This window comes from Okeania sp. SIO2C9 (genome assembly GCF_010672455.1).
Taxonomy (GTDB): Bacteria; Cyanobacteriota; Cyanobacteriia; order Cyanobacteriales; family Microcoleaceae; genus Okeania.
Genome location: NZ_JAAHGO010000013.1, coordinates 2940 through 101565 on the forward strand (window position 1 = coordinate 2940; position 98626 = coordinate 101565).

Consider the following 98626-nt stretch of genomic DNA (forward strand, 5'->3'; position numbering starts at 1 on the left):
CTATCGTTAGTGAGGACGTTACCACTACTGAGGAGGCTGTCTTCATCAGTTGTTACTGCATCGTCTACTGCATCGGGTGCGGTATTATCAGTGACTCCATCAATAGTAACATTAACTGTAGCTGTATCTGTACCCCCATTGCCATCATCAATAGTGTAGGTAAAGCTATCAGAGTCTGTCTCTCCATTATTAAGAGACTCAAATTGACCGTTGGGGTCGTAGTCGAAAGTGCCATCAATGTTGAGAGTCAACAATGCGCCAGAAGTTAAGGTAACTTGAGTGCCAACACCAGCAGCATTGCCATTTACTTCTGTAACGGTAAGGGTATCGCTATCGGCATCGCTATCGTTAGTGAGGACGTTACCACTACTGAGGAGGCTGTCTTCATCAGTTGTTACTGCATCGTCTACTGCATCGGGTGCGGTATTATCAGTGACTCCATCAATAGTAACATTAACTGTAGCTGTATCTGTACCCCCATTGCCATCATCAATAGTGTAGGTAAAGCTATCAGAGTCTGTCTCTCCATTATTAAGAGATTCAAACTGACCGTTGGGGTCGTAGTCGAAAGTGCCATCAATGTTGAGAGTCAACAATGCGCCAGAAGTTAAGGTAACTTGAGTGCCAACACCAGCAGCATTACCGTTTACTTCCGTAACAGTAAGGGTATCGCTATCGGCATCGCTATCGTTAGTGAGGACGTTACCACTACTGAGGACGCTGTCTTCATCAGTTGTTACTGCATCGTCTACTGCATCAGGTGCGGTATTATCAGTGACTCCATCAATAGTAACATTAACTGTAGCTGTATCTGTACCCCCATTGCCATCATCAATGGTGTAGGTAAAGCTATCAGAGTCTGTCTCTCCATTATTAAGAGATTCAAACTGACCGTTGGGGTCGTAGTCGAAAGTGCCATCAATGTTGAGAGTCAACAATGCGCCAGAAGTTAAGGTAACTTGAGTGCCAACACCAGCAGCATTACCGTTTACTTCCGTAACAGTAAGGGTATCGCTATCGGCATCGCTATCGTTAGTGAGGACGTTACCACTGAGGAGGCTATCTTCATCAGTAGTGGCACTGTCGTCAACAGCAACAGGGGGATTGTTGGTAGGGGGAGGGGTAGTGTTCTCAAAGTATTTGATGGTGCCGTATCCTTCCCCAATAAAGGCATCCAAATCCCCGTCGCCGTCAATGTCAGCAAAGGTGGGGCTACTATAGTCCCCTACATCCACACCGTCGAAGGGATTCGCTGTGCCAGTTACTTCAGTGAAGTTGCCGGAACCATCATTCTCAAAGTAGTTGATGGTGCCGTATGTTTCCCCAATAAAGGCATCCAAATCCCCGTCGCCGTCAATGTCAGCAAAGGTGGGGGCACTGAAGTTCCCTAAATCCACACCGTCCAAGGGGTTGTCAATGCCAGTTACTTCAGTGAAGTTGCCAGAACCATCATTCTCAAAGTAGTTAATGTTGCCGTCAATTTCCCCAATAAAGGCATCCAAATCCCCGTCGCCGTCAATGTCAGCAAAGGTGGGGCTACTGTAGTCCCCTACATCCACACCGTCCAAGGGGTTGTCAATGCCAGTTACTTCAGTGAAGTTGCCGGAACCATCATTCTCAAAGTATTTGATGATGCCGTCTGCTTGCCCAATGAAGGCATCCAAATCCCCGTCGTCGTCAATGTCAGCAAAGGTGGGGCTGCTTTCGATCCCATTTACACCGTCCAAGGGGTTGTCAATGCCAGTTACTTCAGTGAAGTTGCCAGAACCATCATTCTCAAAGTATTTGATGATGCCGTCAATTTCCCCAATAAAGGCATCCAAATCCCCGTCGCCGTCAATGTCAGCAAAGGTGGGGGCACTGAAGAACCCTACATCCACACCATCGAAGGGATTCGCTGTGCCAGTTTGTTCTACAAAAGTAGCCATAATTAAATCTTTATTTTATTAGTTAACAAAAAGTTTTGGTAGATATTACTACCTAAAACTGTGGTAATTGTCATCTGGTAAGGATTTAAAGTGCTTCTCAAACCTTTTGGTGGTTTACTTACCAGTTCTCGCCATGCCAAGGGATTTTTCCATCGGCTGAACAAGTCGCACAATCAGCTAAATTTTCAATCGCTTCCCAGATTGGCGCGACTCGCTGATGAAAGTGGTGTAAGGTGCCAGACGGCGGCGCAGGAACTTTACCATTTGCTGGTTTTCCATTGCCACCCCCCAGGTACAGTTAGGCACCGGACTGGCAATTTGCTGTTTGAGTGCTTCTGCAATCAGGGCAACTCCCCGTCCTAACTTTTGGAATCGCTGTGCCACAAACATTGTGGAATAGCGAATTGTGTCTGGTGCGACACGATGGGTGACCATCCAACCTACTACTTCGTCTCCATAGCGCAACCCCAAGCTGTTCAAGGGTTCCAACCGGGAATTGTCTTCAAAGGGACTCAGGGAGGTTGGATAGTCTAGTGTCTGTTGAATTTGCTGTTTTTCAGCATCGGTTAATTCACTCCAAGGAAAAATCGTGAAAGAATCGGGCAGTATGTGTTTATACAACCAGGGAGCTTGGGCTATTTTCTCCATTGACATTTTCGCCAGCCAGAAAGTCTCTTTGGGGGGCTGCCAATTCCTTTTTCTTAGCAAGGGTTCGAGGGCAGATGTAGTTAATTCAGTGGCTTGGTATTTGACTATGACTTGGGGGCATTTCTGGGCAGCGAGGGCTGTTTCCAGGTGTTTCACCAAGGTAGTGCCAATTCCCTGATGGCGGTATTCTGGTAAAACAAATAGAGACAGTACCTCTGCTTGGGAAATATTTTCTTGGGTTGGTGTAATTTCGGCGATCGCTAATCCCACCATTTCCCCTGCAACAGAGGCAGAAATTCCCATCAGTATTCCTTTTTGTTGAAAAGTTTGCCAGTGTTTCTTGATGCTAGGAAAAGTTAAAGCATCGTATTGTAAGGTATTAGCTGGATTCAGGTTTCCCACCAATTGGTATTTAACCCTTGGTTGGGCAGTTTCACCTTTTGAATCTTGATTTTTCCCTTCTGTATTCTGCCTCTCATCTCCCATTCCCCCACTCCTTTCGTAAGGGGGAGATTGCCTTGCACCTTCTGACTTTTGACTTTCACTCAACTCCCCTTGGAAACTAGAGAAACCAGGACAAGTAACTAAACGAGCAATTTCATCACTCTTGAAACCCAACGCCATTGGGCGTCGCACTCCAGGCAAAACCTGTACATCATAGAGTTCGGTGACAACCCCTTCTAACTCCAGCCAGTGGGCAATACTCCCAGTAGTCAAATCAATCACCATCAAGCCACAACGGGGGTTAGTATCCTTTGCAGCCAACCTTTCATCGAGGGCCAAACCAGAAAAAGAGCGATCGCGTGGTTTAGATAGCCCCACAACAGCATAGTTACGCCAAAAAGCCAAACCCCGCATATACCCAGGACAAAAAGCAACAGGCTGAAATTTTTCTGTTGGTAAGTCCAGATAACCAAATTCCCCTGTACCAGAATTGAGCAACCACAGCTTTCCTTGGTAAAAGCGAGGAGAGTGAGGCATTGAGAACTCTGAAGCGACAATCTCATTAGCCTCAATATCCATAACCACGCCCCCATCTTGCCGTCTTTCTCGCCAGCCTCCGGTCACATCGGAACGACTCACAGCGGTAACATAACGGGGCTTTCCCTCCACCATGGCCAAACCGTTGAGGTGGCAGCGGTCTTCTGGTGTCAGCTTAGAGATAAAGGGTGGTTGCCAAATTGGTTCAAAACTATACTGGTGACTGAGGGTAGCCAGACAGCTAAATAAAGTATTGACAAAAATGACTTTATCCCCACTCCCTGCTTGCGGGGGGGGGTTAACATTAATAGGATTACTTGTCAAGGTCTGCTGGGGAGATTTTCCCATCACCAGGTCATGAATATCCAAATCTCCAGTAGTGTAGGAAATACGGGGCACATATAGCTGGTCATATCCTTTATATAATTGACCAGGGTTAAGGACATTATCAAACTGCCAGAATTGATACCGGGTACTGAGGTAGAGGTGGTTAGGAGTAGCCCATAATCCCATAGCTCTGTCAAATAGTCGCTCGAAACCGGAAAGTTGTCCATTGGGTTTGAGACCAATTAGGAATAGGCGATTAGTTTGATAGGTGGTGAATGCCAAACTTACTTTCTGCTCTTGTAACCAAGAGAGAAAATGACGAGAGCAAGTAAATTCTAGAGGTTTAGGGGTAGATATTGGAGTTTGACTCACCGTATTGTCCAGTCTTAAATCTTTTCTTCACAATACTGGAAAAATACTGACTTTATATGAAGTTTTGATGAAGATATGAGTAATTTCTATGAAGACTTTGTGAAGCCAAATGTAGGGGCGAATGGCCATTCGCCCCTACTGACTACTTGTTAAACGAAAACTGAGCAAAACTTAACTTATTAATTTTATTCCAATTAAAAACTTGCTCTCGAAATTTTTTCCACTGTTGATAAACTTCCTTAAAACTGCTTCATAAAACCGATATAAAACGTCATAATATGACATTTTACTGTTTACTTCCTGCTTCTACTGAGGCCGTCGGCGGTTACTCATCCACAGGCATTGACGGTCAAGCCAACCGCATTTTAACAGTCTATACTTAATATTTAAGTCTTTGTCAATAGACATAGTTAACATTTGGTTCTCCAACCCTCACTGGGCTTTTCCTAGTAGCGAGTGGGATTTTTGGAGAGGTCTAATAGATAGAGAGCCAGAAATGTTTAAGCAGCGATTAGTGCAGAAGATACAAATTTCACTTTGGGTTATTAAACAAAAACTGAGCAAAACTTAATTCATTAACTTTATTCCAATTAAAAACTTGCTCTCGAAATTTTTTCCACTGTTGATAAACTTCCTTAAAACTGCCATCTTTACTAGCATTTTCCTCATAAATCTCAAAAGCAGTTTTCTGAGCAGCTTCCATAATTTCTGGGGCAAAAGCCCTCAATTGAACACCTTTTTCAATCAATCTTGGCAACGCTTCACCATTCAAAACATCATATTGAGCCAACATATTCAAATTAGTTTCATAAGCAGCAGTCTGAAAAATTTCCTGATATTCCTTTGGTAACTTGTTCCAAGCATCTAAATTAACCAATACATCTAAAGTTGGACCAGGTTCCCACCAGCCAGGATAATAATAGTATTTTGCTGCTTTATATAAACCCAACTTTTCATCATCATCAGGTCCGCTTAATTCAGCCGCATCAATAGCTCCTCTTTCTAAAGCTAAATAAACTTCCCCACCAGGTAACACCTGCACATTTACCCCCAATTTAGTCATCACATCACCTCCCAAACCAGGAATACGCATCTTTAAACCATTGAGGTCAGCCAAACTATTGATCTCCCTCCTAAACCAACCACCCATTTGCGCTCCAGTATTACCAGCAGGAAAGTTGATGATATTAAACTGAGCATAAACATTTTGTATAGCTTCTAGACCCCCACCATGGTATAACCACGCATTCTGTTGTTGGGCAGTAAAACCAAACGGAACAGAAGTAGCAAACACCAGAGCAGGATTTTTGCCTTTGTAGTAATAACTAGGAGTATGACCACACTGTACAGTTCCCTGTTGCACAGCATCCAAAACTTCTAATCCTCCCACTATTTCACCCGCTTGATAAGGAGTAATAGTAAATCTACCATTGGTCAAAGCTGCTACGCGATCGCAAATCCTCTGCGCTCCACCAAACAAAGTATCGAGAGATTTCGGCCAACTGGTTGTCATTTTCCATTTTATCTGTTGTGGTTGAGTTTGACTCAATGCAGGTAAAGCAACTGCACTTGTAGCAGCAACAGTAGCATAACTAATTAGATTTCGACGTTTCATTATTTATTTATGTGTTATTTATTGATAGCAACTACCAAAGGGGTTAATATCAAGCGTGAAAAAAGAATTTTACAAAACTCTATTTATAGGGAACACTTAACTGCGAATAGGCAACAGGTAATAGGCAAAAGAGATTTGTAGCAAACATTTATCAAACTGGTATAAGACATTCTCGCTCCTCGCTCCAAAGCCAGATAAACTTCTCCACCAGGTAACACCTGAACATTTACTGCTTCATAAAACCGACATAAAACGTCACAAGCGCGACATTTTAATGTTTACTTCCTGCTTCCACCGGAACTGTCGGCAGCACTCCGTCCACAGGCATCAACGGTCAAGCCGACCGCATCTCTTAAATTAATACTTGCGTTTAAATCCCGGTCTATAGATATCCCACAATCAGGGCAGTCATAAGTCCGATTATTTAACGGCATATCTTGAACATGACCACAGTAGGAGCAAGTTTGTGAAGATGGAAAAAACCTATCAACTACTACTAATTTAGAACCGTACCATCGTGTTTTATATTCAAGCTGTCTCCGAAACTCATAAAAGCCTTGGTCTGCAATTGACTTTGCTAGCTTGTGGTTCGCTAACATACCGCTAACATTCAAATCTTCTATGGCAACAACGCTGTGGTTTTTAGCTAGATATGTTGTCAATTTATGAAGTGCATCTCTGCGGATGTTAGCTACTCGTCTGTGCTGTCTAGCTAGCTTGATTACAGCTTTGTGCCAATTATTTGAATGTTTGACTTTCCTGCTCAGTTGGCGTTGCAATTTTGCTAGTTTATCTTGAGCTGTACGGTAAGGTTTAATGCTTGGGAAAACTTGACCAGTACTTAGCGTTGCTAGGGTTTTCACACCTAAATCAACACCTACAACATCAATAGTTTTTGGTGTGGGAGTTGCACGCTTATCATAGCTCAAACTTAAGTACCAATCACCCGCTTGTCTACTAATAGTTATTTTTTGAGTAGTTGCTTCAATTGGTTCATAAGTTTTGACCATACCAATAAAAGGTATTTTATGATTCCATCCATTTAATTCTATGGGTTTTCCACAATTATCAATTGTGAATGAATCAGATTTACCTTTCTTCTTAAACCGTGGACGTTTACCCAATCCTTGGAAGAACCTCTTAAATGCTTCACCTAAGCTTATAAAAGCATATTGATAAACTTTAGATGACAAGTTTTTCATCCAGGGGTAGAGGGGTTTGGTGTGATTAGTAAAAACCTCTCTAAGCTTACGGGTGTTTGGTTTATAACCATCTGTGTAAGCTGCATTCCACAAACTTAAACCCCAGTTATAACACCAGCGTGAATAGCCTGCGTGTTGAGCCATCAGAGTTTTCTGTTTATTATTTAGTTTCAGCTTTGTTCTAATGGATTTCATATATAGGTGAGTGCAACCTGTCTAAAAGTATGCTTTTTAATGTATTAAATCGTTATTCTCTGATTAAGTCAATGCTCCTCTCAAATTTAGTCAATGGTGGGAGTTCTAAATTCTAAATTCTAAATTCTGACTTCACTTTAGGGAGTTATTGAACGAAAACTGAGAAAAACTCAACTCATTAACTTTATTCCAATTAAAAACTTGTTCTCGAAATTTTTTCCACTGTTGATAAACTTCTTTAAAACTTCCATCTTTACTAGCATTTTCCTCATAAATTTCAAAAGCAGCTTTCTGAGCAGCTTCCATAATTTCTGGGGTAAAAGCCCTTAATTGGACACCTTTTTTAATCAATCTTGGCAACGCTTCACTATTCAAAACATCATATTGAGCCAACATATTCAAATTAACTTCATAAGCAGCAGCCTGAAAAATTTCCTGATATTCTTTTGGTAACTGATTCCAAGCATCCAAATTAACTAATACATCTAAAGTCACACCAGGTTCCCACCAGCCAGGATAATAATAATATTTTGCAGCCTTATATAAACCCAATTTCTCATCATCATAAGGCCCAGTAAATTCAGCAGCATCAATAGCTCCTCTATCTAAAGCTAAATAAACTTCCCCACCAGGTAACACCTGCACATTTACCCCCAATTTAGTCATCACATCACCTCCCAAACCAGGAATGCGCATTTTTAAACCATTGAGGTCAGCCAAAGTATTAATTTCCTGCCTAAACCAACCACCCATTTGTGCCCCTATGCCACCTGCAGGAAAATTAATAATGTTAAAATCAGCATAAACTTTTTGCATGGCTTCTAGACCCCCACCATGATATAGCCAGGCATTCTGTTGTTGGCCAGTCAAACCAAATGGAACAGTAGTTGCAAATACAAGGGTAGGATTTTTGCCTTTATAGTAAAAGCTACTGGTATGACCACATTGTATAGTGCCTTGTTGTACAGCATCTAAAACTTCCAATCCTCCGACTATTTCACCAGCTTGATAGGGAGTAATAGTAAATCTACCATTAGTCAAAGCTGCTACGCGATCGCAAATCCTCTGCGCTCCACCAAACAAAGTATCGAGAGATTTCGGCCAACTGGTTGTCATTTTCCATTTTATCTGTTGGGGTTCGGTTTGACTCAATGCAGGTAAAGCAACTGCACTTGTAGCAGCAACAGTAGCATAACTAATTATATTTCGACGTTTCATTATTTATTTATTTATGTGTTATTTATTGATAGCAACCACCAAAGCAGTTAATACTAAGCGTGAAAAAAGAATTTTACAAAACTCTAGTGCTGCTGCGCGGAAGTTAAAAGCGAGTGCTAATTGGCGAGGTTTCCTACGGGGCGCCTACTGTGCGGAAATAGTTCCGCACACAGCCCCTTCAGAATGTAAGACGCATATCTGACAGTCAATCATTTTTGATTTGTAATTGTTTTAGGATTTTGTAACTGGTCAGTTATTGGCGCCATCCTGCACTAGTGTATAGGGAAAACTTAATTGGGAATAGGCCACAGGCAACAAGCAACAGAGATTGGTAGCAAACATTGATCAAACTGGTATCAGACATTCTCGCTCCTCTCAAATTTAGTTACAGCAATAATTTAACTTCTAATATCATGTCCGGATAATCAATGATCAAAAAACTTTCTTCCTTCTAGCGTTTTCTTCCCTTCAGGCTTCTGTCTTCCTTCCTCCAAAGTATCACTATTCAACCAGACATGATATAACTTCTGACTTCTGACTTCAGCTTGGGGAGTTATTGAAGGCAAACTGAGCAAAACTTAACTCATTAACTTTATTCCAATTAAAAATCTGCTCTCGAAATTTTTTCCACTGTTGATAAATTTCCTTAAAACTGCCATCTTTACTAGCATTTTCCTCATAAATTTCAAAAGCTGCTTTCTGAGCCGCTGCCATGATTTCTGGACTAAAAGCTCTTAGTTGGATACCTTTTTCAATCAATCTTGCTAAAGCCTCTCTATTCAAAGCATCATATTGAGCCAACATATTCAAATTAGTTTCATAAGCAGCAGTCTGAAAAATTTCCTGATATTCTTTTGGCAACTTGTTCCAAGCATCTAAATTAACCAATAGATCTTCTGTCGTACCGGGTTCCCACCAACCAGGATGATAATAATATTTTGCTGCTTTATATAAACCCAACTTCTCATCATCATAAGGTCCTGACCATTCAGCAGCATCAATAACACCTCTTTCCAAAGCTAAATAAACTTCTCCACCAGGTAACACCTGAACATTGACTCCCAACTTGCTCATCACATCCCCTCCCAAACCAGGAATACGCATCTTTAAACCATTGAGGTCAGCCAAAGTATTAATTTCCTCTCTAAACCAACCACCCATTTGTGTCCCTGTGTTACCTGCAGGGAAGTTAATCACGTTAAAATCAGCATAAACTTTTTGTATAGCTTCTAGACCTCCTCCATGATATAGCCAGGCATTCTGTTGTTGAGGAGTAAAACCAAATGGAACAGAAGTTGCAAATACTAGGGCAGGATTTTTGCCTTTATAGTAATAACTAGAAGTATGACCACATTGTACGGTGCCTTGTTGTACAGCATCTAAAACTTCCAACCCTCCAACTATTTCACCAGCTTGATAAGGAGTAATAGTAAATCTACCATTGGTCAAAGCTGCTACGCGATCGCAAATCCTCTGCGCTCCACCAAACAAAGTATCGAGAGATTTCGGCCAACTGGTTGTCATTTTCCATTTTATTTGTTGGGGTTCGGTTTGACTCAATGCAGGTAAAGCAACTGCACTTGTAGCAGCAACAGTAGCATAACTAATTAGGTTTCGACGTTTCATTATTTATTAGACATCTCCGAAAAAGATATAGACTTTTTGCACATAGTAGGCAATAGGGAACAGGCAATAGGGAACAGGGAACAGGGAACAGATTTTCACCTAAAAGGTACGAAAAATGATTTTGTAAGTGACTTTGACAACTCTAGTTGATCTTAAATAAAGAGCAAGTTTATTTTCGGGAAATATCTACTTATAGCAACTACCAGAGCGGTTAGATATTCTAGCACCGATACTATTTTGCTAACAATTGTTAACAATGCACAGCAAGATTAACTTACTGAGGGGGGATCTCCCAATGTGGTAGAAAATTTCTCTACCACGCTTTTTATCAAGATTCCACGCGGGACCTTTAAGTCGCGATCAAGGCGAAAACCAACCGATACCAGTCACAACTTTTTTGCCACCTAAATTGTTGAGGATTTCACCAGTCCAGCTAACGGTTTTGCGCTTTGTAGGCTTCACTTACATCTACAACGAATTTGTTGTATTCAACAGCTTTATGCTTTAAGAAAAGTTCAAACCTATAGTGTGCCCAGTTCAACATTTGTCTAACTGATTTACTTGTGAGCTTTCTGCTAGTATGAATTGTCATCTGAGAAACTTCATGCATTTGGAAGCAGAATTACGTCAAAGTTTTGAACCAAAAATAAAGCTGCAATGCGTGTGCAACTCATCTATCAGGTTTCTAATTTTTGACCTCTTAAATTTAGTCCGTGCTGCGAATTTTACTTCTAAATTCAGAATTGAGAATTCTGAATTTACTTTAGGGAGTTATTGAAGGCAAACTGAGCAAAACTTAATTCATTAATAGCATTCCATTGATAAATCTGTTCTCGGAACTTTTTCCACTGTTCGTAGACTTCTTTAAAGGTTGCATCCTGATTAGCTTTCTCTTCATAAAACTCAAAAGCTGCTGTTTGTGCTGCTTGTAAAATTTCTTGACTGTAAGGACGTAACTCAGTACCTTTTGCAATTAATTCTGCTAGAGCTGCCCCATTTAAAGCATCATATTTAGCTAACATATCTATATTCGCTTGATATGCAGCCGTCTTCAAAGCTTCTTGATATTCTTTTGGCAATTTATTCCATTCATTCAGATTAACTTGCACCTCAAAAGTCGGACCAGGTTCCCACCAACCAGGATAATAATAGTATTTCGCAGCATTATTTAAACCTAATTTCTGGTCATCATAAGGACCTACCCATTCCGCAGCATCAAGAGCGCCTCGCTCCAAAGCTAGATAAATTTCACCACCAGGCAATACTTGAGCATTTACACCTAATTTTTTCATTACTTCCCCACCAAAACCAGGGATACGCATACTTAAACCATTTAGATCGTTAACTGTGTTAATCTCTCGTTTAAACCATCCTCCCATCTGCGTCCCACTATTACCAGCAGGGAAACTAATAATATTAAAGTCGGAGTAAAGTTTGTGCATTATATCTAACCCTCCACCATGATAGTACCAAGCATTCTGTTGTTGGGCAGTTAAACCAAAGGGGACAGAAGTGCCAAAAGCAAGGGCTGAATTTTTACCAACATAATAATAACTAGCAGTATGGCCACATTGTACGGTACCTTGTTGGACAGCATCCAGAACTTCTAAACCTCCGACTATTTCACCAGCTTGATAAGGAGTAATGGTAAATTTGCCATTGGTCATTGCTGCGACGCGATCGCAGACTGTTTGTGCCCCACCAAAAATTGTATCTAGGGAGCGAGGCCAACTTGTGGTCATTCTCCATTTGATAGAGGGTAAGCTATCATCGGTAGAGGTAGTTTCAGTGGTGGTTTGACTACAAGCTGCCAAAGTTGCGACACTTGTAGCAGTTGCAATGTGGTTGATAAGTTTTCTTCGTTTCATTGTTTTATATTATTGGTGTTTTAAGCTTTTCTACTTAGTATAAGGTTTCAAGGTTTAATATCCTTATCAAAGGTAGTAGAAACAAAAATTGAAATCTTACTCAAGTATATAGTCAAATAGGCAAAAAGCCCCAAAGTATAAAGTATAGGGCTATATTCACTGCTATCTCAAAAATCTTATTTATCAAAATAATTGGGTCGCGCAACCCTCCCTTGATTGGCAAAATGTTTTTGGAGGGTTACTCTAATCCCTGTTACCAAAAAAACTTCTGTACGTCGCCAATCCGACGGCTCCCCTATCTGACTTCTGACTCCTGAGTTCGTTAAATTTCACCAAAGGCGATAAACGTGAAGCCACAATCATCAGGTCTGTCAGGTGATGAAGTCACGGCAACGAAGTGATATGGCATAACTTCAACAATGGCAACTGACATATTAAATGTCTTCCACTCAGGTCCTTGAATGGTACAAACTGGCGCTGGTTCTTTGGTGAAAGGACGCTCGAACTCTATTAAATAGGTTCCTTGCCAAATTCTGCGGGAACGGAACCCTTCACCAAACATAATTTTACCGTCTGGATGAACAGCACCATAGATGTGTTGGATTTCTTTTCCCACTGAATCTTTGATAATTGTCATTATTGACTCCTGCTAGATTTATAGTAACTTAAAAAATAGTTTAGATTAATTTGTTTTGCGATATGATACCAAATCTGGTTACGATAAAGATACTGTCTTAAATTATTTTCTAATCCTTCTGCCTTACTTTATCAGGTAAAGCTTCGATCTAAATTGGATTAACGGTTACAGATGTCCCCCAAGCCTGAAAAGCCCTCAAACTAAAAGTCTGGGGCTAAATTTTAATATTATAGAGCTTTAAATACAACAATTATTCACTGTTATCTTAAAAAGCTCGCCATAATTTTTCAAATTTTTCATTCCCTCATGGTAAAATGTCTGCACCCATTAATGTATCGTCGATCGGGAGGAGGGAATATCAAAGTTTTAGATATTGCCAAAAGCAATAAAGGTGAAACCACAATCTTCAGGTCTGTCAGGTGAAGAAGTAGTGCATACAAAGTGCCATGGAGCAACCTCAACGACAGCGACTGACAGATTAAATGTCTGCCATTCATTTCCATAAATGGTACAAATTGTTGCTGGGACGTCTGCAAAAGACTGGTCAAATTCTATTAGATAGAGTCCGAAGCGAAGTTTGTGGCATTTGAAGCCTTCACCAGAGAGGATCTTACCGTCGGGAGAAATAACACCATAGACGTGTTGGGTTGCTTTTCCCGCTGAATCTTTAAAAATTGCCATTACTGACTCCTGTTAGATTTTACAGTACCGTTTGAAATCAACTGTAGAAAATTCAAACAGCTTATTCCTTGTTGCTGACGATATCAGCAATGGTTAAACGGCTTAATACACTATTGTCGGACTTTTCTAAGATTTGAGTCAACAGTTATCAACCTATAGAATAGAGTAGGTTTAATATGCTGTTAACATTTTTGGCGAGGGTTAAAACTCTTATTTAGCGTCACCAAAAGCAATAAATGTAAAAGCACAATCCATAGGTTGGTGAGGTGATGAAGTAATGCAGATGAAGTATTCTGGAGTAATTTGAACGGTGGCGACTGACATATTAAATGTCATCCACTCATTTCCAGAAATAGTACAAACTGGTGCTGGTAGCTTGGCAAAAGGATTCTCGAATTTTACGATATAGGTTCCTTCCTTAATTTTCTGGCTCTTAAAACCTTCACCGAACCAGCAATCACCGTTTGGTTGGACACCACCGTAGATGTGTTGGTGTTCGTGCTCATGGTCATCTTTAAAGATTGCCATAACTTGCTCCTGTGTCAGTTAATTTACATTCTTAAAATTATCATCAGCAGAGTAAAAACACTTGAGCATTGTGATTAAAGTTTACAATCAGAGAATTATTCCCATTAATGCTATAATCAGACTCTAAATTTAATAATTTGTATTTAAAATTACATCTTTTTATTTTTTTAAGAATTGATTTTATATGACTTACTTACCGAAAAATTGTGGGTATGCGCCTCCCCTTTTACAGCGGTTTTCATTTGGGTAGACCACAGTAGGGACGTTCCATGGAACGTCCCTACAAGGTTTGATGTGTGAAGATGTGGTTCATCAATTTGAAAAGCGCTGTAAGGGGATAATAAGCGGTCGTTTGCGCAGCATGACCTAGGATGGGATGGCGAGGTCTCGGAGCCATATCCAATCGACTCCTGTGAAGAAAAATTTTCATCTCTTTGTCAATCCTCTCCTTGAAAAGAAGAGGTAATTATTCATTATTCATTATTCATTATTAATTGTTGAAAGGAACCTATAAACTCAATTTTTTCCTAAATATCTATCGTTAAAACCACAATTTATCCTAGTAGCAACTGAGTTGATTTGGGTAATCATGTAAAATAAATAGACATCTGGTAAAAATCCAAAATAAAATCAATTATTATCCATAAATTATCAATTAATCCCCTCCTGGGAGGGGTTAGGGGTGGGTTCCCTTTTCCCTGTTAAGAGTTCCCTCTTTTGGAGGAGATGTCTAATTTATTCTATTTAAAGATGTCACAAATAGTTTCCAACTTTAAATGTGAAATAATTTCCTGAAATTACTGTATAGTCAAAGTTTTGTAGCTCTATAAAATCCTACTTTTGACTTTTGAGTTTTGAGTTTTGACTTCCGTGAAACGGTATAGTAATTCACACTAGACTTTTGATTTGGTCAAGACTGTTGTAAAATCATGAGATTAGTCAATTGAATTTTACAAAATCTCATTGATAATGGAACAAAATCATAAATCAACAGTAATCATCACAGGTGCATCGTCAGGGGTGGGTTTACACGCAGCGAAAGCTCTGGCTAAAACAGGTCAATGGTATGTAGTGATGGCTTGTCGAGACCTCTCAAAAGCAGAAAAAGTTGCCCAAGAAGTAGGAATGGCAAAAGATAGCTATACTGTGATGCACTTAGACTTGGCAAGTTTAGATGGTGTAAAACGATTTGTCAATACTTTCAGAGAAAGCGGTAGGTCTCTAGAAGCTTTGGTCTGCAACGCTGCGGTATATCTGCCTCTATTAAAAGAACCGATGCGTAGTCCAGATGGGTATGAATTGAGTGTGGCGACAAATCATCTGGGACATTTTCTCCTATGTAACATTATGTTAGAGGATTTGAAACAGTCTCCTGCTGCGGATAAAAGATTGGTAATTTTGGGGACTGTGACAGCTAATCCAAAAGAGTTGGGAGGAAAGATTCCAATTCCAGCACCTCCAGATTTGGGAAATCTTCAGGGTTTTGAAGCAGGTTTCAAAGCTCCTATTTCTATGATTAATGGTAAAAAGTTTAAGTCTGGTAAGGCTTATAAAGATAGTAAACTCTGTAATGTTTTGACAATGCGGGAGTTACATCGGCGTTATCACGAATCAACAGGGATTGTATTTAGTTCTCTGTATCCTGGATGTGTGGCAGAGACGCCTCTATTCCGAAATCATTATCCTTTATTTCAGAAAATTTTCCCGCTATTCCAGAAAAATATTACTGGGGGATATGTTTCTCAAGATTTGGCAGGAGAAAGGGTTGCTGCTGTAGTGAAAGATCCTGAGTATAAGGAGTCTGGAATGTATTGGAGTTGGGGAAATCGACAGAAGAAAGATCGTCAGTCTTTTGTACAAGAGGTTTCTGATGAAGCGAGTGATGATGATAAAGCAATTAAGCTTTGGGAATTAAGTTCAAAGTTGGTAGGGTTGAGTTAGTTTTTTTATTGAGATAGTGAAAATTCCCGCGCTTTCTTAATAAGGGAGCGTAGGGATTTTTGTTAATTATAAATTAGCTAAATCTATAAGCGACTAAGGTTTTTACGAGTTTCGAGAACAGTCAAGTTGACATATGTCGTATGTTTTGACAAGTAAATTTATCAGTATTTCGCCTACCTTATATTCAGGCCAAAACAGGTATTTCATCAATTTTAACTTATCGTTAAAATTGATGAAATACTATTGATAAATATAGATTACAGAGCAATCAAAAAATCCACTTTGCCTTTGTTTCATTATAGAGAAAGCTCAAATAATTTTTCTCTTTCTCTTGCCAACCATTGACTTTTCTGCTAAATTCAAGATTACTTTATCTAAGTATTCTATAATTTCCATATATAACTTAAAACCCTAACGTTATAGTTATGACTGTCTCATTAGTTAGTACTACACAAGCAGCTTTTCTACTAAATATTTCAACAGGTAGATTGCGGTTTTTGCTGAATAAAGGTCGTGTTATCGGCGCTCGAAAAGTTAAAAGATTTTGGCAAATTCCTCTCAACCATCGCGGAATGCCAGAGATTACACCAGGTCGTCGTGGCCCTGAAGGTAGTTGGAATAAACTTCAACGCAAAGCCAAGACTATTGTTCATGTTCTGCGAAAGACTATTGACTATAACCGAGACAATGGAACTTCTCATCCAGTGGTTGCGGTGAAAGTCGGAGATAAAAAGGCTTATTGCCATGCCTTGAAAATTAACGGACCTTGCCAAATTGTTTATGAACCCCATAACCCGAACAAAAGTCAAGCTGGAGGAGCTCGTCTGTGGATTGAAGTAGAGCCAGAACATATAGTAGAGCGAAAATATTTTGTTAATGGAGATTATGGTCCGCCACCGGAAGTAGTTCAGCAGCGTGCAAAAACTAAGAAATCAAAAAGTAAGAAGAAAAATTCTAAAAAGAAAGGAAAGAATAGAAGCAGTTAACTGGATAGTTAACTTGGAAAAGAGAATTTAATTAGCAGTGCCTGGGTTCTGTTCTATTTTTTGCTGTCTAGAAATCGCTAATTATACAGACTATTAACTCAGAAAATTGAACATCTATTTAGCGATCGCTCTCTAACTCTCTTTACTTCCAGCAAGTATTTGGGGTCATTTTTTGTCTCTAGGCTTGACTTCACAAGGCTTTCAAATTTTCAATCATTTCAGATAAACGAAGAATGACATATAGATTCGGAAATTATATTAGTGTTTAGCAAATATTTTAAAGTCATAAATCAACCTCTTTCCCTGGTGACTTATCCCGTAAGTTATCAAAAGTATGATCGTCAAAAGTAATTCCTTTTTGTTCTATTTTTGCCCGAAATTTTTGATAGGCTGACCAAAAATCATTAACCTCTTTAATTTCTATTAAAATTTCTTGGTTATCCGGCAAATTTACTTCCTCTAATAATTCGATAGTTTTTCCTTTTTTAATTCCTTTTACTAGCATAAAATTAACTCCTGAAATATATGTTAATTTCTCTAATAACTCATTTACCAAGAGGGTATTACCATAGTGTTTCACGGAAGTTAAAAGCGAGTGCGTAATTTTGAGGAAACCTCAGAATGTAAGACGCACTCAAGACAGTCAAAAGTAAGATTTTATAGGCTCAAAACTTTAACTATACAGTAATTACAGGAAATAATTTCACATTTTATAAATATAATAATTAACTTCTTTTATTTTCATAAATTTTCAATCCAACGAACATCCGCTTACCTGACCAAAAACTTTCTCCTTATACTCCTATTTCTTCTTCTTTCTTCTCTCCTGACTTCTGACTCCTGACTCCTGACTCCTCAGTAATTAAGATTAGTATCATACCCTAATTCACCAACGCCAATTATATAAGTAATATCTAAAGCACTCTTAATTAGAGGTTCAGAGGGAAAAACTTTAATATCCACAGACTTTAAAGTATCTAAACTTAATTGAGCTTGAGTAATATTCATTTCTCCACGACGAACCCGCTTCCACAGAATATTACCAATTTCTGGAAAGAAAAAATCAGGCACTAATAGCAAGTTATCTTGATTGTCTAATAATGACAAAGCAACCTCAGTATGAATTTCTGGAATAACCCATTTAATTGCTACATTTGCATCAACAACAAACTTACTCACTTAGGCGATCCTCTCGTAATAATTCAGCACTATTAGTAAAAGTCTGACCTTTATATTGTTGTAATAAACGTTCAAATTTTAATTTTGAATCTAGATAGTTTTGTTTGATAATGGGTTGATACACAACCATAGCTTCAATTTCTTGATTAGTAATTGGTAAACGAAGAGATAATATTCCATCTTCGCCAATATGTGTTTTTATCTTGATACTTTCCATAATTTCTCAATTATCTTTCAAATCTAACTAAATTTCATTTTAAACGAATCAATATTTATGATGGTTCCTTGATTTCTTCTCCCCAAGGTGAAATAATGTATGATTCATATTTGCATTTTTCAATGAATTCATCGATATTTTCCTCTACATATTCCTCTAATCCATCAAAATCTTTCTCTAAGATTGGTACTTTACACTTACTGCTGAAGAATAAGAATCGTATTTCAGAACTTTCTTCTAATTCCTTAAATTTTTCTTTTATATAGCGTTTTAACATTTTTTTAGTAGTACTAGGTGTTAATAATTTGAAGCTTATAAAATCTTCTCCGCTTGAGATAATATCAATCCAATTCTCCCAACCTTCCCAATTACCATTTTTGGGTGTTGCCATTAAACGGATACCCCTATTAATTAAGATTCTAGTCAGGTAAATTGGTTCTCGCTTGTTAGTGTCTTTAGCTTTGTCAATTTTTCTGTAGCTTTCTCTTATGTAGTTTAATGTCTCAATTAAAGTATCAGATGTAATTCTGTTTAAAATATGAAATGTTCCATTATTGAAGTAATAATTAGGAAATATTCTACCATCTGAAAACACTGCCGATAGAGAATTGTATGTAGATTTAGCACTTTCTAAGAAATTTTCTCTATCTTTGTCAAGGTTTTGTGGTGAATAGTTCAAAGATAACTGATAGATACACAAATATCCTAAAATTATTGTAATGGGTATAAATATTTTAATATCAATAAAAGATTTTATTAAGTTCCTTTCTTCTGTATTTGTAATATTTTTAAAGTTTATTTTTCCTTGATATTCATCGTATATTTCCGTATCTCCACCCATAGTACAACAGAAAATATTTACATAAAGTAGAGATTCTTTTAGTTGTTTATGATATCTAAAAACTAAATCAATGTCATTCTCATTGAAAATACCTATTTTGTTAAAAGCAACATCATAGCTTTTCTCCTCAATTAAATTTGATTTATAAATTTCAATATATTCTCTACCCTCTGTTACTATGCTATCTTCTGTTCTTAACTTGGGCAAATCAATCTGATAAAAAATTCGTTCTAACACATTTATCTGAAACTTTATCGCATTAATAAATAATATGGCAAATTCCCTTTTTTCTTTTCTATCAGTAACAGATCTAATCAAAGTGTTACCTATAAATATACTTGCTGTCGTTACTAAAACAGTTACTAATGGAAAATCAAATATATTCTTAGTTTTTTCAAAAAAGCTATTTATATCATTAAAATTAAAATTAAAATTTACTGATATGATTTCAAAAATAAACATTAACAATATACAAGAGATACTGGCAATTCTTATACCTAACGAATTTTTCTTAAACACAAAATACACTAAAACTATTAATCCCAAAAAAAAGCCAGTCAGTGCAGGGAAAATATCTTGCAGTTGATCGATCATAATCTTATCTATAATTAAAAATTTTAGTTTCTCTAGAAATCAGACCGTATTACGTTAAACCAAATTCCATCATATAAAATCATTATCAAAAATTCCCATAAAAAAAAGGTGGGGAAAAACCACCCTAAAATTAACAACAATTATAGCAGTTGCTATTATTACTAGAATATTTTCAAACTTAGTCATCATCAAAATTTAACTTCTGACTTTTGACTTCTAAATTATGACTTCAACTAAGCACCAACAGATTCTTTTGCCGCATACATAACTTCCAAAGAAATCTGCTCAAAACCACGTTCTCTGGCAAACTTTTCTGTATTTCGCTTCACCTTACCCCGAACAAAACCAGGCACCTTATTCAATTCTGCCTTTGCTTCTTTCGTCCAATTCAAATCAGAATCAGCAGAAATACTCTTAGTAATAACCTCCTTAGTATCATGCCCACCAAATATTTCTAATAGGTGGTCTTCCATTCCCAAAGTAAAGGAGTTGTAAACCAAATCGGCAATTTGATTAGTTCCCTCATAACCCATAAACGGTTTATAACCAATCGGAAAATTCTGAATATGAATCGGTGCCGCAATTACACCACAAGGAATATTCAACCTTTTACCAACATGACGCTCCATTTGTGTACCAAAAATCGCCGCAGGTTCTACACGAGCGATCGCATCCCCAATCTCTCCATTATCCTCAGTAATTAAAACTTCATCGCAATATTCGCTCACCTGTTCCCGGAACCAGTCAGCATCATATTTACAATAAGTACCTGCCCAAACTACATGAATACCCATTTCCCGCGCCAAAATTTTTGTCAGAGCAGCAGCATGAGTATTATCCCCAAATACCACTACTTTTTTACCAGTTAAATTTTGACAGTCAATAGAACGAGAAAACCAAGCTGCTTGAGAAACGTGTAAAGTTTGATTATCAATAAATTCCTCATAGTCAACATTGGCACCTTGAGCATTAACTACCTGCTGAATTTTCCGAATACAACGAGCAGTTTCCACTACACCCATAGGAGTAATGTCAATATAAGGAGTTCCAAACTCAGACTCTAAATATTTGGCTGCCATTATCCCCAGTTCGCGATAGGGTGTGAGGTTAAACCAAGCGCGAGGTAGATTTTTTAAATTGTGAACCGAAGCACTTTCGGGAATTACTTCATTAACTTCGATACCTAAATCTGCCATTAAGCGTTTTAACTCGGTGCAGTCATGTTGGTTGTGGAAACCCAGGGTAGAAACGCCAATAATATTAACAGAAGGTTTTTCAGTTTTTCCTTCTGGAAGTTCCCCTTTCTTTTTCGCCTTCTCAATATAATATTTAACGATTTGCTGCAAAGTGCTGTCCGCTGCTTGGAGTTCGTTAACGCGGTAATGGTTAACATCTGCCAGCATTACATCACCTTTGGCATCTATTTGAGCGCGTTCGACAAAATTTTCTAGGTCTTCTTGCAAAATGCTGGAAGTACAGGTAGGAGTAAGAACAATTAAATCAGGAGCTTCTTCATTGTCTTTACGGATGATATTATCTACCACTTTTTCTTGAGAACCCCGCGCCAATACATTACGGTCAACTACACTGGTGGTGACTGGTGTATAATTACGTTCTCTTTCTAACATAGAGCGCATAACATTGAAATAGTCGTCACCGAGGGGAGCGTGCATAATAGCATGAACGTTTTTGAAAGAGCTGGCAACGCGCAATGTGCCAATGTGAGCAGGACCTGCATACATCCAGTAGGCTAATTTCATCTAATTTTCTCCGTTTTATTGTTAACTGTTATAGACTTGTTAGTTTGATTGTCTCAGATTTTGATGTCTTTATTCATTGAATGAGAATTTTTGAACAATATTTGCTCTAGTTAATCCCATGCACTAGAAACTTAGTTTGTCAGTAAAGTAATAAAATTTTGTTTTATTTAAGTATTCTTAATTTTTCGGTTAATTTCTGTTAATTAGGGAAAGAAAAGATTGACAATTGCTTGATATGGGTATATGGAAAAGAGCGATCGCTTATTTATAGTCTGCGATCGCTCTCTACAAAAATATCAATATTTTTCGGTAAATTTTTTATGAATCAGGACTTACGCAAGGACACTATATGTGGCGGATAGCAAATTGGGCGATCGTATAAAATTAACTAGCGCTCGCCTCACTATACTGGCTACACAACTTATCCATAAAAACAGTTATTTTCTGATAAATTACTCACTAAAAACTCATTGATAATGATTAAATTTGTACTATAATTTATCAAATATAATTGTTATTTCTCCCAGGGAGTGTTGATGAATTTTAATTATCGAGACTACTGTCAATATTTACCGAAAAATTGTGGGTATGCGCCTCCCCTTTTAAGGGGATAATAAGCGGTCGATCTTCAAAGCGAACCGTAGGGTGGGATGGCGATCTTCGGAGCGGGTCTGCAAGAACGGGTCTCCTCGCCATATCCAATCGACTCCTGTGAAGAAAAATTTTCATGAATTTGTCAATCCTCTTCAATTCATAGAGAGGTAATTATTCATTATTCATTATTCATTATTCATTGTTGAACGAATCATTAAGGTTTAAAGCCTCTTGTTGGCTGCACCGCGAGCTGTCGCTCTACAAGGAGAAACAGAGGTCGATCTTCAAAGCGAACCGTAGGGTGGGATGGCTCCGAAACCTGCGCCATATCCAATTGACCAACAGAAGAAAATTTTTTCATGATTAGTCAATCCTCTCCTTGAAAAGAAGAGGTAATTAGGGTTTGCTGAAAAAGTCTTATGGGTTAGGGTAGGAGACAGGAGACAGGAGACAGGAGAAAAGAGAATGAGCGAGGAGGTAGGAGTAACAATTGTAAGAATGATTTTTCTGCCCAACTATGCGCCTAAAATACTAACTTTTTGAGGGTGAAGAGCTGAAACAGGCGTACTTTTTTCGACTCCAAAAAGGCTAAAACCTTTATCTGTAAATACCTTTAGATTTAATCAGCAAACCCTAATTATTAATTATTAATTATTAATTGTTGAATCAGTACTCATACAAATTACACAATAACTAATAAGTGCCCATCACTTATTTGGCATTATCTCAAGAAGTTGGCAAATACTTCTCTTGAAAACTATTTATCAACTTAAACATCAATTGTTGTCTAAAAAATTAATATCCTAACTCAAATATCCTTCAATTAAAATGACAGTTATGCTAAATTTTTAGTGAGTAAAAATTATGAAAATAACTGTTTTTAGGGATAGGGACATAGCGAATATAGTGAAGCGATCGCCTCCATATTTACTAGGGATAGCCCAATTTGCTATGCACTACATATAGTGTCCTTGGAACAGTCCTATAAATGTAACTATTTCAAGAATATCTCCTCATAATCCACTTTTTGGAGTAAATGACTTACGAAAGTACGGTTATGTAAGGTTCAAGCGATCGAATTGTCCAGGGATCGAAGACTCCTATTAGTAGTAAACTCCAAATAGTCGTAAAAAGGCCATGAGTTTCTCTATAATCAAGAATCTGATTGGCTCGCCAAGCCTCAATTAAAGGAAGTTTCAGAAGTTCATCGAATGTAGCCAGATTGATGTTTAATCGACCACGATCGTCATAGTGAGAAATACTGGGATTTGGTGGTGTTGGAGGTTGAATTCCAAAATCATCTTGCAACTTTTCTAATGCAGCACGAGCATTAATGCGACCTGCACCCAACATTCCCACATACAAAGGATTGACCCTATCAACAGAATCAGCAGTCTCTTTAATAATAGCGATCGCCTGTTGAGGAGTGAGTTCGGGTTTCAAAGAAAATAGCAATGCAATTAAACCCGCTACATGAGGAGCTGCAAAGGAGGTGCCCCAAGTGTATGTATAACTATTGGAGGTTGAGGTTGTATAAATTGCTGTACCTGCTCTCCCTTGTTCACCCCCAGGAGCAGAGAGTGTCACAGTTTGTTCTCCATAATAAGAATAGTTGGCTTTGCGATCTCCTGCTCCAACAGCAGCAACGGAACATAATGCAGTTAACTGGGGATGAAGATAGGAATAGGCAGAAGGATAGTGAATCTCATCAGGTTTTTGAGGCATTCCCAGAGTATAATTTCCTGCCGAGCAGACAATTGCTACCCCCTGATTTTGAGCAGCAATTAAAGCTTGGCGAATACCAATATGCTCGCCATCAATACGCCAACTGAGATTAAGAACCCCCCGTTCATTAGGTTGGAGATAGGTTAAACTCTCTAAAATTGCTTCTGCTCTCAAACCATACCCTTGGCTCCCTGAAATCTTAATCGGCAAAATTGAACAGTTCGGTGCAACTCCTCTGACTTGAGAGATAGCAGCATTGCCTCTTCCCCCTACAAGACCAGAAACTTTTGTTCCGTGAGCAATATAGGAGGTGTGGGGAGATAAGACAGCCGCAGGTATACCCCGTTCAAAGTTGAGATCGAGGCTTTGCCAGTCTGGTCGCAAAGCAGGTACTAAGTCAGGATGATTAGTATCAATTCCACTATCAACCACGAGGAGAGTAACTAGAGGAGAACCAGTTGTAATAGCGTGAGCAGCTTCAAGTTCAATCAGTTCATAATTCCAGAAGCGATCGACTGCTTCAAAATCTCCCTCTGCTTCTGTGATAGGAAAAGAAGGATCAAATTTAAAATCGTCAAAACCTACTCGATCTGGTTCAGCAAAAGCCACTTCCTGAAATTGGTTCGCCTTAGAAATTACCCGAAGCACTTCCCGAGTGACATCTAAATCTTCGGGTCGGTGAGTGAGTTGAGCGCGGTAGTAGCCCATTCGAGGGCGAGGATCGACAATTTCTAGTCCCAACTCCTGAATAATCTCCTCACGTCGAGGGGATGGGGTATCCAAATGAAACCATAAATCTATAGAACCAGGGACTAGATAAAGTTCAGACCCTTGAACATCTCGCAAGACAGGGTGAACATTTCCTGCAAAGGCAGCTTTTAATAAATGAGCAGTTTCTGAACCACTCTCAAAATTACTATTTTCTACAATCCGAAATTCTAGAGTCTCTGGTATCGGTAGACTCTCAACATACCCTAACTGAGCAGCCGGATCTAATTTTTCAAAATCTGCTTGACGGGGAATGAGGTAGCATCCAGTTAAAGGTTCTAAAATAACTTCTTTGTTGGCAGGTTTGTCAGGAAAAGACAGAGGCGGAATGACAAAAAAATAATCTAATACTGTAAGTGGTAAAGCTGTTGCGCTCGCCAATTCTGTCATGGAGTAATAGGGTTTTCCCTGTAACACTATGTCAATTCGCTCTGGTTTTAATTGAGGAATTTGTTCCAATTGATTGCGATTAACTCGGTTAGGATTTAATCGCATCTTTTCTACATTGGTTGAATTTACGAGTAATTGCTCTACAGTTTCTCGATCGAGTTGAGCGCGGAGGCTAATGTCTTCAAGATTGATTACTTTTGAGAGCATTTGACGCCACTGCACTATCGCTTCCATCTCTCTAACACTCAAGTCTAGAATAAAGCGTAATTTTTGTTGAGGCGACAAGCTGAATGTTTTTGTTCCGGTCATCTTATTTTCTCGACTTCAATTGTTATAGCGCTACTTGAATAGGGAATAGGGAATAGGGAACAGGAAACAGTAGACTATCAAAGGGTTTCAATATTTAGAAATGTCCTAACCTTTACTTCAACTGCTATATCAAGATAGGTTCACTCAAACTCATGCACAATTCTAAAACCTACATTCCGCACTTCAAAATGTAATATCAAGTGCAAGTAGTCAATAGTCGTAGGGGCGAATGGCCATTCGCCCGTACAATAGTCAGTAGGGAATGATTCTAGTGCCGCTACGCGGAAGTCAGAAGTCAGAAGTCAGAAGTCAGAAGTATTGATTGGTAAGGCTTTTAGGATTTTGTAACTGGTCAGTTATTTCCGCCATTCTGCACTAGCTAATTATCTGGCTCCAGTCAGTATTTATGCTTAATATTTGACTGAGAATTTGACTTATAGCGCTGTGCGCAGCTCCGGAAGGCAACAGCGGTGCGACCCCGCGACGACGCCAGCTCGCTTGCGGAATGCGCACTCCTGTGAGGCAACAGGCAACAGGCAACCCACCCCTCGCCCCTCCCCCTCCCAGGAGGGGAATAAAAAAACGATAATATAAGACTTTTAGCTATTTTGCCCCTCCTGCAATTTGTAAATATACCAGCGCTCATTGCTATAACAGAAAGGTCATTGACATCCTCCCGACGTTGACCTGCACCTGCAGCGCGGGATTCCCATCCATCAAAACAACCGAAGTTGAATTGGCTCAGGGCGGGTAGACGACTCATCGCCATCAACTACCTTTTTACGGGTAGAATTACGTCGGCTCCTCGTCTTGTTTAACGTCTCGGACTGCCCGCCCGCGACGACAGCCTCCTGCGGAGGAGCTACGNATATCATGTCCGGCAGCATCGGTCTTGTATAGCAAAGGTAAGGAAGAAGGAAGAGGGAAGAAGGAAGAGGGAAGAGAGAAGAGGAAGAAAGGCTACCCTCGCAAGAAAAAAACCATTATTTCCTGCAGATATTCACCCTTGGGTTTACACAAACGATATAAACGGACATGATATGACCATATCCGATCTGTATATCCTTTACTTGTATGAAGACACTCGCCACTAGCAACATTCCAGATTTTCACAGTTTGGTCGGGACTAGCACTAAATACTTTTTGACCATCCAGACTGAAAGAAACTGAGATCACCCTAGCAGGATGTTTCTCTAAAGTGTTGAGGCATTTACCAGTAGCAACATCCCATACCTTTACCGTTTGGTCTTCACTACCACTAGCTAAGATTTGACCATCAGGACTGAAAGCTACTGACCAAATCACACCAGTATGTCCTGTTAAAGTTTTGAGACATTGACCGTTATCAACATCCCATATTTTTAAAGTGGTATCTTCACTACCAGTAGCTAGTTTTTGACCATTGTGATTGAAGGTTACTGATAGAAACCAATGAGGTTTATCCTGAAGAACTTGAAGGCATTTACCAGAATCAAGATTCCATATTCTCATTGTTTGATTTTCGCTAGCACTGGCTAATATTTGACCATTCGGGCTAAAAGTAACTGAACGAATTCTCGCAGTATGACCCCTTGCCGACATCAAAGTTGGGGAGTCGTTTGGAAGGCGATCGCTTGCCAACTTTAGGAAATGTTTTTTTCCATTCAAAACTTTGTACTGTCCAGTTAACCAGAATAATTTAGGAAAAGTCAAGGAATCATTCGCAATGCTTTAGCCAAAGCATCGTTATTTTCTCTGAGACCTTCATAGAAAAATAACACTTCTCCATTAATCCCTACAGAACGATTATAGGCGATCGCCTCCAACAAATAATCTACACTAATTCGATAAGAGCCAACTTTTATTAAAATTCCTGGAAACACCTGGCTTAAATGACTACAAATAAATTGCTGTTTCACTAACTGTTGCACAAGAGATTTGTAACTAGCAAAGTCACGACGGTAAAGTTGAGGGTGAATAATATCGACAATTCCTTGATTTATCCAAGTGGGGTAGTCTTGTAAATATTCATTCAAACTCCACTTGTAAAAACTGGGAGCCATTGAAACCAAAAGTTCAGGCTTAATTGCTTTCACTTCCCGATGTAAACGAGTTAAAAAATTTGTCAAAATATCTGCACGCCATTGCAACCATTTGTGATGTTTATGATTTTTGGGTGGATGACAAGAAAATTGCTGACGATAACGTTCCACTGTTTTAGCATCGTAGCCACCTTCAGAAGGAAATGCTGGCATTCGGTCGTCTCCCTGGATGCCATCAATGTCATAGTTTCTCACAACTTCCAAGACTAGATCGATCAGAAAATTTTGCACTTGCTCATCCAAAGCATTCATCCACTCAAAACCATTTTTTACCAATAAATTACCCCTACAGTCACGAGCTGCCCATTCTGGTTTTTTTGCTAGAAGTAACCCTCCATTTTGTTTGTAAGAACTGACAAACCCGTATTCAAACCAAGGAATAATTTTAATACCGACTCGCCGTGCTTCTATAATTACTTCTGCTAAGGGATCGCGACCTTTGTATTGGGGGTCTATTTCTCTACCAAAAGTTGTCTGCATCAGTTGACTGGGGTAGAGGGTAAATGCTTTATTCCAGACCACAGGAAATACAACATTAAATCCTGTTTCAGCAAGAAAGTCCATTGCCTCAGCGATACTATCTCTAGAATGGAGGACTTTACTATCAACATTTGTGAGCCAGATACCGCGTAATATCATGTCCAGTAGTTGAGTGTGGGGAGTAGGGGAGTGGGGGAGTGGGGGAGCTTACAAGGGTAAGTTTTTAAGATTTGACACGAGGACGCGGAGATTGGATAATTGAGTAATTAATTCAATCTACTCGCTCTATTCATTAAAGAAAACTCCCGCGTCCGGATAAGAGCGTGGTAAAAAAACTTTATCCTTTTCCTCCTCTTTTTTTCTTGCTTCTTCCTTCTTTCTTCCCTCCTGACTCCTGACTCCTGACTCCTCCGTTATTTATTTATAACTATTCAACCGGACATGATATTACTTCTTAATCATTCTTAATGTAAATTCTTATCCATTCATTTTAATCTATAGAAATAGGCAATAAATTTCTAAATTTCTGTAGGAATTGATACGCCAAATTGTATAATTTAGTATTGGTAAGGAAATTTTAACATGAGTGTAAACCTAGCAACTCAATTGCGTGAAGGAACCAAAAAAGCTCATACAAATGCAGAAAACGTAGGTTTTGTCAAGTGTTTTTTAAAGGGTGTTGTAGAAAAGAACTCCTACCGGAATTTAGTTAAGAATCTTTACTTTGTTTATTCTGCAATGGAAGAAGAGATGCAACGCCACCAGGAACATCCAATCCTTTCCAAGGTTTATTTTGCCCAACTAAACCGTAAACAGAGTCTAGAGAAAGACCTACAGTTTTATTATGGTGCTGGTTGGCGCGATCAGGTTGCTCCTTCTGCTGCGGGTGAAGCTTATGTACAGAGAATTAGAGAAATTTCAGAAAAAGAACCAGAATTGTTAGTAGCTCACTCTTATACTCGCTACTTGGGAGATTTGTCTGGTGGTCAAATTCTCAAGAAAATTGCTCAGAGAGGTATGAATTTAGTTGATGGGGAAGGTACTGCTTTCTATGAGTTCCCAGAAATTTCTGATGAGAAAGCATTCAAGAATATGTATCGTCAGAGGATGAATGATTTACCTATCGATCAGGCAACAGCAGATAGAATGGTTGATGAGGCGAATGCAGCTTTTGAAATGAACATGAAAATGTTCAATGAACTAGAAGGTAATTTAATTAAGGCGATCGGTATCTTGTTGTTCAATACTTTAACTAGAAGACGTAGTTCAGGCAGTACAGAGTTAGCTACTGCTGCTGAATAATAACGGTTGATTGGTTAATATTTCTATCTTAAGTAGAAAGAATACTTTTAAGTTATCTTTATAAATCCTGGGGGTTTGATGGCTGTCAAGCAGTCACCAAGTATCCAGGATTTTGCTTTTGAAGAGGAGCATGGAAAGGAATCTCATATAGAATCCGGTTATATAGTATATGTTGATAATTCTATAATTACTTCAATATTTAATCGGACCCACTCCCCTACTCCCAACTATACAATAACTATTCAACCGGATTCTATATCAGACTAAATCCGTTGGCTTCGGAGTAATATAATTCTGTTGATCGTCATACAATGTGTAAGGGCGAATGGCCATTCGCCCCTACAGTTATTTCAATACTGAATAACACCGATGCTACCGGATTTGATATCAGACTAAATCTGGTTTAGTTAGTATCTGGAGTTTAGACTAAATTTTGGAATCTTCAAATAATCTACCCAGAAGCAATGAAGACTTGGAACTCACTACCCTTGGGTAATATCAGGGACGCAAATGTGCGATTCGTTTAACCTAAAATAGGCTGAAAAGTCTATGGGACGGTTAGTGTGGCTCCTAAAGCTACAACAACTGATTATATATGAGGTGCAACTCCTCCCTCCAAGTGCAGGAGTGAAAGCATGACCCCTGTCAGTTAGACCAGTAGCCTAAATGATCAAGCGGGGACAAAAGGCAGACTACTGATAGTCGAATTTGGTAACTGTCGAGGAAGAGTCCATGTGTAGCGAAAGCAAAGATATGTTTGAACCACGGCTTTGTTGCATGAAAGTTGTAATTGCAACACTTCCCGCTAGAGGCATGAACTTAAAATTCCACTTTGTAACTTTCAGGCTTGCAATTTTGTATCATGGCATTGAGCATAGCACACTGTATGAATAACTCTACTGCTTGATTGTCTAATTTTCGTCTTAGCAACTTGCCACCAAATATCAGTTTCAATCTAAACATAGTAGTTTTCCCACGGAATGCTTCGCCAACAAGGAAATTGGAAATTTTTGCCTAGAAGAAGCTTATCTCATTCTATTTTATACCTATATCTACAATTTTTTCCCTTTTTTTCTTTTTCCCTCTTCCTTACCTTTACTATTCTGGCATTACTTGATCAAATTGGTAGTTAAGATGACAGACAAGGACAAAAATCAAGGAAAGAAGAGTTTTTAGCTGATATGATGTCCGGCAAATTAATGAGAAGAAAAGCTTTCTTCTTGATTTTTTCTTTCCTGGCAATACCCTTTTTCCTGTCTTTATATTAGGTCTTTCAACTAACATAATATAAATGATGTGCCATATTATAAATCTGAAAAATTACATTTTTTAGACTTATGAAGTTAGTTTGCGATAATGGTTGTAGGAGTTAAACTAGTAATGTAAGGGAAAAATTAGGAGGGTTGTTAATATGGCATCTCATAAAATTCTTGTAGTTGATGATGACCAGGCAATCAGAATTTTAGTTCATCGTTTTTTAACGAAGCAAGAATATCAAGTAGAGTCCGCAGAAGATGGTAAAACAGCTTTAATTTTATTTAAAGAATTTCAACCAGACTTAGTTGTTTTAGATATAAATCTACCAGATACTAATGGTTTTCAGCTTTGTCAGGAAATGCAGAGTTATAATGATGTATTGGTACTGATGTTGAGCAGTCTATGTGATGAAGCAGCTAAAGTCCTAGCTTTTCAGTTAGGTGCTGATGATTATCTCACAAAACCATTTAGTTTAGTAGAACTGAATGCTCGTATTAGAGCAATATTGAAACGTCAAAGGTTACTTTCTCCGAGAAAATCAGAACGGCTTGTATTTGGGGATTTAGTAATAAATAGTCTTGAAAAAGAAGTAAAATTTCAGCATAAAATTGTTTCTCTAACTAACCTACAATTTAATTTATTATTTTGTATGGCTAATCAACCAGGATATGTTTGGACTCGCTCTGAATTGTGCGATAAAGTATTTAAGGGTGAAGATGGTGATTGGTTTGGCAGCGTAAAAGTTTGTGATGTGCATATTAGTCAGATTCGCAAAAAAATCAAAAATTGTGGTTGTGATTTTGAGTATATAAAAACTATTATTAAAGTTGGCTATAAGTTTGAAGCGCCAGTATAAAGATGATTTTATACAGGAGTAACTAAATTCTTTCTATTCTGCTCTCTTGCTAATATTCCATATCATAATTCTTAATGATTTTCATTAAACAGGACTTTAATTATAATTAAGTTGTTTTGCATTTAAACCATATATCCAAATTTTTGTCAAACGAAATAGGGAACAGCGGTACGACCCCGCGGGGTGCGATAGACCCAAGCAGTTGGAACCCCGCGAGGTCTCCTCGTAATGGGAATGCGGACTCCTGTGAGGGAATATAAAATCTATAATGATTCTTAGCTTACCTAGCTTACAACCTACCGCCCTCCAAAATTCCCAATAACTGTGCTTCACTCAACTGGTCGATCCCCAACTTTTCGGCCTTCTGTAACTTAGAACCTGGATCTTTTCCTACCACAACAAAATCAGTCTTAGAACTCACCGTACTTGTCACCTTACCACCAGCAGTTTCAATCAAACTCTTCGCCTCATCCCGCTTCAAGGTTGGTAAAGTTCCCGTTAACACAAAAGTTTTACCTGCTAAAAATGCACTTTGCTCTTTTGCCACATTGTCTGTATCTGTTCTTACCTCCATCGTCACTCCAGCATTATTCAGACGTTTCACCAATTCTTGATTAGCTGATACCTGAAACCACTGTTCAACTGATTGAGAAATTTCTGGACCAATTCCATAGACTGCTTCAATATCTGTCGCCTTTGCCTGTGCCAACTGTCCTACACTAGAAAACTTCTGAGTTAATAACTCTGCATTTACGCTACCCACATGACGAATACCCAAACCATAAAGCACCCGTGCCCAAGATTTGCTTTTAGAAGTAGCGATCGCATCCACCAATTTACTTGCCGACTTTTGTCCCATGCGTTCGAGGGAAGTCAAACTTTCGACAGTTAAATCATATAGATCGGCCACCGACTCAACTAAACCACTATTGACCATCTGCTGTACCAATTTTTCTCCCAAACCATTAATATCTAGAGCACCTCTAGAGGCCCAATGTAACAAGGAACCCCGAAGAATAGCGGGACATGAAGAGTTGATACACCTCGTTACTGCCTCATCGTTAGGTTTGACAACAGGTTGACCGCATTCTGGACAGTGGCTAGGCATTTGAAATAGTTGGGCATTTGTGGGACGTAGTTCTGGCAATACTCGTACCACTTCTGGAATAATTTCTCCTGCTTTGCGGACTATTGCAGTATCTCCAATATGTAAATTTAGTTCCGCGAGGCGATCGCTATTATGTAGAGACGCTCTTTGTACTGTTGTACCTGCTAACTGGACAGGTTTTAATTCTGCCACGGGGGTAAGTGCCCCAGTGCGGCCCACTTGAATTGTGACTGCTTCAACAATAGTCGGGACTTCTTCGGCAGGATATTTGAGAGCGATCGCCCACCGAGGAAATTTTTGAGTAAATCCTAATTTTTTTTGTAGTGGCAAAGAATTAAGTTTAACTACAACTCCATCGGTTAAATAGGGTAAATTTTTCCGTTCAGTATCCCAATATTGATAGTATTTTTGAACTTCATTTAAAGATGAGCAAATTTGGCGATGAGGATTAACTTTAAAACCTAGTTTTTGTAGTAATTCTAAATATTGCCATTGAGTAGAAAGTTGAGATAATTCTGAGTTAATTTCAGATTTTATATAAAGTGTATAAGCGAAGAAATCTAGTCGGCGTTGAGCAACTATTTTTGAATCTAATTGTCGCAAAGTACCTGCTGCTGAATTACGGGGATTAGCAAATGGTGGTTCTCCTATTTTTTCTCTTTCTATGTTGATACTTTCAAATACATTAATTGATAAAAAAGCTTCACCTCGAACTTCTATTATTGAGGGTGGATTATCTATTTTTAGTTTTAAGGGAATACTTTTAATTGTTTTGACATTTTGAGTAATATCTTCTCCTGTAATTCCATCTCCACGAGTAGCACCTCTGACTAACAAACCATTTTCATAAGTTAGAGCTAAAGCAGAACCATCAATTTTGAGTTCACAAACATAATCTACCGTTGTAGGAGTATCTTTATCAGAATGGGGATCGATTGTTATTTGACGTTGCCAACGTTCTTGCCAATTTTTTAATTCCTCAATATTAAAAGCATTTTCCAGACTATAAAGAGGAATATTATGCTCAATTGATATAAATTTAGTTGCTGGTTTTTCTCCTACTCTTTGGGTAGGACTATCTGGAACAACTAATTGAGGATACTGAGTTTCCAATTCTTGTAATTCTCGAATTAGGCGATCATAAACAGTATCTTCCATAATAGGGTTATCAAGCACATAGTAAGCATAGCCAGCTTCTTGAAGTTTCTGCCTCAATTGTTGAGCATGCTGCTCTAATTCTGGTGTTAACTTTGCCATGTTTTTTTCTCCTTAGACCCAATATTTTGATCGTATTCTCAATACCAATATTTATTTGATTTTTTTTTGTTATAGCAGAAGGAAAAAGGAAAAATCTTACGTTGTCTGAGTTTTAAGCTTTTGATATGTCCGCGCCCTTTCCTTTGACTGCTATATACCAAGAGGAATAAACGAGTGCGTAGAAGTGTTGCGGAAGTTCTCCCCCTACAATTAGTTCAAAAATTGATGTATAGTATTAATCCACAAGAAATGGTTTTACTCCTGAAAATCAAATAAGTAGAAGAACTTATATTGAGTTAAAAATTTATTAGATAGGCCACAGTTGGCAAAGTATTATCCTACTACCTGCTCCCTACTTCCTAAACCAAAATAATTTTGTAGTCTACTTAAATAGAAAAGCGCTGTAATTGCAGTCTTGAGATGATTAACTCTGCTAAAAATTAGTGATTTTCATTTATCTGACTTTTTAAATGTTGGTCTACAAAAAAAATTACTTTTTTTGTTATACAATTTATGCATTAAATTGTACTTTAAAAAATATAATAAAGTCAGTTTAATAAAGTATCAGCAACAATTATTAAGTGCATTATTACAAATAAATAGTATTATAAATAAACTAACATCGCCAATATTTATCTAATCTTATGAGATGATTTTATTGTACTTCAAAATAAAGTTATTTGTATTTAGGAAATAGTTTCTTAGTCTGTTTTAATTCTACTGATTGGAAATGAGCGTCTAGTTTACTGTAAATTCAACCTATATATAGGACATTAAATGAATAAGCAAAGGTAAATTTGAGCAAAAAAAAAGGTCTCAACTTTCCCCTTTTAAGCTATCCATTACCGAAAAATTAAGGTATAATATCATGTCCGGATAATTAGTTATAAAAAAACTTTCTCCTTCAACTCCAGTTCTTCTTCTTTCTTCCCTCTTTCCTCCTGAGGACTGACTCGGTCCTCCTGAGGACTCCGTAGTTATTTATTTATCACTGTTCAACCGGACATGATATAAAGCCTCTAAATTCATGGAGAAAAAAGCGGTCGTTAGCGGAGCTTCCCGTAGGGTGGGATGGCGATCTTCGGAGCGGCTCTGATAAGAGCGGGTCTCCTCGCCATATCCAATCGACCAAGAGAAGAAAAAAATTCTTTTTAACCAAATCCTCTCCTTGAAAAGAAGAGGTAATATCATGTCCGTTGGTATCTTTTGTGTAAAAGTTGGCGTGGATATTTGCAGGAAATTTAAGTTTTTTTCTTGCCTGTTGCCTGTTGCCTGTTGCCTGTTGCCTATTTACTATACAAGACCGATGCTACCGGACATGATATAATTCTAAATTGGCGCATTCTAAATTCGCGCATTCTTGAACCACATCTTTCTTAACATAAAACTTGACAAAATAGACAAGTTATATTTAAGTCTTTTAGAGGCTTCTTCCGGAGAAAAGTGTATTGAAAAATACATTTTTTTGAGAACTGTAGACAAGATTTTTACTCCCCACACTCCCCATAAAGTTTTCAGGAGTTCCGTATCAGGGATAGCCTTTTAAGAGGGGATAAAAAAAGAAAATTATGCATCTTCTAGCTTCCCTATTGCAGCAGTTACTGTTAACTGTTAACTGATAACTGAATTGATATCTGGTTCTATTTAACCAATCTAATCATTGACCTAAAGCTTAATTCCAATGTCTTTTCAAAAGTTATAAATAAATTATATATTGTGGTTATTTATTAAATCTTAGATTGGATTCCATACCAGTGACTTATCATCGCGCAAACTAACTCAAATCACATCTGATTTGAATTACATAAATTAATTATATTGATTGATAGTTTTTTTTGTGAAAATCATGACATTTTTTCTAGTCATAAATTCAAGCCTAAAAATTCACTAAATTTCTTTTTATTCACTGGTGTTGTGTTGGGAATATCTCCATTCGTGTAACTTTTATTCTTGGCATCTAGTAATTTTGTACCATTAGTTTTTTCCTTTGGTTCATGTTCTACCTGAAACACATTTGCATAGAGATTAGCAATAATTTGTTTGCCACTTTGAGTCAATTCTAAATAATTAATAGCTGCCGGAATATAAGGATAAACCCCATCCCAATAAAATTTGGCATAGCTACGTCTTAGATCCCCTGGAGATTTATAACCCAAAACTTTATTAGTGCCAACCTCTTCAAATTCATAGAATAAAGCACTAATTTTCAGCAAATAATTAGGGTCACTTAATTGACCAATTAAATCTGCTGCTCTCGATAATCCAGAAAAATTATTTCTATCTTGATGAGTTTCTGCTTTAGGAACAGGAAAACGGGTTAGTTCAATATTACGTTTAATTTGATCGGCGTCAATTAGTCGATGACCACCAAAGCGTTCATCTATTACTAATTTACCTCGATCCACATGATAAGGAGTAAGACTAGCTGAAGTAGCACCGTCTCCCAAAGAAACCATTCCATCATTGATTCCTGTAGCATATAAACTTAATAATTCTTGGTCCTCTCGGCAAACTCCCTTAACATAACCAATATCGTGGCACAATAATGAAATAATATAGTGTAACCAATCTTCGGGAGATACCCCACCTTCACGAATGTGCTTACCCCGCAAAATTTCTTGCCCGACAAGAGTAACTAACATTGTATGTTCAACGTTGTGATATAAAGCATCACAGTTAGCAATATTTTCCAGAGCCATATTTCCTGCCCAGGCAATAATTTCTGGATAGTTTGGCTTAAAACCACCATAAGTACGATGGTAGCCTGCTTGTAACTCTTTTACGAAAGCATTTATTAATATTTCCGTTGCATTTAACATTATATTTATTTGCACTCCAGTATTAAGTATTATTCTAATAGCTCGCTCTATGTCATTAGCTATTAATTTGTCAATTCATAAATTCATGACTCACTAGCTTTTCTCATTACTTGCAAGTCTGAATACCAAAAAATAATTTTTTTAGCTTTGATTGTTATTATCCACTTAGTTTAAAATTAGCAGAAATCTATGGCTTCGCCAAGATAATTTCTCAAATAAGGACATTGAGATTCATCAGAAATAGGAATAGACCTTTAGAAGAGTCCTTTAATCTTATAAGATAGGCAAACTTAATTGATTTAATCAGGGAGTAACTATTAACAACGCCTCAGACTTCTATATAATACTAAATCCAGTTTATAGAACCTATTTGAGTTCTATATAATTATGTAGTCAAGTCTTTTCGCGCATCAATTTTGAGGAAAAATCATCTGAAGGAGTGTTGAATTTTTTGTATTATTTCTCCCCACATCTTCACCTCCTGTCTCCTGTCTCCTGTCTCCTGTCTCCTGTCTCCTGTCTCCTGTCTCCTGACTCCTGTCTCCTGACTCCTTGCTAAATTTATGAAGATACGATCGGGGGTTCTATAGAGTATCCTTTTATTTGACATCCTCCCGACGCTGCTCTATGAGACAGCGCGGGATTCCCTGGCATCACTGTTAGGGGCTTTCTGTTTCAATGCACCCGCCTTCCGAGATTTACTCTCAGAAGGTCTTACGGTCGCTCCACAGACTGACACTGCTCCTCCCGCAGCCTTCTTGGTGGGCGTTCCCTCGCGTCTGACGCCGACGCGGGTTCCCATCCGCAAAATATTTATTGAAGCGTTTATGTCCCTGTCATGGTGAGCTGCACACTATGGGCAATCCCACTCTCTAATACTTAAAGATAATTTTTCTACTATATGTCCACAATTAGAGCAACGCTTAGAACTGGGGAAATATCTGTCAATTTTAATTAATTGACTCCCGTACCATTCAGCCTTGTATTCTAATTGTCTGACTAACTCGGACCAATTAGCATCACTACCCACCCCTCTTGCTCCCCTCCCGGGAAGGGATGGGGGTGGGTTATGATTCTTGACCATATTTTTGAGTGCCAAATCCTCCACTACCACAGTTTGATTTTCTCTGATTAGTTGGGTTGTCAGTTTGTGAGTATAGTCAAGTCTTGAATCTTTAATTTTTGCCTGTACCCTAGCTACTTTAAGCCTAGCTTTTTGATAGTTATTTGATCCAAAGGTTTTCCTAGATAGAGACTTTTGGGCTAATCTTAGTTTTTTGTGCAACTTATGCGAATTCTTAGGGTTAGCTACTTTTCCCCCATCATTTGTAGTTATTAGGCTGGTGATTCCTAAGTCAATACCAACTTGTTTTTTTACTGGTGCAAAGCTTAAATCTCTCTTGTCATTAACTCTTAAAGATACAGACCATCTACCAGAGGGTTCAAGCTTCACTGTAATCGTACTTGGTACAAAGTTTTGCGGTAGTTGCCTACTCCATCTGATAGGTAATGCTTCAGCACACTTAGCCAAATATATTTGACCATCTTTCCACTTAAATGCGGACTTTGTAAATTCTGCACTACCACCATTACGCTTTTTTTTAAAGTTTGGGTATTTAGCCCGCCCACTAAAAAAGTTAGTGTTTGCGCAGCATCTCCGTTGGAAAAGCTGTTTGTAGATGTCTCAAGCCTTGCTGTAATGGAACACTGCTAACTTATGTGAGGAAATCTAAATCTTCCTGTTTTTTCCAGTTCGTCAGCATAGCAGAAGTTTGCTTATACCCTACTCGCTCTTTGTTTTCTTGCCAAGCTTGAGTCCTGGCTGCCAAGGCTTTGTTGTAGATTAGTCGTACACATCCCAAAGTCCTCCGCAACAAGTTTTCTTGCTCTGGAGTTGGGTATAACCTAAATTTGTAAGCTTTTTCGACCATCTACTGTTTACTTATTTAAGACTTAAATTTCAGTATATCATGTGTGAAACCACAACATTGATTGGTTTTCCAATCCCTCCGCTCCCCTGCGGGAGAGCGCGGGTCTTCAACCAACCTTGAGATAAACAGGGAGACAGGGTATAGGGAAGATGAGGAGAGGGTTAAATCTGATCATCTTTAATAATCGGATTTGGTATAAACTAGAAGGCATCAGAAGACACAAGACAGGAGTAAGAATAAATTTAGTGGGCAATCAAACTTAAGACCAGCAAATATGATGATTTATTTGCTGAAGGTCTTAGATCCATAGGAATTCAAAATCACGACTCCTGACTAGTAAATCTCGCCAATCTGACAGTACCCCAATAGCCTCTTGAAAAAATAACTTTAATTATGACCAGATTTATTAGGCTCTGACAAAAATAACCAAGCAATTCTTTTAGGGTTGCAGATTATGGAATAATATTGCCAAAAATTAGTTTAAACTTTGACTAAAAAAAACCTAATATTAATTATTTTAGCAATTGATTAATCCAAAATCCAATTCAATCAAAAATCTAAAATCATTCGTCACTGTGCAACGCCATTATTTTGAATAGTGTATTTGTCAAATATTATCCCTATTAACTATTACTGCACAGGCGAATAAAAATATAATTAACAGATTATGTATAGTAAGGAACACTCGCTCTAGAAACAGTAGGAAAAACATTTCCCTGTCTAAAAATCATTATCATATGAAATCCGGTTATACAGTTATCGCACTTTCTACTTCCATTAAATACAGACATAAAATGCCTGAATATCCCAAGATTTTTCCCACTCTCATCCTGACTTTCTCACTCCTTTACTCCTGACTCCTGAGGACTGACTCCTGAATGATACGATAACTAATTATCCGGATACTGTATCACTTGATGTCCTAACCTATCTATACTATTACTATAAATATAAATATAATTCACAAAGAAGTTATTCGGTAAAGTTTTATGGTCACGGCAACAGAAGAAGACCTTTTTAACGGTGTAATCGATCTGTTTAGTTTTTTTAGGCCTTCGATTATTGATGAATCAATGCCAGGAGGGGGTAACGATACCAATGGAGGTAGTAATGGCGATGGGAGTGGTAATGGCACAAACACCAATGGAAGTGGGAGTTCTGGAAATCAATTCAATGAAATTCTCGGCACAGAAGAGGATGAAAGTATCAATGGTACAGCAGGAGCAGACCTCATTATGGGAATCGGAGGTCGAGATTCTATAGAAGGTAGAGGCGGAGGAGATAGAATTTTTGGAGAGGGAGATAATGATACTCTGCTCGGAGGAGAGGGTAATGATTCCCTGCTCGGTGGTCAACAACAGGATTCTATTCTAGGCGGTGATGGTAGCGACACATTGTGGGGTGGTAGGAATAATGACTCTCTATTTGGTGAAGAAAATGAAGATATACTCTATGGTAATAAAGGCAATGACTGTCTTTTTGGTGGTTTAGAAGATGATAGCCTCTTGGGAGGTAAAGAAGATGATTCTCTAGATGGAGGTGAAGGTGATGATACTCTAGTCGGCGATCGCGACTCTGATACTTTAACTGGAGGAACAGGAGAAGATTTATTTGCTATTAGTGAAAACACAGGTGGTATCAGTCCATCAAATGCAGATATTATTACAGACTACAATTCTGAAGAAGACGATCAAATTGGATTAATTAATGGTTTGGAGCGTAGTGACATAGAATTTGAGACAACAGTTGTGGGTGGAGAAAACGGTGTAGCTATTAGGTTGAGGGATGATGAAGAAGATTATCTGGCAATAGTGCTGAATGTCGTAGAAGGCGATCTTAACTTAACTATTATCTAAGAGCAAATTTTAACTGAAGTCTGAATGAAGTATATCATTATTTTTGGGGATTATTATCTAGTGCAGGATGGCGGAAATAACTGATGTTTGCTAAAGGACAAAAATATAGACTATCCTAGACAAATATGTACAAAATGTCTAGATATTAAACCACACGAATTTGCAGAAAGATTAGGAGTTAGCGTCAAAACTTTACAGCGTTGGGATAAGTGTGAAAAGTTAAAAACTAAACGCGTATAGGTTAAATCACCGCTACTATACTATAACAAATATTGTTGACATTCCTAGACAGACCATGCTAACTTTGATAAAAGTAATTCAATGTTAGCAATGGGCAAGTCTCACGGTTCCTTGAGAGGCATAGAAGCAAAAATTGAATATCATCCTGTTTTTGAGGAACTGGGAGCATTATATGAATCCTGGAAACGGTCTGCTGTCAACTGGATGCAAACTGAGAAATTGTCAGATTCTGTTGTAGAAAAGCGACTAATGAAGCAGTTTAACATCCAATGGGCATGGGCTGATTCAATCGCCACTGAAGCACGAACATGCTTAAGCCAATTAAAAACAGCTAAAACTAATAATATTACTAAACTAGAACTACAAATTAAAGCTAAAATAACTGCTGCCCAAAAACTCATCACTAAACTAGAAAAAACATTAAAATTAGCAACAAAAAAAGGTTTTCCGCATCTACAAGCCCGAAATAAATTTTTTCATCAATTGCTAGGTTTAAAGAGTAAAATTCAGAAAATAAAGTGCCTGAAACGAAAATTAAAGCAATTAAAAAACACAGAACGTTTACATATTTGTTTTGGCTCACAGAAATTATTTAAGGCTCAACATAATTTAGCAGAAAACGGATATAAAACCCAAGAAGAATGGAGTGTTGATTGGAGAAAAAAACGCTCAGGTAGGTTTTTCTGTGTAGGAAAATCTCAGCCAGGCGGTGGAACTATGCTCAAAGTTTTCCCTTTACAAGAGTATGGGTTATATCAACTAGAAATTCAATTACCGAGAGCATTAGAGGATAAATATGGTCAGAAAATCAAGTTAGAATTTTCTGTTTCAGATAGGAGTGGTCGATATAGAACAACAGATTTAGACTATGCCCTAAATAGTTTAAAACCAATCACAATTTCTATTTTTCGTCGGGAACACAAACAAGACAATTGGTATATACATCTTTCTACTTATGTACAAGAAATTCCAGTAGTTCATACTAGAAAAAATGGTTGTCTTGGTATTGATTTTAATGCCGACTCAATTTCAGTTACTTATGTTAAATGGGATGGTAATATTGAATATCTAGAAGAGCTACCTTATCAATGGAAAAATCAAACTACAGGGCAACGACAAGCAACTATGAGGAATATTGTCGCTGAGATTGTCGCTCTTAGCAGATTTTTTTGAGTGCGCTATTGCCATTGAATCCTTAGATTTTACCAAGAAAAAATCCATTGCTCGGAGCGAGGAAAGTAAAGTTTATAATGAGATGCTTTCTAACCTAGCTACGGGAATATTTAGAGAAACTTTAGAGTCACGTTGTAGAAGATTTGGAGTTGAATTAATAAAAGTCAACCCTGCTTTTACGCTTGGTGATAGGAATGATTAATTACATGGCTAAATATGGCCTGAATAGTGGCACTGCTGCAGCTTTAGTAATTGGCCGTAGAGCCTTAAAATTATCAGAAAAAATCCCCAAATGTTTGTTGAGACCAGAGGATGTCAACAAACATGATTGGAGTCATTGGAGGCGAGTTGCTAGTTTTATTAAACTACATCGTATTCGGAGGACTCAACTTTTTCAATGGAGGAAAGCCCTTGAGGGTATCCTAACCCATAGTTTGTGGGCGGAACATCAACTTTCTGTGTAAGTACACATTGAAACGGGTGAGCCACGAAATCATTTGCAGTCACCGATGGCAAATGTCTAGCTTTGTCTAGTTTTCAAGAAGGTGACCAGTTATACCAATTTTAAAAAAGAATGTTACAAATAATAAGGGCAATTAAAAGACTTGATAGGAGATGTCTACTGGATTGAAAATATAAATTCCGACCTAATAAATGGTATTAAAGCTATTCCCATACGACTCCTGACTCCTGACTCCTGACTCCTAAGAAATAACCTATTTATTTGTAGCCAATATTTATAAAATTGGTATTACAAAATCCGGCGTTGGTAAAGCGCGGGTATGATATTAATCTTAATTACTTAGGAGTCAACCCACCGGTAGCTCCCAGGAGGGGAAGAACCGAGTCATATCAAATCCTGTTAAACAGTTATAGAATGGTTAAGTCAGGAGGAATCAACCCACCCGCGCGCCCCTCCCTGGAGGGGAAGTCAGTCGGACCGATTCAGGAGAAGAGAGAATTGCAAAGATGAGCGTAGTTATGACGATTGGAGATTTTTTTTATGTCCAATAAAACGGATTTGATATCAAAAGGGAAGAAAGAAGAAGAAATAAGGAATAGAAGGAGAAAGTTTTTTGTTTACTGGCGCACAACGCACGTTAACGGGGAGTACGGAACGGAGTTCTATCTCACTCTTATCCGGACATGATATCATAGCTCTTTTCACTAATGCCCAAAATCCTAAAACAATTACAAATCAAAAATGATTGACTTTTAACTTCTGCGTAGCGGAACTAGTATTATATTATGTTCGGATAATTAGTGATCAAAAAACTTTCTCCTTTTCCTCGTCTTCTTTCTTCCCTCCTGACTCCTGACTCCTGACTCCTCCGTCGTTTGATTTATAAGTATTCAACCAGACATGATATCAGACCAAAGAATAACGAAAAATTATGGGTGGAATAACAATATAATGCAAGGCTTTCTCAATCTCAACAAACCATCTGGCATGACTTCCCATGACTGTGTAGCAAAAGTAAGAAAGTTACTACGTCTCAAGCGTGTTGGCCATGGAGGAACTCTCGATCCTACTGCTACTGGTGTCTTACCTATTGCCGTGGGAAAAGCAACTAGATTATTACAGTTTCTACGCTCAGAAAAAGCTTATTGTGGCACAGTCAAATTTGGTGTAATTACGACCACTGATGATTTAGAGGGAGAAATTGTTAAATCTACACTAGCGCCACAGTTAACATTGTCTAATATAGAAGCGGTGCTGCCAAATTTCTTAGGAAAAATTGAACAAGTTCCTCCTAGTTACAGTGCAATACAGGTGGAAGGAAAGCGACTTTATGATTTAGCTCGTCAGGGAAAAACTGTTGAAATTCCTACTCGGGTTGTAGAAGTTTCTAGTTTAGAAGTTCTGGAATGGCGGAGTGGAGATTTTCCTGAGCTGGATTTAGCGATCGCTTGTGGTACTGGAACTTATATTCGGGCGATCGCTCGCGATCTAGGTGCAGTTTTAAATACTGGGGGAACTTTAGCTACTTTAACTCGAACAGAAAGTAGTGGCTTTTGTTTGAAAGATAGTCTGACTTTTGAGGATATGGAAACTCAACTGCAACAAAAAACTTTTAGTCTCTTATCACCGGAGGTAGCATTGGCACATTTACAAACAATAGTTTTAGTTGTTGAGGATGCCAAAAGATGGTGTCAAGGTCAACGTTTACCTTATCAAAAAAAATGGGAAATAGAAGACGAAAAAACTGAAAATCCTTTACGAGTATATAATATTGAAGGTGTCTTTCTGGGTATTGGGCAGTTAATCAAATCCGAGGAAAATTTATTATTAGCACCTCAAGTTGTTATTTGTGAATAAGAAGGAAGAAGGAGGAAGCAAGAAGGAAGAAGGAAAAATCTAGCTTTGTCTGAGTTTTAAGTTTTTAATATGTCCGCACCCTTTCCTTCGACTGCTATATCAATTTTTGGTGGTGGTGCATAGTAATGGTAAAGGAGTGTGGGGGGATGGGGAGATGGGGAGATGGAGAGTGTGGGAGTGTGGGAGAAATTAAAGAATGTGTATCCTACCATTACCATGCAGGACTATCCAATTTTTTTTAAATTAGACCTCTTGCATAATATCATGTCCGCACTTTATCGTTTGTGTAAAACCAAGGATGAATATCTACAGGAAATTTACCTTGTTTCAAGCTTTTAAGCCTTCCTCCCTCTCTCCTAGATAACTAAAACCTTCCTCTCTCTTCACTTCTTCCTTACCTTCACGCTTACAATACCGATGCTACCGGACATGATATAAATCATTTGATTGGACATAAAAAAAATCTCCAATCGTCATAACTACGCTCATCAAAGTGATTCTCTCAGCAGGGAAGAAGAGGAAGTTTTAAAGTGTAGAAAGTTTTTTTTGTCACACTCTTATCCGGACATTATATTAGAAATATCACGAGTTTACCTAACTTATACAATATTGCTAACTTATCTGAATTAAGAAAATTCCCAATTTCAATTTTTCAGATAAAAAGTCTGAAAATATTACTTTTATTGCCCGTCTTTATGTAGACATTACATTGGCGAATGAAATATCTCCAGACCCACATCAATACCACCTAATTATTCAATAATAATTCAAAGGATTGCCTTAAAGATTTAATATCTCCCACTCTTGCCACTAAAAGGTTTTCCTCCCCAGCATCTTTTAAGCGAGAATTCCAATACTGAATACTATCAGCGTTATTCATCCAAAAATTAATCACTGTTTCGACAACTTTATCTACTCTCCAACCACGATTAGTAGAAACATTTTCTACAGATTTTATAAACACATCTAGAGAACATTCATGGTTTCCGAGATATTCTACAGTTAAGTTTTTTTCTACTTGCAGTTTTTGTTGGTGATTAAAAAAATGTAAGATTGGAGAAATACCTAAAAGTTCAAAAGTATACTGCATTTCTGTGTTTCCTCTCTAATTATTTTTGATATTATAACTATATTTGAGATACATTCAAGTTAGCAGTCTTTCAAGGTGAGTGCTAATTTTTTGACCTCTAATTAATTATTAATCAGATGCAAAACCTTGACTTTATTCTTTAATTTGTCCTCAAAATATAATGGCGTATTTTTAGCACTCATTATCAAAGATTGCTAATAGTTTCTCTAGTTAAATTTTGTGGTTTTATCAACTTCTTATTTAGATAATACTAATTTGTCAAACCAGTTTTTGTCAAATTATTTACATTCAAGACAACATTTTCTTTACATAACTTTACATTATCTGATTTTTACTTTTTTTATATCTATATTAGATTGTGTGGAAAATCTCTGAAAATTAGAGAAAAGAAAACACTGATAATAATGTCAGACTTGATTATCTATAATTAATTTAGATTTTTTTACGAATGTAGTAAGATTTTATGACTGTAACGATCAAACAAATATTCCTAATTTAATTCCCAGTTGCTTTATTCCTCAAAAATATTCTCACAGCTTAATTAAATAGAAATGCTATATTAGTAAATTGTGATTTATAAATATTTAGAGTTTTTATATAGATAGCGACACAATTTTTTTACCACCCTGGGCCTTAGATATAATTTTGATTAAGTCCGGTCATATAATTACAACTAAAGAAGTTAGAAAAAAGAAAGCATCTTTGATAGTTACCTGAACCTCAGTCAACTTCTAATAACTAAATTTGAAGATAGAAGTGCCTCAAAGATGTAAGATCGAGATGAGAAAACCTAATTTTGATCAACTACTGTAGTTAACAAAGAGAGGAATTGCTTTGAGTCAGCATCCCAATGGTATACCAGCACACGGTGGCCATCTGATTAATCGGATTGCCACACCAGCAGAACGACAAGAGTTCATGGAAAAAGCTGAAAGCTTACCACAAGTAAAACTAGATAAACGAGCACTTTCAGACTTAGTGATGATAGCTATAGGAGGTTTTAGTCCTCTAAATGGCTTTATGGAAGCGGCAGACTATGAAACTGTAGTTACTGATATGCGTCTTCAAAATGGGCTACCTTGGAGTATACCAGTCACTCTACCAGTCTCAGAAGAAGTAGCAGATTCAATCAAAGAAGGAAGTTGGGTGCGTCTTGATTCTCCCGATGGAGAATTTGTAGGAGTTTTAGAATTAACTCAAAAGTTTCGCTACAATAAAGCCCATGAAGCAATTAATGTTTATCGCACAGATGAAATCAAACATCCAGGAGTAAAAGTTCTCTATGATGCTGGCCCTATTAACTTAGCAGGTCCAGTGTGGTTATTAGAACGTCATCCTCACCCATTATTTCCCAAATATCAAATCGATCCAGCCGAGTCTAGAAAACTATTTCTAGAAAGAGATTGGAAAACAGTAGTAGGTTTCCAAACTCGTAACCCCATCCACCGTGCCCATGAATATATTCAAAAGTGTGCTTTAGAAGTAGTAGATGGTTTATTTCTACATCCTTTAGTAGGTGCGACAAAATCCGATGATATTCCTGCTGATGTCCGGATGCGTTGCTACGAGATTATGTTTGAGAAATACTTTCCTCAAAACCGAGTAATTATGGCCATTAATCCCTCAGCTATGCGTTATGCTGGCCCAAGGGAAGCAATTTTTCATGCTTTAGTGCGGAAAAACTATGGTTGTACCCATTTCATCGTTGGTCGAGATCATGCCGGGGTAGGAGATTATTACGGTACTTATGATGCTCAATATATCTTTGATGAGTTTGAACCCGGAGAGTTAGATATTGTGCCAATGAAGTTTGAACACGCTTTCTACTGTACTCGTACTAAAGGTATGGCCACAAGTAAAACAAGTCCAAGCTTGCCAGAAGAACGAATTCATCTATCAGGAACAAAAGTACGAGAAATGTTACGTCGGGGTGAGTTACCACCACCAGAATTTTCACGACCAGAGGTGGCAAAAGAGTTGGCTAAGGCAATGAAAGCATCTAGCTGATATTAGCAGAAATTTTTCTGGTACACTCCTTAATGATGAGGCATAATTGTACCAGAATTTGGAGGTGGGTTGAAAAAGCTATACAAAAAGTAAGCTTTTCAACCGCCCCTTAGAATTGGGGTAAATACAGAAGGAGAAAATTTATCTAAAGTTAATCAAACTTACTCATAACTATAGCTATCAAACTAAAATGAGTGAGTTTGTTCAGTTGTCTATCCATTGAGTCGTTATCAGCTACAATATAAGATATGAAGCTAGTTGAACGTCATGTTATTACCAAATCGCATTATTTGTGGTTAGAAATTGACCACAAGGCTTTTTTGTCGAAAAATCTGTTCAATTTAGCCAATTACCATTATCGCCAACATTTCTTTTCCTATCAAAAGAAATTAAATTTTAATCAACATCTGTACAAGGTATCTAAAAGCGACGATTATCAAGCTTTACCTACCAAAGTAAGTAAGCAAATAATCAGGAGATTAGATTCAGCTTGGAGTAGTTATTTTTCAGCTTTAAGAGAGTGGAAAAAACAGCCAAATAAATTTTTAGGTAAACCAAAAGTCCCCAAATACAAACATAAGATAAAAGGCCGAAATATTCTGCCCTATATAGATGAATCAATTTATCAAAAAGCCTTAAAAAAAGGGATTTGTCACTGATCGATGAGTGAAATAAAAATCCCCACTTCACAGACAGAAAGAATAGAAGCCAGAATTATCCCCAAAAGTAGCTGTTACATAATAGAAATAGTATATGAAAAAGCGGAGGAAACAACAGAAAATCAACAAATAGCAGGAGTAGATTTAGGGGTAAATAACTTAATAGCTCTAACTACAAATCAAACAGGAATTGCACCTCTATTGATTAAAGGCAGACCATTAAAAGCAATTAATACCTTTTATAATAAACAGCGCTCTTGTTTACAATATCAATTAAATAGCCACAATAAAAGTAGTTCTCATCGGTAAAAAAAATTAACTCACAAACGAAATTGTCGAGGAGGAAACTATCTCCATACAGCAAGTAAAAGAGTAATAGATTGGTGTGTAAACCATGAAATAGGCATCTTAATCATTGGGCAGAATCAAAATTGGAAACAAGAAATAAAGTTAGGGAAAAAGAACAATCAACAATTTGTGAATATCCCTCATTATAAGTTAATAGAGATGTTAACGTATAAAGCCCAACTAAGAGGAATAAAAGTAATAATTACCGAAGAATCCTATACATCTCAATCGAGCTGTTTAGATGGGGATGATTTACCGAAATATGGAGAACAAAAACCGAAATTTAGTGGAAAAAGAGTAACAAGAGGACTGTATAAAACCAGGGAAAATAAATTATTAAATGCAGATGTCAATGGGTCATTGAATATAATTAAAAAAGTAATTCCTGATGTCTTGGACTAAGGAATAAAGGGTTTGCCGTTTAACCCCGTGGTGGTCGAGCCACTTGCGTTCAACTAAGGTTTCAGGCTTTTGATTAAGTTTAAGTAAGTTTAGTTGAGCGGTCAAGTTATCTATATTAAATTTACATTAACTTGATGGCTGGTTAAGAGCTGACCTGAAAGATGTAGTAAACTAAACTCGCAAGTGTTTAAAGTTGGCTACGATCACCCCTATCGGTTAACTGCAGAATGCTTCAATTATGTAAAAAACTAATAATGTTGTTATAAAAAGTCCTGATTGACTCAGTTCAGGTGAGGAGTTTAAGGAAAAAGCATGGGATTAAAGCGGCGTGAATTTCTGCAAAGGGCTAGCTTGGCCCTAGGAGCATTGGGAATAAGTGAAGCATGGTGGTGGCGACTCCAAAGTCGTTATTCAACTGCCTTAGCTCAAACTACTGGACGTAAATTAGCACTTCTCATAGGTATTAACGAATATCCGGATGCAGCTCTATCTGGGTGTGTTACAGATGTGGAGATGCAACAGGAATTGCTAGTTCATAAGTTTGGTTTTTTACCTACTGATATTCTCACTCTCACAAATAAACAAGCAACTAGAGAAAATATAGAAACAGCTTTTATTAGTCATCTAACTAATCAAGCTAAACCCGACGATCTAGTTCTCTTTCACTTTAGTGGTTATGGTAGTCGTGTCAGCAAAATGATAGATGAAAGTGAACAAAATGAGTCCAGTTCCTCAAAATTAACGTTTCAAAACACTCTAGTGCCAATAGATGGTATACCTCCTAACAAAGAAGGTAGAGCAATAAATGACGTACTAGAAGAAACTCTATGGTTATTAGCGCGATCGCTTGATACGACAAAAGTAGTGACGGTACTAGACACTAGCTATGTATATCCTGGTAAAAGTTTGCAAGGTGCTCTAAGAGTTCGTTCTCGACCTAGTTCGACCACGGAACAAATTAATATCAAAGAGAAAGCAATGCAAACACAGCTACGGGATGATCAAAATTTGGCAAAAGGACAGCCAATTAATCAAAACCAACTACCAGCACTGATCCTTAATGCTAGTCGAGATAACCAATTTGCTACCGAAACTGACTGGAATGGTTTTAGCTCGGGTTTATTCACTTATGCTCTTACCCAAAATTTATGGCATACAACCCCTGCAACCAAACTACAAATTAGTTTTGCACAAAGCACTAGCTTCGTCGAACAACTAGCTGGAACTTATCAGCAACCGGAACTCAAAGAAGGAACAAAACAAAGTATAGCTCAATTTACGCCAGAAGCTACTATAACTCCAGCTACGCGTTATCAAAATCTCTTGACCCCCCTATCACCCCCTGCTAGTGGTGTAGTCACTTCAGTAGAAGATAACGGCAAAATAGCAAGCCTTTGGTTAGGAGGATTGCCAATTAATGTTCTTGATGCAATTACATCTAATTCCCTATTTACAACTGTACCTTCTTCAAATTTAAACTCAAACAACTACCAATTTAAATTACAAATTCGCAGTCGGACTGGTTTAAAAGCTAAAGCTTCTATAATTATTGAAACTAATACCTCACAAAAGTTATCAGAGCAGGAAAAACAGCAGTTTGAAAATGGAGAAAATGCAAACAGCAAAACACAAAAATCTTCTCCTAATTCTCAACTTTTGGCTGGAGAAATGGTGCGAGAAAAAATTCGCATTTTGCCAAAATCTAATGAATTGAGTATTGCTCTGGCTCCAGAACTGTCAAGAATTGAGCGGGTAGATGCTACTAGTGGATTCTCCGCAGAATCACAAGTTACAGTAGTAAATAATACCCAAGCAGCAGATTATGTATTTAGTCGAGTACGGGAAACAACTATTGCTCAAAGTCTCTCTGCTCCTCTACCTTCAATGTACCAAGGTCGTTATGCTTTATTTTCTCTAGGTCAGGTGCTTATACCCAATAGTGTAGGAGAAGGAGGAGAAGGAGGAGAAGCAGTAAAAGTAGCAGTACAAAGGTTAAGTTCCCAATTAAAAACTTTACTGGCAGCTAAAATACTACGCTTAACGAGCAATGAAGCTTCGACTCAAATGAAAGTCAGAGCTGATTTCGCTACTATTACTCCAGAAGCAAAGATAGTTATGCGTAGGGAAACTTTAGGGGTAAGTAATGAGGCGAAATTTCAAACAAACATAGAAGGTGTAGGTAGTTTTGGAGTTTCTGATGGATTACTCACATTACCAGTTGGTAGTCGAATTCAATGTCGATTATATAATGACGGCGATCGCCCAGTCTATTTAATGTTGTTCAGTTTAGACAGTAGTGGGCGTATTCTTGTTCTCGATCCCACTGTATCTAATCAACCTCTCAATAATAACGAGTCTTCACAAACCGGGTTAGTTATTTCTCCAGAAGATAGTGTAAATATGCCTCCTGTGGTTAGTAATTCTCCCAAAGATACAGAATCTTTCGGGTGGAAGTTAATCGGTCCTGAAGGATTGGCAGAAAACCTAATTATCTTTAGCCATCAACCATTCAAGGAAACAATAGCAGCTCTTAATGGAGAGGTACGTCAAGCTAGAGACGATGGACTAATTCAAGAAGTATTAAATCCTTTGAATGTAGCACAAGCAGTATTACGAGACTTACAAAGTGCTAGTCAATCAGCTGTTAAATCAAGTGGGTTATCAACTGATGATTATGCTCTAGATATTAATCGTTGGGCAACTCTGAGCTTTTTGTATAGGATCGTTTGAAAAAAATACTTTTGATCGGACAATTTCAGACATAGGGGCTTGAGTAGCCTCTTTTTTTTATCTGTTTTTTCACTCTCGCAGCACACATATAGCAATGAGCGCTGGTATATTTACAAATTGCAGGAGGGGCAAAATAGCTAAAAGTCTTATAGAACCCATTTGAGATCTATATAATTATGGTAGCCAAGTCTTTTCGCCCATCAATGAGTGAGGAAAAATCTGAAAAGGAGTGTTGAATTTTTTGTATTATTTCTCCCCACATCTTCCCTCTTCCCTCTTCCCTCTTCCCTCTTCCCTCTTCCCTCCTGTCTCCTGTCTCCAGTATAGCTGTCTCCTAGCTAGAAAAATTTAATATTTATGAAGATACGCTTAGGGGTTCTATATTATTCCAACGGAGATGCTGCGCAAACAGCAATTTATTTCCCCTGTTGCCTGTTGCCAGATGAGCTGTTGCCTGCGCACAGCGCTATAGTGTGATACCAATTTGATAAGTGTTTGTTGCAAATCCAGTCAGAAAGAAGGAAGACACAAGAAAATTTTTAAGAAGGAAAAGTAGATATTTCTCAAGTTTTTACACCAACAGACATAATATTAATCAGTGATCGCTGATTGTATTCCGGTCTCTCACGGCCAGTTTTACTGGCAATTTTCCAGACTATTTAACATATATTGGCATGAATGTCAAAATAAATTTTGTCGTATTAACACTCTTGATCGACTTCTGTAAAATTAGCTATACTGACAAAGAATAAAATTTTAAGGAAATAATTGAATGGTTGCAACACCCGTCCAAATTAAACACGAAGTTAAAGACCAGTCCCTCGCTCCTCTAGGAAAGCAAAGAATTGAGTGGGCAGGCAGAGAGATGCCTGTTCTACGCCAAATTCAAGAACGCTTCGCCAAAGAAAAGCCATTAAGCGGAATTAAATTAGCAGCTTGCTGTCATGTGACAACCGAAACTGCTCATTTAGCGATCGCTCTGAAAAATGCTGGTGCTGATGCTGTATTAATTGCGAGTAACCCTTTGTCTACTCAAGATGATGTAGCTGCTAGTCTCGTAGTAGATCATGGTATTTCTGTATATGCTATGAAAGGAGAGGATGAAGAAACTTATCTGCGTCACGTTGAAATTGCTTTAGACCATAGACCTAACATTATTATTGATGATGGTAGCGACGTAGTAGCAACCATGGTCAAAAATAGACAAGATCAACTTTCTGACCTCATTGGTACTACAGAAGAAACTACTACAGGTATTGTTCGTCTAAGAGCAATGTTTAATGATGGGGTATTGACTTTCCCTGCTATGAATGTTAACGATGCGGACACTAAACACTTCTTTGATAACCGTTACGGTACAGGTCAATCTACTTTAGATGGTATCATTCGTGCTACTAATATTTTATTAGCTGGTAAAAATACTGTAGTTGTAGGCTATGGTTGGTGCGGTAAAGGTGCAGCTCTCCGTGCTAGAGGTCTAGGTGCAAATGTAATTGTAACTGAAATCGATCCAGTTCGCGCTATTGAAGCAGTAATGGATGGTTTCCGCGTTATGCCAATGGAAGAAGCTGCTCCTCTAGGGGATCTATTCATCACTGTTACTGGTAATAAACACGTTATCCGTGGCGAACATTTCGATGCGATGAAAGATGGAGCGATCGTTTGCAACTCCGGTCACTTTGATATTGAAATTGACCTAGAAACTTTGGGTAAAAATGCTACTGATATCAAGACAGTTAGACCTTTTACTCAACAGTACACACTCAAGAATGGTAAGTCTGTAATTGTATTGGGTGAAGGTCGTTTAATTAACTTAGCTGCTGCTGAAGGTCATCCTAGTGCAGTTATGGATATGAGTTTTGCTAACCAGGCATTAGCTTGTGAATATTTAGTTACAAATAAAGGTAAATTAGAACCAGGTTTACACTCTATTCCTGTAGAAGTTGATCAGGAAATTGCTCGTTTGAAATTACAAGCAATGGGTATTGGTATTGATACTTTGACTCCAGAACAAATTGAGTATATGAATTCCTGGACTGTTGGTACCTAATAGGAAGTAGCACTCAGCTATCAGCTATCAGCTTCTCAAGGTATATAATGGGGGTTTTAATCCCCCAATCAAGCCTCATTAAACTAGCGATAATAAATCAGCTACCTTAGTTATAATTAAAGCTCGTAGTAGGGCTAAAGCCTTATATATCTTAGGGTTGAACCCCCTACTACAAAAAATAACTTTTTTATCACTTATCCTACTTTTATATTATTCAAAATTTATATTCTTTAAGATTAATCCGTGGCTAAATTATCTGTAGAATTACAACAGTATTTTTTTGACGAAAAATGTGCTTCTAAAGTGACTTTAGGAGATATTATTGGTTTAGCAGGAGAGAGAATTTTTGGCTTTTTATTCGTGATTTTGTCTCTGCCTTCTGCTTTGCCTGTACCTGCTCCTGGTTACTCTATTCCATTTGGAATTTTATTACTTTTATTAGCACTTCAATTAATAATTGGTTCAACAACTCCCTGGTTACCTAAAAGTTGGTTAAATCATTCAATTTCTCTGGATAAAGTACAAGGAATTTTGAAAAAAGCTATTCCCTGGTTACAGAAAATTGAGTTGATATCTCGTCCTCGGTTGAGTTATATTTGCACGAGTTTTATAGGTAGAATTATTATTGGTTGCGCGATCGCTCTGATGGCTATTTCGATGATGATTCCAATTCCGGGTACTAATACTTTACCAGCGATCGGGATTTTTGTTACTGGTTTTGGTTTGTTGGATGATGATGGTTTTATTAGTTTGGGTGGGTTGGTTGTTTGTCTAATGGGAGCGACTTTAAGTGGTCTAATTCTGCGTTTTGGTTATGAGGGTGTCAAGGGTGGAATTGAATTGATTAAAAATTCTCTTACTGGAAGTTAGGTTCAACAATTAATAATTAATAATTAATAATTAATAATTATTACCTCTCCTTTCAAGGATAGGCTTTAAACCTTAATTATTCGGTAAAGTCAAAAGTAAAAATTCAAAAGTTAAAAGTAAAAAATTAAAAGTTAAATTTATCTATCTTTCCTAAATTTGGCGTTGCATAAATGCGCTTGGGATTTTAATAGTCTTGTCTTGTTGAATGGGCATCTTGCCCGTTCCTATGTCCGTTCCTATACAAGCCTAATATATTTGTTAATAACCAATATTTCTATTGATAACTGATAACTCAAAAAAGGCGATCGCTCCAATTAATATTTGCCATAAAAAAAATTCAGCAAAGGGTTGATTTAAAATTTATTTGTGGTACTATTTGTATAGTGGAGAAGGTGCGCTCATATATACTCTATGTCCAGTAGCTCAATTATCGCTTCATAACATCCCCTGCTGAAAAAAAAAGACGATATAGATAATTTAGTCATCTTTTAGATGACTTAAGCTATTAGCCAAGGATTGAAATCCTTGGTTTGGTTGATTACTTTTGAGAAAATTTGGGATAATCCCGAAGATGATAATGCTGATAACTGATAACTGATAACTGAAAAGGAGCAATTATGAATTTAGTTTGTGAACTTCCTATGGGAATTTCTGAAAATGAGGCTAAGTTATTCTTAGCAATAAAATTGTATGAAATTAATAAAATTTATTTAGGAAAAGCAGCAAAATTAGCAGGATATTCTAAGTCAGCTTTTATAGAAGTTTTGGGACAATATAAAATCCCTATTTTTAATTATTCTCCTGAAGAATTGCGGGAAGAGATAAGTAAATGACTGATTTAATTATTGCTGATAGTACCTGCTTAATCGGGTTAGAAAGAATTGTTCAAGAATTTAGAATTTAGAATTTAGAATTTAGAATTACCTCTCCTTGAAAAGAAGAGGATTGATTCAAAGGACAATTTTTATTTATTATCCCCTTAAAAGGGGGGGCTTTAAACCACAATTTTTCGGTAAAATAGATTTATTACCACAGATGTTTTCTCAGGTGATAATTCCACCAGAGGTTCAAAAAGAGTTTGGTATTTATTTTTCTTGGTTGATTGTTAAAAGTACCCAAAATATAGGGATGGTTAATTCTTTAAAGTTAGTGGTTGATGATGGAGAAGCAGAGGCTATTACTTTAGCTTATTAGTTAGGTTATCGTTTAATTGTTGATGATAAACAAGCAAGAAATACAGCGAAAAGATTAGGGATTAAAATAATAGAAACAGTAGGAGTTTTAGTGAATGCTAAACAGTTAGGATTACCTTACCATGCTTCTAAAATAGAAGCATTAGAAAGTAATGGTTTTTATTTAAGTCAATCTCTGAAAACAGAAGCATTAATTTTAGTGGACGAAAGTTAATCTGGCAAAACCGATAACTGAAAAAAGGCGATCGCTCCGATGAATATTTGCCAGAAAAAAAATTTCAGCAAAGGGTTGATTTAAAATTTATTTGTGGTACTATTTGTATAGTGGGAAAGGTGCGCTCATATATACTCTATGTCCAGTAGCCCAATTATCGCTCCATAACTTCTCTTGTTGAAAAAAAAAGACGATATAGATAATTTAGTCATCTAAAGTTTGGTTTTTCGTTAAAGTTCATTCTGGTTTTTGTTGATTAATATAATCCCGCAAAACTTGATTGATAATAGTTTTATAGTTCGGACCTTGATGTTTAAACCAGTTGGTAATATCTGGATCTAATTTAATCAAAACTGTTTCTTGAGGTATCGGTTCAACTCTTCTAGCTTTTTGCCAAAATTGTTCATCAAGTTCGGGAATGTCTGAGGTGTCAATCTCAGAGTCATTTATATTTTGCAATTCTTTAAGTCGTTCGGGTGAGATAGTCATTTCAGTTATCAGTTATCAGTTATCAGTGTTTCAAATCTGGAGTTTATTATTTTCGTCCCGTTAAAAGAGTAGGCATAAGACCTGATTTTTTGAATATAATAAATTCTCCGTTGAATATTTGCTATAAAAAATTAATTGCCTCTTGTAATATTACGCTGTTAACAAGAAGAGATATAAATTAATGGTACACACAAATATTTACACTGAGTCGGAAAAAATACTAATTGCCAAAATTCGGAGTTTGCCTCCGGATAAAGTTGCCGAAACAATAGATTTTGTGGATTTTTTATCTCAGCGAGAGCAAGAGCAAAGTTTGGTTTACTCTACTACTAAACTATCTGAAACAGCTTTTGAGAAAATTTGGGATAATCCCCAAGATGATGATCATGACTATTTATAAATAAGGAGAGGTAATTATTAATTATTAATTATTAATTATTAATTGTTGAAAGGGTTTGGTCTATTTTTGCGAGTGGGAATTTCTAGTACATAATCTGCTTGAGTACACAAACTGCGTAACTCCCCGAAGGTATCAGCGAAGGAAGGTTTTTGATGTTGTTTTTGCCATGCTAAAAACTCCTGAAATGTTTGAGCATCGATAATAGCCGCTACAAGTTTTTCTTGTTCATAAATCATTTGTGGTTTTTGGGTTGGTTATTTCAGGCCTGATAAATTTTGTTGTGCTTCGTGTATTTCCCAATTCAATTTTTACCTCCTATATTGTTGATATTTTGATTGATAATTTAATGTTATTTATACAGGACTTACGCAAAGACACTATGTATAGAGTCCAGTAACTATTGTCCAATAGTTACAAGTACTATATATAGCGTATCTGCGTAAGTCCTATTATATTAACATTGAACTCTAGAAATATTTTTATCTGGAAAAATGCCCAAAAAGGTTAGAGAATTAAAACAAATCTTGCAAAAAGCAGGATTTTCACTCTTATCAAGAAAATTTCTCCTAAATTCAGAATTATAAATTATAAATTCTAAATTAATCTCTGGAGATGTCTAATGAAATATAGTATTTTAGTTCAATGGTCTGAACAGGATAAAACCTATATTGCTAGTTTGCCTGAATGGGGAAAGTATGCTCAAACTCATGGTGAATCTTATGAGGAAGCACTGGAAAATGCGAAGGAAGTTTTGGCAGATTTAGTTTACGCTTATGAAGAAATGGGAAAACCTCTACCACAGCTACAGAATTTATAAACAATATAATTTGTATGGAGAGCTATATAGAAGTCAAAAGTCAGAAGTTAGAAGTTAAATTTTTGCTGTGACTAATTTTAATTGTGGGATATTTATATCGAACCCTCAATATATTTGATTCAACAGAAGTTAGGTAAGGAAATATTGGTTGACCTATTTTTGAGGAAGGTTTAAATTTAGCGTACGCCTGCCTTGAAGTCAGAAGTCACAAGTCAAAAGTCAGAAGTTAGAAGTTAAATTTTTGCTGTGACTCATTTTAATTGTGGGATATTTATATCGAACCCTCAATATATTTGATTCAACAGAAGTTAGGTAAGGAAATATTGGTTGACCTATTTTTGAGGAAGGTTTAAATTTAGCGTACGCCTGCCTTGAAGTCAGAAGTCACAAGTCAAAAGTCAGAAGTTAGAAGTTAAATTTTTGCTGTGACTCATTTTAATTGTGGGATATTTATATCGAACGCTCTATATATTTGATTCAACAGAAGTTAGGTCAGGAAATATTGGTTGACCTATTTTTGAGGAAGGTTTAAATTTAGCGTACGCCTGCCTTGAAGTCAGAAGTCAGAAGTTAGAAGTCAAAAGTTAGAAGTTAAATTTTTGCTGTGACCAATCAATTTGAATTGTGGGATATTTATATTGAACGCTCGATATATTTGATTCAACAGAAGTTAGGTCAGGAAATATTGGTTGACCTATTTTTGAGGAAGGTTTAAATTTAGCGTACGCCTGCCTTGAAGTCAGAAGTCAGAAGTTAGAAGTCAAAAGTTAGAAGTTAAATTTTTGCTGTGACCAATCAATTTGAATTGTGGGATATTTATATCGAACGCTCTATATATTTGATTCAACAGAAGTGAGGTAAGGAAATATTGGTTGACCTATTTTTGAGGAAGGTTTAAATTTAGCGTACGCCAGCCTTGAAGTCAAAAGTCACAAGTCAAAAGTCAGAAGTTAGAAGTTAAATTTTTGCTGTGACTAATTTTAATTGTGGGATATTTATATCCAACCCTCGATATATTTGATTCAACAGAGGTGAGGTAAGGAAATATTGGTTGACCTATTTTTGAGGAAGGTTTAAATTTAGCGTACGCCAGCCTTGAAGTCAGAAGTCAAAAGTCAGAAGTCAGAAGTTAGAAGTTAAATTTTTGCTGTGACTAATTTGAATTGTGGGATATTTATATCGAACGCTCGATATATTTGATTCAACTTTGGGAGAAAAACTGATAACTGATAACTGAAATGGCATCCTGCTTTTTTGTCTCTGGGAAAAACTCTTGACGACTGTGCTAAAAACTATAGGGGGTTTTGCAGAAACTACAAACCCCGACCAAAACTGGAAAAGGGCAGTCGGTGGGGTAGTAGATTTTTGCCGAAGGTGGTGAAAAGGAAGGGAAAAATAAAATTTCTCCTGGGCAAATGCGACTTCCCTGGGCAGAGTGGGAAGCTCCCTCAACTGAAGTGGTGGAGGTGGCAAGGCAGTTTGTCTTGGCAAATTGTTATGACCCGGAAGTGGCAATGCAATTTTTTGATGATATGTCTGATATAAATTGATTATCAAAAACTAAAACTACTGTCTGATAAAATTTTCCCGCCACGCGAAGTGTCAGGTATCAAAATCCTCAAACTTAGTAAAATCGTCCAATTTGCTTCCTCAAACTTTTTTCTCTTGACGGCTGAAACCCTTAGATGTTACAGTCCACAAGTCTCTGCGCTAGAGAAGAGAGAGCATCCCCCGGCACACGTCGCAACGGGAGGTACTCCCCCTCGGAGGAGTCTGTATACGACCCCTCCACAACCACATTTACTTCCTCTGCCGAACGAACGTACACCGTATACTTACCCATCTCTAAGGCTATCCTTCCCCCCACTCCGCAGCTTTTTGTACCATCTAAATACTGATAAATTTGCTTCATAATAGAAAAGCCAAACTTACCATTACTATATTTTACCCAAAGTTGGTCTATTTTACGGAGGTCTTCACAAGGAAAATTTTCTATATCTTCAACCCTCAGAAAGTCACCCTCTTCCCTTCCCACAGTTTGTAACATTACTCGCCAGGTTTCTCCATCAGCTTCTTTCCACTGTTGATTTTTTAAATAATCTTCGAGTTGTCTACAGCGCACATCTAGAATATAAGAAATCAAGTCTGAGTCAACTTGCCGAGGATATTCCCTGAAGCAGTTATAAGCAAGATCCCCCGCTTCTTGAGTGTCACCCTCCAATAATTTATAAACAAACTGGCTAAAATGAGCAGGCTTTAATTGTGCTGTATAAAGAATAATAGTTTCCCGCCACCAAGATTTATCCCAGTTTTCCTTCAACAAATATTCCTGCTCTTTTTCCTTAATTTCAACCGCAGCTAAATATCCCTGAAAACTCAAATGAGCAAATTCATAATATCGGTCAACCTTAACCAATAATTCACTCACCTCTTCAATTTTCTGCAAAAAATCTTTCGGAGCGATCGCCTCACCCAAATTACTAATATAAGTATTCAATTGTGGCAGAAGCTCTTTTTTATTAATCTGAGGTTGATTAGATTGAAGCATATACAGAGCTAACTCTTGTAAAATCTTTTGGCCATCCTCACGGTCTAGCAACATATCAATTTTTTTCACCATAGGGCGATCGCCAAGCTGCATCCGGCATATTTCCGCATACAAATCTATTCTACGTTTAGGTAATTTTTCACCAGAATAATAACTGTGTAATTTGACAATAATATTAAGCAATAGAGGATTTTTGGATAGATCGCTCAATTCTGGACTCTCTTGTAACTGAACAACTAAATTACTTGCTTGTCGATCTGCTTCCTGCTTTACTGACGGGTTATTCGGTGCCGCACTCTTATGACGTTCTATACTCAAATACCAACTCCGAATAAATCTTTCTTGTTGCGATTCACTCAGAGGTTTAACAAATAGAGAATTAAGTTTGCTATCTCTTGCATACTTGCGATATCCACTAGGCCGAGAAGTTATAATAAAAAAACATGAGTCATAATCTTTGATAGCTTTTTTTATCCACTCCATCACCTCATCTCGCCACTCCTCCTTCACCTCATCAAGTCCATCCAGCATCACCAGCATTTTACCTGCCTGGAGTTGATTTTTCACCCACTTGGGCGGTAACTTCAGAGTTTTTCGTTTTGGCAAATTAGGGATGTGAAACTTTTCAATTAAAGAAGGTAAATCTATTCGTTGACCATCAGCAGTTGCCATAATTTTGCTTTGGCACTGTCGCAAATAAAGTAAAACAGGAATTAAATCCGGGGCATTCCCAATATTTCTAGTTTTGCTCGTGTAACTATAGGTAATGTGCCGTAGTAGAGTTGTTTTTCCGTAGCCTCCCCATGCTTGAATTACTAAATGACGGTATCCAGGGTTTCTTTTCCCTTTGCTAAGAATATCCCAAATTTTCAAGCCTTCATCTCTTTCAAGCCTTTTAATAATCTCCTAATCCCATTGGAACCCAGGAAGTCCTGGTAAATCTTCACCTTCAGCTCCTCGAATAAAATCACCACTCAAACCTAACGGTACGAAAACATCTTTGAGTAATGGTTTGAAGGTTTTGGCCACACCTTCAGTTGTATAATGGAGACAATCATTTTTCTGATATTGCAAATATTGATTTTTTGTCCCAGCTAGCTGCCAACGCATAGTTTCATCCAGCTTGTTCAGGAATGTCATTAGAGACTTAGCATCATCTTTTCCTCGTTCCTGATAAACCGCTCCCAGTTGTGTGAGAAAACCTTCAGTGTACCTTGCCCAAACAACAGTAGCGATAGTCACAGGGAAAGTAATTAAAGCTTGAAGCCATTCTTGGTTGAGCAAAAAGGAGAATAGTAAACCACCACTTCCCCCCAATGGCACCCACTGGATAAAAGCCTGGGTTGTACCAGATACAAATTTTTGAGCAATTTTGCGTTCTGCTTCTACAGAAGGAGTTTGTGATTGAGAAGGTTCCTGAGTGTCTTTTTGTTTCTCGTCGTCAGACATTCTGATTTTTATTCTTTATATCTACATCTATATATCTGCAACTTCATAATTGATTATGCGTTTTCCTGAACCAGAAAAGTCATTGCCCTAAAAAAAAAGCCACTATTTTCCCATAATACTTATCTACTTTGAAAATAAAACAACTTTTTCTAGTTGTCAAGGAGCGATCGCTCAATTGCTGTATTTTTTGATTATCCGTGTTCTGGAAATTTCCAAATATACTCTTTTTATTCTTGACCCTAGATTCTGATTTTTCCTCACCCTAAAAAAAGAGCCACTATTTTCCCATAATACTTATCTACTTTGAAAATAAAACAACTTTTTCTAGTTGTCAAGGAGTGATCGCTCAATTGCTGTAATTTTTGATTATCCGTGTTCTGGAAATTTCCAAATATACTCTTTTTATTCTTGACCCTAGATTCTAATTTTTCCTCGCCCTAAAAAAAGAGCCACTATTTTCCCATAATACTTATCTACTTTGAAAATAAAATAACTTTTTCTAGTTGTCAAGTAGCGATCACTTTTTCAGTTATCAGTTATCAGTTATCAGTACTAATTTAATGAGACTTGATACGAATCCTAAAATTATAGACAAAATTGAAAAGGTCATTGCTCTAAAAAAAGAGCCACTATTTTCCCATAATACTTATCTACTATGAAAATAAAACAATTTTTTCTAGTTGTCAAGCAGCGATCGCCCCAAATTAGTCTTCAAACAAAATGAAAATTCTTCCTCACTTCTGACTTGTGAGTTCTAACTTCTGACTTCATTTCCTGCCTGTCCCTGCCAAGGATTGAAAATATCAGGAACGGGCAAGATGCCCCCAAACACAAAACTATTAAAATCATTTTGAAAATAAAACAACTTTTTCTGGCTGTTGCTTGCTAACACCAAAAAATATAGACTATCCTAGACAAACACCTACAAAATGTCTAGGATATTACGCAATGGCAAATAGGTAGAAAAATTAGGAACCAGACACGAAACTTAAGTTCATGTCAAAGTTATAGCAAATATTATTTACACAAAAAGGCAAGCTCTGCTAACCTTGAGTAAAGTGATTCAATGTGAGTAATGGCCAAATCTCACGGTTCCTTAATAGGGATAGAAGCCAAAATTGAATATCATCCCGTATTTGAGGAACTCGGAGCATTATATGAATCCTGGAAACGCTCTGCTGTCAACTGGATTCAAACTGAGAAATTGTCAGAATCAGAAGTAGAAAAGCGTCTAATGAAGCGGTTTAACATCCAATGGGCATGGGCTGATTCAATTGCCACTGAAGCCACTCAATGCTTAAGCCAATTAAAAACAGCTAAGAATAACAATATCACTAAATTAGAGTTACAAATTCAAGCTAAAACAACTGCTGCCAAAAAACTTATCACTAAACTAGAAAAAACTTTAAAATTAGCAACAAAAAAAGGTTTTCCCCATCTACAAGCCCGAAATAAATTTTTTCATCAATTGCTAGGCTTAAAGAGTAAAATTCAGAAAATAAAGTGCCTGAAACGAAAATTAAAGAAGTTAAAAAACACAGAACGTTTACATATTTGTTTTGGCTCAAAGAGATTATTTAATGCTCAACATAATTTAGCAGAAAATGGATATAAAACCCAAGAAGAATGGGGTGTAGATTGGATAAAAAAGCGTTCAGGCAGATGTTTATGTGTAGGAAAATCTCAGCCAGGGGGTGGAACTATGCTCAAAGTTTTCCCGTTACAACAAGAGGAAGGCTTGTATCAACTACAAGTTCAACTACCTAGACCATTACAAGACAAATATGGTCAGAAAATACAGTTAGAATTTTCTGTTTCAGATAGGGATGGTAGATATAGAGCAACAGATTTAGATTATGCCATCAATAGTTTAAAACCAATCACAATTCAAATTTTTCGCAGGGAGCATAAACAGGATAATTGGTATGTACATCTTTCAACTTATGTACCAGAAATACCAGTAGTTCATACAAGAAAAAATGGTTGTCTAGGTATTGATTTTAATGCAGAATCAATTTCAGTTGCTTATGTTAAATGGGATGGAAATATTGAATATTTAGAAGAAATCCCGTATAAATGGAAAAATCAAACTACAGGGCAGCGACAAGCATCCATGAGAAATATTGTTTCTCAAATTGTCAAATTAGCAGAATTTTTTGAATGTGCTATTGCCATTGAATCTCTAAACTTTAGTAAGAAAAAGTCCAAGATGAGTGAGGAAAGTAAAGTTTACAATGAAATGCTTTCTAACTTATCTACAGCAATATTTAGAGAAGCTATATTATCACGTTGTAGAAGATTTGGAGTGGAATTAATTAAAGTTAATCCAGCTTTTACCAGTGTGATTGGAATGATTAATTACATGGCTAAATACGGTCTAAATAGTGGCACTGCTGCAGCTTTAGTGATTGGCCGTAGAGCCTTAAAATTATCAGAAAAAATCCCACAGTGTTTGTTGAGACCAGAGGATGTCAACAAACATGATTGGAGTCATTGGAGGCGAGTTGCTAGTTTTATTAAACTACATCGTATCCAGAGGACTCAACTTTTTCAATGGAGGAAAGCCCTTGAGGGAATCCTAACCCATAGTTTGTGGGCGGAACATCAACTTTCACAGCAAGTACACATTGAAACGGGTGAGTAATCAAATCATTTGCACTCACCGATGGCAAATGTCTAGCTTTGTCTAGTTTTCAAGAAGGTGTCAAGGAGCGATCGCTTAAAATTAATCTTCCAGCAAATCAAGAAAATTTCCCCTAAATTCTAAATTCTAAATTCTAAATTCATCAAGCAATACTCCCCCTCTTCCGAGTCTCCTTATAAGAAGTTCCTACATTTCTCAAACCAGCTTTAATCATTTCCTGCTCTAATAAAGCAAAGAAACTCGCTCGATCGCCTCCCCGAACCACTGCCTGATTATGAGCTTCTGCCAATACCACCGGATAACCATAACCTTTTTGCACTTGAGCCAACATCATTCCTAACACTAATTCCAACATTTCTTCATCTTCAGCCACCCATTCCGGCATATCAATTCTCGCAACTTCCGTACCCACATTCACATAACAAAAATAGATAATATTATCTCCATATAAATCCAAAATTCTAGCGGAAGATTGCCATAAAGGACTTCTTTGCCCTGGTTGCAATATCGAACCCCAAAATATCACATCTCGCAAAGGTTCAAATGACTGACAAGGAGCTTTTTCCGTAAAACCAAATCCTCCTAAACCAACATTCGGACAATTACTAACACAATCAGGTTCATCATAAATACAAGCCTTTAAACGTAAAAAAGACAAACTTTCACTACTGCGAGAAGCACTCAAATAACCAATCAAAGGAATACCCGCTAACTTTAATTTATTCCAAGCATCTAAAATCGGATTTAAAATTCTATCCCGTGCTTCAGAAGGCAAAGATTCTAAGAACCAATAAATCAGAGAACCATCAACCATAGCTAATATTGGGGAATCTAAATTATCCGGATTATTTTCCCTCCATTCACAACCCAAATCTGCCAAAACCAAAGCCTCAGAAATAGTCCGTCGATAACCCATCCATTCTTCAGTTTTAATTCCCCATTGTCGAGAAATATAAAGATCATCTGCCTGATAAAAAATCTCTGGAATACTATCTAAAAGTGGATAAATACTTTCACCATAATTCAACATAACTCTTCCAATATTTAGCAAATAACAATAAGCAATTTCATGGTGACTTGGTGCTATTTGAGAACCGTCCGTAGCAAATACCGTATGATTTTTTGGAGGAGGATTAATTTGAGGATAAGTATCTAAAGATTCTATAGGAATAGCCGGATTAAAAAGTATGCGATCGCTCCAACTTTCTTCTAATTCTAATAATTCTTCTTGTTCATTTTTTGCCTCTTCTAGTAATTGTTGAGCTATTTCCAATCTATTTTGTGCTGCCATTGCTTCTGCTGTGAGATGTTGGCTCATCCCTTGCATTTGTTTCGCTAGTTTTGTGAGGTCTAGCATCGTTTTTATTTCCTATTTTTAGAGATTTAAGTAATTAGTAAGGAAGAAGGAAGAGGGAAGAAGGAAAAGAGAAGAAGGAAAGAAGGAAATAATCAATAGTGACATTGAAGAAAAAAAGGTAAGATATAGCAATATAGCTATCTAAAATAATCTGACAAGATATAGCTTTAAGAAGGAAGAAGGAAGAAGGAAGAAGGAAAAGGGAAGAAGGAAGAAAGAAGGAAAGAAGGAAATAATCAATAGTGACATTGAAGAAAAAAAGGTAAAAATAATAGATATAGCAATATAGCTATCTAAAATAATCTGACAAGATATAGCTTTAAGAAGGAAGAAGGAAGAAGGAAGAAGGAAAAGGGAAGAAGGAAGGAAAGAAGGAAAGAAGGAAATAATCAATAGTGACATTGAAGAAAAAAAGGTAAAAATAATAAATATAGCAATATAGCTATCTAAAATAATCTGACAAGATACAGCTTTTTGTAGCATTTTTTTTCCAAGCTGGTATTAAACTTTGAATAATACCATTTCTCAAAAAAAAATCTACATTTTCTTGAGCATGGTAGTAGGGCATAGAAGCAAACATAAGAATAATTAACATTAAATTAGCTTAAATTAGCAAAAAAGTGATTTTACTGGCGCTGATTAGTTAATAATTGAAGTACTGCACAAGTATAGCAATACTTTTGGGAATTGGTATAACTTGGTCATTTCAGTTATCAGTTAGCCTTCTAATGTCGGAACTACGTTAACAGTACATCTGCAATAAGGAGGCTTGAAATCGGGAATATTCTCTTTTTATCCCCTTAAAATTGGAGGCTTTAGACCACAAATTTTCGGTAAAAATATTATAGATATACCTTCTAAAATGAATTGCATAAGCTCTTTTTAAGTATCTCTGATCGAGATGCAGCTTTTTGTAGCATTCTTTTTTCAAGCTGGTATTAAAATTTAAGAATTTGTTCATTTCAGTTAGTCAGTTATCAGTATCTCTCCAGAAGAGAGGGATTAGGGAGCAGGGAGAAAAAATTGATAAATAAGAGTGGGATAATTGATTTGATTTTTTATTATTGGAAATGTCTAATTTAGGATTGTTATACTATTTCTCAAATAGAGAGCATATTCCAAGTATATGAAATACAGAGATTAACAATCAAATTTTTGTAGTGCGGGCATCTTGCCCGCGATTGGTATAACTGACCAAAGTGGAATCTACTGTAAGTTTTTCCTAACCTTCAAGCAGTCTTCCTCTTCCTTCTTTACTCAAACTTTCCTCAAACTTTTCATGTAGAAAATTATGACAAAACTGAGCAGGATAATGCTATTAAAGTTTAAGTTTTTTCCTAACCTTCAAGGGGTCTTCCTCTTCCTTCCTTCTTAACTTCTTAACTTCTTCCCTCTTCCCTCTTCCTTCTTACTTCTTTCCATGGGGTCTTCCTCTTCCTTCCTTCTTAACTTCTTCCTTCTTCCCTCTTCCTTCTTCCTTCTTTCCATGTGTAAAAATCCTGGCAAAACTGAGTAGAAGATAATAAATGAATAGGTGGATATTGAGTTACAGATTCTCGTTCTTTCTGAGTATTGTAACCCCAATCTGCTAAAAATAATTCTACATCTTTTAAGTCTGATTGTTTTTGTACAGATAGTAAAGTTTTCAATCTATCTTCAACAAACCAAATAATCGTTCCTGCTCCTGATGCTGCTAATAACATTCTCAGAGTTTCATACTTAGGACGTTTACATTCTTTGCCAATAATATCCGTTTCCGGTAAATTAACACCTTGTTTTTGCAGGAGCGATCGTACAAACCGCCCCTCTTTAGTTGTCACAATAACTGGTTTAACTTCTGATACTATCAACTGCTTTAACTTTTCCACTACTCCTGGATAAAACTCATGTAAAGACAACCATCCTTCTAAATCTTTTGCTATCCATTCATCTCTAGTATTATCCAGACAACTACCAATTTCCCCTGAATTTTTATTCTCCTCAGTCACAATCTTTGTAGCGATCGCTTGCCATTCCCGTAAAATACTTTCTTCTTCAATACCTAATATTAAAGCCCGAATCAAAACAGGCATTTCCCAGCCAATTTCAATTACCGGACGTAATCGATAAAATTGTTCTGCCAAATCATTATTAGGTATTTGTTCTAATGGTTGCCAAATTTGACAGTAGGTACGCCAGGCTGTTTGAAAATATTCTACTAATCCGTTGCATAAAACACCATCAAAGTCAAGTGCTAGAAGAGTAGGAATTGTTGTTTGCATAATTTAAAAGTTAAAAATAAAAAATCAAAAGTAAGACTGCTCGGTCGCTGTTTCCTACCCTACATAGATTTTATCGTCAACTACTACCGACCTATCACCCTCAGGCTGAATTAAACCTAAAACCTTGGGTGGTGGTGCATAGTAATGGTAAAGGAAGTGTGGGGAGATGGGGACCCACCCGCGAACCCCTCCGGTGGAGGGGAATGTGGGGAGATGGGGAGTGTGGGAAAAATTAAAAAATATATATCCTCACCATTACCATGCAGGACTACCAAACCTTGAATCGACAACCTTCTTCAAGTTCTTGGAGTCTCCGACGGCCACCCTACCTGACTCCTAACTCCTGACTCCTGACTCCTGACTCCTAAGAAATACCCTAGCTATTTGTAGCAAACATTTATCACGCTTGGTATTAGATGTTGCATTTTTTAACAAAACTATGTTTTTGACTTTAAGTATGGTTACAATAACTACAGGTTTATTAAAATTTAAGAATTAAATAAACAAACAAAGACCAATAACAAAAATTGGTGGTTCTAATTATCAAGCGATAAACCAATTTTAATAATGGAGATGTAAAATTATGAGCACTAATGGAACTATGACAGAAACTAATAAAACTACTAACAGTAGTAGTGAATCTAATACTCAAAGTAATCAGCCAACAAAATTGGATCAAGGGTCAGGGCAGCGTACCACTTTACAAGTAGAAACTAAACCAGTACAAGAAAAGCAAGCACAAGAGTCTCAAGTATCTGAAAAATTAGCCTTGCCTGGAAATCGTCCTATTGGTACAACTCATCTTCAGTATACTCAAACAATTTCTAATCGTCCTGTAGTTTCAACAGGTCTTGAAGTTCATCATACAATGTCCGCTTCTGGAATTCGCCCAGTTGTCGTTAGTGGATTAGAATTTAATAGTACTATTACTGCTTCTGGAGTTCGCCCTGTAGGTACTAATCATTTAGAAGTTAGTCAAACTTTGATGAATCGTCCAGTTGCTTCTAATCAGATTGATAATGAAGGTTTGATGGGTTTTTTAGATTAGAATTTAACCATTTTCTTCTAATTTAGAAAGTGTGTCTATAGATTATTAATTACGTTTGTTTGTCAAAATTTATATTATTTTGGCAAACTATAATTATTAAGTTAAATCCAAAGTTAAAAAATGAATAATTAATTATTGATTACTACTTATTCTTAAAGCAGAGAGTATTGAAAAAAAGTATTTTGTTTGTTTATTTATTCAAACTAAGAATATGCTTTAAACCTTAATTATTCGGTAGATATTATTAAAGATATGCTAATTTTTTTTTGCGGTATAACTCTGTCAAATAATTTTTATCAAAAATTTTCTTGATTGGCCTAATTTTGTTTGATACTATAACTTAAATATAATTACTATAAATAGTATTTTTATTTGAAATGTTAAACAAGAGTTGCTTATTTACTAAGAGTAAAAAGTCCAGCAAACCATCTTACCGAATAATTAATAATTAATAATTAATAATTAATAATTAAATAATTATGGTTTAAAGCCTCCCCTTTTAAGGGGAAAAAAGCGGTCGAGAGATGGCGAGGTCTCGGAGCCATATCCAATCGACTCCTGTGAAGAAATAATATCTCCTTATATTCAATTCCGTAACGGTTTTAACCAGAGGTAATTATCAATTATCCATTATCAATTATCAATTAATGAACTGTGGCCTATTGCCTTTCACCTTTTTCCTAAGCAAGGTGTTTGAAGCAGTTCAAATAAAATTACTGCTATATTATATTCATAATTTTTTTGAAGTTAAATTGAGGACTATGAGTAATTATTCTACTAGATTTAATCTATATAACTTGAAAGTTTTATACTTCATAGCAATATTCAGTATGGTTATTGCTATTAGTGGTTGTACTCCATCAGCTCAATCAACTGGTACTCAAGTAAATTCAGAAGAATTAGAACAGCAAGTATTACAGATTATTCGTAATAATCCAGAAGCAATTATCGAATCAGTACAAGCTTACCAAAAACAACAGCAAGAACAACAGCAAGCTAGTAATCAGGAAGTTTTAAAACAGTTTAAAACCAATCCTCAAGCAAAAATTGGTAATTCTCCTACTTTGGGTTCTACCGAACAAAAAATCGTGTTGTTTGAATTTTCAGATTTTCAATGTCCTTTCTGCTCCAGAGTGCAAGGAAATCTTAAGGAATTTATGGATAAACATCAAGATAGAGTAACTTTAGTATTTAAGCATTTACCTCTAGTAAGAATTCATCCTCAAGCAATTCCTGCAGCAAAAGCATCTTGGGCAGCTCAACAACAAGGTAAATTTTGGGAGTATCACGATGCTTTATTTGAACAACAAGACAAATTAGGTGAAGAGTTATATATAGAAATTGCTAATAATTTGAATTTAGATATAGAGCAGTTTAATAGCGATCGAAAGTCTCAGGAAGCAACTGATTCAATTCAACAAGATTTTCAATTAGCTCAAGAAATTGGTGCTTCTGGTACACCTTTCTTTGTGATGAATGGAGAAACTTTTTCTGGTGCAGTAAAAGTATCAGATATGGAGAAACTTTTGGCTAAAGTTAGTCAATAAATTTAACTTTTGAAAAGATTAACATATACCAATTCTCATACTTGTGATGTACACAATTCTGGGTTTGAGGCAAAAGGCAACAGGGAAATACGAAGAAAAAAGATAACTGTACCTCACTCTTCTTGGGAAATGCTATATGGATGGCTTGAAGAAGGAAGAAGGAAGAAGGAAGAAGGAAGAAGGAAGAAGGAAGAAGGAAGAAGGAAGGAGGGAAAGTTGGATAGCCATAGCTAAAAGAATTAAAAATGGATTGTAAAACCCATTTTTAATTTTAATAATTTTTTATTAAACTGTATTTTTTGTTATTAAACAGTAGCTAACTCAGGTTCAGGAACAGAACGCTTACTATTACGAATACCATTAATTGCTTCTGCATAATCATTAGCTTTAAACACGGCAGAACCTGCAACAATAGCATTAGCACCAGCTTCTAACACCTGCCAAGTATTATTGGTCTTAAGACCACCATCTACTTCAATCCAAGGATCGAGTCCTCGTTCATCACACATTTGACGAAGCTTGCGAATCTTAGATACTACTCCAGGAATAAAACTCTGGCCTCCAAAACCAGGGTTAACACTCATAATTAATACCAAGTCACACAAATCTAAAGTATATTCAATTAATTCTAGTGGTGTAGAAGGATTTAGAACTACACCAGCTTGCTTACCCAACTCTTTAATTTGGCCTAGAGTTCGGTGTAAATGGGGTGAAGCATTATGTTCAGCATGAACAGATATAATATCTGCACCTGCCTTAGCAAAATCTTCAACATATTTCTCTGGCTCCACAATCATTAAGTGGACATCAAGAGGTTTTTGAGTGACAGGACGAAGTGCTTGGACAATTAATGGACCGATAGTAATGTTGGGTACAAAACGGCCATCCATAACATCAACGTGAATCCAGTCAGCACCAGCTTGGTCTACAGCTCGTACTTCATCTCCAAGACGGCTAAAATCTGCTGATAGTATAGATGGGGCAATAACAATAGGTTTTTTCTGCATAGTGGTCATAAGAGTGAATGTTCTCCTACTATTCTCTGTTGCGTAAATTTTAACACTAATTTAATAATTTATTGTCAGAATATATATGTAGCATTGAAATTTGAGATATAAATAAAAAATTAAATGTTTGAGGAAACAGGGGAAAGTCAAATATTTGACAGGGTTTTTAGGAGGAGAAAAAATTAATAACTTACAAAATACTTACCAAGAAAGTCAGTAACATGGTGAGTAGAGAAATCTGTTTTAGGAAAATCTAATCAAGATATATCATTCCGGTCAGAATAATCATAAAAATCTCCAAAAAATTTACCAGGATCAGGTAAAAATCCTGGCATTGATACTGAATTTTTTATTAGTTTATTAGAAGAAAAATTAACTTTTGAATAATAAGATATGACTTTTATTTGTGGAATCACAAAAAATCAGTTATTTTACCACCTTTTTGACAAACATAAATTTTTAAATTATTTTGATATATATACGCAGTAAACATCGGTAATTTGCTAGTTACCATGATTGTAAATGTATATTTTTCATCCTCAAGTACATACTCAAAATTTATATCAAACTTCCATATATCGCCTCTAATTTTTTTTTATAATCTAGAATGAATCTCTTAATTTATTCTATAGAAGCATTATTTTTTATATCAAAAATAAACTTGTTTAAGTCAATTATTTCATTGATTAAATGTGGTATATATTTTAGATTCTCAGCTTTAATTAAATGCATCATCACCTCTATATATTTTTTCAGTTGTTAATTTAAGGTAATTAGACGAAGAAACAAAAATGGGATATACTTATTCTAATTCAAATATTCTTATTGTTATTATAGTGACTTTGATTTTCTGTACCCTCAAAAAAAAGAGATTACCAGAATCTGACAGATTTAAGTTATATAAATACCAACAAAAACTGAACTTTTGCTAATAACCAAAATGAAAAATACTCAGCAACTAGAAAACTCTAACATTAACCGCCTACAACTATATTTATTAGTCACTCCAGTATTAGGTTTCTTCATGGCAATGTGGATTCTGTATCGTCAACACCGTAGTCCACAACATAGAGCAGTCAGCAAATTAGTTATTACTTTAACCATGATGTGGATCTTGGGCAATATTTTATTACAACCAGGGACTGAAATTGGGGAATCTGGGACTATCACACTGTTATTAATTAATAGTCTGCTAACTACTAGCTACTTCATAATAAGTTTAGGGCTAATGGTTCGTATTTGGAAAAGACAACCATTATGGCTACCAGGAATTAGCCGGATAGCAGAAAAAGTGGTAGGTAAACATTTATGATAGTCGAAGATTCTATTAAACTATTGAAAATTCTAATTTTCAGTAAAATTTTTCTGACAATAAAACCTTATTTTAATATTTAGTGTGTGAGGAAGCCAGTGCCCGCTAATAAATTTTTACATTCAACCTCTAGAAAACATTCAACAACAGAAAATCTACAGAGACAACCTACCCAATTTAGTCCAGGACATTGGTTTGGTTTAGGTCTAGGTTTAGCCGGAGTGGCAATGATATCTGCAACAGCAGGCGCTCTCTTAGCCGTATCTCTTTCCAGCACTCCACTAATGCAACAAAAGCTCTCTCCAGAAGAAGCAGCAGTATTTTCTCAACAAGACCTGGCCAAAAGTAATATGAGATTGCCAGAGTTAACCCGACCTGTAAATATATTATTATTGGGAATTAAAGTATTAACGTCAGATTTAGAAGAATATCCCCATTATAGTAATGATGTAGGATATCACGCTTTAGTTAATTCTTTTAAAGGATTATCTGATACGATGCTTCTAGTAAGGTTCGACCCGAAAAATCAGAAGTTAACTTTGCTTTCTATTCCTAGAGATACTCGTACCTATGTAGAAGACCGAGGCTTAACCAAGATTAATGCTGCGAACTATTACGGAGGACCTGCTAAAAGTGCCAAAGCTGTGAGTGAACTTCTTGGTGGGGTAGGAATTGACCGTTATATTCGAGTCAATGTACAAGGAGTAGAAAAATTAATAGATGCTCTTGGGGGTGTTACAGTTAATGTGCCCAAAGATATGAAATATCAAGATGATAGTCAACATTTGTATATTAATCTCAAAGCTGGCAACCAACATCTCGATGGCGATCAAGTTTTACAATTTTTGAGATTTCGCTACGATAATTTAGGAGACATTGGGCGAGTGCAACGCCAACAACTTCTGATGCGAGCATTTATGGAACAGTCGGTTAACGTGAAAACTTTATCACGACTACCAAAAATTCTTTCAGTAATTCAGTCTCATATTGATACAAATTTGAGTGTTGAAGAATTAGTAGCTTTGATGAATTTTGCTGCTAAAACTGACCGCTCTAATGTGCAGATGTTGATGGTACCTGGTGAGTTTAGCAACCCTAGACAGTATAATGCTAGTTACTGGTTGCCCGATCTGATAACTCTAGATACGATGATTGCTAAACACTTTGATTTTGGTTATGACCGCGAACAATTAGAAAATTCTGAGTCTTCTTATGTTAGAGTAGCAATTCAAGATAGTACAGATGATTGGGAGTCTGTTGATGAATTAGTAAATTCCCTAAATGATGCTGGTTATTGGAATGTCAAAGTGGCTAAACCTTGGAATTCACCTTTGGAAGTGACTCGAATTATTGCTCAGAAAGGAGATATGCAAGCTGCGCAGGAAGTTCAAAAGTCTCTAGGTTTTGGAGAAGTTTTTGTAGAAAGTACGGGATATTTAAGGTCAGATGTGACTATTCAGTTAGGAAAAGATTGGTTATCAATTCAGGATGAGTCTAAAAATTCACGAGATTGGTAGTACAAAAGTCAAATTTTGCAGTTAGGGCGCTATACTTGCAGAAATTTTCTATTTGATGAGGTACATCTTGGCAGTAGAGAACACAGGAACTAGAAGTAGGGAGTAGCTGTACCTTACCATCTTAAAAAGTGCTGTAATATTATGCCTAAATCTAGAGAGACATTCCCCTGGAATGTTTTTACCCTAAAAAATTTTCTAGGTTTTGTTAATTTTGATGAGAATTTAACTAGCTATCAGCTTTTCCTTACCGAAAAATTGTGGGTATGCGCCTCCCCTTTTAAGGGGATAATAAGCGGTCGAGGGATGGCGAGGTCTCCTCGCCATATCCAATCACTCCTGTGAAGAAAAATTTTCATGAATTTGTCAATCCTCTTCAATTCATGGAGAGGTAATTATTCATTATTCATTATTCATTATTAATTGTTGAAGGAATGCTTCGCAAACAGCATTTAGCTGGAGTGCTAAAAAAAATCAAGGGTTTAAAGCCCCCTCTATATTTGAAAAAGCGCGTGGTGCGACTTTTATGGGGGTTTTAATCTCCCATTATACACCTTGAGAAGCTGATCGCTGATAGCTGAGTGCTGAGTGCTACTTCAAAAAAATATTAATGAAAGTTATAGAACCCCTAAGCGTATCTTTTATTGAAATACAAAGGCTTCAGGAAAGCAGTTTTAAGGAGCCTAACAACTATAAGGGTTCAGGAAACCGAAAAATTATGAAAAATGACTGCCAGAATCATAAAACCCAGATGGGTATTGAACTTGTAACTTCTTAAATAGATACCAAATGGCTTCTATAGAACCCCTAAGCGTATCTTTTGAGGGAAAGGTTATACTAAGTCGCGATCGCCAACTAGCAGAGAAAATGCCGTATTCCAGCAGTTTAACAGACAAAGAATGGGTTCTAATCGAACCACTACTACCTAAGAAGAAGAAGACTTGTCCAACATGCAGGGAGCAACAGAGAAATCTTAGATGGTATCTTGTATCAACTAAAAAATGGTTGTAACTGGTGTGATCTACCCAAAGATTTACCACCCTATTCAACTGTATTTTGGCACTACAAGCAGTGGCGAACATCAGGGGTGACCCTTGAAGATTAGAGATGTATTGCATTCTCAAGTACGCTGCTCAGGTAAAAAAAAAGCCAGATGGACAACTTTAATCATCATTGATTCACAGGCAGTAAAAAATACCTGTAATGCTAGTATCAAGTCCAAGGGATTCTGTTTTTACAAGGCTACCAACGGAATTAAAAGACATCTAGCAGTTGATAGTCTAGGTTTTCCTTTTTTTACTCATTGCAGCAAAGCCAATGTGTCTGACGATCAGGGATTAATAGAAATGTTGTCAGATAACATTGATTACTTGAAGTCCAAACCAGTTAACATTCCTAAAATTACTATCTTACTTGACAATGGATATCATCCAGAAAAAATAACACAGGAGTTAAAGAAAATTTATCCAGCAATTATGACCAAGATTCGGTTTAAACTATCACCAAAACCTTCACAGGTGGAGAAAAAACAGCGAGGAAAAACAGGATTTGTTCCCGTCAAGGCCAGGTGGGTCATCGAAAGAACCAACTCTTGGATGGAAAGGTGTAAAAGCTTGACTAAAAATTTGATGCGAACTCTGGAAAATGCCACAGCCAAGATTAATATGCCGTTTTATTCGACTGATGCTTAAGAGGTTGGCGATCGCGACTTAGTATAATCTTTTTAGGAAAAGATACCATTCAGGGGTTCTATAAACAAGTCTCCGCGATTATAGAAAATGAGATCTATTTTTCGCAGCTTATACTGTGAAAAACTACCCTATAAGTCCTAATACTATACCTTAATTCAGTAAAATTCTATTCTGAAAAGATTGGTAGTTTTTATCAAAAAAAAGTTTTTTAACATAAACAAATATCTAGTTATTGGATTAAAAAATTTTTACGAATAGAAAGTAAAATTAGTATACAAGCAACCTTCAATAACCAAGGAATAACGTTAAAAAACCATATTAATCCAATGAATCCTATACAGGGAGCGAGCAAGCGAGGAATCCCATCCAGAGTTTTGACATCAGAATTGACACTGACAAAAATAGCCAGACAAGAAATACATAAGGGAATTATATAGTTCAGATTCATTGTATTTATGAGTGATTTATAAATTAATGAGCGATCTAGATAAACAGTATAGCTAAAGATCGAATAAGTTCCCATCTTAGATCTGATTTATAAAGTAAATATTAAAAGGATAAATAAGGCTTCATTGACTTTCAATCTGAGGTATAATTTGACCTTGGGATTGCACACAAAACAGAATTAGTGCAAAAATAAAAATATATAATAGTTGCAATTACCATATTTTATTTGCAATTTGCTACTTGAGAATAACAGTGAAATCACTGAAAAATCACTGATAAGTTTTCTGCCCTCAGTGGAAGCACGGAAACCTTCAAACTATCAAAGTTTTTAGGTGAAATTTGAGTTCATCAACTAAAAAAGTAAAAGCAGAAACTTGTTAATTTTATTCATCATTAAACGAATAAATTCCTGAAATAATTCAGGAATATTGGCATTTGCAGAAACTAAAGTAGTTAATTTCAATTATTCAAGGTAAGTTACTAAAAGTTTTTAACCATGTTAGGTAAATTTTTCCACAAACCAGAAGCAGAAAATAGCGATCGCGTTCCTCCCGGTCAATACTTGGCTAAAGGCTTTCCCGTACTGACTTATGGCGAAATTCCTAATATCAGTACAGATACATGGGAATTGAAAGTATGGGGTTTGGCTAAACCATTAACCTTGACTTGGTCAGATTTAATGGCCATGCCACAAAACCACTTCACAGCAGATTTTCATTGTGTGACTCGCTGGTCAAAACTAGATGTTCAGTGGACAGGGGTAAAAGTTACAGATTTGATGGACCATGTAGAAGTCGATCCTAAAGCTGTCCATATTATGGAACATTGTTATGGAGGCTACACTACTAATATTTCTGTGACTGATTTTCTCACAGAAGAAAATTTCTTTGCCCACACTTTATTTGGTGAGCCATTACCAGCAGATCATGGTGGCCCTGTGCGATTAGTAGTTCCTCACCTCTATGCTTGGAAAAGTGCCAAATGGATTAATGGATTAGAATTCCTCAAAGATGAAGAGTTAGGTTTCTGGGAGAAGAATGGTTATCACATAAGAGGTGAACCTTGGGCAGAAGAGCGTTATAGTAGCTCTGGTTTTTAAGTATATTTTTTGGCGAAGAGTTGTCTAGTTTTTAGATAGTAAAGTTAACCTTGGTATTACTAGCTAATAATTATCAAAAATCTCCGATGCGCCTATGTTAATTACTTAATAATTGAAGTTTCACCTAACAAAAACATTCTTTTTTCACCCTTGGTATTATATCATGTCCGCTTAGTAGCACAATCAAAAAAATTTCTCCTGCCCGATTTTTCTTTAGATTCTTTTCCTCCTCTGCTCCCTGTTTACTTATTTATAAGTATTCAACCGGATATGATATTACTATATTGGGAACAAGTTATTTTAGAATTTCAAGGCAGAAGGAAGAAGAAATCAAGAAAGAATAAAAAAACCGAAACAATGATAATAGGTAGCTTCTAGGATTGGAGATATCTCCTTAATCTAAATTTAAAATTTATTTTTTATAATATTCATACATAATAATTGGTATAATATTTTCTTAGATATTTATAAACACTAACTAGATTACATAGACAACGCATTAAAGATGTTTTGGATGTATCCTGAGAAAAAATATAATCAAACTCCATTCACTTATTACGATGGTAGTCAGCCAAGTCATTTTTGTCAAAAAGGTGAAAATTGGGGAGCTTTTACAACACAAGAGTGTGACTTGATTATCTCATTTTCACAAAATTTATTCAAGGATAAAAGTCATAGGTTTGAAGGTCTTCACCAGAACTATCGTCAAGCTAATGCTTGGGAAATATCTCAAACAAAAGAAACAAATTGGCTTTGGCAACGATTAATTAATAATCTTATAACTGCAAATAATCGTTGGTGGAACTATGATATTGTGGGAATTATAGAGCCTTTACAGCTCCTCTGTTATGACAGCACAAATAATTCTAATCAGATTAAAGATAATTGTGATTTACATATAGATAATGAATATCCTTTTTCTTGTAGGAAGATGTCTTTTTCTGTAGAATTATCTGATCCCAAGACTTATGAGGGCGCAAAACTAAATTTGTATCTACAAGAAAATCCCCAAATATTACCTAGAAATAAAGGAACAATGATTATGTTTCCTTCATTTATTTTGCATGAAGTAACGCCTATTTTTGAAGGTAAAAGATGGGAACTTATTGGTTGGATTAGTGGTCCTCAATTCCGATAATTTGCAAAAATAAATAGTTTTCATAAATTAGGATTGAGAAAATATGGTTTGGATTTCTCCTGAACAAAAGTATCGTCAAATTACATATGCTTGCTATGATGCTTCTCAAAAAGAGCATTTCTGTCAACCAGGTGAAAACTGGGGCGCTTTAACAGCAAAAGAGTGTGAGTGGGTTATTTCTTTATCAAAACAAATAAAGCCATCAAACCCTACTGTAGATGGAAAATTGAAACCAGAGTTTCGTCAAGTCAAACTCTGGGGTGTGAATTATTCGGCATCCACGAGATGGCTGTGGGAAAGGTTAACTAATAGTGTTAAATATGCCAATAATAAGTGGTGGAATTATGATATTTACGGTATTATTGATTCCTTACAACTATTATGTTATGAAGCTAGTAATAATCAGGAAAATATTCAGGATCATTACAATAAACATCTAGATAATGGGGATATTTATTATTATCGCAAAATTTCTATCTCGATCCAACTTTCCAATCCTCAAGATTATGAAGGTTCAGAATTGAAGTTGTATACTAACAGAGAACCAGAAAAATTACCAAAAGAAAGAGGAACAATGGTTTTGTTTCCTTCTACGATACTCCATGAAGTAACACCTATTACTCAAGGTAAGAGATGGGCACTTGTTTGTTGGGTAGGCGGTCCTCAGTTTAGATAATTCGGCGTTGGTGAATTATTGTATGATATTAACCTTAATTACTTAGGAGTCAGGAGGACCGAGTCAGGAGTCAGGAGAAAGAAAAGTGCTTTTCGGTCAATTAAGTAAAGACAATATCTAATCAAGGCATTCAAAGAATTACTCTTAATTTAGCTAAATTACTAATTTCATACCTCCAATCACCAACCCTTGTAATGGCAGCTTTGACTTTTTCTTTTGCATAGTGTCTAGAGCCATATATTCGACATGAAAAACAGTGGATAATAGCCAGCAGATCTTCTACTAGCTCCTGTTGTGGTGATAGATTAGACTGATTGGCTACAATGATTTGACAACCGGAACGGTTCACTAATGTTTCAACTCGCATCACTCTTCAAATCTACATAATCTATCTTTGTGGGCAACTACAATACTTTCTGTTTTACCATCTATGGCATCTATAACAATTCTTAAGAATTCTCGGCGCTTAAAATTCATACCCCCGCCTATTTCACAAATCCACTGATCGACACATAAACCTTTAGCTAGACAAAATTTTTCCATAGCCTCTTTTTGGTTCTGTAGTTCCTGATTTTGTTTAGCGGAGGATACAAGGGCAATAAACTACAACTTGACGTTTCCTAGATTGAGGTTTTAACCCTCAAGCTAGCTGCTAAATCCTCTTCAGTGATGAAAGACTAGCTCCCTGATATGTTCTTCGTGAGCATATATACAATATTTTTCCTCGATATTCATCGTGAAACTCAGTCCTTAACTCAACGGTCTCCACAATTTTTAATTTTAATATTTTCCAGAATAGGTAAAGTTTTCCACAGTTAAAATATAGTTTTCCACAGAATTTTCCACAAAGATTAAGGTTAAGTTAAAGTCAAAAATAATTGGTATTTTAAGATTAACTAATATTTTTCTAATAGGAGTATGAGCGACACCTTCTTGAAAACTAGACAAAGCTAGACATTTGCCATCGGTGACTGCAAATGATTTTGTGGCTCACCCGTTTCAATGTGTACTTGCTGTGAAAGTTGATGTTCCGCCCACAAGCTATGGGTTAGGATTCCCTCAAGGGCTTTCCTCCATTGAAAAAGTTGAGTCCTCTGGATACGATGTAGTTTAATAAAACTAGCAACTCGCCTCCAATGACTCCAATCATGTTTGTTGACATCCCCTGGTCTCAACAAACACTGTGGTATTTTTTCTGATAATTTTAATGCTCTACGACCAATTACTAAAGCTGCAGCAGTGCCACTATTGAGGCCATACTTAGGCATATAATTAATCATTCCAATTACACTGGTAAAAGCTGGATTAACTTTAATTAATTCAACTCCAAATCTTCTACAACGTGACAATATAGCTTCCCTAAACATTCCCGTAGACAAATTGGAAAGCATCTCATTATAAACTTTACCTTCCTCGCTCATCTTGGATTTTTTCTTGCTAAAGTCTAGAGACTCAACCGCAATAGCACATTCAAAAAACTCTGCTAATTTGACAATTTGACAAACAATATTTCTCATAGTTGCTTGTCGTTTTCCTGTTGTTTGATTTTTCCATTTATACGGGATTTCTTCTAAATATTCAATGTTACCATCCCACTTCACATAAGTAACTGAAATTGATTCTGCATTAAAATCAATACCAAGGCAACCATTTTTTCTAGTATGAACTACTGGAATTTCTTGTACATAAGTTGAAAGATGTATATACCAATTATCCTGTTTATGTTCTCTACGAAAAATAGAAATTGTAATTGGTTTTAAACTGTTTATGGCATAATCTAAATCTGTTGTTCTATATCGACCATTCCTATCTGAAACAGAAAATTCTAACTGTATTTTTTGACCATATTTGTCCTGTAATGGTCTCGGTAGTTGAATCTCTAATTTATACTTACCATCCTCTTGTAATGGGAAAACTTTCATCATAGTTCCACCGCCTGGCTGAGATTTTCCTACACATAAAAATCTGCCTGACCGTTTTTTTCGCCAATCTAAACTCCATCCCGATCGGGTTTTATATCCATTTTCTGCTAAATTATGTTGAGCGTTAAATAATTTCTGTGAACCAAAACAAATATGTAGACGTTCTGTATTTTTTAACTTCTTTAATTTTTGTTTCAGACTAGCTATTTTCTGAACTTTACTCTTTAAACCTAGTAATTGATGAAAAAATTTGTTTCGAGATTGTGTATGTGGAAAACCTTTTTTTGTTGCTAGTTTTAATGTTTTTTCTAGCTTAGTGATAAGTTTTTTTGTAGCAGTTGTTTTAGCTTGGATTTGTAACTCTAATTTAGTGATATAGTTTTTTTTAGCTGTTTTTAATTGGTTTAAACATGTTCGTGCTTCAGTAGCGATTGAGTCAGCCCATGCCCACTGAATGTTAAACTTTTTCTGGAGACGCTTTTCTACTGAGGATTCTGATAATTTCTCTGTTTGCATCCAGTTAATAGCAGAGCGTTTCCAGGATTCATATAATGCTCCGAGTTCCTCAAATACTGGATGATATTCAATTTTGGCTTCTATCCCTATTAAGGAACCGTGAGATTTGACCATTACTTACATTGAATTACTTTACTCAAGGTTAGCAGAGCTTGTCTCAGGGTGTCAATAATATTTGTGATAGCTTTGACATGAACTCAAGTTTCGTGTCAGGATCTATATTTTTCTGCTAATTCGCGATTGTCTCATATCCTAGACATTTTGTATATGTTTGTTTAGGATAGTCTATATTTTTTGGTGTTAGCAAGCAACAGTCATCGTCTAGACAAATTTACATTACTTATACTTCCAATATATCTCCCCTACTCCCCTACTTCCCTACTCCCCTACTCCTAACTATCGCACAATCGCATATCGACATGATATTACTGGTTGAGTTTGCAGAGATCGCCACGTGATGACAAAAAGCAAACTGGATCGCCACGCGATGACAAACGGAAAATACCACAAACGATGATAGTTTTATGAAGATTCAGTAAAAATTTGGTAGTGATTTAACTGATTTTATGAAGAGTTGATGAAGTAGGCGAAACCCTCTTGACACTAGGGGGGGAGAATTATGCTTGTATGTGAAGAACAAAGATTACAACATCATAGAAACTTCGTTGCTTTTAGCTGGCTTGTGAAGAAGTTGGTTGAATATGAAGATGTGGAAATGTGTAGTTTGTTTGGCGTTGGGGAGTGGTTCTCCCAAAAACATACCATAAAAAATAAAGAGAATACAGCATGAACAGCAGCAGTAATAAGATTAACAAATTGCAAAAGGCTTTAGGCATTTGTGCCAGTAAATGCCTGGCAACTACTTTTGGAATACTCGGCGGTGGATTGGGATTGTGGGGTGTGATGCTGAACCCAGCCACAGTGGAATCAGCGCAGGCGCTCCTAATTAACAGACAGACAACTTTTGAGTTAGAGGAGAGTAATGCGCCTTACTCCTCTTTTCAGTTCGATTGGTCTTATGACTCCACGGCCGGGACTGATGGAATTATCAGCTATGGAGAGTTAGAAAATTGGTCTTTCTCTCTCACCCTTGCCGATGGAACGGATGTGCAGCAGCGGAAAATCGTGGAAGAAGGTATCGTGATCAACACCGATAATTTGTTAGACCCTTCTTTTTTTGAATTTGAATTTGATTTGATTTCGGAAAGTTTTATTGAATACGGTTATGGGTGGGCCGATGTTCTCGCGCCCCCGGAATTTTTAGATTTTCAAGTATATAAAGATATATTTATTCCTTCTGCTAGTCTTCAATCGGGTTACAGCATTAGTGGAACTTTTGGCAGTCAAGTGGTTGTGAGAGAGGAAACGACGCCATTGAGTATGAGCACCCCTGAACCAAGCCTAATGTTAGGTTTTATCACATTAGGAGGTGTAATGCTAGGCAGTAAAAGAAAAACTAAAGGCTAAAAAGTGCGAGAAGAAGGAGTCAGAAGACAGGAGTCAGGAGTCAGAATGAAGAAAGAATTTGCTAAAAAGTGCGAGAAGAAAAAGTGATTGAAACGATGAGCAGAAGGGAATTTTCCCTTCTATTTTTTTTCTTGTGATACCTGGCACTTATTTCAGTTATCAGTTATCAGTTATCAGTAGAAATGTTGCTTGTTAATAAATATATTAAGCTTGTATTGGATCGCCTGGAGGTGGATGTCTATCAACTTCGACATCTGCCGCACGAATGTTAATAATTCGATTTCTGTTAAGATTTAGAGTTATTATTGTAGCGCGACCTATTGCTGTTAAACCAATTATTAAAGTTTTATCTCTAGACCAAATAAAATGTTCTTGCCAGAGATTATTTCGAGGATTAAATAAGGGTACTTCTTTGCCAGATTGTCGATCTGATAGCACTAATTTTATTAGACTTTCTTCTGGAGGAGTGGAGCAAGCTAAGGCTAAATTATCAATTGAGTTGCTGCCTGCTTTATTGACAGGAATTATATGATCTACAGTAAATGTTACATACTGCCATTTTTCTGATGCGTGGCAATATTCGCAAAGATAATTTGCTCTTTGACGTACTTTTTCTATAGTTTTTTCAGTAATATAACGATTAGCAGACACAGCTATAAAATTATAAAATTCTGGGAATTAATTTTCTTTGAGCATGATATTCCTCACAGTCCGATTAATAAAACTGAGGTAATCATCCAATTCTTCATAATCATCTAATTCTTTTTCTTCTGCTAAAGCTAGCTCCGAATCTTGGAGTTTAGCCACGAGATTTTCTATTCGTTCTTGAACAATTTTAGAAGCACGAAATATTGGAACCCCTTCTACTAATTCCATACTTATTCCACCTTCAAGAGGTAAATTTTTTGGTAATTGATTTAGTTTCAATGTTGGATTATCGAGCATGATATTTTTAGCCTTTTCTTAGTTGTAGGTTGGGTTGAGGTACGTTTGCGGAGCATTTCCAACGGAAAAACCCAACATTCTCCAAACAGCTTAGTTTATTTGATCGAGGTAGGTTGAAAGCAAAAGTTAACCCTGGTTGTGTTGGGTTGCGAGATACGCTTAACCCAACCTACAACACACTTCTAATTTTTGACTTTTGACTTTTGAATTTTAACTTGAGATCACTCCCACTCAATAGTACCAGGAGGCTTAGAAGTAATGTCATACACTACTCGGTTAACTCCTTTAACCTCATTGACAATGCGATTAGAAATACTTTCCAACAAATCATAAGGTACACGAGACCAGTCAGCAGTCATCCCATCCTCACTAGAAACAAACCGCAACACAATTGGGTAAGCATAAGTGCGTTGGTCTCCCATCACTCCCACACTACGAATAGGCAATAACACCGCAAACGCTTGCCAAAAATCGTGATACATTCCTTGCTGTTCAATTTCATCCCGCACAACAAAGTCAGCATCCCGCAATATTTTCAACCGTTTGTCTGTAACTTCCCCTAATATCCGAATTGCTAACCCTGGACCGGGAAAAGGATGTCGTCGCACGATTTTTTCTGGTAAACCAATAGAGCGAGCTACTTTTCTGACTTCATCTTTAAATAGCTTGCGCAACGGTTCGACCAACTTAAACCTCAAATCTTTTGGCAGACCTCCAACATTATGATGACTCTTGATTTTAACTGCTACTCGCTCCCCCGTTTTGGGGTCAACGTTGGTGTTAGCAGATTCAATCACGTCTGGATAAAGAGTACCTTGAGCAAGATAATCAAAAGGTCCTAAACGTTTTGACTCCTCTTCAAATACTTGGATAAATTCGTGGCCAATTAATTTGCGTTTTTGTTCTGGGTCTGTGACTCCTTCGAGTTTACCTAAGAAGCGCTCGCGAGCATTCACATATTCAACTGATATATGAAAAGATTCCTGAAATATTTGTACCAAGTTTTCTGGTTCATACTTCCGCATGAAACCTTGGTCAATAAACATACAAGTTAATTTATCCCCGATCGCTCGATGCAGCAAAAATGCTAAAGTTGAAGAGTCAACTCCTCCAGACAATGCTAATAATACTCGTTTGTCCCCTACCTTAGCTCTAATTTCTCGAATCGCTTCTTCTACAAAAGCTTCTGTCGTCCAAGTTGCTTCACACTTACAAATATGGTAGACAAAATTCCGAATCAATGCTTGACCACCAAGGGAGTGAACTACCTCTGGGTGAAACTGTGTCCCGTATAGCTTTTTCTCATGGTGAGCGATCGCTGCACAAGGAGTATTATCTGTATGAGCTAATACTTCAAAACCTGAGGGCATTTTTGTCACAGCATCTCCATGACTCATCCACATAGTTGTACCTTCTTCTACATTAGTCAGTAAATCTGTGGGGTCATCTATAGATAAAGATGCTTTGCCATATTCAGCTAATTGAGCGCGTTTAACTTCACCCCCTAATTGCTGTACCATCAACTGCATTCCGTAGCACACGCCCAAAATTGGTATTCCCAATTGCCAAATTTCGGGGTCGCAATGAGGTGCAGCTTGGTCGTAAACTGAGTTAGGACCTCCAGAAAGAATAATTCCCTTGGGATTGAGGGTTGCCAGTTTTTCAGCAGTTGTCCGATAAGAAATTACTTCTGAGTATACTTGAGTTTCGCGAATCCGGCGGGCAATTAGTTCTGAATATTGAGAACCGAAGTCCAGAATCACGATCATCTGACGATTAAACTGAGTGGAGAAATTAGAAATTTCTTCTGTCTGTCTTGTTAGAGTCACGGTTAATATGCTATAATATAATATTCTAATTGTGAGGTTAATTTTCCTGAATAAAGTTGTTAGCCCGAGCTTAGTAAGATATCAATATATGTTTTTCGGTGAGGAAAATTTTTTTCTCCACACTTTTTGTATCAAACTAAATTTTTCCTACCGCCACAAAAGCTTTTATACTTGAATTGCTAATAAGCTAACAACTTACAGGCTAAGTTGTTTAATGAGCAATAGGGATCGCTTTTCCTACCGAATTATTCATCAAGGCTAGTTCTATTAAAAATGGAGCTTTGATGACTCCTGGTAAAATCTCCGATTTACCGGGATATGAATCGCGACCAAACAAACAATAAGCACTCCATTGAGAATTATGATACAATGGGGACATGATAACATTGAGTTGTTACTGTGGCCGGGCAGATCGTAGACCAAATTGACGCTCGTTGGCGTACTGTCGGGGACTGGCAAGAGTCTAGATAAGTGCCACTCAAGCAGTAAACCTAAATCGTGAGGTTTAGGAATCTCCCGTTATAATCTTTGATTTAACGGAAGAGGATGTCAATAAAAATGTTTTGGTATTGTGACTAGAGTGAGTAACTGGCTTATAAGCCAGTTACTCACTCTAGCTAGTTATAAAATTTACCAATTTATTTTAATTTTCCCCGTGCCTCATCCACTATTGTTTATTTTTCCTAGAATACCCTCAGCTAGAGTTAGGGTATTCTAAATAGAATAACAAATTTCTGCAAAAAGTCGATCAGCTACTTCAGTTTTTAGGAAAATTTGACGATCGCGGTCAAATAACATCGAACCTACTTGGACCTGTTTTTGACTATGATTAAAAATATAAGCTTGACTACGTTCCTCTATACGGTAGGCGATCGCCCCATATACCATATCCACCCAATTCTTTTGATTATCTTTATCTAAACTCCGTAGGATTTTCAAAGCAGCTTCGGCAGTAGTACAAGCAAAAATTTCTTGTAGTACAGAGGTGGGCAAACCTATATTTGCACAGTGAGCTGTTAAAATTTCTAATCGTCCGTCAGCCAGATGATGATGAGTATGAAAAATCCCACCAGCCAACTTAATTAATTTGCCATGATAGCCTAACAATAAAATAGACTCTACTCCAGCAATAGCAGCAGCTACTAACATTGGGCCTAACCAGTTAGCTGTTTTAATGGTCTGTTGTGGTGGTATGCCCATTTTCCTAGCTAGGTCTAAACCATTTTCTCCCACACAAAACACCAAACAACTAAACTGTGCTGCCTTTTTTTGTAACTCCTCCCGATAAGCATCAAGTTGTCCAGGCACACTCAAAGGTTGAGAAACTCCAGTAGTGCCCAACAAAGAAAGTCCTTCAACTATGCCAAAAGCTGAATTAGAAGTCCGAGTTGCCAGTTGACGTCCCTCCGGTAAGATAATAGTCACTTTAATTTGTTCATTAAAATTTAGCAGAGGTTTCAAATTTTCTTGTAGCAGTCGTCGTGCATAACTATAGATAGCTGCTTCCCCATTACTAATATTATGTCCCACTCCAGCGCCACCCAAAATCACAATTTGTTCTGAAGCGTCACTTATAGAAAATTCCCCTAATTCTACCATTGCCCACACAGGAGTATTGCGAGTTAGATCGAGATTATCACCGGGATCGGAGTGAGTAATAGCTAAAGCAGTATTAGTTTTTAGCAAGACCAACTGTTGTATGGGAATATCTACAATTTTTGCTGGTTCAATTAAATCTATTGATACAGTAGACAAAGATGGGACATCTTGATGTAGGCATTGTAGGGCAGCTACTGCACTTGCACAAGCAAAGACGGGAAGAGTATACCCACAGAGAGGTTCAGGAGTTATCATAGTGAACTAAGATAATTTTCTTATTATACTATTACTGGAAAAAATTGTTGCTATTAGGCTTAGATGGGAAAAAAAGACTGGTCACAATATCCTGGTCGTTTAGTCAAAAGTTATGCAGGTTTACCGGGGGTAGGTTTAACAATAAGTGGTTTTTTACTTGGTGCAGCTGCACTTATACCAGGAGTTAATATTGCTGGAAGTATTATTCTCGGAATAGGAGCAGGTATTGGAGGAGCATCTATTCTTGGGGGAGCTATTTCGGCAATTCCTCAAGAGCTTCGTGAAGCAGTAAAGTTAGTAGGAAAATATGAAACTCTAGATAGTCTTGCAGATATCGATCCACCACTTTATAAAATTGGTATTGTTGGAATAAGTAGATCGGGTAAAAGCACTTTAACTAAATCCTTTTGCCGAATACCTGAAGAGAAAAGAGAAGAGGGAAAAACAGAAGGAAAAACGACTGAACTTTATGTGTATATTTATGGACTTTTTTTATCTCCAAAAGAAAGTGTTATAGTCAACAATACAAAATTTTTGGGATTTATTGACGGTGATGGAGCAGCTTATTATCAACAATTAAAAATAGCTCAAGAATCAGATTTTCTTTGTGTTGTTATGGATCATAATTCTATAGGTAAAGAATCTCATAAAAATCGGAATATTGCTCAGATAGATAAAGATAGATTGACAAAGCATGAAGAATTTCTCGATCAGATATATCAACACTTAAAGAATCAAAGAAAAGAAAATCCTCTTTCACGCATTCATTTTCTGCTCAATAAGAAAGATTTTTGGAACAAGAATGGTTCACAAAGTAGTAATGAGCTGGAGAGCTGGTTTGAAACTCATATTAATAAATGGCGCGATACAGCTATATTTACAAAATCAATATCTTTTGATTATCACTCTAATCAAGAAGTAGAATATATGCAAAAATTTGAAAGCGAGATATTAAATGCACTTACTGCAGAAGATGCCTAAAGAAAACCCAATATTTCCCATCGTAATTGAAAATTCTCCGATTGATTTTATTTTAATTGGATTAAAAGAAGATGATTTATGTGTTTTAGTAAAAAATGATAAATTGACTATTGATTTTATTGGTGAATATATAGCTAGATACGAAAATAGAGAAAAGCCGGAACCAAATACCTGGTGGAATTATTTGTTGAAATTATTTCATGTTTTATCTTCTGCAAAAGTTTATTGCATTAAAAGTTATGCTATAGAAAATCTACTGAATAAAAATGATGAAAGAAGTATAAACTATATATTTTGTTGGCGGGGTCGCTGTCGGAAAAAAGATATTTATTCTGTCAAAGAAGTTTTAAATTTGCAGATACAAAGTATACAGTTATCTCTGATAAATAATGATAAAGAAAAGTTGATTTGGCATCTTGCGCCAATAATTTATAAATGCACGCAAATAGAAAATACTAATTTTTTATACAACATTTTCTAAATGATAATTATGGAGTCCTCAGGAGTCAGGAGTCAGGAGTCAGGAGTTATATTAAATCCGGTAGCATTGGTGTAATTAGATGGGGAGATGGGGGACTCACCCCTAACCACTCCCAGGAGGGGAATGTGGGGAGATCGAGAAATATTTGGTAATGGTTGAAGATAGAACATTTTTTTTTATACCGAATTAAACGGATTTGATATCAAGAGGGAATAATATCATGTTCGGTTGAATAGTTATAAATAAAAATGGAGGAGTAATGAGTTATGAGTAATGAGTTATGAGTAATGAGTTATGAGGAGGGAATTTTAAGCTATAAATGAAGAGAAAGTTTTTTGCGAAGCGCTCTGATCCGGACATGATATAACTTGTTTCCATTGGTGGCCTCAAACTAGGGCTGTTCAGTTATAAGCGATCGTCAGAACATAGAGGTAGTTGGCGATCGCCATCTTTTGGGCCATAAAATTTGAAGACTTCTACTGTAATGATTCTGGCTTTATTATAAGTGATCATCCGAACATGATATTATTTTACCTGTTCAAGTAAACTTGATGGTAGCAGTTTTCCTCAAAGTGGAAACCAGTAATTAAACCTATCATTTGCTGTTGTTTCACTTACTCCGAATTGGATACCCAACAATTGAAATGTTGTCAATCGTTGGGATAATGCTGTTTATTTGGCAGGTTATGTGGTAGAATGCACTTTCAAAGTTATTATACAAAAATGTATTGACTATAAAACTTGTCGAAAATTAAGCCACAATTTAATAAAACTTGAAAGTGAAAGTATTGAAATTTTACGGATAACTTATCCCAGTCTTAATTCTAAACTGCCAGTTTCCTGGATAAACGATACAGTTTTAGAAAAAGATCATCCAAGGCGACGTTATTTTAAGTCTGGTTTGTGGAATAAAGAGCGGGCAACAGAGGCAGTTGAACGAGCAAAAAAAATCTATGAAATTATTCTCAATCTAATTTTAGATGGTAAGATATCTAGCGAGGAGCTTTAAATGATTGATATAAATTTCGGTAAAACATTTGACAAAGTACAAGAATGTTTTGAGGAATCTTCCATAAAAGACCAACTAGAATCAATAACTATCATTCGCGATGTTGAGGGAAAAATTCGACTTTTCTTGGAACCGAAAAATAGCAACCCTGAACTAGATAACCTAAAACAATCTCTCAGTCAAAAACTCGGTTCCTACTATGGTGAAGATATTTGGCTACCAAAAGGTGAAAAAGATAGTTATAAAAAATTGATAGATATCATCGAGGAAGAAAGAGTTCTCGCAGAATGGGATGATGGAAGTAAACCTCGTTGGTATGTGTTAGAACGTCATGTTGCTAAACAAGCATGGACAAATCAAAAAAAAGAAGTTGAACCTCTTTGGTCTCAGGAGGAAGTAGATGAAGGTCATAAACCAGCAATAGTTTCATTTTTTTCCTTCAAAGGTGGAGTTGGTCGCACCACAACATTAGTAGCAACTGCTCTGACATTAGCTCGTCATGGTCATCGGGTAGCTATAGTCGATTTGGATTTAGAATCTCCTGGTATATCAACTATTTTTTTCCCAGATACAGAGGATAGTGTTTCTGGTGTGATTGATTATTTGTTGGAAAAAAATATTCAAGGTGACAATTGGAAACTCCGTACTCATTTACAACGAGTTAACGATCCGAAATTGTTGGGAGATCGCGGAGAAAGTTTGAATGTACTACGAGCAGGTAGTGTGGATAATAACTATCTGGAAAAGTTGGCGAGACTTGATTTCCAGAATTTGCTAGATCTAAATAACCAACTGCCAAAAACCTGGCATGATATGTTTAGAGAACTCAATGCAGCAAAAAAGCTAGACTTTATTTTACTGGATACCAGAACAGGGTTTCACGATATTGGTGGGTTGGCGATCGCTGACTTATCCCATGTAGCAGTCATTTTTGGCACTCAATCTCGTCAAAGTTGGGCAGGTTTAACTCATGTTATTCGTCGTCTAGCAAGACCTTTAGCTCCTGAACCGCTGCCAGTTTTGCTTGTCCATGCTCTAGCTCCGGGATTAGGTGTACCAGGAATGGAGCAGGAACTTAGAGATTTTCGAGAGGAAGCTTACATTGTTTTTCAAAAAAATTACTATAGGGAAGAAGATGTTCCTAACTCCAACGATCTAGAAGCTAATTTTTACCCAATAATTATAGATTGGCAAAGTGATTTGCGTAAAGAAATAAGTTTATTTGAGCGAGATTCTACTCCCGATGAGGAGCGTCGTTTGTCAAATATTATTAATGTTTTAACAGGTCAACCTTATCAAGAACTTGCAGAAAGACTTTGCAGTATTTTTCAGCGTAAATTGAAGAAATAAAATCAGGTAGGAAAATGACTAACTTTGATAAAAAAAAGCTATTAGAAATTATGGCTAATGTTGCACCAGGAGAAGGTAGAGCTGAACATGAAAGTAATGATGAAAAGATATTCCTCAAAAATTTTTTACCCTTACCTAACTACCGAATGGCTTTGGAAGTTGACACATTTTTAATATTAGGTGGCAGAGGTGTTGGTAAAACAGAATTTTTTCGTTTACTAGCAAACTCTCCTGGTCGCCAAGCTTTAGTAAAAAACTTAAATATTAGAGGTTTACCCCCTTTAGAAAGAACAATATGGATTGCTGGATATGGTCGTACTAAGACTGGGGAAAAAAAATTTCCTGCACCAGAAATAACAGAAAAATACATGAAAGACAAGGATAGAATTGATTGGCGTATTTTTTGGATAGGATTAATAGTAGGAGTAATATTTCAGCAGGAAAAAGAATTATCAAATCATAGTTGGGGTGAGGAAATACCAGAGGAAATTCGAGATAGTTTAACTAAAAATTTATCATTACTTTCCCGCTGGTTTCCAGATGCTCACCAGAACTTTGAAAGTATCAACTATGCTTTGGATAAATTAGATGAGGAATTGTTGGCAAGTGATCGCTGGTTATTTATCACTTATGATGAACTAGATCGAATTGTTCCTTCTTATATAAAACTGGGCGCTCCTATCGCCGAACTATTAGCGTTTTGGCTAGATAGATGGCGTCGTTGGGAACGAATTAGACCCAAAATATTTCTACGCACAGATTTATTTGGAGAAAATTTTTTAGGATTTCCAGATGCTTCTAAACTCAGTGGACATAAAATTAGTTTAGAGTGGAAAACTTCATGGTTATATCAAGTATTTGTTAAGCGTTTAGCTAACTCTAGAAAAGAAATGAATGATTATTTACAAATAGTTCCTGGTTTAACTTCAAAAAAGGATGAAACACTAGGCATATTGCCAGCATCAGATGAGTCTTGTTTTAAATTATTAATGGAAAAAATTGTCGGAGTATTTATGGGCAATAATTCTAGAAAAGGTTACACTTATAATTGGATTCCTAATCACCTTCAAGATGCCAAACGTAGCATTGCTCCACGCTCTTTTTTAAAGCTATTCTCCTTAGCAGCAAAACGTAGATTAGAAAAATTTGACGAAAAAGATTTAGCAGAAAATCGCTTATTAGAACCTTCTGACTTACAAGGAGCTTTAATGGATACTTCTCAAGATCGAATAGAAGAACTTACAAAGGAAGAATACCCCTGGTTAGATGCTTTAAGAGAAGAACTCAAAGGTTTAACACTTCTAACTGAAGAAGAAAAATTTCTCAAGTTACTAAAAAAGACAGAATGGAATCAAGAACCACCTTCTAGGAAACCCCAAGAAATTTTAAAATACTTAGAACAATTAGGTATTGTGGAAATTCGTCACTCAGATCGGCGAATTAATATGCCCGACATTTATCGATATGGTTTTGAAGTTAAACGCAAAGGTGGAATTAAACGTCCGAAATAAAACAATTATTTTTCTCCTTCTAAATACTGAGTTTTAATTTGAGTTTCACTCATCAATTTTTCCCTTGTTAAATATTGAGTTTCAACTGCTGGAGTTCCACTCATAAATTTATTATCAGATTCAAGTGGCAATAAAATACTTGATGCTTCTTTCACTTCCGAAATTAATGCTTGTCCACTACCATTAAATAAACGAATAACTGCATAAGAAATCAACACTGGTGAAGCTAAAATTAAAGCAGCTATCATTCCCACTGGTGCTACTAATTGATAAACAATTAAAGCAGTAGGTTGAAATTCTTCATATTGGGAAAAAACCCGCGATAACCACCACACCAATAATGCCATTACCGCAAATCCGAAAAGAGTAACAATTGAAGGTACAATAAAAGATAAAAATACAGCCATTAGTGCAATTAAAGCACCCCAACCTTTAGCAACAATTTTCTCTGATAGGTCAGAAACCATAATAGTTCCATGCACAAACCAAATCATAAATCCAAATACTAATGTAATTGCTGACCCTGCCAAAAAAATGTTAACGCCTTTAATAAAAAGTTGTTTAACTTCATCGTTATTTAAGATAGGTTGTTTTTGGTTGACCATTTTTTTAATTCCCTAGCCTCTAACCTTTTAGTATACCTTATACTGCTTATTGACATAGTGATCGCCATCTCCATAAAGCATACAATTCACATTTCGCACCACAAAATGTAGCATAAAAATATAAGTCAAAAGTTAAGAAAAAAATTATGGTGGTCAATAGGAGTTAACGATTCAATAAGTATTTATGCTTAATATTTAACTAAGAATTTGACTCTTGATCGAGGTAAATGAAGATAATCTATAAATTATATAAATACCTAAGCAACCTCAGAATTTTATACTAATTTTCATATTACAAATTGAAGTGCGGAATGTGGGTTTAATTGATGATACGCCCTAGAAAGCATTAATAAATTTTGCAATATAGCAATGTGCGCTGGCATATTTACAAATTACAGGAATTGTCCAATAGCTAAAATCTTATATTATTCGCTTTTTCTTCCCCCTATTGCCTGTTGCCAGATGAGCTGTTGCCTGCGCGCAGCGCTATAGCTTGAACCTAATCAGGAAAAAAGAGAATCTGGTAAATATAAGCGAGCAGGAGGACAAGAAGGTCGGATGACTTTATCTATCCTATAAAAAACACGGCCAATCCATGCTCTGCCATAAAGACGTAAAAATCGCTCATCTAACGAAACACTAGGATGTACCCGCCTACCACTGCTAATTTCCACTTTAGGCCATCCCTCAAACTTAGTGTAGATAGCTTGTATGATAGATTCAATGATATTTATAGCCAGAATACGCCCCTTACAAACACGAGGGCCACTACCAAAACCGATCCATTGGTAGGGGGGAGGACTATTTGAGCAGAAATCTTCTGGATTAAATTGTAAGTCAGTTTGATCAGCAACTTCAACATTAATATGATAGGGCACATCCTTACCATCAGCTACCCGAAACATGGTTTGTAGAACAGGGTACTTACAAGCTATTGCCAAAATCACAGCTCTCAGATATTTCTCATCCTTAACAGCACGTTCTAGAATTTCTGGATGGTCTTCATATTCTTGAAAAATATTAGTAACAACCTCAGCAATTTCTAAAGCAGGGGTGACAAAAAATTCCATAATAATAGCTGTTAACCATTCTTGCATTGATAAAGAATAAGTAACTCTTAACTGAACCAAAAAATCCAAATTGCTACTATTTTTCCCACCCTCTTCAAAGAAGTGGGCAAGATGTTTACACCATTCCAAACGTTGTTTCCAGTCAGGGTCTAGATTTTCTGTAAAGCAACAGCAAATATCTTCAATCAGGTTGTATAGAACTTGCTTAGTATTTAACTCCCAGCTATCATCCTTTGTTTCAACATCCAAAATAGCACACCACATTATATCTACAATCAAGGAACGCAAAATGCTATCCTTAACTGACTCTTCCCCTAAATTCGGTAACTTATACACTTGCGTTCTAGCGATCGCTCCACATCTGTCCTCAAGCTCAAAGTGGGACATAATGGCCTTAAACCCCTGCATTATTCGCTGCCAACTAGGGGTATCAGAACCGCTTAAGTCAAGGGGTAAGAATGGGTAGACAAAACCAGCAAAGAAATATTCGATTCCTACTGGACGAGAAGGTTGTCTGATGATATTTTTTTCAGTATCGGCAAACTCTTTTAATGTTGTTGGTAAAACATATTTTTCTGACTCCATCACGGTGACTTGAGTATAGCTGTACTTGCCTCGAAAATAAATTCCCCATAATATCCTAAATCCACCTAATAAAGATTTCATCTGTAAGTTTGTGAGCAAGGGATGTCTCCAGGGAAAACTTAAGATTATCAAGGCCAAAACTGTGGTAGTGATACTAAGTAAAATGAATATACTGAGTAATTTCATTTTGTTATTTATTTATAGTAATAATTTGGCAATCTTACCAATCATAAGGTAAGCATTTCCTGCGGAATGCTGCGCAAACAGCTATTAGCCATCAGCTATCAGCAATAAGACCCTGTGCTTAAGAAAGGGGTTTAAATGAATATAGACTTTGGAGCTGACTTTTGTAGTAAGATTTTTCGTTTCTCAATTAAGAAAGTTTTTATCACTAACTAAAAGCAATAGCTGTTAACGCAGTTCCGACCATAGGAGGCTAGCTGATAGCTGACGGCTGAATGCTTACATCATAAGTACCTGTGACAAATTAATTTAACATTTACATAACTGAAGCATTTTTAGTTCTAAAAACTATATATTTCTAAGGTTATATTTTTTGCCTACTACAAATAATTTAGTGCCTTTACCTAATATTATTTCCTCCCAATTACTCCTAATAAAATAGCAACTTCCATAACATCAAAAAAATAATTTTTTCAGGAAAAAATCAATGCACTGAAATTTATTACAACCAATTTAGGAGTAATAAATTAGTATAGCACTCCTAATTTTATAGAATCAAAAAATTATTTTTTCCTTTTGAATAAATACATTGACTCGTACAAGTTTCATCAATTCTAACTGCTACAAGTCCAGGAATTTTATTTTCTAATTGCTCATAAATCCATTTAGCGATCGCTTCACTGGTAGGATTAACTAAGCCTGTAGTTTCGTTTAAGTGATAGTGGTCTAAATAATCATCAAGTAGGGGTTTTAGATGTTTTTTTATATCTCCATAATCCATAATCATTCCCTGCTTTCCACCAGAATTTACTAATTCATTACCAGAAACATAAATCACACCGCGCCAAGAATGACCATGTAATCTTGCACATTTCCCATCGTGATTAGGTAGTTGATGAGAAGCTTCAAATCTAAATTCTTTACCTATTATCCAAGTTTCTGAGTTAGATTCATTTTTTAGAGTTTGATCTTTTTCCTCTTTTTCTTTCATTTAATACCATTGCTTTTCAGTTATCAGTTATCAGTTATCAGTTATCAGTACCTCCTCAAATTTAAGTTTTTTTTCCCTTATTACTTATTACTTGCTCCTTCCTTCTTATTACCGAATAATTAACTAATTAATAATTAAATAATTCGGGCCTTGAAGCCTCCCCTTGGATAGGGGAAAAAAGCGGTCGTTTGCGCAGCATTCCGTAGGATGGGATGGCGAGGTCTCGGAGCCATATCCAATCGACTCCTGTGAAGAAATAATATTTCCTTACATTCAATCAAGAGCGGTTTTAACCAGAGGTAATTATCAATTATCCATTATCAATTATCCATTAATGAATTCCTACTTCTTCCTTCTTCCTTCTAATTTAATAACCAATACGCAAAGAAAGGAAATAAAAGTTTTAAAAGGGAGAAAGTTTTTTGCTCGCTGATTATTCAGACAATAATATTATTAGTTATCAGTATCTCTCGTTTCAGCAAGAGACAATAAAATCCGAAATTTCTTTTTTTTATTTCCGGTTGTCCTAGTAATGGTGAAGATATATGTTTTTTAATTTATTCCCACACTGCCCACATCTCCCACACTCCCCACAACCAGGTAGTTATAGAGAATGAAACAGCTCAGATTATTTCCTATTCCCTGTCTACAAATTCCAACCACCAGAAACTTCCAAAATTTGCCCTGTAATATACTCAGAATCAGGGTTAATAAAAAACCAAACTGCATGATTAATTTCTGCGAGTCTTGCAGGTCGTTTTGCTGGTATTTTAGGAACCATTTTTTCTACATCAAAAGAGTTTTCAGCTATTCCTGGCGATACTACATTAACAGTAATTTTGTATTTAATTAGCTCTTGAGCTAGAGACTTACTATAAATGATTATCCCTGTTTTAGCAATTGCATAAGCCGTATTTGTCTTTCGTGCTACCACATTTTGAGCATAAGCGCAAGCAAAATTAACTATTCGTGCTCCATGAGCTGCTTTGAGATAGGGAAGTGCTGCTGTGGTGACATAGAAATTGGAATTGAGATTAGAGTCAATAACTTCCTGCCACTCTGCTATGGAGATTTCGCTGGTAGGTTTTCCTAAAAAGTTTCCTACATTATTAACTACTACCGATAAACCTCCTAGTTTTTCCACTGCATTTTCTACTAGAAACTGAGCTTGTTCTGGTTTGGTAATATCTGCTTGTAGAGCTACAGATTTTACTCCATAAGTAGCTGCTTCTTGAGTTGCTTGGTTAGCTGCTTCTACGCTTTTGTTATAATGAAATGCTATATCAAATCCTTTACTAGCTAAGTCGAGAGCGATCGCTCTCCCTATTCCCACTGCAGAACCTGTTACGAGTGCTTTTTTGATCATTAATAGAATTGCTATTTTAACTTGCCAACTCAAAGCTTAGATACTCCCGAACATTCTACCTCTTCTAGAAGTTGAGCGATCGCTTTTCCTGATACTGGGTCTATCCAATTAGGAGCTATTTCTGCTAGGGGTACGAGAACAAAAGCTCTTTCTCTCATCCGAGGGTGGGGGATTTGTAGATTTGGAATATCTAATATTAAATCATCATATAAGATTAAGTCTATGTCTAGAGTTCTAGGTCCCCAATGTACTAAACGTACTCGCTTAAATTGTTTTTCTATATCCAAAATAATTTCTAACAATTTTTGAGGAGTTAATTCTACTTTTAATAATGCACAACCATTCAGATAATCTGGTTGTTTTGGACCAATAGGTTTAGTCAGATACCAGCTAGAATAAGTATTTAAGGTAATACCTGGAGTTTTGGATAAAGTTTGGATTGCATTTTCTAGAATAGTTAAAGAATCACCAAGATTGCTACCAAGAGCAACAGCTACATTATTTTCTTGTTTTTCTTGTTTTTCTGATTGACTGAAGTGAACTTGATGAGACATTACTGGTGGATTTTTGACCTTATTTTTTGCTGAATTAAATTTAGAAAAACCCATAAGAAACTACCCAAGTTTCTCATCAACTAAACCGTGTTTAATTGCATGATGCTTGTGATAGTTTTTTTCTAGCTTACTATTGATATTATAGTAAACATTCAGCGGTCAGCTATCAGCCATCAGCTATTGTTTTTTTTTAGTTCTAGATAAAAGCTTTACTAATAATATTGAGTATGATAATTAAATTTTACTATAAAAACTGGCTTTAAAGTCTATATATTAAAATCCCCTCATGAGAGCTGACAGCTGACAGCTAACAGCTGTTTGCCCAGCATTCCGCAGGAAATGCTTAAATATTATATTTCTTAACTCTGACTTTTAATGAATAAAAAAATCCCAGAAGTTATTAAATATCTAAGAACTCCCCAGGCCATTCGAGAAAGGTGTAAGCCCATATTTAATCTTGCTTTTGACACTCCTCCGGCTGAAGCGCGGAGGATTCTTCGTTCTACGACCCTGGTTGCTGAGACAGGATTTCTCCAACCTCAGTAGTGCCAGAATTTCCCGAAGCGTTAGGATCATCGATCCAAGTTCCG

86 protein-coding genes and 2 pseudogenes are annotated in these 98626 nt (G+C 36.6%); 43 read left to right on the forward strand and 45 right to left on the reverse strand.

Annotated elements, in window-relative coordinates; translation table 11 throughout:
- The 11 genes from F6K23_RS13905 to F6K23_RS13955 all read right to left on the reverse strand — a co-directional run.
- On the reverse strand, positions 1-1928 hold a 1928-nt coding region (locus tag F6K23_RS13905; protein WP_293156186.1), incomplete at its 3' end, for an Ig-like domain-containing protein.
- Positions 1929-1930: 2 nt separating this feature from the next.
- The gene (locus F6K23_RS13910) at positions 1931-2068 is read right to left on the reverse strand and encodes a hypothetical protein (RefSeq protein ID WP_293156189.1); all 138 of its coding nucleotides are present in this window, start codon (positions 2066-2068) and stop codon (positions 1931-1933) included.
- A 37-nt stretch (positions 2069-2105) separates the two neighbouring features.
- The gene (locus F6K23_RS13915) at positions 2106-4256 is read right to left on the reverse strand and encodes a TIGR03032 family protein (protein ID WP_293156192.1); all 2151 of its coding nucleotides are present in this window, start codon (positions 4254-4256) and stop codon (positions 2106-2108) included.
- Between the two features lie 532 nt (positions 4257-4788).
- Complete coding sequence (locus tag F6K23_RS13920) at positions 4789-5871, reverse strand: TRAP transporter substrate-binding protein (RefSeq protein WP_293156195.1); 1083 nt, start codon at positions 5869-5871, stop codon at positions 4789-4791.
- A gap of 278 nt (positions 5872-6149) precedes the next feature.
- Positions 6150-7268, reverse strand: coding sequence for an RNA-guided endonuclease TnpB family protein (locus tag F6K23_RS13925; protein ID WP_293156197.1), 1119 nt, complete (start codon positions 7266-7268; stop codon positions 6150-6152).
- Positions 7269-7400: 132 nt separating this feature from the next.
- A complete protein-coding gene (locus F6K23_RS13930) occupies positions 7401-8486 on the reverse strand; it encodes a TRAP transporter substrate-binding protein (protein WP_293156200.1) in 1086 nt (361 codons plus the stop codon).
- Between the two features lie 540 nt (positions 8487-9026).
- Positions 9027-10112 (reverse strand): TRAP transporter substrate-binding protein, encoded by a 1086-nt coding sequence (locus F6K23_RS13935; protein WP_293156203.1) that lies wholly within the window; start codon positions 10110-10112, stop codon positions 9027-9029.
- A gap of 758 nt (positions 10113-10870) precedes the next feature.
- Positions 10871-11980, reverse strand: coding sequence for a TRAP transporter substrate-binding protein (locus F6K23_RS13940; RefSeq protein ID WP_293156206.1), 1110 nt, complete (start codon positions 11978-11980; stop codon positions 10871-10873).
- Between the two features lie 322 nt (positions 11981-12302).
- Positions 12303-12617 carry a hypothetical protein gene (locus F6K23_RS13945; protein WP_293156209.1) on the reverse strand — a complete coding sequence of 105 codons (315 nt, stop codon included), beginning with the start codon at positions 12615-12617 and terminating at the stop codon, positions 12303-12305.
- A gap of 366 nt (positions 12618-12983) precedes the next feature.
- Positions 12984-13298, reverse strand: a complete 315-nt coding sequence (locus F6K23_RS13950; protein WP_293156212.1) for a hypothetical protein — start codon at positions 13296-13298, stop codon at positions 12984-12986.
- 210 nt (positions 13299-13508) lie between these two features.
- On the reverse strand, positions 13509-13826 hold the full coding sequence (locus tag F6K23_RS13955; protein ID WP_293156215.1) for a hypothetical protein: 318 nt from the start codon (positions 13824-13826) through the stop codon (positions 13509-13511).
- Positions 13827-14795: 969 nt separating this feature from the next.
- On the opposite strand from F6K23_RS13955, the gene F6K23_RS13960 reads away from it, so the two are divergent.
- The gene (locus F6K23_RS13960; RefSeq protein WP_293156218.1) at positions 14796-15767 is read left to right on the forward strand and encodes a protochlorophyllide reductase; all 972 of its coding nucleotides are present in this window, start codon (positions 14796-14798) and stop codon (positions 15765-15767) included.
- A gap of 425 nt (positions 15768-16192) precedes the next feature.
- Complete coding sequence (locus F6K23_RS13965; RefSeq protein ID WP_293156221.1) at positions 16193-16753, forward strand: DNA-binding protein; 561 nt, start codon at positions 16193-16195, stop codon at positions 16751-16753.
- A 283-nt stretch (positions 16754-17036) separates the two neighbouring features.
- Here F6K23_RS13965 and F6K23_RS13970 read toward each other — a convergent pair whose 3' ends face one another.
- The 8 genes from F6K23_RS13970 to F6K23_RS14005 all read right to left on the reverse strand — a co-directional run bounded on the left by F6K23_RS13970 (position 17037) and on the right by F6K23_RS14005 (position 27850).
- Positions 17037-17258 (reverse strand): hypothetical protein, encoded by a 222-nt coding sequence (locus tag F6K23_RS13970; protein ID WP_293156224.1) that lies wholly within the window; start codon positions 17256-17258, stop codon positions 17037-17039.
- A 350-nt stretch (positions 17259-17608) separates the two neighbouring features.
- Entirely contained in the window at positions 17609-17932 is a 324-nt protein-coding gene (locus tag F6K23_RS13975) for a type II toxin-antitoxin system VapC family toxin (RefSeq protein WP_293156228.1), read from the reverse strand.
- Complete coding sequence (locus F6K23_RS13980; protein ID WP_293156231.1) at positions 17925-18149, reverse strand: hypothetical protein; 225 nt, start codon at positions 18147-18149, stop codon at positions 17925-17927. The genes F6K23_RS13975 and F6K23_RS13980 overlap by 8 nt, the downstream gene beginning before the upstream one ends.
- A 55-nt stretch (positions 18150-18204) precedes the next feature.
- Entirely contained in the window at positions 18205-19584 is a 1380-nt protein-coding gene (locus F6K23_RS13985) for a hypothetical protein (RefSeq protein ID WP_293156233.1), read from the reverse strand.
- A gap of 233 nt (positions 19585-19817) precedes the next feature.
- Complete coding sequence (gene bchB / locus F6K23_RS13990; protein WP_293121344.1) at positions 19818-21344, reverse strand: ferredoxin:protochlorophyllide reductase (ATP-dependent) subunit B; 1527 nt, start codon at positions 21342-21344, stop codon at positions 19818-19820.
- A 1635-nt stretch (positions 21345-22979) separates the two neighbouring features.
- Positions 22980-25130, reverse strand: a complete 2151-nt coding sequence (locus tag F6K23_RS13995; RefSeq protein ID WP_293156236.1) for a S8 family serine peptidase — start codon at positions 25128-25130, stop codon at positions 22980-22982.
- A gap of 960 nt (positions 25131-26090) precedes the next feature.
- Positions 26091-26822 carry a WD40 repeat domain-containing protein gene (locus F6K23_RS14000; protein ID WP_293156239.1) on the reverse strand — a complete coding sequence of 244 codons (732 nt, stop codon included), beginning with the start codon at positions 26820-26822 and terminating at the stop codon, positions 26091-26093.
- Entirely contained in the window at positions 26819-27850 is a 1032-nt protein-coding gene (locus F6K23_RS14005; RefSeq protein ID WP_293156242.1) for a glycoside hydrolase family 10 protein, read from the reverse strand. The genes F6K23_RS14000 and F6K23_RS14005 overlap by 4 nt, the downstream gene beginning before the upstream one ends.
- Before the next feature lie 423 nt (positions 27851-28273).
- Here F6K23_RS14005 and F6K23_RS14010 point away from each other — a divergent pair, with 423 nt between their 5' ends.
- Together F6K23_RS14010 and F6K23_RS14020 are read left to right on the forward strand one after the other, a co-directional pair.
- A complete protein-coding gene (locus F6K23_RS14010) occupies positions 28274-28993 on the forward strand; it encodes a heme oxygenase (biliverdin-producing) (RefSeq protein ID WP_293156247.1) in 720 nt (239 codons plus the stop codon).
- Between the two features lie 1411 nt (positions 28994-30404).
- Complete coding sequence (locus F6K23_RS14020; protein WP_293156250.1) at positions 30405-31106, forward strand: response regulator transcription factor; 702 nt, start codon at positions 30405-30407, stop codon at positions 31104-31106.
- A 289-nt stretch (positions 31107-31395) separates the two neighbouring features.
- On the opposite strand, the gene ligA is transcribed toward F6K23_RS14020, so the two are convergent.
- The 3 genes and pseudogenes from ligA to F6K23_RS14035 all read right to left on the reverse strand — a co-directional run bounded on the left by ligA (position 31396) and on the right by F6K23_RS14035 (position 38221).
- Positions 31396-33471, reverse strand: coding sequence for an NAD-dependent DNA ligase LigA (ligA, locus tag F6K23_RS14025; protein WP_293156252.1), 2076 nt, complete (start codon positions 33469-33471; stop codon positions 31396-31398).
- A 1862-nt stretch (positions 33472-35333) separates the two neighbouring features.
- Positions 35334-36290, reverse strand: coding sequence for an Npun_R2479 family HD domain-containing metalloprotein (locus F6K23_RS14030; RefSeq protein WP_293156255.1), 957 nt, complete (start codon positions 36288-36290; stop codon positions 35334-35336).
- A 625-nt stretch (positions 36291-36915) separates the two neighbouring features.
- Positions 36916-38221: pseudogene (locus F6K23_RS14035) on the reverse strand (RNA-guided endonuclease InsQ/TnpB family protein).
- A 989-nt stretch (positions 38222-39210) separates the two neighbouring features.
- Here F6K23_RS14035 and F6K23_RS14040 point away from each other — a divergent pair.
- The 6 genes from F6K23_RS14040 (at position 39211) to F6K23_RS14065 (ending at position 44149) form a co-directional block, all read left to right on the forward strand.
- The gene (locus F6K23_RS14040) at positions 39211-40077 is read left to right on the forward strand and encodes a calcium-binding protein (RefSeq protein WP_293156258.1); all 867 of its coding nucleotides are present in this window, start codon (positions 39211-39213) and stop codon (positions 40075-40077) included.
- A gap of 87 nt (positions 40078-40164) precedes the next feature.
- Entirely contained in the window at positions 40165-40317 is a 153-nt protein-coding gene (locus F6K23_RS14045) for a hypothetical protein (protein WP_293156261.1), read from the forward strand.
- An 81-nt stretch (positions 40318-40398) separates the two neighbouring features.
- A complete protein-coding gene (locus F6K23_RS14050) occupies positions 40399-41490 on the forward strand; it encodes a hypothetical protein (RefSeq protein WP_293156264.1) in 1092 nt (363 codons plus the stop codon).
- 194 nt (positions 41491-41684) lie between these two features.
- A complete protein-coding gene (locus tag F6K23_RS14055; protein ID WP_293156267.1) occupies positions 41685-41954 on the forward strand; it encodes a hypothetical protein in 270 nt (89 codons plus the stop codon).
- Positions 41955-42904: 950 nt separating this feature from the next.
- On the forward strand, positions 42905-43810 hold the full coding sequence (gene truB, locus F6K23_RS14060; protein ID WP_293156270.1) for a tRNA pseudouridine(55) synthase TruB: 906 nt from the start codon (positions 42905-42907) through the stop codon (positions 43808-43810).
- A 138-nt stretch (positions 43811-43948) separates the two neighbouring features.
- Complete coding sequence (locus tag F6K23_RS14065) at positions 43949-44149, forward strand: hypothetical protein (RefSeq protein WP_293156273.1); 201 nt, start codon at positions 43949-43951, stop codon at positions 44147-44149.
- Between the two features lie 409 nt (positions 44150-44558).
- On the opposite strand, the gene F6K23_RS14070 is transcribed toward F6K23_RS14065, so the two are convergent.
- Positions 44559-44900 (reverse strand): hypothetical protein, encoded by a 342-nt coding sequence (locus F6K23_RS14070; RefSeq protein WP_293156275.1) that lies wholly within the window; start codon positions 44898-44900, stop codon positions 44559-44561.
- A gap of 834 nt (positions 44901-45734) precedes the next feature.
- On the opposite strand from F6K23_RS14070, the gene sat reads away from it, so the two are divergent.
- From sat to F6K23_RS14120, 10 genes and pseudogenes are all read left to right on the forward strand, one after another.
- Complete coding sequence (sat, locus tag F6K23_RS14075) at positions 45735-46907, forward strand: sulfate adenylyltransferase (RefSeq protein ID WP_293156278.1); 1173 nt, start codon at positions 45735-45737, stop codon at positions 46905-46907.
- 248 nt (positions 46908-47155) lie between these two features.
- The gene (locus tag F6K23_RS14080; RefSeq protein WP_293156281.1) at positions 47156-47566 is read left to right on the forward strand and encodes a transposase; all 411 of its coding nucleotides are present in this window, start codon (positions 47156-47158) and stop codon (positions 47564-47566) included.
- Between the two features lie 3 nt (positions 47567-47569).
- Positions 47570-47875, forward strand: coding sequence for a transposase (locus F6K23_RS14085; protein ID WP_293156284.1), 306 nt, complete (start codon positions 47570-47572; stop codon positions 47873-47875).
- Positions 47876-47926: 51 nt separating this feature from the next.
- Positions 47927-48316: pseudogene (locus tag F6K23_RS14090) on the forward strand (IS200/IS605 family accessory protein TnpB-related protein); the annotation flags it as partial.
- Between the two features lie 312 nt (positions 48317-48628).
- On the forward strand, positions 48629-51046 hold the full coding sequence (locus F6K23_RS14095; RefSeq protein WP_293156287.1) for a caspase family protein: 2418 nt from the start codon (positions 48629-48631) through the stop codon (positions 51044-51046).
- A 772-nt stretch (positions 51047-51818) separates the two neighbouring features.
- Positions 51819-53096 carry an adenosylhomocysteinase gene (gene ahcY, locus F6K23_RS14100; RefSeq protein ID WP_293156290.1) on the forward strand — a complete coding sequence of 426 codons (1278 nt, stop codon included), beginning with the start codon at positions 51819-51821 and terminating at the stop codon, positions 53094-53096.
- Between the two features lie 243 nt (positions 53097-53339).
- Positions 53340-53966 (forward strand): exopolysaccharide biosynthesis protein, encoded by a 627-nt coding sequence (locus tag F6K23_RS14105; RefSeq protein ID WP_293156293.1) that lies wholly within the window; start codon positions 53340-53342, stop codon positions 53964-53966.
- A gap of 617 nt (positions 53967-54583) precedes the next feature.
- Complete coding sequence (locus tag F6K23_RS14110) at positions 54584-54799, forward strand: UPF0175 family protein (RefSeq protein WP_293156296.1); 216 nt, start codon at positions 54584-54586, stop codon at positions 54797-54799.
- 112 nt (positions 54800-54911) lie between these two features.
- Positions 54912-55160, forward strand: a complete 249-nt coding sequence (locus F6K23_RS14115; protein ID WP_293156299.1) for a hypothetical protein — start codon at positions 54912-54914, stop codon at positions 55158-55160.
- A 90-nt stretch (positions 55161-55250) separates the two neighbouring features.
- Complete coding sequence (locus F6K23_RS14120; RefSeq protein ID WP_293156301.1) at positions 55251-55373, forward strand: hypothetical protein; 123 nt, start codon at positions 55251-55253, stop codon at positions 55371-55373.
- A gap of 237 nt (positions 55374-55610) precedes the next feature.
- Here the strand turns inward: F6K23_RS14120 and F6K23_RS14125 are convergent, their stop codons facing one another.
- Positions 55611-55862 carry a BrnA antitoxin family protein gene (locus F6K23_RS14125; protein WP_293156304.1) on the reverse strand — a complete coding sequence of 84 codons (252 nt, stop codon included), beginning with the start codon at positions 55860-55862 and terminating at the stop codon, positions 55611-55613.
- Positions 55863-56043: 181 nt separating this feature from the next.
- Between F6K23_RS14125 and F6K23_RS14130 the strand changes: the two genes are divergently transcribed.
- Complete coding sequence (locus F6K23_RS14130; protein WP_293156307.1) at positions 56044-56262, forward strand: toxin-antitoxin system, antitoxin component, Xre family protein; 219 nt, start codon at positions 56044-56046, stop codon at positions 56260-56262.
- Positions 56263-56300: 38 nt separating this feature from the next.
- Here F6K23_RS14130 and F6K23_RS14135 read toward each other — a convergent pair whose 3' ends face one another.
- Positions 56301-56498 carry a hypothetical protein gene (locus F6K23_RS14135; protein WP_293156310.1) on the reverse strand — a complete coding sequence of 66 codons (198 nt, stop codon included), beginning with the start codon at positions 56496-56498 and terminating at the stop codon, positions 56301-56303.
- 383 nt (positions 56499-56881) lie between these two features.
- Here F6K23_RS14135 and F6K23_RS14140 point away from each other — a divergent pair, with 383 nt between their 5' ends.
- Together F6K23_RS14140 and F6K23_RS14145 are read left to right on the forward strand one after the other, a co-directional pair.
- Positions 56882-57079, forward strand: coding sequence for a type II toxin-antitoxin system HicB family antitoxin (locus F6K23_RS14140; RefSeq protein WP_293156313.1), 198 nt, complete (start codon positions 56882-56884; stop codon positions 57077-57079).
- A 1415-nt stretch (positions 57080-58494) separates the two neighbouring features.
- Entirely contained in the window at positions 58495-58629 is a 135-nt protein-coding gene (locus F6K23_RS14145) for a hypothetical protein (RefSeq protein WP_293156316.1), read from the forward strand.
- A gap of 131 nt (positions 58630-58760) precedes the next feature.
- Here F6K23_RS14145 and F6K23_RS14150 read toward each other — a convergent pair whose 3' ends face one another.
- Complete coding sequence (locus tag F6K23_RS14150; protein WP_293156319.1) at positions 58761-60500, reverse strand: GUN4 domain-containing protein; 1740 nt, start codon at positions 60498-60500, stop codon at positions 58761-58763.
- A 33-nt stretch (positions 60501-60533) separates the two neighbouring features.
- On the reverse strand, positions 60534-61076 hold the full coding sequence (locus tag F6K23_RS14155; RefSeq protein WP_293156322.1) for a hypothetical protein: 543 nt from the start codon (positions 61074-61076) through the stop codon (positions 60534-60536).
- 1075 nt (positions 61077-62151) lie between these two features.
- Between F6K23_RS14155 and F6K23_RS14160 the strand changes: the two genes are divergently transcribed.
- A complete protein-coding gene (locus tag F6K23_RS14160; RefSeq protein WP_293156325.1) occupies positions 62152-63720 on the forward strand; it encodes an IS200/IS605 family accessory protein TnpB-related protein in 1569 nt (522 codons plus the stop codon).
- Positions 63721-63862: 142 nt separating this feature from the next.
- Here the strand turns inward: F6K23_RS14160 and F6K23_RS14165 are convergent, their stop codons facing one another.
- Positions 63863-65077 (reverse strand): DNA double-strand break repair nuclease NurA, encoded by a 1215-nt coding sequence (locus F6K23_RS14165; protein WP_293156328.1) that lies wholly within the window; start codon positions 65075-65077, stop codon positions 63863-63865.
- A gap of 1445 nt (positions 65078-66522) precedes the next feature.
- A complete protein-coding gene (locus tag F6K23_RS14170; RefSeq protein WP_293156331.1) occupies positions 66523-67338 on the reverse strand; it encodes an HAD family hydrolase in 816 nt (271 codons plus the stop codon).
- 144 nt (positions 67339-67482) lie between these two features.
- Between F6K23_RS14170 and F6K23_RS14175 the strand changes: the two genes are divergently transcribed.
- From F6K23_RS14175 to F6K23_RS14190, 4 genes are all read left to right on the forward strand, one after another.
- Positions 67483-67620 carry a hypothetical protein gene (locus F6K23_RS14175; protein WP_293156334.1) on the forward strand — a complete coding sequence of 46 codons (138 nt, stop codon included), beginning with the start codon at positions 67483-67485 and terminating at the stop codon, positions 67618-67620.
- 301 nt (positions 67621-67921) lie between these two features.
- Entirely contained in the window at positions 67922-68386 is a 465-nt protein-coding gene (locus F6K23_RS14180; protein WP_293062363.1) for a hypothetical protein, read from the forward strand.
- Between the two features lie 761 nt (positions 68387-69147).
- Complete coding sequence (locus tag F6K23_RS14185; RefSeq protein ID WP_375340760.1) at positions 69148-69933, forward strand: DsbA family protein; 786 nt, start codon at positions 69148-69150, stop codon at positions 69931-69933.
- 9 nt (positions 69934-69942) lie between these two features.
- Positions 69943-70167 carry a hypothetical protein gene (locus F6K23_RS14190; protein WP_293156337.1) on the forward strand — a complete coding sequence of 75 codons (225 nt, stop codon included), beginning with the start codon at positions 69943-69945 and terminating at the stop codon, positions 70165-70167.
- Positions 70168-70238: 71 nt separating this feature from the next.
- On the opposite strand, the gene rpe is transcribed toward F6K23_RS14190, so the two are convergent.
- Positions 70239-70949 carry a ribulose-phosphate 3-epimerase gene (gene rpe, locus F6K23_RS14195; RefSeq protein ID WP_293156340.1) on the reverse strand — a complete coding sequence of 237 codons (711 nt, stop codon included), beginning with the start codon at positions 70947-70949 and terminating at the stop codon, positions 70239-70241.
- A 931-nt stretch (positions 70950-71880) separates the two neighbouring features.
- Here rpe and F6K23_RS14200 point away from each other — a divergent pair.
- From F6K23_RS14200 to F6K23_RS14230, 7 genes are all read left to right on the forward strand, one after another.
- Positions 71881-72252 (forward strand): hypothetical protein, encoded by a 372-nt coding sequence (locus F6K23_RS14200; protein WP_293156343.1) that lies wholly within the window; start codon positions 71881-71883, stop codon positions 72250-72252.
- Positions 72253-72350: 98 nt separating this feature from the next.
- A complete protein-coding gene (locus tag F6K23_RS14205) occupies positions 72351-73769 on the forward strand; it encodes an LCP family protein (protein ID WP_293156346.1) in 1419 nt (472 codons plus the stop codon).
- A 982-nt stretch (positions 73770-74751) separates the two neighbouring features.
- Entirely contained in the window at positions 74752-74871 is a 120-nt protein-coding gene (locus F6K23_RS41790) for a transposase (RefSeq protein WP_367267699.1), read from the forward strand.
- A gap of 7 nt (positions 74872-74878) precedes the next feature.
- Positions 74879-75457, forward strand: coding sequence for a transposase (locus F6K23_RS14215; protein WP_293156352.1), 579 nt, complete (start codon positions 74879-74881; stop codon positions 75455-75457).
- Positions 75458-76400: 943 nt separating this feature from the next.
- Entirely contained in the window at positions 76401-77003 is a 603-nt protein-coding gene (locus tag F6K23_RS14220) for a sulfite oxidase-like oxidoreductase (protein WP_293156355.1), read from the forward strand.
- A gap of 514 nt (positions 77004-77517) precedes the next feature.
- Complete coding sequence (locus F6K23_RS14225; RefSeq protein WP_293156358.1) at positions 77518-78141, forward strand: 2OG-Fe(II) oxygenase; 624 nt, start codon at positions 77518-77520, stop codon at positions 78139-78141.
- 43 nt (positions 78142-78184) lie between these two features.
- Positions 78185-78817, forward strand: coding sequence for a 2OG-Fe(II) oxygenase (locus F6K23_RS14230; protein ID WP_293156361.1), 633 nt, complete (start codon positions 78185-78187; stop codon positions 78815-78817).
- A 130-nt stretch (positions 78818-78947) separates the two neighbouring features.
- On the opposite strand, the gene F6K23_RS14235 is transcribed toward F6K23_RS14230, so the two are convergent.
- From F6K23_RS14235 to F6K23_RS14250, 4 genes are all read right to left on the reverse strand, one after another.
- Complete coding sequence (locus F6K23_RS14235; protein ID WP_293156364.1) at positions 78948-79187, reverse strand: hypothetical protein; 240 nt, start codon at positions 79185-79187, stop codon at positions 78948-78950.
- Positions 79184-79417 (reverse strand): recombinase family protein, encoded by a 234-nt coding sequence (locus F6K23_RS14240; protein ID WP_293156420.1) that lies wholly within the window; start codon positions 79415-79417, stop codon positions 79184-79186. Before F6K23_RS14240 ends, F6K23_RS14235 begins: the two co-directional genes overlap by 4 nt.
- A 180-nt stretch (positions 79418-79597) precedes the next feature.
- On the reverse strand, positions 79598-79765 hold the full coding sequence (locus F6K23_RS14245; protein WP_293156367.1) for a hypothetical protein: 168 nt from the start codon (positions 79763-79765) through the stop codon (positions 79598-79600).
- A gap of 2 nt (positions 79766-79767) precedes the next feature.
- Positions 79768-81369 carry an IS200/IS605 family accessory protein TnpB-related protein gene (locus F6K23_RS14250; protein ID WP_293156370.1) on the reverse strand — a complete coding sequence of 534 codons (1602 nt, stop codon included), beginning with the start codon at positions 81367-81369 and terminating at the stop codon, positions 79768-79770.
- A gap of 505 nt (positions 81370-81874) precedes the next feature.
- Here F6K23_RS14250 and F6K23_RS14255 point away from each other — a divergent pair.
- Positions 81875-82045 carry a hypothetical protein gene (locus F6K23_RS14255; protein WP_293156373.1) on the forward strand — a complete coding sequence of 57 codons (171 nt, stop codon included), beginning with the start codon at positions 81875-81877 and terminating at the stop codon, positions 82043-82045.
- Entirely contained in the window at positions 82042-82722 is a 681-nt protein-coding gene (locus tag F6K23_RS14260) for a PEP-CTERM sorting domain-containing protein (protein WP_293156376.1), read from the forward strand. The genes F6K23_RS14255 and F6K23_RS14260 overlap by 4 nt, the downstream gene beginning before the upstream one ends.
- A 204-nt stretch (positions 82723-82926) precedes the next feature.
- On the opposite strand, the gene F6K23_RS14265 is transcribed toward F6K23_RS14260, so the two are convergent.
- The 5 genes from F6K23_RS14265 to cbiD form a co-directional block, all read right to left on the reverse strand.
- A complete protein-coding gene (locus F6K23_RS14265) occupies positions 82927-83373 on the reverse strand; it encodes an HNH endonuclease (protein ID WP_293156379.1) in 447 nt (148 codons plus the stop codon).
- Positions 83374-83400: 27 nt separating this feature from the next.
- On the reverse strand, positions 83401-83667 hold the full coding sequence (locus F6K23_RS14270) for a hypothetical protein (RefSeq protein WP_293156382.1): 267 nt from the start codon (positions 83665-83667) through the stop codon (positions 83401-83403).
- Positions 83668-83888: 221 nt separating this feature from the next.
- Positions 83889-85436, reverse strand: a complete 1548-nt coding sequence (gene guaA, locus F6K23_RS14275; protein ID WP_293156423.1) for a glutamine-hydrolyzing GMP synthase — start codon at positions 85434-85436, stop codon at positions 83889-83891.
- A gap of 271 nt (positions 85437-85707) precedes the next feature.
- Positions 85708-85875: a hypothetical protein gene (locus F6K23_RS14280; RefSeq protein ID WP_293156384.1), complete on the reverse strand. Its 168-nt coding sequence runs from the start codon at positions 85873-85875 to the stop codon at positions 85708-85710.
- A 335-nt stretch (positions 85876-86210) separates the two neighbouring features.
- A complete protein-coding gene (gene cbiD / locus F6K23_RS14285) occupies positions 86211-87350 on the reverse strand; it encodes a cobalt-precorrin-5B (C(1))-methyltransferase CbiD (protein WP_293156387.1) in 1140 nt (379 codons plus the stop codon).
- Positions 87351-87413: 63 nt separating this feature from the next.
- On the opposite strand from cbiD, the gene F6K23_RS14290 reads away from it, so the two are divergent.
- Positions 87414-88331: a GTPase domain-containing protein gene (locus F6K23_RS14290; protein ID WP_293156390.1), complete on the forward strand. Its 918-nt coding sequence runs from the start codon at positions 87414-87416 to the stop codon at positions 88329-88331.
- A complete protein-coding gene (locus tag F6K23_RS14295; protein WP_293156393.1) occupies positions 88324-88812 on the forward strand; it encodes a hypothetical protein in 489 nt (162 codons plus the stop codon). Before F6K23_RS14290 ends, F6K23_RS14295 begins: the two co-directional genes overlap by 8 nt.
- 567 nt (positions 88813-89379) lie before the next feature.
- Here F6K23_RS14295 and F6K23_RS14300 read toward each other — a convergent pair.
- Complete coding sequence (locus tag F6K23_RS14300; RefSeq protein ID WP_367267702.1) at positions 89380-89466, reverse strand: transposase family protein; 87 nt, start codon at positions 89464-89466, stop codon at positions 89380-89382.
- A gap of 34 nt (positions 89467-89500) precedes the next feature.
- Between F6K23_RS14300 and F6K23_RS14305 the strand changes: the two genes are divergently transcribed.
- Genes F6K23_RS14305 through F6K23_RS14315 form a run of 3 tightly spaced genes read left to right on the forward strand, consistent with a single transcriptional unit; the run spans position 89501 to position 92682 of the window.
- Positions 89501-89821, forward strand: coding sequence for a hypothetical protein (locus F6K23_RS14305; RefSeq protein ID WP_293156396.1), 321 nt, complete (start codon positions 89501-89503; stop codon positions 89819-89821).
- Positions 89822-91171 (forward strand): KGGVGR-motif variant AAA ATPase, encoded by a 1350-nt coding sequence (locus F6K23_RS14310; RefSeq protein ID WP_293156399.1) that lies wholly within the window; start codon positions 89822-89824, stop codon positions 91169-91171. It abuts the gene before it with no gap.
- Between the two features lie 14 nt (positions 91172-91185).
- Complete coding sequence (locus F6K23_RS14315; protein ID WP_293156402.1) at positions 91186-92682, forward strand: P-loop ATPase, Sll1717 family; 1497 nt, start codon at positions 91186-91188, stop codon at positions 92680-92682.
- A gap of 5 nt (positions 92683-92687) precedes the next feature.
- Here the strand turns inward: F6K23_RS14315 and F6K23_RS14320 are convergent, their stop codons facing one another.
- From F6K23_RS14320 to folK, 5 genes are all read right to left on the reverse strand, one after another.
- Complete coding sequence (locus tag F6K23_RS14320) at positions 92688-93287, reverse strand: hypothetical protein (RefSeq protein ID WP_293156405.1); 600 nt, start codon at positions 93285-93287, stop codon at positions 92688-92690.
- 503 nt (positions 93288-93790) lie between these two features.
- Entirely contained in the window at positions 93791-95023 is a 1233-nt protein-coding gene (locus F6K23_RS14325; protein ID WP_293156408.1) for a cytochrome P450, read from the reverse strand.
- Positions 95024-95672: 649 nt separating this feature from the next.
- Positions 95673-96116 (reverse strand): 6-carboxytetrahydropterin synthase QueD, encoded by a 444-nt coding sequence (queD, locus tag F6K23_RS14330; protein ID WP_293156411.1) that lies wholly within the window; start codon positions 96114-96116, stop codon positions 95673-95675.
- A 646-nt stretch (positions 96117-96762) separates the two neighbouring features.
- Complete coding sequence (gene tmpR / locus F6K23_RS14335) at positions 96763-97515, reverse strand: bifunctional dihydropteridine reductase/dihydrofolate reductase TmpR (protein ID WP_367267700.1); 753 nt, start codon at positions 97513-97515, stop codon at positions 96763-96765.
- Positions 97512-98036, reverse strand: coding sequence for a 2-amino-4-hydroxy-6-hydroxymethyldihydropteridine diphosphokinase (gene folK, locus F6K23_RS14340; RefSeq protein WP_293156433.1), 525 nt, complete (start codon positions 98034-98036; stop codon positions 97512-97514). The genes tmpR and folK overlap by 4 nt, the downstream gene beginning before the upstream one ends.
- 375 nt (positions 98037-98411) lie before the next feature.
- Between folK and F6K23_RS14345 the strand changes: the two genes are divergently transcribed.
- The gene (locus F6K23_RS14345) at positions 98412-98582 is read left to right on the forward strand and encodes a hypothetical protein (protein ID WP_293156414.1); all 171 of its coding nucleotides are present in this window, start codon (positions 98412-98414) and stop codon (positions 98580-98582) included.
- Positions 98583-98626: the final 44 nt, after the last annotated feature.

Excerpts from the sequence above, each read along its gene's own strand:
- F6K23_RS13920 (WP_293156195.1), bottom strand. The coding sequence starts at position 5,871 with ATGAAACGTCGAAATCTAATTAGTTATGCTACTGTTGCTGCTACAAGT.
- F6K23_RS13925 (WP_293156197.1), bottom strand. The coding sequence starts at position 7,268 with ATGAAATCCATTAGAACAAAGCTGAAACTAAATAATAAACAGAAAACT.
- F6K23_RS13930 (WP_293156200.1), bottom strand. The coding sequence starts at position 8,486 with ATGAAACGTCGAAATATAATTAGTTATGCTACTGTTGCTGCTACAAGT.
- F6K23_RS13935 (WP_293156203.1), bottom strand. The coding sequence starts at position 10,112 with ATGAAACGTCGAAACCTAATTAGTTATGCTACTGTTGCTGCTACAAGT.
- F6K23_RS13940 (WP_293156206.1), bottom strand. The coding sequence starts at position 11,980 with ATGAAACGAAGAAAACTTATCAACCACATTGCAACTGCTACAAGTGTC.
- F6K23_RS13945 (WP_293156209.1), bottom strand. The coding sequence starts at position 12,617 with ATGACAATTATCAAAGATTCAGTGGGAAAAGAAATCCAACACATCTAT.
- F6K23_RS13950 (WP_293156212.1), bottom strand. The coding sequence starts at position 13,298 with ATGGCAATTTTTAAAGATTCAGCGGGAAAAGCAACCCAACACGTCTAT.
- F6K23_RS13955 (WP_293156215.1), bottom strand. The coding sequence starts at position 13,826 with ATGGCAATCTTTAAAGATGACCATGAGCACGAACACCAACACATCTAC.
- F6K23_RS13960 (WP_293156218.1), top strand. The coding sequence starts at position 14,796 with ATGGAACAAAATCATAAATCAACAGTAATCATCACAGGTGCATCGTCA.
- F6K23_RS13965 (WP_293156221.1), top strand. The coding sequence starts at position 16,193 with ATGACTGTCTCATTAGTTAGTACTACACAAGCAGCTTTTCTACTAAAT.
- F6K23_RS13970 (WP_293156224.1), bottom strand. The coding sequence starts at position 17,258 with ATGCTAGTAAAAGGAATTAAAAAAGGAAAAACTATCGAATTATTAGAG.
- F6K23_RS13980 (WP_293156231.1), bottom strand. The coding sequence starts at position 18,149 with ATGGAAAGTATCAAGATAAAAACACATATTGGCGAAGATGGAATATTA.
- F6K23_RS13985 (WP_293156233.1), bottom strand. The coding sequence starts at position 19,584 with ATGATCGATCAACTGCAAGATATTTTCCCTGCACTGACTGGCTTTTTT.
- bchB (WP_293121344.1), bottom strand. The coding sequence starts at position 21,344 with ATGAAATTAGCCTACTGGATGTATGCAGGTCCTGCTCACATTGGCACA.
- F6K23_RS13995 (WP_293156236.1), bottom strand. The coding sequence starts at position 25,130 with ATGACCGGAACAAAAACATTCAGCTTGTCGCCTCAACAAAAATTACGC.
- F6K23_RS14005 (WP_293156242.1), bottom strand. The coding sequence starts at position 27,850 with ATGATATTACGCGGTATCTGGCTCACAAATGTTGATAGTAAAGTCCTC.
- F6K23_RS14010 (WP_293156247.1), top strand. The coding sequence starts at position 28,274 with ATGAGTGTAAACCTAGCAACTCAATTGCGTGAAGGAACCAAAAAAGCT.
- F6K23_RS14020 (WP_293156250.1), top strand. The coding sequence starts at position 30,405 with ATGGCATCTCATAAAATTCTTGTAGTTGATGATGACCAGGCAATCAGA.
- ligA (WP_293156252.1), bottom strand. The coding sequence starts at position 33,471 with ATGGCAAAGTTAACACCAGAATTAGAGCAGCATGCTCAACAATTGAGG.
- F6K23_RS14030 (WP_293156255.1), bottom strand. The coding sequence starts at position 36,290 with ATGTTAAATGCAACGGAAATATTAATAAATGCTTTCGTAAAAGAGTTA.
- F6K23_RS14040 (WP_293156258.1), top strand. The coding sequence starts at position 39,211 with ATGGTCACGGCAACAGAAGAAGACCTTTTTAACGGTGTAATCGATCTG.
- F6K23_RS14050 (WP_293156264.1), top strand. The coding sequence starts at position 40,399 with ATGTTAGCAATGGGCAAGTCTCACGGTTCCTTGAGAGGCATAGAAGCA.
- F6K23_RS14055 (WP_293156267.1), top strand. The coding sequence starts at position 41,685 with ATGATTAATTACATGGCTAAATATGGCCTGAATAGTGGCACTGCTGCA.
- truB (WP_293156270.1), top strand. The coding sequence starts at position 42,905 with ATGCAAGGCTTTCTCAATCTCAACAAACCATCTGGCATGACTTCCCAT.
- F6K23_RS14070 (WP_293156275.1), bottom strand. The coding sequence starts at position 44,900 with ATGCAGTATACTTTTGAACTTTTAGGTATTTCTCCAATCTTACATTTT.
- F6K23_RS14080 (WP_293156281.1), top strand. The coding sequence starts at position 47,156 with ATGAAGCTAGTTGAACGTCATGTTATTACCAAATCGCATTATTTGTGG.
- F6K23_RS14085 (WP_293156284.1), top strand. The coding sequence starts at position 47,570 with ATGAGTGAAATAAAAATCCCCACTTCACAGACAGAAAGAATAGAAGCC.
- F6K23_RS14095 (WP_293156287.1), top strand. The coding sequence starts at position 48,629 with ATGGGATTAAAGCGGCGTGAATTTCTGCAAAGGGCTAGCTTGGCCCTA.
- ahcY (WP_293156290.1), top strand. The coding sequence starts at position 51,819 with ATGGTTGCAACACCCGTCCAAATTAAACACGAAGTTAAAGACCAGTCC.
- F6K23_RS14110 (WP_293156296.1), top strand. The coding sequence starts at position 54,584 with ATGAATTTAGTTTGTGAACTTCCTATGGGAATTTCTGAAAATGAGGCT.
- F6K23_RS14125 (WP_293156304.1), bottom strand. The coding sequence starts at position 55,862 with ATGACTATCTCACCCGAACGACTTAAAGAATTGCAAAATATAAATGAC.
- F6K23_RS14130 (WP_293156307.1), top strand. The coding sequence starts at position 56,044 with ATGGTACACACAAATATTTACACTGAGTCGGAAAAAATACTAATTGCC.
- F6K23_RS14135 (WP_293156310.1), bottom strand. The coding sequence starts at position 56,498 with ATGATTTATGAACAAGAAAAACTTGTAGCGGCTATTATCGATGCTCAA.
- F6K23_RS14140 (WP_293156313.1), top strand. The coding sequence starts at position 56,882 with ATGAAATATAGTATTTTAGTTCAATGGTCTGAACAGGATAAAACCTAT.
- F6K23_RS14145 (WP_293156316.1), top strand. The coding sequence starts at position 58,495 with ATGCGACTTCCCTGGGCAGAGTGGGAAGCTCCCTCAACTGAAGTGGTG.
- F6K23_RS14155 (WP_293156322.1), bottom strand. The coding sequence starts at position 61,076 with ATGTCTGACGACGAGAAACAAAAAGACACTCAGGAACCTTCTCAATCA.
- F6K23_RS14160 (WP_293156325.1), top strand. The coding sequence starts at position 62,152 with ATGGCCAAATCTCACGGTTCCTTAATAGGGATAGAAGCCAAAATTGAA.
- F6K23_RS14165 (WP_293156328.1), bottom strand. The coding sequence starts at position 65,077 with ATGCTAGACCTCACAAAACTAGCGAAACAAATGCAAGGGATGAGCCAA.
- F6K23_RS14170 (WP_293156331.1), bottom strand. The coding sequence starts at position 67,338 with ATGCAAACAACAATTCCTACTCTTCTAGCACTTGACTTTGATGGTGTT.
- F6K23_RS14175 (WP_293156334.1), top strand. The coding sequence starts at position 67,483 with ATGGTAAAGGAAGTGTGGGGAGATGGGGACCCACCCGCGAACCCCTCC.
- F6K23_RS14180 (WP_293062363.1), top strand. The coding sequence starts at position 67,922 with ATGAGCACTAATGGAACTATGACAGAAACTAATAAAACTACTAACAGT.
- F6K23_RS14185 (WP_375340760.1), top strand. The coding sequence starts at position 69,148 with ATGAGTAATTATTCTACTAGATTTAATCTATATAACTTGAAAGTTTTA.
- rpe (WP_293156340.1), bottom strand. The coding sequence starts at position 70,949 with ATGACCACTATGCAGAAAAAACCTATTGTTATTGCCCCATCTATACTA.
- F6K23_RS14200 (WP_293156343.1), top strand. The coding sequence starts at position 71,881 with ATGAAAAATACTCAGCAACTAGAAAACTCTAACATTAACCGCCTACAA.
- F6K23_RS14220 (WP_293156355.1), top strand. The coding sequence starts at position 76,401 with ATGTTAGGTAAATTTTTCCACAAACCAGAAGCAGAAAATAGCGATCGC.
- F6K23_RS14225 (WP_293156358.1), top strand. The coding sequence starts at position 77,518 with ATGTATCCTGAGAAAAAATATAATCAAACTCCATTCACTTATTACGAT.
- F6K23_RS14230 (WP_293156361.1), top strand. The coding sequence starts at position 78,185 with ATGGTTTGGATTTCTCCTGAACAAAAGTATCGTCAAATTACATATGCT.
- F6K23_RS14250 (WP_293156370.1), bottom strand. The coding sequence starts at position 81,369 with ATGGTCAAATCTCACGGTTCCTTAATAGGGATAGAAGCCAAAATTGAA.
- F6K23_RS14255 (WP_293156373.1), top strand. The coding sequence starts at position 81,875 with ATGCTTGTATGTGAAGAACAAAGATTACAACATCATAGAAACTTCGTT.
- F6K23_RS14260 (WP_293156376.1), top strand. The coding sequence starts at position 82,042 with ATGAACAGCAGCAGTAATAAGATTAACAAATTGCAAAAGGCTTTAGGC.
- F6K23_RS14270 (WP_293156382.1), bottom strand. The coding sequence starts at position 83,667 with ATGCTCGATAATCCAACATTGAAACTAAATCAATTACCAAAAAATTTA.
- guaA (WP_293156423.1), bottom strand. The coding sequence starts at position 85,436 with ATGATCGTGATTCTGGACTTCGGTTCTCAATATTCAGAACTAATTGCC.
- F6K23_RS14280 (WP_293156384.1), bottom strand. The coding sequence starts at position 85,875 with ATGTCCCCATTGTATCATAATTCTCAATGGAGTGCTTATTGTTTGTTT.
- cbiD (WP_293156387.1), bottom strand. The coding sequence starts at position 87,350 with ATGATAACTCCTGAACCTCTCTGTGGGTATACTCTTCCCGTCTTTGCT.
- F6K23_RS14290 (WP_293156390.1), top strand. The coding sequence starts at position 87,414 with ATGGGAAAAAAAGACTGGTCACAATATCCTGGTCGTTTAGTCAAAAGT.
- F6K23_RS14295 (WP_293156393.1), top strand. The coding sequence starts at position 88,324 with ATGCCTAAAGAAAACCCAATATTTCCCATCGTAATTGAAAATTCTCCG.
- F6K23_RS14310 (WP_293156399.1), top strand. The coding sequence starts at position 89,822 with ATGATTGATATAAATTTCGGTAAAACATTTGACAAAGTACAAGAATGT.
- F6K23_RS14315 (WP_293156402.1), top strand. The coding sequence starts at position 91,186 with ATGACTAACTTTGATAAAAAAAAGCTATTAGAAATTATGGCTAATGTT.
- F6K23_RS14320 (WP_293156405.1), bottom strand. The coding sequence starts at position 93,287 with ATGGTCAACCAAAAACAACCTATCTTAAATAACGATGAAGTTAAACAA.
- F6K23_RS14325 (WP_293156408.1), bottom strand. The coding sequence starts at position 95,023 with ATGAAATCTTTATTAGGTGGATTTAGGATATTATGGGGAATTTATTTT.
- queD (WP_293156411.1), bottom strand. The coding sequence starts at position 96,116 with ATGAAAGAAAAAGAGGAAAAAGATCAAACTCTAAAAAATGAATCTAAC.
- folK (WP_293156433.1), bottom strand. The coding sequence starts at position 98,036 with ATGTCTCATCAAGTTCACTTCAGTCAATCAGAAAAACAAGAAAAACAA.
- F6K23_RS14345 (WP_293156414.1), top strand. The coding sequence starts at position 98,412 with ATGAATAAAAAAATCCCAGAAGTTATTAAATATCTAAGAACTCCCCAG.